General features: G+C 72.0%; 110 protein-coding genes and 1 pseudogene (2 of these 111 cut by a window edge). 51 read left to right on the plus strand and 60 right to left on the minus strand.

Annotated features, from left to right (window positions below):
* A protein-coding gene (locus tag ACFW3L_RS13730; protein ID WP_378739999.1) for a TetR/AcrR family transcriptional regulator crosses the window boundary here: on the minus strand, positions 1 to 552 show its 5' portion. Its footprint begins 15 nt before the window's first position; 552 of the gene's 567 nt are visible here — the first part of the coding sequence; its start codon is at positions 550 to 552; its stop codon lies off the left edge, out of view.
* A gap of 92 nt (positions 553 to 644) precedes the next feature.
* Between ACFW3L_RS13730 and ACFW3L_RS13735 the strand changes: the two genes are divergently transcribed.
* A complete protein-coding gene (locus ACFW3L_RS13735; protein WP_378740001.1) occupies positions 645 to 1,649 on the plus strand; it encodes an alpha/beta fold hydrolase in 1,005 nt (334 codons plus the stop codon).
* Positions 1,650 to 1,659: 10 nt separating this feature from the next.
* Here ACFW3L_RS13735 and ACFW3L_RS13740 read toward each other — a convergent pair whose 3' ends face one another.
* Complete coding sequence (locus tag ACFW3L_RS13740) at positions 1,660 to 2,310, minus strand: maleylpyruvate isomerase family mycothiol-dependent enzyme (protein WP_378740003.1); 651 nt, start codon at positions 2,308 to 2,310, stop codon at positions 1,660 to 1,662.
* 188 nt (positions 2,311 to 2,498) lie between these two features.
* Between ACFW3L_RS13740 and ACFW3L_RS13745 the strand changes: the two genes are divergently transcribed.
* A complete protein-coding gene (locus ACFW3L_RS13745) occupies positions 2,499 to 3,926 on the plus strand; it encodes a gamma-aminobutyraldehyde dehydrogenase (RefSeq protein WP_378740005.1) in 1,428 nt (475 codons plus the stop codon).
* A gap of 13 nt (positions 3,927 to 3,939) precedes the next feature.
* Here ACFW3L_RS13745 and ACFW3L_RS13750 read toward each other — a convergent pair whose 3' ends face one another.
* Positions 3,940 to 4,596 carry a TetR/AcrR family transcriptional regulator gene (locus ACFW3L_RS13750; protein WP_378740007.1) on the minus strand — a complete coding sequence of 219 codons (657 nt, stop codon included), beginning with the start codon at positions 4,594 to 4,596 and terminating at the stop codon, positions 3,940 to 3,942.
* A gap of 165 nt (positions 4,597 to 4,761) precedes the next feature.
* On the opposite strand from ACFW3L_RS13750, the gene ACFW3L_RS13755 reads away from it, so the two are divergent.
* Entirely contained in the window at positions 4,762 to 6,150 is a 1,389-nt protein-coding gene (locus tag ACFW3L_RS13755; RefSeq protein WP_378740009.1) for a flavin monoamine oxidase family protein, read from the plus strand.
* A gap of 74 nt (positions 6,151 to 6,224) precedes the next feature.
* Here ACFW3L_RS13755 and ACFW3L_RS13760 read toward each other — a convergent pair whose 3' ends face one another.
* The 6 genes from ACFW3L_RS13760 to ACFW3L_RS13785 are packed head-to-tail and all read right to left on the minus strand — an operon-like array spanning position 6,225 to position 12,731.
* Positions 6,225 to 7,067, minus strand: a complete 843-nt coding sequence (locus ACFW3L_RS13760) for an ABC transporter ATP-binding protein (RefSeq protein ID WP_378740012.1) — start codon at positions 7,065 to 7,067, stop codon at positions 6,225 to 6,227.
* Positions 7,064 to 8,059 (minus strand): ABC transporter ATP-binding protein, encoded by a 996-nt coding sequence (locus ACFW3L_RS13765; RefSeq protein ID WP_378740014.1) that lies wholly within the window; start codon positions 8,057 to 8,059, stop codon positions 7,064 to 7,066. Before ACFW3L_RS13765 ends, ACFW3L_RS13760 begins: the two co-directional genes overlap by 4 nt.
* 4 nt (positions 8,060 to 8,063) lie before the next feature.
* Complete coding sequence (locus ACFW3L_RS13770) at positions 8,064 to 8,930, minus strand: ABC transporter permease (protein WP_378740017.1); 867 nt, start codon at positions 8,928 to 8,930, stop codon at positions 8,064 to 8,066.
* Complete coding sequence (locus tag ACFW3L_RS13775; RefSeq protein ID WP_378740020.1) at positions 8,927 to 9,880, minus strand: ABC transporter permease; 954 nt, start codon at positions 9,878 to 9,880, stop codon at positions 8,927 to 8,929. The genes ACFW3L_RS13770 and ACFW3L_RS13775 overlap by 4 nt, the downstream gene beginning before the upstream one ends.
* Entirely contained in the window at positions 9,877 to 11,511 is a 1,635-nt protein-coding gene (locus tag ACFW3L_RS13780; protein ID WP_378740023.1) for an ABC transporter substrate-binding protein, read from the minus strand. Before ACFW3L_RS13780 ends, ACFW3L_RS13775 begins: the two co-directional genes overlap by 4 nt.
* A 47-nt stretch (positions 11,512 to 11,558) precedes the next feature.
* A complete protein-coding gene (locus tag ACFW3L_RS13785; RefSeq protein WP_378740026.1) occupies positions 11,559 to 12,731 on the minus strand; it encodes a C45 family autoproteolytic acyltransferase/hydolase in 1,173 nt (390 codons plus the stop codon).
* A 111-nt stretch (positions 12,732 to 12,842) separates the two neighbouring features.
* Here ACFW3L_RS13785 and ACFW3L_RS13790 point away from each other — a divergent pair, with 111 nt between their 5' ends.
* Positions 12,843 to 13,715, plus strand: a complete 873-nt coding sequence (locus ACFW3L_RS13790; RefSeq protein ID WP_378740029.1) for a MurR/RpiR family transcriptional regulator — start codon at positions 12,843 to 12,845, stop codon at positions 13,713 to 13,715.
* Between the two features lie 160 nt (positions 13,716 to 13,875).
* Positions 13,876 to 14,655 (plus strand): creatininase family protein, encoded by a 780-nt coding sequence (locus ACFW3L_RS13795; RefSeq protein WP_378740031.1) that lies wholly within the window; start codon positions 13,876 to 13,878, stop codon positions 14,653 to 14,655.
* Between the two features lie 15 nt (positions 14,656 to 14,670).
* Here the strand turns inward: ACFW3L_RS13795 and ACFW3L_RS13800 are convergent.
* From ACFW3L_RS13800 to ACFW3L_RS13845, 10 genes and pseudogenes are all read right to left on the minus strand, one after another.
* A pseudogene (locus ACFW3L_RS13800) lies at positions 14,671 to 15,600 on the minus strand (lysylphosphatidylglycerol synthase transmembrane domain-containing protein); the annotation flags it as partial.
* Positions 15,501 to 16,364 carry an SAM-dependent methyltransferase gene (locus tag ACFW3L_RS13805; protein WP_378740478.1) on the minus strand — a complete coding sequence of 288 codons (864 nt, stop codon included), beginning with the start codon at positions 16,362 to 16,364 and terminating at the stop codon, positions 15,501 to 15,503. The gene ACFW3L_RS13805 and the pseudogene ACFW3L_RS13800, both read right to left, overlap by 100 nt.
* Positions 16,365 to 16,519: 155 nt before the next feature.
* On the minus strand, positions 16,520 to 17,320 hold the full coding sequence (locus tag ACFW3L_RS13810; protein ID WP_378740033.1) for an SAM-dependent methyltransferase: 801 nt from the start codon (positions 17,318 to 17,320) through the stop codon (positions 16,520 to 16,522).
* Positions 17,321 to 17,443: 123 nt separating this feature from the next.
* Positions 17,444 to 18,982, minus strand: coding sequence for an MFS transporter (locus tag ACFW3L_RS13815; protein WP_378740035.1), 1,539 nt, complete (start codon positions 18,980 to 18,982; stop codon positions 17,444 to 17,446).
* Positions 18,983 to 19,201: 219 nt separating this feature from the next.
* Positions 19,202 to 20,290, minus strand: a complete 1,089-nt coding sequence (locus tag ACFW3L_RS13820; protein ID WP_378740037.1) for a glycosyltransferase family 4 protein — start codon at positions 20,288 to 20,290, stop codon at positions 19,202 to 19,204.
* The gene (locus ACFW3L_RS13825; RefSeq protein ID WP_378740039.1) at positions 20,287 to 20,685 is read right to left on the minus strand and encodes a 6-pyruvoyl tetrahydropterin synthase family protein; all 399 of its coding nucleotides are present in this window, start codon (positions 20,683 to 20,685) and stop codon (positions 20,287 to 20,289) included. The genes ACFW3L_RS13820 and ACFW3L_RS13825 overlap by 4 nt, the downstream gene beginning before the upstream one ends.
* Before the next feature lie 34 nt (positions 20,686 to 20,719).
* The gene (locus tag ACFW3L_RS13830; RefSeq protein ID WP_378740041.1) at positions 20,720 to 21,697 is read right to left on the minus strand and encodes a dehydrogenase; all 978 of its coding nucleotides are present in this window, start codon (positions 21,695 to 21,697) and stop codon (positions 20,720 to 20,722) included.
* Between the two features lie 3 nt (positions 21,698 to 21,700).
* Positions 21,701 to 22,348 (minus strand): CDP-alcohol phosphatidyltransferase family protein, encoded by a 648-nt coding sequence (locus ACFW3L_RS13835; protein ID WP_378740043.1) that lies wholly within the window; start codon positions 22,346 to 22,348, stop codon positions 21,701 to 21,703.
* Entirely contained in the window at positions 22,341 to 22,982 is a 642-nt protein-coding gene (locus tag ACFW3L_RS13840) for a GTP cyclohydrolase II (RefSeq protein WP_378740045.1), read from the minus strand. Before ACFW3L_RS13840 ends, ACFW3L_RS13835 begins: the two co-directional genes overlap by 8 nt.
* A 71-nt stretch (positions 22,983 to 23,053) precedes the next feature.
* On the minus strand, positions 23,054 to 23,671 hold the full coding sequence (locus ACFW3L_RS13845; protein WP_378740480.1) for a hypothetical protein: 618 nt from the start codon (positions 23,669 to 23,671) through the stop codon (positions 23,054 to 23,056).
* A gap of 57 nt (positions 23,672 to 23,728) precedes the next feature.
* Between ACFW3L_RS13845 and ACFW3L_RS13850 the strand changes: the two genes are divergently transcribed.
* Positions 23,729 to 24,031, plus strand: a complete 303-nt coding sequence (locus tag ACFW3L_RS13850) for a hypothetical protein (RefSeq protein WP_378740482.1) — start codon at positions 23,729 to 23,731, stop codon at positions 24,029 to 24,031.
* A gap of 18 nt (positions 24,032 to 24,049) precedes the next feature.
* Here the strand turns inward: ACFW3L_RS13850 and ACFW3L_RS13855 are convergent, their stop codons facing one another.
* The gene (locus ACFW3L_RS13855) at positions 24,050 to 25,015 is read right to left on the minus strand and encodes an NAD-dependent epimerase/dehydratase family protein (protein WP_378740048.1); all 966 of its coding nucleotides are present in this window, start codon (positions 25,013 to 25,015) and stop codon (positions 24,050 to 24,052) included.
* 58 nt (positions 25,016 to 25,073) lie between these two features.
* The gene (locus ACFW3L_RS13860) at positions 25,074 to 26,441 is read right to left on the minus strand and encodes a hypothetical protein (protein ID WP_378740050.1); all 1,368 of its coding nucleotides are present in this window, start codon (positions 26,439 to 26,441) and stop codon (positions 25,074 to 25,076) included.
* 120 nt (positions 26,442 to 26,561) lie between these two features.
* Here ACFW3L_RS13860 and ACFW3L_RS13865 point away from each other — a divergent pair, with 120 nt between their 5' ends.
* From ACFW3L_RS13865 to ACFW3L_RS13885, 5 genes are all read left to right on the plus strand, one after another.
* The gene (locus ACFW3L_RS13865; RefSeq protein ID WP_378740053.1) at positions 26,562 to 27,128 is read left to right on the plus strand and encodes a hypothetical protein; all 567 of its coding nucleotides are present in this window, start codon (positions 26,562 to 26,564) and stop codon (positions 27,126 to 27,128) included.
* Positions 27,129 to 27,545: 417 nt separating this feature from the next.
* Complete coding sequence (locus ACFW3L_RS13870) at positions 27,546 to 28,112, plus strand: RNA polymerase sigma factor (protein ID WP_378740056.1); 567 nt, start codon at positions 27,546 to 27,548, stop codon at positions 28,110 to 28,112.
* A gap of 62 nt (positions 28,113 to 28,174) precedes the next feature.
* A complete protein-coding gene (locus tag ACFW3L_RS13875) occupies positions 28,175 to 28,780 on the plus strand; it encodes an SCO family protein (protein ID WP_352388501.1) in 606 nt (201 codons plus the stop codon).
* Entirely contained in the window at positions 28,777 to 30,009 is a 1,233-nt protein-coding gene (locus ACFW3L_RS13880) for a Dyp-type peroxidase (protein ID WP_378740058.1), read from the plus strand. Before ACFW3L_RS13875 ends, ACFW3L_RS13880 begins: the two co-directional genes overlap by 4 nt.
* A 29-nt stretch (positions 30,010 to 30,038) precedes the next feature.
* The gene (locus tag ACFW3L_RS13885) at positions 30,039 to 30,563 is read left to right on the plus strand and encodes a copper chaperone PCu(A)C (RefSeq protein ID WP_378740060.1); all 525 of its coding nucleotides are present in this window, start codon (positions 30,039 to 30,041) and stop codon (positions 30,561 to 30,563) included.
* 290 nt (positions 30,564 to 30,853) lie between these two features.
* Here ACFW3L_RS13885 and ACFW3L_RS13890 read toward each other — a convergent pair whose 3' ends face one another.
* The 3 genes from ACFW3L_RS13890 to ACFW3L_RS13900 form a co-directional block, all read right to left on the minus strand.
* On the minus strand, positions 30,854 to 31,252 hold the full coding sequence (locus ACFW3L_RS13890) for a VOC family protein (protein ID WP_378740063.1): 399 nt from the start codon (positions 31,250 to 31,252) through the stop codon (positions 30,854 to 30,856).
* Positions 31,249 to 31,542, minus strand: coding sequence for an ArsR/SmtB family transcription factor (locus tag ACFW3L_RS13895; protein ID WP_378740065.1), 294 nt, complete (start codon positions 31,540 to 31,542; stop codon positions 31,249 to 31,251). The genes ACFW3L_RS13890 and ACFW3L_RS13895 overlap by 4 nt, the downstream gene beginning before the upstream one ends.
* 69 nt (positions 31,543 to 31,611) lie before the next feature.
* Positions 31,612 to 32,541: a LysR family transcriptional regulator gene (locus ACFW3L_RS13900; protein WP_378740067.1), complete on the minus strand. Its 930-nt coding sequence runs from the start codon at positions 32,539 to 32,541 to the stop codon at positions 31,612 to 31,614.
* Between the two features lie 75 nt (positions 32,542 to 32,616).
* Here ACFW3L_RS13900 and ACFW3L_RS13905 point away from each other — a divergent pair, with 75 nt between their 5' ends.
* Positions 32,617 to 33,876, plus strand: coding sequence for an MFS transporter (locus ACFW3L_RS13905; RefSeq protein ID WP_378740069.1), 1,260 nt, complete (start codon positions 32,617 to 32,619; stop codon positions 33,874 to 33,876).
* A 64-nt stretch (positions 33,877 to 33,940) separates the two neighbouring features.
* On the opposite strand, the gene ACFW3L_RS13910 is transcribed toward ACFW3L_RS13905, so the two are convergent.
* Both ACFW3L_RS13910 and ACFW3L_RS13915 read right to left on the minus strand, forming a co-directional pair.
* Positions 33,941 to 34,612 (minus strand): lysophospholipid acyltransferase family protein, encoded by a 672-nt coding sequence (locus tag ACFW3L_RS13910; protein WP_378740071.1) that lies wholly within the window; start codon positions 34,610 to 34,612, stop codon positions 33,941 to 33,943.
* Between the two features lie 139 nt (positions 34,613 to 34,751).
* Positions 34,752 to 35,675: a threonine/serine dehydratase gene (locus tag ACFW3L_RS13915; protein WP_378740074.1), complete on the minus strand. Its 924-nt coding sequence runs from the start codon at positions 35,673 to 35,675 to the stop codon at positions 34,752 to 34,754.
* Positions 35,676 to 35,795: 120 nt separating this feature from the next.
* On the opposite strand from ACFW3L_RS13915, the gene ACFW3L_RS13920 reads away from it, so the two are divergent.
* Positions 35,796 to 36,701 (plus strand): LysR substrate-binding domain-containing protein, encoded by a 906-nt coding sequence (locus ACFW3L_RS13920; RefSeq protein WP_378740077.1) that lies wholly within the window; start codon positions 35,796 to 35,798, stop codon positions 36,699 to 36,701.
* A gap of 117 nt (positions 36,702 to 36,818) precedes the next feature.
* Positions 36,819 to 37,223, plus strand: a complete 405-nt coding sequence (locus tag ACFW3L_RS13925) for a VOC family protein (protein WP_378740080.1) — start codon at positions 36,819 to 36,821, stop codon at positions 37,221 to 37,223.
* A gap of 9 nt (positions 37,224 to 37,232) precedes the next feature.
* On the opposite strand, the gene ACFW3L_RS13930 is transcribed toward ACFW3L_RS13925, so the two are convergent.
* On the minus strand, positions 37,233 to 37,865 hold the full coding sequence (locus ACFW3L_RS13930) for a trimeric intracellular cation channel family protein (RefSeq protein WP_378740083.1): 633 nt from the start codon (positions 37,863 to 37,865) through the stop codon (positions 37,233 to 37,235).
* Between the two features lie 238 nt (positions 37,866 to 38,103).
* On the opposite strand from ACFW3L_RS13930, the gene ACFW3L_RS13935 reads away from it, so the two are divergent.
* Positions 38,104 to 39,462, plus strand: a complete 1,359-nt coding sequence (locus ACFW3L_RS13935) for a dihydrolipoyl dehydrogenase family protein (RefSeq protein WP_378740086.1) — start codon at positions 38,104 to 38,106, stop codon at positions 39,460 to 39,462.
* Positions 39,463 to 39,469: 7 nt separating this feature from the next.
* On the opposite strand, the gene ACFW3L_RS13940 is transcribed toward ACFW3L_RS13935, so the two are convergent.
* On the minus strand, positions 39,470 to 40,315 hold the full coding sequence (locus tag ACFW3L_RS13940; protein ID WP_378740088.1) for a siderophore-interacting protein: 846 nt from the start codon (positions 40,313 to 40,315) through the stop codon (positions 39,470 to 39,472).
* 73 nt (positions 40,316 to 40,388) lie between these two features.
* Complete coding sequence (locus ACFW3L_RS13945) at positions 40,389 to 41,366, minus strand: N-acetylglucosamine kinase (protein ID WP_378740485.1); 978 nt, start codon at positions 41,364 to 41,366, stop codon at positions 40,389 to 40,391.
* Positions 41,367 to 41,530: 164 nt separating this feature from the next.
* On the opposite strand from ACFW3L_RS13945, the gene ACFW3L_RS13950 reads away from it, so the two are divergent.
* The 3 genes from ACFW3L_RS13950 (at position 41,531) to ACFW3L_RS13960 (ending at position 44,044) form a co-directional block, all read left to right on the plus strand.
* Positions 41,531 to 42,814: a GNAT family N-acetyltransferase gene (locus ACFW3L_RS13950; protein ID WP_378740091.1), complete on the plus strand. Its 1,284-nt coding sequence runs from the start codon at positions 41,531 to 41,533 to the stop codon at positions 42,812 to 42,814.
* A gap of 87 nt (positions 42,815 to 42,901) precedes the next feature.
* Positions 42,902 to 43,651 carry a metal-dependent hydrolase gene (locus ACFW3L_RS13955; RefSeq protein ID WP_378740093.1) on the plus strand — a complete coding sequence of 250 codons (750 nt, stop codon included), beginning with the start codon at positions 42,902 to 42,904 and terminating at the stop codon, positions 43,649 to 43,651.
* A 90-nt stretch (positions 43,652 to 43,741) separates the two neighbouring features.
* The gene (locus ACFW3L_RS13960; protein ID WP_378740095.1) at positions 43,742 to 44,044 is read left to right on the plus strand and encodes a hypothetical protein; all 303 of its coding nucleotides are present in this window, start codon (positions 43,742 to 43,744) and stop codon (positions 44,042 to 44,044) included.
* A gap of 89 nt (positions 44,045 to 44,133) precedes the next feature.
* Here ACFW3L_RS13960 and ACFW3L_RS13965 read toward each other — a convergent pair whose 3' ends face one another.
* Positions 44,134 to 45,006 (minus strand): ketopantoate reductase family protein, encoded by an 873-nt coding sequence (locus tag ACFW3L_RS13965; protein WP_378740097.1) that lies wholly within the window; start codon positions 45,004 to 45,006, stop codon positions 44,134 to 44,136.
* Between the two features lie 73 nt (positions 45,007 to 45,079).
* Between ACFW3L_RS13965 and ACFW3L_RS13970 the strand changes: the two genes are divergently transcribed.
* Together ACFW3L_RS13970 and ACFW3L_RS13975 are read left to right on the plus strand one after the other, a co-directional pair.
* Entirely contained in the window at positions 45,080 to 45,706 is a 627-nt protein-coding gene (locus ACFW3L_RS13970; RefSeq protein ID WP_378740099.1) for a TetR/AcrR family transcriptional regulator, read from the plus strand.
* A gap of 200 nt (positions 45,707 to 45,906) precedes the next feature.
* On the plus strand, positions 45,907 to 46,362 hold the full coding sequence (locus ACFW3L_RS13975) for a nitroreductase family deazaflavin-dependent oxidoreductase (protein ID WP_378740101.1): 456 nt from the start codon (positions 45,907 to 45,909) through the stop codon (positions 46,360 to 46,362).
* 55 nt (positions 46,363 to 46,417) lie between these two features.
* Here the strand turns inward: ACFW3L_RS13975 and ACFW3L_RS13980 are convergent, their stop codons facing one another.
* From ACFW3L_RS13980 to ACFW3L_RS13990, 3 genes are read right to left on the minus strand one after another with little or no spacing between them, the layout of a single operon-like run.
* Positions 46,418 to 47,458 carry an aminotransferase class V-fold PLP-dependent enzyme gene (locus ACFW3L_RS13980; protein ID WP_378740104.1) on the minus strand — a complete coding sequence of 347 codons (1,041 nt, stop codon included), beginning with the start codon at positions 47,456 to 47,458 and terminating at the stop codon, positions 46,418 to 46,420.
* 31 nt (positions 47,459 to 47,489) lie between these two features.
* Complete coding sequence (locus tag ACFW3L_RS13985; RefSeq protein ID WP_378740107.1) at positions 47,490 to 48,326, minus strand: phosphotransferase enzyme family protein; 837 nt, start codon at positions 48,324 to 48,326, stop codon at positions 47,490 to 47,492.
* A 13-nt stretch (positions 48,327 to 48,339) separates the two neighbouring features.
* Positions 48,340 to 48,879 (minus strand): MarR family winged helix-turn-helix transcriptional regulator, encoded by a 540-nt coding sequence (locus ACFW3L_RS13990; protein ID WP_378740109.1) that lies wholly within the window; start codon positions 48,877 to 48,879, stop codon positions 48,340 to 48,342.
* 207 nt (positions 48,880 to 49,086) lie between these two features.
* Here ACFW3L_RS13990 and ACFW3L_RS13995 point away from each other — a divergent pair, with 207 nt between their 5' ends.
* From ACFW3L_RS13995 to ACFW3L_RS14035, 9 genes are all read left to right on the plus strand, one after another.
* Positions 49,087 to 50,049 (plus strand): MBL fold metallo-hydrolase, encoded by a 963-nt coding sequence (locus ACFW3L_RS13995; RefSeq protein WP_378740111.1) that lies wholly within the window; start codon positions 49,087 to 49,089, stop codon positions 50,047 to 50,049.
* 59 nt (positions 50,050 to 50,108) lie between these two features.
* Entirely contained in the window at positions 50,109 to 51,749 is a 1,641-nt protein-coding gene (locus ACFW3L_RS14000) for an FAD-dependent monooxygenase (protein WP_378740113.1), read from the plus strand.
* A 44-nt stretch (positions 51,750 to 51,793) separates the two neighbouring features.
* Positions 51,794 to 53,011: a homogentisate 1,2-dioxygenase gene (locus tag ACFW3L_RS14005; RefSeq protein WP_378740115.1), complete on the plus strand. Its 1,218-nt coding sequence runs from the start codon at positions 51,794 to 51,796 to the stop codon at positions 53,009 to 53,011.
* Positions 53,008 to 53,850 carry a hypothetical protein gene (locus ACFW3L_RS14010; RefSeq protein ID WP_378740117.1) on the plus strand — a complete coding sequence of 281 codons (843 nt, stop codon included), beginning with the start codon at positions 53,008 to 53,010 and terminating at the stop codon, positions 53,848 to 53,850. Before ACFW3L_RS14005 ends, ACFW3L_RS14010 begins: the two co-directional genes overlap by 4 nt.
* A gap of 27 nt (positions 53,851 to 53,877) precedes the next feature.
* Positions 53,878 to 55,092, plus strand: coding sequence for a fumarylacetoacetase (gene fahA, locus ACFW3L_RS14015; protein WP_378740119.1), 1,215 nt, complete (start codon positions 53,878 to 53,880; stop codon positions 55,090 to 55,092).
* 372 nt (positions 55,093 to 55,464) lie between these two features.
* Positions 55,465 to 56,820, plus strand: coding sequence for a hypothetical protein (locus ACFW3L_RS14020; protein WP_378740121.1), 1,356 nt, complete (start codon positions 55,465 to 55,467; stop codon positions 56,818 to 56,820).
* A 100-nt stretch (positions 56,821 to 56,920) separates the two neighbouring features.
* Positions 56,921 to 58,108 carry an NAD(P)/FAD-dependent oxidoreductase gene (locus tag ACFW3L_RS14025; RefSeq protein WP_378740123.1) on the plus strand — a complete coding sequence of 396 codons (1,188 nt, stop codon included), beginning with the start codon at positions 56,921 to 56,923 and terminating at the stop codon, positions 58,106 to 58,108.
* Positions 58,109 to 58,118: 10 nt separating this feature from the next.
* Positions 58,119 to 59,054, plus strand: a complete 936-nt coding sequence (locus ACFW3L_RS14030) for a sigma-70 family RNA polymerase sigma factor (RefSeq protein WP_378740125.1) — start codon at positions 58,119 to 58,121, stop codon at positions 59,052 to 59,054.
* Between the two features lie 310 nt (positions 59,055 to 59,364).
* Complete coding sequence (locus ACFW3L_RS14035) at positions 59,365 to 60,021, plus strand: DNA alkylation repair protein (protein ID WP_378740487.1); 657 nt, start codon at positions 59,365 to 59,367, stop codon at positions 60,019 to 60,021.
* Positions 60,022 to 60,116: 95 nt separating this feature from the next.
* Here ACFW3L_RS14035 and ACFW3L_RS14040 read toward each other — a convergent pair whose 3' ends face one another.
* Positions 60,117 to 60,653, minus strand: a complete 537-nt coding sequence (locus ACFW3L_RS14040; RefSeq protein WP_378740128.1) for a CGNR zinc finger domain-containing protein — start codon at positions 60,651 to 60,653, stop codon at positions 60,117 to 60,119.
* A gap of 124 nt (positions 60,654 to 60,777) precedes the next feature.
* Here ACFW3L_RS14040 and ACFW3L_RS14045 point away from each other — a divergent pair, with 124 nt between their 5' ends.
* On the plus strand, positions 60,778 to 62,022 hold the full coding sequence (locus ACFW3L_RS14045) for an MFS transporter (RefSeq protein WP_378740131.1): 1,245 nt from the start codon (positions 60,778 to 60,780) through the stop codon (positions 62,020 to 62,022).
* Between the two features lie 150 nt (positions 62,023 to 62,172).
* On the opposite strand, the gene ACFW3L_RS14050 is transcribed toward ACFW3L_RS14045, so the two are convergent.
* The 3 genes from ACFW3L_RS14050 to ACFW3L_RS14060 form a co-directional block, all read right to left on the minus strand.
* A complete protein-coding gene (locus ACFW3L_RS14050) occupies positions 62,173 to 63,243 on the minus strand; it encodes an Rv2578c family radical SAM protein (RefSeq protein ID WP_378740133.1) in 1,071 nt (356 codons plus the stop codon).
* 90 nt (positions 63,244 to 63,333) lie between these two features.
* Complete coding sequence (locus ACFW3L_RS14055) at positions 63,334 to 64,605, minus strand: glutaminase (protein ID WP_378740135.1); 1,272 nt, start codon at positions 64,603 to 64,605, stop codon at positions 63,334 to 63,336.
* Between the two features lie 217 nt (positions 64,606 to 64,822).
* A complete protein-coding gene (locus ACFW3L_RS14060; RefSeq protein WP_378740137.1) occupies positions 64,823 to 65,578 on the minus strand; it encodes a VOC family protein in 756 nt (251 codons plus the stop codon).
* A gap of 199 nt (positions 65,579 to 65,777) precedes the next feature.
* Between ACFW3L_RS14060 and ACFW3L_RS14065 the strand changes: the two genes are divergently transcribed.
* A complete protein-coding gene (locus tag ACFW3L_RS14065; protein WP_378740139.1) occupies positions 65,778 to 66,230 on the plus strand; it encodes a DUF1801 domain-containing protein in 453 nt (150 codons plus the stop codon).
* 12 nt (positions 66,231 to 66,242) lie between these two features.
* Here the strand turns inward: ACFW3L_RS14065 and ACFW3L_RS14070 are convergent, their stop codons facing one another.
* On the minus strand, positions 66,243 to 66,884 hold the full coding sequence (locus ACFW3L_RS14070) for a TetR/AcrR family transcriptional regulator (protein WP_378740141.1): 642 nt from the start codon (positions 66,882 to 66,884) through the stop codon (positions 66,243 to 66,245).
* A gap of 59 nt (positions 66,885 to 66,943) precedes the next feature.
* Between ACFW3L_RS14070 and ACFW3L_RS14075 the strand changes: the two genes are divergently transcribed.
* A complete protein-coding gene (locus ACFW3L_RS14075; protein WP_378740143.1) occupies positions 66,944 to 68,353 on the plus strand; it encodes an aldehyde dehydrogenase family protein in 1,410 nt (469 codons plus the stop codon).
* Positions 68,354 to 68,358: 5 nt separating this feature from the next.
* Here ACFW3L_RS14075 and ACFW3L_RS14080 read toward each other — a convergent pair whose 3' ends face one another.
* The 3 genes from ACFW3L_RS14080 to ACFW3L_RS14090 all read right to left on the minus strand — a co-directional run bounded on the left by ACFW3L_RS14080 (position 68,359) and on the right by ACFW3L_RS14090 (position 72,134).
* Complete coding sequence (locus ACFW3L_RS14080) at positions 68,359 to 69,087, minus strand: polysaccharide deacetylase family protein (RefSeq protein WP_378740145.1); 729 nt, start codon at positions 69,085 to 69,087, stop codon at positions 68,359 to 68,361.
* A gap of 139 nt (positions 69,088 to 69,226) precedes the next feature.
* Positions 69,227 to 70,840: a polysaccharide deacetylase family protein gene (locus ACFW3L_RS14085; RefSeq protein WP_378740147.1), complete on the minus strand. Its 1,614-nt coding sequence runs from the start codon at positions 70,838 to 70,840 to the stop codon at positions 69,227 to 69,229.
* Positions 70,841 to 71,018: 178 nt separating this feature from the next.
* A complete protein-coding gene (locus ACFW3L_RS14090; protein WP_378740149.1) occupies positions 71,019 to 72,134 on the minus strand; it encodes a pyroglutamyl peptidase in 1,116 nt (371 codons plus the stop codon).
* A gap of 221 nt (positions 72,135 to 72,355) precedes the next feature.
* Between ACFW3L_RS14090 and ACFW3L_RS14095 the strand changes: the two genes are divergently transcribed.
* The 3 genes from ACFW3L_RS14095 (at position 72,356) to ACFW3L_RS14105 (ending at position 75,051) form a co-directional block, all read left to right on the plus strand.
* Positions 72,356 to 73,903 (plus strand): aldehyde dehydrogenase family protein, encoded by a 1,548-nt coding sequence (locus tag ACFW3L_RS14095; protein WP_378740151.1) that lies wholly within the window; start codon positions 72,356 to 72,358, stop codon positions 73,901 to 73,903.
* A gap of 157 nt (positions 73,904 to 74,060) precedes the next feature.
* Positions 74,061 to 74,546, plus strand: coding sequence for a MarR family winged helix-turn-helix transcriptional regulator (locus ACFW3L_RS14100; protein ID WP_378740153.1), 486 nt, complete (start codon positions 74,061 to 74,063; stop codon positions 74,544 to 74,546).
* A gap of 76 nt (positions 74,547 to 74,622) precedes the next feature.
* Positions 74,623 to 75,051 (plus strand): organic hydroperoxide resistance protein, encoded by a 429-nt coding sequence (locus ACFW3L_RS14105; RefSeq protein ID WP_378740155.1) that lies wholly within the window; start codon positions 74,623 to 74,625, stop codon positions 75,049 to 75,051.
* 86 nt (positions 75,052 to 75,137) lie between these two features.
* On the opposite strand, the gene ACFW3L_RS14110 is transcribed toward ACFW3L_RS14105, so the two are convergent.
* The 4 genes from ACFW3L_RS14110 to ACFW3L_RS14125 form a co-directional block, all read right to left on the minus strand.
* Positions 75,138 to 76,148, minus strand: coding sequence for a hemolysin family protein (locus ACFW3L_RS14110; protein WP_378740157.1), 1,011 nt, complete (start codon positions 76,146 to 76,148; stop codon positions 75,138 to 75,140).
* The gene (locus ACFW3L_RS14115) at positions 76,145 to 77,527 is read right to left on the minus strand and encodes a hemolysin family protein (protein ID WP_378740160.1); all 1,383 of its coding nucleotides are present in this window, start codon (positions 77,525 to 77,527) and stop codon (positions 76,145 to 76,147) included. Before ACFW3L_RS14115 ends, ACFW3L_RS14110 begins: the two co-directional genes overlap by 4 nt.
* 228 nt (positions 77,528 to 77,755) lie before the next feature.
* Positions 77,756 to 78,316 (minus strand): TrmH family RNA methyltransferase, encoded by a 561-nt coding sequence (locus ACFW3L_RS14120; protein ID WP_378740163.1) that lies wholly within the window; start codon positions 78,314 to 78,316, stop codon positions 77,756 to 77,758.
* 190 nt (positions 78,317 to 78,506) lie between these two features.
* Positions 78,507 to 79,154: a class I SAM-dependent methyltransferase gene (locus ACFW3L_RS14125; protein WP_378740166.1), complete on the minus strand. Its 648-nt coding sequence runs from the start codon at positions 79,152 to 79,154 to the stop codon at positions 78,507 to 78,509.
* A gap of 138 nt (positions 79,155 to 79,292) precedes the next feature.
* On the opposite strand from ACFW3L_RS14125, the gene ACFW3L_RS14130 reads away from it, so the two are divergent.
* Positions 79,293 to 79,793, plus strand: a complete 501-nt coding sequence (locus ACFW3L_RS14130; protein WP_378740168.1) for a dsRBD fold-containing protein — start codon at positions 79,293 to 79,295, stop codon at positions 79,791 to 79,793.
* Positions 79,794 to 80,083: 290 nt separating this feature from the next.
* Positions 80,084 to 81,346 (plus strand): APC family permease, encoded by a 1,263-nt coding sequence (locus tag ACFW3L_RS14135; protein ID WP_378740170.1) that lies wholly within the window; start codon positions 80,084 to 80,086, stop codon positions 81,344 to 81,346.
* A gap of 63 nt (positions 81,347 to 81,409) precedes the next feature.
* Here ACFW3L_RS14135 and ACFW3L_RS14140 read toward each other — a convergent pair whose 3' ends face one another.
* From ACFW3L_RS14140 to ACFW3L_RS14160, 5 genes are all read right to left on the minus strand, one after another.
* Entirely contained in the window at positions 81,410 to 82,189 is a 780-nt protein-coding gene (locus ACFW3L_RS14140) for an NUDIX hydrolase (protein WP_378740173.1), read from the minus strand.
* Positions 82,186 to 82,920: an HAD family hydrolase gene (locus tag ACFW3L_RS14145; protein WP_378740176.1), complete on the minus strand. Its 735-nt coding sequence runs from the start codon at positions 82,918 to 82,920 to the stop codon at positions 82,186 to 82,188. Before ACFW3L_RS14145 ends, ACFW3L_RS14140 begins: the two co-directional genes overlap by 4 nt.
* Positions 82,921 to 83,049: 129 nt before the next feature.
* Positions 83,050 to 83,997, minus strand: a complete 948-nt coding sequence (locus ACFW3L_RS14150; RefSeq protein ID WP_378740179.1) for a VWA domain-containing protein — start codon at positions 83,995 to 83,997, stop codon at positions 83,050 to 83,052.
* Positions 83,998 to 84,085: 88 nt separating this feature from the next.
* Positions 84,086 to 85,054: a DUF58 domain-containing protein gene (locus tag ACFW3L_RS14155; protein ID WP_378740181.1), complete on the minus strand. Its 969-nt coding sequence runs from the start codon at positions 85,052 to 85,054 to the stop codon at positions 84,086 to 84,088.
* A 21-nt stretch (positions 85,055 to 85,075) separates the two neighbouring features.
* Positions 85,076 to 86,143 (minus strand): AAA family ATPase, encoded by a 1,068-nt coding sequence (locus ACFW3L_RS14160; RefSeq protein ID WP_378740183.1) that lies wholly within the window; start codon positions 86,141 to 86,143, stop codon positions 85,076 to 85,078.
* Between the two features lie 184 nt (positions 86,144 to 86,327).
* On the opposite strand from ACFW3L_RS14160, the gene ACFW3L_RS14165 reads away from it, so the two are divergent.
* The 5 genes from ACFW3L_RS14165 to ACFW3L_RS14185 all read left to right on the plus strand — a co-directional run bounded on the left by ACFW3L_RS14165 (position 86,328) and on the right by ACFW3L_RS14185 (position 92,285).
* Entirely contained in the window at positions 86,328 to 87,041 is a 714-nt protein-coding gene (locus ACFW3L_RS14165) for a hypothetical protein (RefSeq protein WP_378740186.1), read from the plus strand.
* Positions 87,042 to 87,478: 437 nt separating this feature from the next.
* The gene (locus tag ACFW3L_RS14170) at positions 87,479 to 88,246 is read left to right on the plus strand and encodes a HipA family kinase (protein WP_378740189.1); all 768 of its coding nucleotides are present in this window, start codon (positions 87,479 to 87,481) and stop codon (positions 88,244 to 88,246) included.
* Complete coding sequence (locus ACFW3L_RS14175; RefSeq protein ID WP_352387824.1) at positions 88,243 to 88,671, plus strand: DUF3037 domain-containing protein; 429 nt, start codon at positions 88,243 to 88,245, stop codon at positions 88,669 to 88,671. Before ACFW3L_RS14170 ends, ACFW3L_RS14175 begins: the two co-directional genes overlap by 4 nt.
* Before the next feature lie 206 nt (positions 88,672 to 88,877).
* Positions 88,878 to 90,134 carry a multidrug effflux MFS transporter gene (locus ACFW3L_RS14180; protein ID WP_378740193.1) on the plus strand — a complete coding sequence of 419 codons (1,257 nt, stop codon included), beginning with the start codon at positions 88,878 to 88,880 and terminating at the stop codon, positions 90,132 to 90,134.
* A 141-nt stretch (positions 90,135 to 90,275) separates the two neighbouring features.
* Complete coding sequence (locus tag ACFW3L_RS14185; RefSeq protein WP_378740196.1) at positions 90,276 to 92,285, plus strand: AMP-binding protein; 2,010 nt, start codon at positions 90,276 to 90,278, stop codon at positions 92,283 to 92,285.
* A 51-nt stretch (positions 92,286 to 92,336) separates the two neighbouring features.
* Here ACFW3L_RS14185 and ACFW3L_RS14190 read toward each other — a convergent pair whose 3' ends face one another.
* From ACFW3L_RS14190 to ACFW3L_RS14200, 3 genes are all read right to left on the minus strand, one after another.
* Positions 92,337 to 92,984, minus strand: a complete 648-nt coding sequence (locus ACFW3L_RS14190; RefSeq protein ID WP_378740199.1) for a LuxR C-terminal-related transcriptional regulator — start codon at positions 92,982 to 92,984, stop codon at positions 92,337 to 92,339.
* Complete coding sequence (locus ACFW3L_RS14195; protein WP_378740202.1) at positions 92,936 to 94,204, minus strand: sensor domain-containing protein; 1,269 nt, start codon at positions 94,202 to 94,204, stop codon at positions 92,936 to 92,938. The genes ACFW3L_RS14190 and ACFW3L_RS14195 overlap by 49 nt, the downstream gene beginning before the upstream one ends.
* Positions 94,205 to 94,351: 147 nt before the next feature.
* Positions 94,352 to 95,314 (minus strand): hypothetical protein, encoded by a 963-nt coding sequence (locus ACFW3L_RS14200; RefSeq protein ID WP_352387852.1) that lies wholly within the window; start codon positions 95,312 to 95,314, stop codon positions 94,352 to 94,354.
* A gap of 248 nt (positions 95,315 to 95,562) precedes the next feature.
* Here ACFW3L_RS14200 and ACFW3L_RS14205 point away from each other — a divergent pair, with 248 nt between their 5' ends.
* The 3 genes from ACFW3L_RS14205 (at position 95,563) to ACFW3L_RS14215 (ending at position 97,933) form a co-directional block, all read left to right on the plus strand.
* Entirely contained in the window at positions 95,563 to 96,006 is a 444-nt protein-coding gene (locus ACFW3L_RS14205) for an SMI1/KNR4 family protein (RefSeq protein ID WP_049579761.1), read from the plus strand.
* Positions 96,007 to 96,107: 101 nt separating this feature from the next.
* Complete coding sequence (gene def / locus ACFW3L_RS14210; RefSeq protein WP_378740206.1) at positions 96,108 to 96,773, plus strand: peptide deformylase; 666 nt, start codon at positions 96,108 to 96,110, stop codon at positions 96,771 to 96,773.
* Positions 96,774 to 97,114: 341 nt separating this feature from the next.
* Positions 97,115 to 97,933: an MBL fold metallo-hydrolase gene (locus ACFW3L_RS14215; protein WP_378740208.1), complete on the plus strand. Its 819-nt coding sequence runs from the start codon at positions 97,115 to 97,117 to the stop codon at positions 97,931 to 97,933.
* 308 nt (positions 97,934 to 98,241) lie between these two features.
* Here ACFW3L_RS14215 and ACFW3L_RS14220 read toward each other — a convergent pair whose 3' ends face one another.
* Positions 98,242 to 98,901, minus strand: coding sequence for a hypothetical protein (locus ACFW3L_RS14220; protein WP_378740210.1), 660 nt, complete (start codon positions 98,899 to 98,901; stop codon positions 98,242 to 98,244).
* A gap of 308 nt (positions 98,902 to 99,209) precedes the next feature.
* Here ACFW3L_RS14220 and rnhA point away from each other — a divergent pair, with 308 nt between their 5' ends.
* The gene (rnhA, locus tag ACFW3L_RS14225; protein WP_378740213.1) at positions 99,210 to 99,683 is read left to right on the plus strand and encodes a ribonuclease HI; all 474 of its coding nucleotides are present in this window, start codon (positions 99,210 to 99,212) and stop codon (positions 99,681 to 99,683) included.
* Positions 99,684 to 99,761: 78 nt separating this feature from the next.
* Here the strand turns inward: rnhA and soxR are convergent, their stop codons facing one another.
* Both soxR and ACFW3L_RS14235 read right to left on the minus strand, forming a co-directional pair.
* Positions 99,762 to 100,226 carry a redox-sensitive transcriptional activator SoxR gene (gene soxR / locus ACFW3L_RS14230; RefSeq protein ID WP_378740215.1) on the minus strand — a complete coding sequence of 155 codons (465 nt, stop codon included), beginning with the start codon at positions 100,224 to 100,226 and terminating at the stop codon, positions 99,762 to 99,764.
* A 9-nt stretch (positions 100,227 to 100,235) separates the two neighbouring features.
* Entirely contained in the window at positions 100,236 to 100,913 is a 678-nt protein-coding gene (locus ACFW3L_RS14235; protein WP_378740217.1) for an ABC transporter ATP-binding protein, read from the minus strand.
* Between the two features lie 286 nt (positions 100,914 to 101,199).
* Here ACFW3L_RS14235 and ACFW3L_RS14240 point away from each other — a divergent pair, with 286 nt between their 5' ends.
* Positions 101,200 to 102,183 (plus strand): DUF2332 domain-containing protein, encoded by a 984-nt coding sequence (locus ACFW3L_RS14240; protein WP_378740219.1) that lies wholly within the window; start codon positions 101,200 to 101,202, stop codon positions 102,181 to 102,183.
* Positions 102,184 to 102,252: 69 nt separating this feature from the next.
* On the opposite strand, the gene ACFW3L_RS14245 is transcribed toward ACFW3L_RS14240, so the two are convergent.
* The gene (locus ACFW3L_RS14245) at positions 102,253 to 103,236 is read right to left on the minus strand and encodes an adenosine deaminase (RefSeq protein ID WP_378740221.1); all 984 of its coding nucleotides are present in this window, start codon (positions 103,234 to 103,236) and stop codon (positions 102,253 to 102,255) included.
* 188 nt (positions 103,237 to 103,424) lie between these two features.
* Between ACFW3L_RS14245 and ACFW3L_RS14250 the strand changes: the two genes are divergently transcribed.
* Together ACFW3L_RS14250 and ACFW3L_RS14255 are read left to right on the plus strand one after the other, a co-directional pair.
* Entirely contained in the window at positions 103,425 to 104,588 is a 1,164-nt protein-coding gene (locus tag ACFW3L_RS14250) for an aminotransferase class V-fold PLP-dependent enzyme (protein ID WP_378740489.1), read from the plus strand.
* A gap of 334 nt (positions 104,589 to 104,922) precedes the next feature.
* The gene (locus tag ACFW3L_RS14255) at positions 104,923 to 105,348 is read left to right on the plus strand and encodes a pyridoxamine 5'-phosphate oxidase family protein (protein WP_378740491.1); all 426 of its coding nucleotides are present in this window, start codon (positions 104,923 to 104,925) and stop codon (positions 105,346 to 105,348) included.
* Positions 105,349 to 105,404: 56 nt separating this feature from the next.
* Here the strand turns inward: ACFW3L_RS14255 and ACFW3L_RS14260 are convergent, their stop codons facing one another.
* Positions 105,405 to 106,427 carry an aminotransferase class V-fold PLP-dependent enzyme gene (locus ACFW3L_RS14260; RefSeq protein WP_378740223.1) on the minus strand — a complete coding sequence of 341 codons (1,023 nt, stop codon included), beginning with the start codon at positions 106,425 to 106,427 and terminating at the stop codon, positions 105,405 to 105,407.
* 136 nt (positions 106,428 to 106,563) lie between these two features.
* Here ACFW3L_RS14260 and ACFW3L_RS14265 point away from each other — a divergent pair, with 136 nt between their 5' ends.
* Positions 106,564 to 107,520, plus strand: coding sequence for an NAD(P)/FAD-dependent oxidoreductase (locus ACFW3L_RS14265; protein WP_378740225.1), 957 nt, complete (start codon positions 106,564 to 106,566; stop codon positions 107,518 to 107,520).
* A gap of 73 nt (positions 107,521 to 107,593) precedes the next feature.
* Here the strand turns inward: ACFW3L_RS14265 and ACFW3L_RS14270 are convergent, their stop codons facing one another.
* A complete protein-coding gene (locus ACFW3L_RS14270; protein WP_378740227.1) occupies positions 107,594 to 108,895 on the minus strand; it encodes a metallophosphoesterase in 1,302 nt (433 codons plus the stop codon).
* Positions 108,896 to 109,058: 163 nt separating this feature from the next.
* Here ACFW3L_RS14270 and ACFW3L_RS14275 point away from each other — a divergent pair, with 163 nt between their 5' ends.
* Positions 109,059 to 110,024 carry a phosphotransferase family protein gene (locus ACFW3L_RS14275; protein WP_378740229.1) on the plus strand — a complete coding sequence of 322 codons (966 nt, stop codon included), beginning with the start codon at positions 109,059 to 109,061 and terminating at the stop codon, positions 110,022 to 110,024.
* On the opposite strand, the gene ACFW3L_RS14280 is transcribed toward ACFW3L_RS14275, so the two are convergent.
* Positions 110,011 to 110,068, minus strand: the 3' end of a protein-coding gene (locus ACFW3L_RS14280) for a hypothetical protein (protein ID WP_378740231.1). Its footprint extends 293 nt past the window's final position; only the last 58 of its 351 coding nucleotides appear in the window; the start codon falls outside the window, past its right edge; the stop codon is at positions 110,011 to 110,013. The two genes, ACFW3L_RS14275 and ACFW3L_RS14280, sit on opposite strands and share 14 nt — an antisense overlap.

Genomic DNA, 110,068 nt, shown 5'->3' on the forward strand with positions numbered 1-110,068 from the left:
GTCCAGGTGTTCGCGCAGTGTGCGTTCGGCCTCCGCCGCGCTCAGGCCGCCGATCAGCACGCGCATGGACAGGCCGTCGGCGGTGGCCATGAGTCCCCGTGCCGAGGAGCGGGGATCGGGGAGGTCGGGCGCGATCCCGGCGAGGAGACGGGCGGCCTCGGCCTCCTCGCCGTCCTTGGCCTCGGCCAGCAGGCGGGCGAGAGCCGGGTGGTGGACCCCGGCGGCCACGTACTGGTGGAACACGGACACGCCGGCGCGGGCCGTCTCGGCCCGGGGGATGGGGTGCGCGACCAGTTCCCAGAGGACCGCGCGGTCGTCGGCCCCGCGGGTGGAGTCGTCGTGGAGCCGTTCGGCGCTCGACAGCATCGCCTCCAGGCTGGCCTGGAGGAGCTCGTCCTTGCTCCGGAACCAGTACTGGATGCGTCCGACCGAGACCCCGGCGGCCGTGGCGACGTTGCGCATGGACACCGCCCCCATGCCGTTCTCGGCGATCACCCGCCACACGGCGTAAAAGATCTCGGTCCGTCTCTGGTCGGGCTCCGGGTTGCTCATGCCGCCCATCGTACCCCGGTTCAATACGATCGTATTGAGATGGGTGTACGCTCGGAGGAAGTTCAATACGATCGTATTTTCCAGGAGGGGTCATGTCCGACCGGAAGAAGCGCCGTCCCCGACTGCGTCGAGCGCTCCAGGTCCTGGCCGTGCTGGCGGTGGCTTGGTTGGTCGTCGACAAGGCGGTGGCGATCGTCGCGCCCGAGCCCTCCGTGGGGCACTGGCGCAGCGCGGAGGGGTACGCCGCCTACCGCCAGGCCTACGAAGACGTGATGGCGACCCTGCCCGAACCGACCCGGGTCCACGACGTCGCCACCGAGTACGGGTCCGTGCGCGTGTACGAGTGGACGGCCGACGCGGGGGAGGAGGACGCCCCGCCGGTGGTGCTGTTGCCGGGCATCCGGTCCGGAGCGCCGATGTGGGGTGACAACATCCACCACTGGGTCGGCCAGCGCACGCTCCTCGCGATGGACGCGATCGGTGACGCCGGGATGTCGACGCAGTCCACGCCCCTCTCCTCCTTCGACGACCAGGCCGACTGGGTGGAACAGGTGCTCGCGGGGCTGGACCTGGAGCGCGTCCACCTGGTGGGGCACTCCTTCGGCGGGGCCGTCGCCACCGCCCACGCCCTCGAACACCCCGGCCGGGTCGCCTCGTTGACCCTGCTCGAACCGGTGATGGTCCTGCGGGGGCTCCCCGCCTCCACCTACCTGTGGTCCTCCCTGCTGCTGCTCCCGGTGCCGCAGTCGTGGAAGGACCGGGGCATGGCGGAGATCGGCGGCGTTTCGGTCGAGGAGGTGCGCGAGCGCACCCCGATGTCGGTGATGATCGACGAGGGCTCGCGGCACTACGACGCGGTCTCCCTGGTGCCGCGCACCCTCTCGGACGAGGAGTGGCGGTCCATGGCGATGCCGGTCCGGATCGACCTGGCCGACGACGCGTCCCTGGCCGGTGGTGAGGAGGCGTCGGAGCGGGCCCGGGAGCTCGGCTTGGGCCCCGTCACCGTCTGGCCGGAGACCACGCACTCCCTGCCCATGCAGGCCGCCGACGAGCTGGGCGCGGAGCTTCCCGCGTACTGGGCGGAGCACGACGGCTGAGCCCCGCGCGTCAGCCCTCCAGTCTGCCGCGCAGTTCGGCCGCGCCGGCGCCGCGCACCTGGTCCAGGTAGGCGGAGCGACCGGCCATGAGCATGACCAGCGCGAGCAGGGGGCCCTCCACCGTGGGGAGGCCGGGGTCGTTCGTGGTGAAGTCCGCGTCCGTGGCCCGCAGGTGCAGCCCCTTGACCTGGGACCTGCTGTTGACCGCGAAGTCGCGGGAGGCGTAGAACCGGGCCACCTCGGCCACCGCCTCGGGGGCGGGCTCCCGGTCGATTCCCAGCGGGCGGCGGACGTCCTGGCCGTGCACGACCAGTTCCCCCAGCCAGGGCGAGGGGTCTCCGGTGGGCAGCCGAACCGGTTCGCCGCCCTCGGTGCCCAGCGCGGCGAACCTGGCGAGTGTCGCGGCCGGTTCGGACCGGGCGAAGCGCGCGATCTGCCGACGGTTGTGGACCGCGGGGCGAAATCCCGCACGGAGGATCGAGACGATCCACGCGAGTTGGCCCGTGGTCATACCCGCGCCCAGGTGCGCCGTCACCTCGTGCACGGACCACTCGGTGCACAGCGAGGTCCGGCCCCACTGTTCGTCGGTGAGTTCCCGCAGGTCGTTCACCAGTGCCGCGTGCTCGGCGGCGAGCAGTCCCTTGACGTCGGAGGTCTCCATACGCGCACTCTACGGACCGCCGGTGACAGTTCCGGGAAGGAGCGCGGGCCGCTCCACGCCGCCGTGGCGGGACCGACCGCGTCGGGGAGGGGCGCGTTCGTCGGAGACGCCGGGGGAGGGTGTTGCCGCTCACGTTCCGCGCCCCTAAAATGAATGCTGATCATTAAACCGGCGCCCCAGGAGACCCCATGAGCAGTCCCCTCCAGAACTTCGTCAACGGCGCCTTCGTCGACGCCCATGGTCAGGGCCGGATCGACGTCGTCAACCCCACGAACGCGACCACGGTGGCGGTCTCGCCCGTCTCCGACCAGGTCGACGTCGACGCCGCCTTCGACGCGGCGCGGGCCGCCTTCGCCACCTGGAGGCACGTCACCCCGGGCGAGCGGCAGCGGCTGCTGCTCAGGATCGCGGACGCGGTCGAGGCCCACGCGGACGAGATCGTGGAGGCCCAGCACCGCGACACCGGCCAGCCCCGGTGGATGATCTCCCAGGAGGAGGTCGCCATGGGCGTGGACCACCTGCGCTTCTTCGCCGGTGCCGCCCGCACGCTGGAGGGCCGCGCGGCGGCCGAGTACACGGACGGGCACACCTCCTACGTCCGCCGCGAGCCGGTCGGGGTCGTCGCCCAGGTCACCCCGTGGAACTACCCGCTGCTCATGGCGGTGTGGAAGATCGGCCCCGCCCTGGCCGCGGGCAACTGCGTCGTGCTCAAGCCTTCGGACACCACGCCCGAGTCCACCCTGGTCCTGGCCCGGCTGATGGGCGAGATCCTCCCGGCCGGCGTGTTCAACGTCATCCTGGGCGACGCCGGGACCGGTCGTCTCCTGGTGGAGCACCCCGAACCGGCCATGGTCTCCATCACCGGTTCGGTCCGCGCGGGCCGACAGGTCGCCGCCTCGGCGGCCCGGGGGCTCAAGCGCGGCCACCTGGAGCTGGGCGGCAAGGCCCCGGCGGTGGTCTTCGCCGACGCCGACCTGCCCGCGACGGCCCGGGCCCTGGTCGAGTTCGGCACGTTCAACGCGGGCCAGGACTGCACCGCCGTCACGCGGGTCCTGGTCGAGGAGAGCGCCCACGACCGCTTCGTGGAGCTGCTGGCCGAGGCGGCCCGCGGAATCCGCACCGGTGACGCCGACGAGTCCCGCAACGACTACGGGCCGCTCAACAACGCCCGGCACTTCGCGTCGGTCACCGACAAGCTCGGGCGCCTGCCGGAGCACGCCACGGTGGTCACCGGCGGCCGGGCGGTCGAGGGCGACGGCTACTTCGTGGAGCCGACCGTGATCACCGGCGTCCGCCAGGACGACGAGCTGGTCCAGGAGGAGACCTTCGGCCCGGTCCTCACCGTCCAGACCTTCGTGTCGGAGGCGGAGGCCGTGGAGCTCGCCAACGACGTCGACTACGCGCTGGCCTCCAGTGTCTGGACCGCCGACCACGGCGTCGCGATGCGCCTCACCCGGGACCTGGACTTCGGCTGCGTCTGGGTGAACACCCATGTCCTGCTCACGGCGGAGATGCCGCACGGCGGCTTCAAGTCCTCGGGCTACGGCAAGGACCTGTCGCTGTACTCGGTCGAGGAGTACACCCGCGTCAAGCACGTGATGCACGCGCTGGGCTGACCGGAGCCGGGGCTCAGCCCGTGTATTTCTGGCGCAGGCCGCTGACCAGGGCGTCGAGTGCGAGCTCGAAGGCCCGGTCGGCGGCCTCGCGGGGGTCCGCCGACCTCTGCGCCGCGAACCGGGTGAAGGTGGGGGCCACGTCCTCCAAGCTGCCCGGGTCGAAGATCCCCTCGGGGGCGGAGGCGTCGTAGGCGGCGCCGAAGACCAGCGCCTCGACGCCCACGATGATGTCCACCGCGTCCGCGCCGACGATCCCGGCCTCCTCCAGGGCGCGTGTGACGCGCTCGTACATCCGCAGCGTCCTCGGGGAGTCCGCGACGGGCAGCACGGCCATGACCGGGATGAGCGCCGTGTGCTCCATGAAGCACCGCCGGTAGGAGTGCGCCCACCGCCGCAGCGCCCGATCCCACGGCTCGGTGCCGAAGCCGGAGACGTCGATCCGTTCGTTCACGCGCTCCTGCAACAGGATGAGCACGTCCCGCTTGGAGGCGACGTGGTTGTACAGGGCGGAGGCCGCCACCCCGAGCTCCCGGGCCAGGGCGGCCATGGTCAGGTGCCGGTAGCCCTGCTCGGTGACGATCCGGATCGCGGCCAGGGTGACGCGCTCCCGTGAGAGGACCGGCGAGGAGGGTCTGCCCCGGCCCCGTCCGCTGCGGGTTCCCTGGCTCACTGGCGCCTGCTTCCTGTCGAGGCCCGGACACGGTCCCCACCAGTCTAGGAGCGGCGTGCCCGCGCCCCGTGTCGGCGCCGCCCGTGAGAGTGTCCGGCTTGACACCCGGGGATCTCGTGCCCGTTAATGAATGGTATTCATTTAATGGTTCGAAGGAGCGCACCCATGCGAGGCACACACGTCATCGGCAGCGACGAGGTCCTCTATCGAGACGTCGCCGTGGTGGGCGCGGGTCCGGCCGGGCTGATGGCCGCACGCGCCCTCCAGGCCGCCGGACGCACCGTCGCCGTCCTGGAGGCGCGCGACCGCGTGGGCGGGCGCACCTGGTCCCGGGAGGTCGACGGCGCCTTCCTGGAGCTGGGCGGCCAGTGGGTCTCGCCCGACCAGACCGTGCTGCTCGGCCTCCTGGACGAGCTCGGGATGAGCACCTACCCGCGCCACCGCGAGGGCGCCAACGTCTACCTCGCGCCCGACGGTTCCCGGCACGAGTACACCGGCGACATGTTCCCGGCGGGGGAGCGGACCGAGGCGGAGATGGCTCGGGTGATCGCGGTCCTGGACGGCCTGGTCGAGGAGAGCGGCGTCGAGCGTCCCTGGGAGCACCCGCTCGCCCGCGAGCTGGACACCGTCACCTTCACCGAGTGGCTGCGGCGGCAGACCGACGACGAGGCCGCACGCGAGAACATCGGCATCTTCATGGCCGGGGGCATGCTCACCAAGCCCGCCCACGCCTTCTCCGCGCTCCAGGCCGTCCTCATGGCGGCCTCCGCCGGGTCCTTCTCCCACCTCGTGGACGAGGACTTCATCCTCGACCGCCGGGTGGTCGGCGGCATGCAGGCGGTCTCGCGGGCCATGGCGGACGCGCTGGAGGAGGGCACCGTCCACCTGGCGAGCCCGGTCCGGACGATCCGCTGGAGCGAGGAGGGCGCCACGGTCGTCTCCGAACGCGTCACCGTGCGCGCCGGTCGCGTGATCGTGGCCGTGCCGCCCACCCTCTACTCGCGCATCTCCTTCGAGCCGGCCCTGCCCTGGCTCCAGCAGCAGATGCACCAGCACACGTCGATGGGCCTGGTCATCAAGGTCCACGCGGTCTACGAGCGTCCGTTCTGGCGGGACCGGGGGCTCTCCGGCACCGGTTTCGGGGCCAGGGAGCTCTGCCAGGAGGTCTACGACAACACCAACCACGGGGACGAGCGCGGCACCCTGGTGGCCTTCGTCTCCGACGAGCTCGCGGACGACCTCCTGCGCCGCTCCGCCGAGGAGCGCCGGGGCGCGGTCCTGCGTTCCCTCTCCCACTACCTCGGGGAGGAGGCCCTTGAGCCCGTCGTCTACTTCGAGTCGGACTTCGCCTCCGAGGAGTGGACCCGGGGCGCCTACGCGGCCAGCTACGACCTCGGCGGACTGCACCGCTACGGGGCCGACCAGCGCACCCCCGTGGGCCCCATCGGCTGGGCCTGCTCGGACCTGGCAGCCGAGGGCTACCAGCACGTGGACGGAGCGCTGCGCCAGGGCCGCCGCGCCGCCGAGGAGATCCTCGCGGGCACCACCGGCTGACCCCGCCGCGACACCGGGGAGCCCGGCCCCCGTTCACACGGGACCGGGCTCCCTCGCGCCTTGGGAACGGTTCGTCACACCTCCGAGGCGGCGGCGAACTCGGCGCGCAGCCGGACCACCTCGGCCGGGTCCCAGCCCGGCCCCGGCACGCTGGAGGCCAGCATGCGCGTGTACGGGTGCTCGGGCTCACGCAGCACGCGCCGGGTGGGGCCGTGCTCCACGGCCCGGCCCCGGTACATGACCAGGACCTCGTCGGTGACCTGTCCGACCACGGCCAGGTCGTGCGAGACGAACACCAGGGACACCCCCGACTCCTCGCGGATCCGCGAGAGCAACCGCAGGATCTGCGCCTGCACGGACACGTCCAGGGCGGAGACCGCCTCGTCGAGCACCAGCACGGACGGATCCGCCGCCAGCGCGCGGGCGATCGCCAGGCGCTGCCGCTGACCCCCGCTGAGCCGGTGCGGCCTGGCCTCCGCCTCCCGCGCTCCGAGTCCCACCTGTTCGAGGAGTTCCAGGGCGCGCCGGTCCGCCCCGGCCCGGTCCGCGCCGTGCAGACGCAGGACGTGGCACAGGCACTGGGCCGCGGTGAGACGGCGGTCGAGGGACTCCAGCGGGTTCTGGAAGACCAGCTGCACCTCGCGTGCCCGGCGCAGGCGCGCGGCGCGCCCCCGTTCCCGGACGCCACGGGCGCGGCCCGCCACCCGGATCTCCCCGGCGTCGGCCCGTTCCAGCCCCACCAGCATCCGGGCCACGGTGCTCTTGCCGGACCCGGACTCACCGACCACTCCCAGGGAGCCACCGGGCGCGAGTTCGAAGGAGACGTCGTCCACGGCCACCAGCTCCGGTAGGCCCCGGCCCATGGGGAAGGCCCTGCGCAGTCCGCTCACGGACAGCGCCGGTTCGTTCGGGGTCATCGGTTCTCCTCCTCCGGACGCGACGCGCGCGCTCCGTCGTTCACCGTCTCCGCCCGCACGCAGGCGACCCCGCCGTCGTCGAGCGGGAACGTCTCCGGCCGCCAGGTCGTACAGGCCTCCGTCGCGTCGGCGCACCGGGGCGCGAAGGGGCAGCCGGTGAACGCGGTGGACAGCGAGGGCGGGGCGCCGGGGATGGGTTCGGGGGCCAGATCGGAGTCCAGCCCCGGGTTGCACGCGATCAGACCACGCGTGTAGGGGTGGAGCGGGTCCGCGAACAGCGCCGACGCCTCGCGCGACTCCACCACACGGCCCGCGTACATGACGTGGACCCGGTGACAGTAGGCGGCGGCCAGGTGCAGGTCGTGCGTGATGAACAGGACACCCATGCCCCGACGTTCGCGCAGGTCGCGCAGGACCGAGAGCACCTCCGCCTGGGTGGTGGCGTCCAGGGCGCTGGTGGCCTCGTCCGCGAGCAGGAGCTCGGGCTCGGTGGCCAGGGCCGCGGCGAGCACGACCCGTTGCAGCATGCCCCCGGACATCTCGTGCGGGAACTGGTGGAAGCGCTCCTCGGGCCGGTTCAGGCCGACCTCCGCCATGAGGTCCAGCGCCCGGGCACGGGCCTCGGCCCTGGGCGTGCCCAGCGCCAGGACCAGGCGTTCGGTGAGGAAGTCCCCCACGCGTCGGACCGGGTTGAGCACCGAGCGCGGGTCCTGGAAGACCATGGACACCCGTCGGGAACGGAGCGCGGTGAGCTCCGCCGGTGCCGCGCCGAGCACGTCGGTCCCGCCGACGCTGGCCCGGCCGCTGACGGCGGAGCCCTCGGGAAGGAGCCTGAGCACGGCGCGGGCCGTGGTGGACTTCCCTGATCCGGACTCACCGACCAGGCCGACGACCTCGCCGGGTCCCACGGTGAGACTGACCTCGTCCAGGACCGGGCGGCGCGTCTCGGCGCCCGGCAGGGTGACGGTGAGGTTGTCGATGTCGAGCAGCATGGGCCTACCTCCGTGAGTTCAGCCGGTCGGCGACACGCACCCCGACGATGTTGAACGCGACAACGACCAGGGCGATGGCCGCTCCGGGGACCAGCGCGGGCCACAGGACGCCCTGGATCAGCGCGGACTGCCCCTCCTGGACCATCAGGCCCCACTCGGAGCTGGGCGGCTGCGCGCCGAAGCCGAGGAAGCTGAGCGTGGCCAGGCTCATCAGGCCCTCTCCGAAGAGCACCACCAGGTACCCGAGCAGGGCGGGTGCCATGTTGGGGATGAGGTAGCGCAGGCAGATGACCAGGCCGCTCACCCCCTGCACCCGGTAGGCGTCGATGTAGGGCTTGGCGCACTCCGCCAGCGCGACGCTGCGGGTGAACTTCGCGATGATCGGGGTGAACGCCAGCCCCAGGGCCACGACGGCCGTGGTCATGCCGCTGCCGAACACCGCGATCACGAGGACCACGAACAGCAGCCCGGGGAAGGCGTACATGACGTCGGTGACACGGGCGAGGAGGACGTCCACCCAGCCGCGCCGCCAGGCGGCCAGGGTTCCCATGGCCACGCCCAGCACGGAGGCGAGCAGGAGCAGGAGCAGCGGGCCCAGCAGGCTCTCCCGCGCGCCGTGGACGACCCGGGACAGCAGGTCGCGCCCCATCTGGTCGGTGCCCAGCCAGTGGTCGGCGCCGGGTGGCGCCCAGATGTCGCCGAAGTCGATGGCGTTCGGGTCGGCGGGGGCGACCAGCGGGGCGAACACGGCGGCCAGGACCACCGTGACGAGGAATCCCGCGCTGGTCCAGAGGACCACCCCGCCGGACCCGCGCGCTCCCGCGCGGGTGGTGTTCGCGGTGACGGCCGAGGTGGGCGTCTGGGCGGTCATACCCTGTTCCCTTCGATGCGGACCCGCGGGTCCAGGAGCGGGTGGACGAGGTCGATCAGGGTCGTGACCCCCATGTAGGCGACCACCATGCACAGCAGGACGGCCTGCACGACCGGGAAGTCGAGGTTGTTGATCGCGTCCACCAGCAGCGCGCCGATCCCGCTGAGGCCGAACGCCGACTCGATCACCACGGTTCCGCTGAGCATGCTGGCGGTGACCAGGCCGCACATCGTCACGACGGGGCCCAGGGAGTTGCGCAGCACGTGGCGGCGGACCACATGCCGTTCCGCGATCCCCGACGCCCGCGACGCCGCGACGTGCTCCAGGTCGAACTGTTCCACCATCGTCTGCCGGGTGACCCGGGAGATGATGGCCAGGGCTCCGGTCGCCAGCGCGATCGCGGGCAGCGTGAGGTGGTGGACACGGCTGAGGAAGCCCTCGCCCAGGCCGGTCACCGGGAACCAGCCCAGCCGCACGCCGAACAGGGAGATCAGCGCGATGGCCAGGACGAACGACGGTACCGAGGCGGCCAGCGTGGTGCCCGCGGTGACGGCGGCGTCGGTCCGGCGCCCGCGACGCACGGCGGACAGGGCGCCCAGAGCGATGCCCAGGACGGTGAAGAGCACCGCCGCGTAGGCCACCAGGGACACGGTGGTGGGCAGGCGGGTGAGGATCAGGTCGCCCACCGCCGCGTTGTACTGGAACGAGGTCCCGAGGTCGCCGGTGACGGCGCCGCCCAGCCACAGCCAGTACTGCACCAGCAGCGGCTGGTCCAGGTGGTACTCGGCGCGGACGGCGGCGATCCGCTCCGGGGTGACGTTCTCGGGGTCGCCCACCAGGAACGACACCGGGTCGCCCGGCGCGGCGTACATGGCCCCGAAGATCAGCGCCGAGCTGACGGCCAGGGTGAGCAGCATGCCGCCGAGGCGGCGCAGCACGTGCGTGGTCATCGTCCTTCGTCCTCTCGGGCGCCGAGGTCGGCGGCCCACGGGTAGAAGAGGAACGCGGAGGAGGCGGGCGCCCCCGTGACTCCGGGTCCCATGGCGAGGGTCGTGGGGACCTGGACGACGGGGATCCACGGCATGGCCTCGGTCCAGCGGTCCTGGAGCTCCACGGCGAGCTCGGCCCGTTCGGCGTCGTCGGTCGCGGCCTGGGCCTGCCTGACGAGGGCGTCGTACTCCTCGTCGGCGAAGCCGGAGTAGTTCACCCCGGCGTCGGAGGCGCCGTTCTTGTAGAAGCCCACGGGGTCGTTCTTCGAGATCCAGTACTCGTCGGAGAAGAGGTCGACCTGCGAGCGCAGCTCGGGGTCCACGTAGTAGCTGCCGAACTGCTGCCGGGGCACGGTGGCGATCCGCGCCTCCAGCCCGATCTTCGCGGCCGCGTCCACGACCGCGTTGGCGATGATGGTGCGGGCGGGCTCCCCGTCGTTGGCGATGACGAGCGGTTCCTCGGGGGCCCCGGCCTCCTCGACCAGGGCGCGGGCCAGCTCCAGTTCCGGTTCCCCTGGGTCGGCGGGGGCGGCGTCGATCGCCGCGTACGCCTCCTCGAAGCGTGCGCGCTCGTACCCCCAGCCGCCCGGGCCCAGGGGAGCGGACCACGGTTCGGCCAGCCCGCCGAAGGCCGACCGGGAGATGCCGTCCCGTTCCAGCGCCAGGGACAGGGCCCGGCGCAGGCGGGGGTCGGCCAGCCCGCCGCGTTCGGTGGTGATGAGGGACCACACGTTGGTGGAGGGCCCCTGGTACACCTGGACGGTCTCGTCGCGCAGCAGCGGGACGGCGGCCGAGGCGGTGTCGAGGTAGGCGCCGTCGGACTCACCGGTGTTCAGGGTGTTGACCACGGCGTTCTCGACGGCCCAGCGGAACTCCACCCGGCGCACGTGCGCGGCGCGGTCGGTGTTCCAGTAGGCGTCGTCGCGCTCCAGCACGACCCGGCTCCCGGAGCTCCACTCGGTGAGCTGGTAGGGGCCCGTGCAGGCGTCCGAGCCCTGCGGCGTCCCGTAGGCGTCGTCGTCGGCCTCGAGGACGCGGCGGTCGTAGACGATGCCGCCGTTCCCGGCCATGGCGGGCACGAACACGGCGTCGCGCTGGCTCATGCGGACGGTGACCTCGCGGTCTCCGGTGGCCTCGATCCGTTCCACGTTCGCGTACTCGTCGGACTCCTCGGCGCCCTCGGCCGCGTGCCGCTCCATGCTCCACACGACGTCGTCGGCGGTGATCGGGGTGCCGTCGCGGAAGGCGGCCCCGGGAGCGAGGCGGAAGACGACGGTGGAGTCGTCCTCCCACTCGGCGTACTCGGCCAGCCCGGGGCCGACGCTGAGGTCGGGAGCGACCCGCATCAGCCGTTCACAGACGTTGGCGAGGACGGTGTTCTGCGCGGTTCCGCCGTTGGCGTCCAGGTCGAGTGAGGTGGGCTCGGACGGCAGCATCCAGGTCACCGAGTCCAGCTCACCCGTGGCCGGGGCGGTGGTGGCGGTCAGTTCGAGCTCGGGCCCCGGGGCGGGGGCCGAGCACGCGGTCACGACGAGCGCCAGGACGGCGGCGGGGATCACCGCTCCGGCGCGGCGTGGTGGTCTGTCCTTCACAACGGTCTACTCCAGGGAAGAAGGGGGATGTGGACAGTGGTTCGGCTTCAGGCGCCCGGGCCGTCGTAGAGGTTCCAGGGCATGAGCTCGTAGTCGTGCTCACAGGGGTTTCCGGCGGCGACGCGGTACTCGCCGCTGGTGAGGTCGACGAGGCTGGAGAGCAGCGTGGACCAGCGGCGCACCTCGGGTGCGGTGGGGTCGGGGTGCGTGCACAGGGACTCGGGGTGGCCGAGGTGGTCGGACATGGCCTGGTGGACGGCGGCGCGCACCCGCTCGGGGGTGTCGCTGGTCCGGACGGCGGCCAGTCCGCGCCGGGCGCGGGGCACGCGGATGAGTGAGTCCGTGGCGAGCGGGCGGTAGGACTCGGCCAGCTGCGGCGGGACACCGGCCTGGTAGTGGTTGCCGTGGACGAGCACGCCCTCGTCGTCGGGATACATCCACTGGCACGGGCCCGGGGTGGTCTCGACGTCGATGGCGAACCCGGAGCGGTGGGTCAGCAGCGCGTTGCTGGCGATGTGCGCACGCGTCTTGACCAGCGCGTTCAGGGCGTCGGAGAGCCTGGAGGAGTCCAGGACCCGGCGTCGGACGAGGGTCTGCGGGACGCCGACGGCCGACCCGAAGCGCCCCCCGAGGCCGTTGGCGTTGAGCGCGATCCCGGCGGAGTTGGCGCCGTGCCGCCCGACCTGGCCCGCCTCGACCTGCATGATGAGCGTGGGGCGGGGCGGCTGTACCACGCGGAGCATGAGGACGGTGTCGGCCGTGCCGTGCCGCCAGTCCCAGTTCTGTCCGGCGTAGACGCGGCCGTCGCCGGTCGCGCCCTCGGCCAGGGCGAACGAGGTGCAGCCGTCCGAGGCCTCGCGCTCGTCGGACTCGGTGGCGGCGGGCATGGAGCGGAAGGAGGAGTCGTAGATGATCTCCCCGCGCACGTTGAGGGCCAGGACGTCGAGGAGGTCGACCCCGGCGCCCTCGGCGATGCCCTCCATCTCGGTGACCATGTCCGCGTCGAAGGAGCGGCAGGTGTCGAGCCAGCCCCGGGCACGGTCGAGGACGCCGCCCCAGCTCAGGCCGGTCTGCTGGGTGAAGGCGCGCTCGTAGAAGCCCATGGCCGCGGCGATCTGGTCCCGAGCGGCCTCTCCGTAGGCGACACCGCGCTCACGTGGACCGCCGCTGATCTCGATGAGCGGCAGGCCCGAGGGCGTTCGCGGTGCGGTGGTGGTCATGATGGTGGTCCCCCGAACACGTCATGTAACATTCATTACGAAGACGCGCATAGTTGAAACGACTGTTTCCTCAGGAGTGTAATGAGTGCTACGCCACAGTCAAGGGCTGTAATGAATAGTTCTTCGAATCCCGGGCTGGAACGCCTCCACACCCTGGTGCGCACTCACTGGGAAAGCCTCTCCCCGGCGGAGCGATCGGTGTGCCGCCTGCTCACGGCCTCGCCGGTGGAACAGATCCTCTACTCCAACGCCCAGGAGCTCGGTACCGCCAGCGGCACCAGCAACGCCAGCGTCATCCGGACCCTGCGCCGCCTCGGCTACACCGGACTGCCCGCCCTCAAACAGGAGATCGCCGCCCCGTTCACCTCCGAGGTGGCGCCGGACGTACGTCTGCGCGAGCGCATCGACCGCATGGGACGGGACTTCACCGCGCTCTGGGGCCGGGTCGTGGACGAGGCCCGCGACCGTGTCGAACACGTCCGCACGGCCACCTCGCCGGACGACCTCACCCGCGCCGTGGAGGTCCTGGCCGAGGCGGGACGGACCGTGACGTACGGCGTCGGCTCCTCCAACATCGCCGCCGAACACCTGGCCCTCAAGCTCAACCGCATCGGCGCCCGGGCGCGCTCCGTCGACACGGACGGCTTCCGGCTGGCCGACGACCTCCTGGGCATCCACCGGGGCGACGCCGTCGTGGTCTTCGCCCCCGGGCGCGTCCTGCCGGAGGTGGAGGTGCTGCTCGAACGCGCCCGCGCGGTGGGCGCCCACTCCGTGCTGGTGACCGACGAGCTCGCCGAGGAGCTGCGCGACAGCGTCGACATCGTGCTGTCCGCCCCCCACACCCCCACGGGCATGACCGCCGAGGCCCTGACCGGGATCATCGTCTCCGACGCCCTCGTGCAGGCGGTGGCCACCGTCCACCCGGACCGGGCCGTGCGCACCTCCCACGAACTCACCGCCTGGCGGGGACGCCTGGGCCACTGACCGCCGGGGCGGCTCCCCGCGCCCGGCGGCCCCGCTCCAGCCCCCGCGCCCGGCGGCCCCGCTCCAGCCCCCCGACCACGGGCTCCCCGCCCCCCGGCCTCCGGCGCGCCCGGAGGCCGGGGGAGCGGGATCCGTCCCCAGAGCAGGGGAGGATGGGCCCATGGACTTCTCCGACCCCCTGCCCAGTGACACCAGCGAGGACGAGCGCACGCGCGGCGCCCGTGTCGCCCTCCTGCCCGTCGGCAGCCTCGAACAGCACGGTTCCCACCTGCCGCTGACCACGGACACCGTCATCGCCTGCGCCCTGGCGCGGAGCCTGGCCGACGCCCACCCCGGCGTGCGGCTCCTGCCGCCGATCAGCTTCGGCTGCTCCCACGAGCACGAGGCCTGGCCCGGGACCGTCAGTGTCACGGCGCCCACCCTGTACGCCATGGCCTCCGACGTCGCCGCGTCCCTGCGGGCGGCGGGCACCCCCAAGCTGGTCCTCGTCAACGGGCACGGCGGCAACCACGTGCTCGCCAACCTCGTCCAGGCCTCGCGCGGAGACATGGCCCTCTTCCCCGGCCCGGACGACTGGGAGGCCGCCCGCCGGGCCGCGAGGATGAGCACCACCAACGCCCGCGACATGCACGCCGGGGAGCTGGAGACCTCGGTCCTGCTCCACGTGCGCCCCGACCTGGTCCGCCCCGGCTACCAGGAGGCCGACCACCTCGCGGACCGGCGTGACCACATGCTCACCACGGGTCTGTCGCGCTACACCCGCTCCGGGGTGGTGGGTCAGCCCTCACGCGCGACGGCCACCGAGGGCCGCGATCTTCTGGCGCACCTGGTGAAGCTGTTCGCGGGGTACCTCAACGTGCTCGACCCGCAGCAGCCGCCACAGCAGCACCAGCCCGCCGGGAAGGGAGGCGACCAGGGCCAGGAGCCCGTACGCCACTGACACCGTCAGGCCCAGGTCCGCGCCCAGCCCCGCCGCGCCGAAGGCGAGCGCCGTCACCGCCTCACGCGGCCCCCACCCGCCGAGGTTGGCCGGGACGCTCATCGCCACCAGGGCCAGCACCAGCAGCGGGAGCAGGGCCGGGGCGGGCAGGGTGACCCCCACCGCCCGGGCCGCGACCAGGAACAGCACGAGGTGCCCGGCCAGCGCCGCGGCCGAGAGCAGGACCACCCCCGGGCCGGTCGTCACCGTGAACAGACCGGCCCGGGTGTCCGCGACCGTCGCCGACAGCGCCCGCCACCACGCCGATCCCCTCCTGCGCCCGAGGACCCAGCCCAGGGCCACCACCAGCGCCACCACAGCGAAGACGCCCAGGGAGGCGGACACCGCGAGCAGCCCCGGCCCCAGGAGCGCGGCGGGCAGGGTGAACAGCAGCACCGCGCAGGTCGCGGCGAGCACCACCTGCCCGGCCATGCGCTCCAGGAGCACGGCGCGCACACCCCGGGCCATGTCACCGGCGTAGCGGCCGTGGCTGACCGCCCGGTGCACGTCACCGAGCACCCCGGCGGGCAGCACGGCGTTCAGGAACAGTGCGCGGTAGTAGTCGGACACCGCGCGTGCCCAGGGCAGTCGCAGACCGACTCCGCGTGCGACCAAAACCCAGCGGGTCGCGCACAGCAGCGTCGTGACCAGACCGATTCCGAGTGCCGTCGTCACCGTCGCCGGGTCGACCGCCCCGAACGCGTCGGTGAACGCGTCCAGGGGGAACCACCACACCACCCCGGCCAGGAACGCGATCCCGACCAGCGGGCGCACGAACCCGGTCCACCGACGTCCTCCGGTGTCGTTCACGGGTGGGGCTCGCCCTCCTCGGGTGGTGCTTCCTCCCCGGGCAGCGCCAGCAGGTCGGTGTGGTGCACGATCACGCCCAGTTCCCCCCGTTCGCACTGGCCGAAGCGGCGTTCCAGGTATCCGCCGACGGCCGCCCCCGGGTCCTGCTCCAGGGCGGCCTCCGCCCATCCCCGCAGCCAGGAACGGACGAGGGGCACGCGCTCCGGGCCCAGCCGCCAGGGGCTCGGACGGCTCAGGGTCCGGTACCCGTGCGCGGCGAACTCCCACTCGGCCGTGTCCGCGGCCTCCGGCCCGCGACGCCCGCCCCGGCGCTGGTGGGCGTTGAACGCCTCCGTCAGCGCGAGGTCGTCCCGGTCACCCGGGAAGAGCTCCACCCGGCCCGCCACCGACAGCGTGAACAGGGCCGCGCAGCCCGCTTCGGTCACCGCCCGCACGATGCGCTCCAGTTCCGCGTACGTGAGCAGGTCGAGCAGGGCCGACCCGGTGACCAGGTCGATCTCGGCGAGGTCCCGCGCGGTGATCGTCCCCACGTCCCGGAGACACATCCGCGCACTCACCGGCGAGCCGTCCTCCGAGGCGGCGGGCAGGTACGCCCCGGCGAGCGACAGCAGGCCGGGGTCCACGTCGTAGAGCGTCCAGCGCTGCGCCCCGGGCAGCCGGGGCGCCAGCCAGCGACCCTGGGAACCGGATCCGCACCCGAGGTCCGCGATCCGTACCGGGCGCTCACGGGTTCCGCCGCCGCGCCCGCGGAGGAAGGCCCGGAGCGGTGCGAGCGTCGCCGTGGCACGGGCCTCGGAGTCGGCACCCTCCCGCAGGGCCAACCAGCCCGGGTCGAAGGCGGGCGGCGGGTTCTCGGACACTGAGCTCAACGGGACCCCTCCCGGTGGAGTGCGACCGTCCCGTCTGCGGACGGCCGCCTCCTCCCAGAGTGCCAGCTCAGGTGCGTCCGGGAGGTCCGATCCAGGAAGCCTTTGCCCGGATCTGTCTCCGGGCGCCCCCGGTCGGGCCGGGCCGCTCAGACCTTCCGGGCCAGGCCCGCGTACTGGGGGACGGCGCGGACGGTGCCCACCTCGGTGGGTTCGGGGCGCCAGTGGAAGACCGGGACCACGCCAGGTTCCACCAGTTCGTAGCCGTCGAAGAAGCTCCGGAACTCCTCCACGGTGCGCATGTGGTACTTCTGGGCCACGTGCTGTTCCCAGACACGCATGCCCTCGGCGGCGCGTTCGGTGTCCTCGACCTCCATGTGGGCCAGCACGCCGTCGCACACCGCGACGAAGCTGCCGGGGGCCAGACCGTCGACGTAGGCGCGCACCAGACGGACCGCCTCCTCGATCTCGAAGTGGCCCATGGTGCCCATCAGGGTCAGCCCGACGGGCCGCTCCAGGTCCAGAGTCCGCCCCGCCGCTTCGAGGACCTTCTCCACGTCGCGCAGGTCCTGGTCCACGTACTGGGTCCGGCCCGTGTCGGTGCCGACGAGGAGGGCGCGGGCGTGGGCCAGGACGAGGGGGTCGTTGTCCACGTAGACCACCCGGGCCGAGGGGTCGAGCGCCTGGGCCACCTCGTGGGTGTTGTCGGCGGTGGGCAGGCCGGTGCCGACGTCGAGGAACTGGGTGATGCCCTCCTCCGTGACCAGGTGGCCGACGGCGCGGCGCAGGAAGAGCCGGTCTCCCTGGGCCGCCTCCGCGACCTGGGGGAACAGAGCCCGAACGCGGTCACCGACCTCCCTGTCGACGGGGTAGTTGTCCTTCCCGCCCAGCCAGTAGTTCCACACGCGCGCGGTGTGGGCGACGGTGCTGTCGATCGGGGTGTCCGGCATGGGGTCTCGCACTCCTGTGGGTCTCGGGGGTCTCGGGGGTCTCGGGGGAACCCCCCCCGCAGTCTCCTTCCCCGCACCACCCGCGCGCAAGCCGCGAACCCCTGCGCCACAGGGGTTCGCGGCTCAGGAGGACAGTGTCGCCCGTTCCTCGGACACGGCGCGGTCCTCCTCCTCGGGCCGCTTCATGTCCACGGTGTCGCGCAGCTGGACCCTGGGCAGGAAGAGCGCCACGACAAGACCGACCACGGCGATACCGGTGGCGACCAGGAAGATGTCGCCGGTGGAGGAGCCGTACGCGCCCTCGACGATCTCTCGCAGGAACGGCGGCATGCCCGCCAGGTCCAGGGTGGTGCCGTCGGCGCCCCCGGCGGGGACCTCCACACCCGAGGCCGCGAGGCCGTCGGTCACGTTCGTGCTCACCCGGTTGGCGAGGATGGCCCCGAGCACGGACACCCCGATGGTGCCCCCGAGGGACCGGAAGAACGTGATCGCGCCACTGGCCGCCCCGAGTTCGCGGAGCGGGACCGAGTTCTGCACGACCAGCACGAGGTTCTGCATGGACATGCCCACGCCCACACCGACTCCCAGCATGCCCAGGGACACCACGTACAGGGACGTGGTCGCGTCGATGGTGGACAGCAACAGGAAGCCGAGGACCAGGAACACCAGGCCGGCGACGACGTAGGCCTTGACCCGGCCCGAACGGGAGACCAGCCACCCGGACAGGGTGGAGGAGAGCATCATGCCGAGCATCAGCGGCGTGGTGAGCAGACCGGCGGCGGTCGGGGAGTAGCCTCGGGCCAGCTGGAAGTACTGGCCGAGGAAGACCGCTCCGCCGAACATCGCCATGCCGACCGCGACGCTGGCCACGATCGCGATCACGGGCTCGCGGCGGAGCACCAGGTGCAGCGGGATGACCGGCTCCGCCACCCGGTTCTCCACCCACACCGCCAGGGCCAGCAGTACGAGGCCGCCGGTGACCATGGCGCCGGTCTGCCAGGAGATCCACGCGAAGCTGCCGCCGACGAACGTCACCCACAGCAGGATGGTGCTGACACCGGCGGCGATGAGCGTGGCGCCGAGGTAGTCCACGCGCACGTCGGTGCGGCGCTCCTCCACCAGGTGCAGGGTGCGGGTGAGCACGACCAGCGCGACCAGCATGAACGGGACGCCGATGAAGAAGCACCAGCGCCAGCCCAGCCACGAGGTGTCCGTGAGCGCCCCGCCGATCAGGGGGCCGCCGACGGTGGCCACGGCCATGATGGCGCCGATGACGCCGTTGAAGCGGCCGCGTTCCTTGGGGCTGACCAGCGCGGCGATGGTGGCCTGCACCAGAACCTGCGAGGCGCCCATGCCGAGTCCCTGGAGGGCGCGGAAGGCGATGAGCTGTTCGGTGTTCTGGGCGAACCCGCTCAGCAGCGAGGCCACGATGAACAGCACGATCGAGATCTGGAGCAGCCGCTTCTTCGGGAAGAGGTCCGCGAGCTTGCCCCACACGGGGGTGGAGGCCGTGGACGCCAGCAGCGTCGCGGTCACCACCCAGGTGTACTGGGACTGGGTCCCTTGGAGGGAACCGAGGATCTGGGGCAGGGCGACCGAGACGATCGTGCCGCTGAGCATCGTCACGCCGAGGACGATCAGCAGCCCGCTCAGGGTGCGCATGATCGGAGTACGTGCGGTGCCCTGGGACTGAGGAGTACTCAAGGCTGGCCTCTGGTGAAGAGAGATCGGGTGAAGGCGCGCAGGTGGAGGAGGTCTGCTGAGGCAGCAAAAATGCATACTAAGAATTTTTGCACCCTATGCACGATACCACCGGCCCCCGTGTCGGGACGTGTGCGCTCCGGAGAACCCCGTCACACGTGAACGGGCGTGCGGGGCCGCTCAGAGACCGAGCACGCGCGCCATCGCGCGCGCGGCCTCGGACCATCCGGCCAGCTCCGCGCGGCGTCGTCGCGCCGCCCCGCGCATCGTGGCGCGCAGTCCGGGGTCGGTCAGCCAGTCCCGCAGCGCCCGCTCCAGCGCCGCCGCGTCCCCCGGCGGCACCAACAGCCCCGGCACACGACCGTCGGGGGCCCGCCCCAACGCCTCGGGGACCCCGCCCACCTCGGAGGCCACCACCGGCACCCCCCGGGCCAACGCCTCGGTCACGACCATCCCGTAGGTCTCCGCGCGGGAGGCCAACACCACCAGGTCGGCGGAGGCGTACAGACCCTCCAGCTCCGCGCCGACCAGCGGTCCGGTGAACCGCACCCGGCCCGCCAACGCCTCCACGAGCGGGGGAGGGGTCCCCGGGCCCGCGCACACGCACTCCCACGGCAGACCCACAAGGGAGCGAAGGGCGCCCAACAGCAGGTCGTGGCCCTTGCGCGGGGTCAGGGAGGCCACGCACACCAACCGGGGGGCACGGCCCGGCTCCCCCTCGAACCCGCTCCCACGTGCCAGCGGAGCCACGTCCACGCCCGGCCGCACCGCCGCCACCGGGACGCCCGCCTCCGTCAGACCGTGGTGGTCGGCCAGCCGCCGCGCCGCCCACGCGCTGGTCGCCACCACCGACACCCCGGACCGCAGTACGGTCCGCTCGCGCGCGTCCAGATCCCGGGCCTCCCGTTCCGGCAACCCCGACTCGTCGCCCAGAGGCAGGTGCACCAGCACGTGGAGCCGGAGCCGTCGCGCGTGCGGTACGACCACCTCGGGAACCCCGCAGGCCACCAGCCCGTCCACCAACACGGGGGCGCCGTCGGGCGCTCCGGCCAGCACGGAGGCGAGCGCGTCGGTCCCGGTGCGTCCCGGACGCGGCCACGCCCCGGGAACCGTCACGGTCCGGACCGGTCCGACACCGTCGTGCGGGGAGTCCGCCGCCTCCAGCTCGCCCAGCGCCCGCGCGATCCGCCGATCATAGGTGTGACCACCGCTGGGCGCCGACGCCTCCGGAACGACGAACAGCGTGGGCACCCGCACGGCCCCGGTCACAGCTCCCGTTCGTAGGAGGCCCAGGCCACGTGCGACTCGTGCAGGGTCACCGCGATCGAGGCCAGGCCGTCGGCGTGCGCTCCCAGGGCCCCCGCCGCGATCCGACCGGCCAACCGGTCCGCGACCACCCGGGCCAGGAACTCGGAGGAGGTGTTCACACCGGCGAACTCGGGGACCTCGTCCAGGTTGCGATAGTTGAGTTCGGCCACCACCGCGCCCAGCTCGCGTGTGGCGGCGCCGATGTCCACCACGATGCCGTCGGGGTCCAGCTCCGGGCGGCGCAGGGTGGCGTCCACCACGAACGTGGCCCCGTGCAGGGCCTGGGCGGGGCCGAAGACCTCGCCCCGGAAGCTGTGCGCGACCATCAGGTGGTCCCGGACAGTGACACTGAACATGCGGACTCCCAGGGTGTCGGTGCGGTCGGTGCGGTCAGGTCTCGTACACGACGCGGTGGCACAGGGCCGACAGCTCGCCGCTGGCCAGCCTCGGCAGGACCGAGGGCAGCTCCTCGAACGGGCTCTCCCCGGTCAGGAGGGCGTCGAAGGCCGGGTCCTCCAGCAGACGCAGCGCCAGACCGAGGCGCTCGGCGTGGTCGTAGCGCGAACGGCGGGCCGGGGAGATCATGCCGACCTGGCTGGCCCGCACCGTCAGGCGGTGGGAGTGGAAGTCCTCGCCCAACGGCAGGATCACCCGCCGGTCCCCGTACCAGCTCAGTTCCACGACCTCGCCCTCCACGTGCAGCAGACGCAGCGAGGACACCAGTCCCGCCTCGGTGGCACTGGTGTGGAAGACCAGGTCGCGGTCGTCCTCGGCCCGCTCGGGCGGGGCGAAGTCCACCCCGAGGCGGTCGGCGATCGCGGCGCGGCCGGGGTCCACGTCCACGAGCTGGACCCGCGCCCCCGGCACCTGGGACAGCAGGCGCGCCACGCAGCAGCCCACCATGCCGGCGCCGACCACCGTCACCCGGTCGCCCACCATCGGGGCGGCGTCCCACAGCGCGTTGATCGCGGTCTCCACCGTTCCGGCCAGGACAGCGCGGGCGGCCGGGACCCCCTCGGGGACCACGGACACCGCCGAGGCGGGCACCACGAACCGGGTCTGGTGCGGGAACAGGCTGAAGACGGTCCGCCCCACCAGCTCCCCGGGGCCCTCCTCGACCACGCCCACGTTCAGGTACCCGTACTTCAGGGGGCCGGGGAAGTCGCCCTCCTGGAAGGGCGCGCGCATCACCCCGTACTGGTTGGGCGGCACCCCGCCGCCGAAGACCAGCGTCTCCGTGCCCCGGCTGATCCCCGAGCCCAGGGCGCGCACCAGCACCTCACCGGGGCCGGGTTCGGGCAGCTCCACCTCCCGGATCTCACCCACGCCGGGGGAGCGCACCCAGAACGCCCGAGCCGTCCTCGCCATCCCTCACCTCTTCCTCTTCACGGAACCGGGTCCCAGGGCACGCGCCCGCCACAGTCCCACCACGTCACGTCCGAACGACCACAGCAGGGCGACCAGCGCCAGCCCCACCACCACGGCACCCACCGGCCGGGGAAGGACCCCCGAGGCGGCCACCGTCAACACGATCCCCTGCGCGGCGGCCACGGCCTTGCGCGCCGCGCTCGGCGGCAGCGGTCCCCGGAGCCAGGGTGCCGCGCGTGCGGCGGCCCAGAAGAGGTACCGCATCGCGCCGATCGCCAGGACCCAGGGTCCCAGTACTCCGGAGACGTACACACTCAGGGCCAGGATCAGGAACGCGTCGGCCTCCATGTCGAACCGGGCACCGAAGTCCGACTCCGTGCGCGTGCCCCGGGCCACCAGCCCGTCCACCCAGTCCAGGACCAGGGCCAGGGCCGCCACCGCGACCATCGGTCCGGCGGGCCCGCCCTCGGCCACCAGAGCCGTCACCACCCCGATCAGACCGACCCGCACCAGGGTCACCAGGTCGGCCGGGCCCATCGGCCACCGCTCGTGGCGGCGGACCGCCACCACCAGGGCCACCGTGACCAGCACGGCGTACAGCCCCGCCACGCCCCAGCCCCGGGGTCCCAGCCAGGAGGCCGGGTCAGCCACTCGCCAGCCCCGGGTCGCCGTTCAGGTGCGGCAGGTCGTGGCCCAGGCGGTCCCGCTTGGCGACCAGGTAGCGGGAGTTGTTCTCGTGCGCGGCCACCAGCAGCGGGACCCGGGCAGCCACCTTCACCCCGTGGTCCTCCAGCGCCAGCACCTTGGCGGGGTTGTTGGAGAGCAGCCGGACCGAACGCACGCCCCGGTACCGCAGCACCCGGGCGGCCGGTCCGTAGTCGCGCACGTCCACCGGCAGGCCCAGGTGGGTGGCGGAGTCCACGGTGTCCAGCCCGCGCTCGTCCTGGAGCACCTGGGTGCGGACCTTGTTCACGAGCCCGATCCCGCGCCCCTCGTGGCCGCGCAGGTACACCAGCACCCCGCGGCCCTCGGTGAGGATCGTGTCCAGGGCGGCGTCGAGCTGGTCGCCGCACTCGCAGCGCAGCGCGCCGAACACGTCCCCCGTGACGCACTCGGAGTGCACCCGGACCAGGACCTCCTCGCCGTCACCCAGCGCGCCCAGGACCAGGGCCAGGTGCTCCTGTCCGTCGACCGGGTCCCGGAACGCGACGCAGCGGAACGTGCCCCTGCGCACCACCAGGTCGGACTCGGCGACCTCCGCGCCGTCAAGAGAGTGCTCCGTCATGTGTCCTCCGATGCGGATGCGACCTGACAGGTGCGTGCCCATCCCACCGGTCGGATACACGGGCCGGACGACTATTCCGGCAGGTCCACCCGGATCTCGCCACCCAGCGCGAAGCCGCCCTCCAACTCCAGGGAGTCCCCGCTCCAGAACCGCCCCGGATCGTAGTAGCCGGGCTGCCTGCCCGGGGCCAGCAGCCCCATCTCCTCGTAGGTCAGCGCCATGACCTCCGCGCAGTAGGCGGTCTCCAACCGGCGTTCGCGCGCCCTGCCCCGGAACGGCATCCGGCCCAGCGCCCACCGTCCGGCCAGCTGCGCGGTCGAGGGGAAGGGAGTGCCGTCGAGCCGGGCGACCACCCGCAGCGCGGCGTCCTCCATGGCGCGGTCGGCCACCGGGTCCAGCTGGCGCAGCCAGGCCCGCTGCCCGTAGCGGCGGCCCCACACCAGGACGGCGTCACGCAGGTCGTGCAGCTGGACCCCGCGCTGGTGGACGCCGGTCCACATGTCCACCAGGGACCTGCCCAGCTCCGCGTGCCACATCAACGGGGGGAGGTCGTCCACCACGATGGCCATGCCGACGTGGTTGACGGGGCTGTTGGTGGTGAGCTGGATGGCCCGGTCCGGCACGCTCGTGCCCCGGAACACCCACACATCACCGGTTCTGGTCAGATCGACCGCCGTCTCCAGGTCCATGCTCGTGTCTGCCACAGGCACTAGCCTATGAGCATGAAGTGGTGGAAGGCCTTGGGTGTGGCCGCCTTCGTGGGTGTGGCGGCCACCGGAGTGGCGATCGCGCGGGCCGAACGGGAGCGCCGCGCCTACACCCCCGAGCAGGTCAGGGACCGGCTCCACGAGCGCGTGGCGGAGGTCGACCGCGCAGCTCGCGGCCCCGCGGGCGATCCCGGACCCGTGTCCGCGCCCTCGCGCGGCCCGGTCGGCGCGGTGCGCGCGGGACTCACCCGGCTCCGGACCCGGGTCGGACGACTCCGACCGGTGGCCGGTACCGGCCACCGCACCCGAGAGTCGCGGGAGGGGGACTCCGGAGCGGCGTGAGACCGGCGCCGACGTCGGTCAGGCGCCCTGCACGTAGGAGAGCAGGACGCGCTCGACCTCCTCGGTGGGCCCCACACCCAGCGGCGGTTCGCCCCGTTCACGGTCCCAGGCCAGCACGTCGGCGGCGGTGGTGACCAGCGGGGTCGAGGGCAGGCCGGCCTCCCTCGCCCGGCCGAAGTCACGCTGGAAGGTCTGTTCCCACACCGGGTCGGGCCGCACCAGCGGGAAGCGGGCCTTGATCGTCTCCGGCGGCACCAGGACCGGTTCGACCTCGCTCCCGGCCGCCCGGGCGCAGGCACGCAGCATCCCCATCAGGGTCAGGGGCTCGGCGGGACCCATGGCGTTGAACACGCCCCCACGGTCCTCCTCGACCAGCCGCACCACGAGTCGGGCCAGGTCGCGCACGTCCAGCAGCTGGACCGGCTGCCCGGGATCGGCGGGCAGGACGACCCTGCCCCCGCGCGCCGCCCGGCGCACCCAGTACGTGAACTGGTCGCCCCCGTCGTACGGTCCGGCCAGTATCCCCGGCCGCACGACGGTGGCGCGCCCGCCGTACCGGGACGTCAGCTCCTGTTCGCAGGCGACCCCGAGCGGACCTCGGGTGTCCGGGCCGACCTCCTCCGTGTCCCACTCCGGGGTACGGAGGGGGGCCGACTCGTCCGCCCCCGGCCCGGCACCCGGGGCGTAGACGGCGTGGCTGGACACGAACAGGTACCGGCCCACCCGGTCGCCCAGCGTCTCGCCGGCCTGCCGCACGTGCCGGGGCACGGACCCGCCGACGTCGACGACCGCGTCCCAGGTGCCCTCGGCCAGCGCGGCGTAGTCGCCGTTCCGGCGGTCACCGCGCAGGAGAACGGGCTGGGAACGGAGCCCCGGGACGGTCCGCCCCCGGGCGAAGAGGGTGACCTCGTGCCCGCTCCGCAGCGCGTCGTCGACGATCGCCCGGCCGACGAACGAGGTTCCGCCCAACACGAGAATCCGCATGGGCCCAGAGCCTAACGCCCACCCCGCCCGCAGCTCGGACGACGGGCCGGTGAACCGGTCAGAGGGGCCTGGTGAGGTGGCCGACGGACTCCAGCAGGGCGATGTGGTCCGTGCCCAGGGACTCCAGGAAGGCGATCACGTCCCGGTGCGGGACCCGGTGCAGCGGCGCGCTGGTCCGGGTCAGACCCACGCGCGACAGCCCCTCACCGCCGCCTAGCCGAGAGGCCGGGGTTGCGGGCGGGTCCACCCGGTACAGGCGCCAGGCGCTGCCCCGGGGAGCGGAGGCCAGCAGGAGCGTGGGCCGCCTCCACACGATCAGCGCCCAGCCCTTGGGCCCCTCGGCGTGCACGATGACGGGGTCCGCGTGCTCCTCCAGCAGTTCGACCACCCGCGCCGCGACCGGGACGGGGTTGGTGAACGCGCCCCGGACCCGGTGCGTGCCCGAGTCGTACTCCAGACTCCAGCCCGAGGCCGCCACCTCGGAGGCAACCCCGGCGAGGTGGCCGCCGTCCTCGGGCGCGGCCGTCTCGGCCGGTTCGGGGGAGGGGACGGCCGGGACGATCAGGCCCAGTTCCAGGTTGGCTCCCGTGGCGGCGGCGGAGGTGAGCGCGGCCAGGTTCGCTCCGGAGGTGAGGGCGGAACGCTGGTCGCCCCGGTGCCACTCGACGAGGCCGCCGTGCTCGGGGAACCCGGCGGCGACGGGGTACGCGGTCGCCTCCACCCCCGCGTCGGCCAGGGCCCGGACGGCGTCCTCCCGGTCCTGTTCCGGCCACGCCCCGGGAACGCCCAGACGCACGCGGGCCGGGGAGAGCCGTCGGGTGAGCGCGGCCAAAGCCGGGGCGTCGTACCCGCGCAGCGGAGCGTGCAGGGTGAGCTCGTCGACCGGCCCCTCGGGCAGGTGGGAGAGGAGCGGCGCGTCCAGGTTGTGCACCACCCGGGCGGCCGACTCCGTCGGGTTGGTGAGCAGCAGGTCCTCCAGCCGGTTGGCCAGGGAGGTCAGCCGCGCGGCCAGGGACGCGGGCAGCGTGAGCCCGGTCGCGCAGGAGGAGAGCCACGCGCCCAGTTCCGCGAGTGCCCACGGAACCCCGTCGGGGCCGCCGCGCAGCACCGTCCAGACGCGGTCCTCGTCGGTGGCGGAACCGGACCCGAAGGCGGCCACGACGTGCTCGTCACCCAGGAGGAGGGCCAGGTCCGGGACGGAGCGCTCGATCAGCGCGTACGTGCGGTCCGGGCGCACCACCGAGGCCTCCTCGGCGGCGGTGCCGAGCACGGTGACGGCCGCGCCCCGATCCTGGGCGGCAGGAACGAGGTCCTCCTCCACAGCGGAGAGATCCATCACCGCCCCCACCAGCAGGAACTCGCGCAGCGGCGCGGCGTCGGCACGGGCGTTCCACTCGTGCAGCAGGGCGAGCGGGGAGAAGGACACGGGCGACCTCTGTTCTCACACGGGGGACGCATGCGAGCATAACGGAGGGCGTGGCGGCGGGTTCCCGTGATCCCACCCCCGTGACGGACACGCGGCGGGAGGTGCGACGATGTGAGGGTCATGACCGAGAGCGAACAGTGCCGACCGCTGCGCGCCGGGGTGTTCACCCTGGTGTGCGCGAGCCTGTCCGCGATCGGCCACGCCGTCAGCTCGGGGCACGACGTCCCCGTGGGCGGCCTCCTGCTGGGCGTCGCCGTGGTCTTCGCCGTCGCGTGGGTGCTGGCGGGCCGAAGGTACGGCCCGGGGATGCTCACCGCGTGGATGCTGTGGGGCCAGCTCGCCCTGCACGTGACCTTCTCGTACGCCCAGGGCGCCGCGCACACGGTCCACTCCGGTGCGCTGCTCGTCCAGGACCCGATGCCCGCGTGGGCGATGATCTCGATGCACGTGGCGATGGCCCTGGTCAGCGCCTGGTGGTTGCACCTGGGTGAGAACGCCCTGTTCGCCTTCCTGGCCTTCATGGCGCTCTCACTGATCCCGCTGCTGTTGGTGATCGGCGCCGTCCCGACGGCGCGGGCGACGCCCTCCGCCCGGTTCGCCGCCACCGACCAGCGCCCCCGCACGCGGCCGCCCTATCTGCGCCACTCGCGTGTGCTGCGAGGCCCACCGCCGGTCCTGGCCGCCTGACCGGAGTTCCTCCGAACCGGGATGCCCCTGGTTTTGTCAGGCCGCACCCAGGCCGTGTCTTCTGGATCGTTCCTCCCCACCGTCGCCCGCCACCACCCTCAGGACGCCTGCGGCACGGCGTCCTCGCGGTGCCGGGCTGCTCTCGCCGCGCCGACGAAGCTCGGACGGCCCAACCCGGGCCGTCCTCGCCGTGCGGGGCCGCGGAGCTCGCCCGGCAGCGCACCGGAGGGGCAGCCGTGTTCCTCGTCCCGCGAGGGATCGCCCGGCGGCCGCTCGCATCGGTGGTGGGTCCGCCGCCACCGGCGGAGGCATCCACGAGGACACCGCCCCGGTACCCCCTGCCCAGGACACCCCGTGGTCCACCGCCGCACCGACGGCGGCGCGGCCGCGCGGGCGGTGACAGAAAGCCTGATCCCCATGACATGGAGTGAGGGGCCCGATGCGGCCCACACACCTTCCGACCTGGCCCGACTCGCCGAGCGCGCCGGGGCCGGCGTCCCCGGAGCGATGGACGCCCTGTTCTCCCTGACCCGAGCCGACGTGGCCCGCTACATCGCCCGCCGGGTGGAACCCGCCTGGGTCGAGGACCTCACCCAGGAGACCTTCCACCGGGCCCTGCGCGGACTCCCCGGGTACGAGGGGCGGTCCCCGGTACGCGCCTGGCTGCTGTCCGTGGCCCGGCACACCGTCGCCGACCGCTACCGCAGCCGCGAGCGGTCACCCCGCACGGAACCGGTCGACGACTGGGAGCGCGCGCTCGGCCCCCGGTCGGCGGAACCGGGGCGGTTCGACGAGTACCTGGCCCTGGCCTCCCTGCTGGAGGACCTGCCCGAGGACCGGCGCACCGCCTTCGTCCTCACCCAGGTCCACCGCGTGCCCTACGCCGAGGCCGCGGCGCTGACCGGCGTCCCGATCGGCACGGTCCGCTCGCGTGTGGCCCGGTGCCGCCGCGACCTGGCCCGCCTGGTGCGGGAGGCGGCGTGAACGCCGCGCCCGACCGCCCCCCACGTCACCCCTGGAAACTCCGTCCCGTGAGGAAGCACCCGATGAGACACCCGATCCGGCCCCTGGCGGTCGCCGCCGCAGTGCTGCTGGCCGTCACGGCCTGCGGAGGGCCCGACCTGGCCGAGGCCGAGCACTACCTCGACCTCTCCGACCAACCCATGGCCGCCTCGGACATCGAGCTCGCCACCGTCGACGGAGAGCCCTGGGGGTTCACCGACGTGGCCGACGACCGGCTCACCCTGCTGTTCTTCGGCTACACGAGCTGCCCGGACGTGTGCCCCATGACCATGGCCGAGATCAACCTCGCCCTCGACCAGGCCGGGGCGGACGCGGACCCGTTCGACGTGGTGATGGTGAGCAGCGACCCCGAGCGGGACACCGACGAACAGCTGCGCTCCTGGCTGGACCGGTTCGACCCGGACTTCCAGGGGGTGCGCGGGGACGTGGACGACACCGTCCAGGCCGCCCTGGACTACGGTGTTCCGATCGAGGCGCCCGAGGTCACCGAGGGCGAGTACCTGGTCTCGCACGGCGGCCGCGTCCTGGTGCTCACCCCCGGCGGCGAGGCGGCGGGCATGTTCGACGAGGGCGTGGGCGCGGACGACATCGCCGCGCTCCTGCCGGTGCTGCGGTCGGAACTCCTGTGAGCTCCGGAACCGGGGTGTCCCGGCGCGGCCTGTTCACGGGCCTGGGCGCCGCCGGGGCGGTGGGCCTGACCACCGGGGGGCTGCTGGGCGCGGGTGCGGCGCGCGTTCCCGAGGAGGAGGACCCCGCCCGGATCCTGACGCTGTCCCGGAGCGGCCCCGAGGAGGGGCGCCCACCCGCGCTGCTCACGCCCACCCCGGCCCACGTCCACGTGGTCGCGGTGGACCTGCGGGCCGAGGAACCGGCGGAGGTCTCCGCCCGGGCCCGCGAGGTCCTGGCCGTCTGGGGAGAGCGCGCCCGGGACCTGCACGAGGGCGGTCTGGCCGCGCTCGCGCCCGGCGCGCCCACGGAGGGTCTGCGACCCGCCTCCCTGGGGGTCACCCTCGGGCTCGGCGGCGCCCTCCTCGACCGGGCCGGGCTGGGCGACCGGCGCCCCGCGCCCCTGGAGGACCTGCCGGACTTCGCCGCGGACCGGCTCGACCCCGCGCTGTGCGGGGGTGACCTGATGCTGCACGTGGGAGCCGAGGACCCGCTCGTGGTCAGCGCCGCGGTGGAGCACCTGCTCGGCCTGGTCCGGGAGGAGGCCACCGTGCGCTGGTCCCTGCCGGGATTCCAGCGCGCCGCCGCCACGGCCGAGGACGCCTCGGCCACCCCGCGCAACCTCATGGGCCAGGTCGACGGCACGGTCAATCCCGCACCCTCGGAGGCGCGGTTCGGCCCCCAGGTCCTGGCCGCGCACCCCGAGCCCGCCACGGCCTGGATGGACGGCGGCACCTACGTGGTGGTGCGGCGCGTGCGCATGCTGCTGGACGACTGGTTCGACCTGGCCCCCGGAGAACGGGAACGGGTGATCGGTCGCCGTCTGTCGGACGGGGCGCCGTTGGGCGGCGACCGCGAGGACGACCTCCCCGACCTCGCCGCCCGGGACGCCGACGGGAGTCCCGTCATCCCCGACGACGCCCACATCCGCCTCGCCAGCCCGGAACGCACCCTCGGTGCCCGCATGCTGCGGCGCGGATTCAACTACGACCTGGGCTGGAAGGACGGCCACCGCGAGGCCGGGCTGTTGTTCACCGCCTGGCAGGCCGATCCGCGCGCCGGGTTCACCGCCGTGCAGGAGGAGCTCGACCGGGGCGGCGACGCCCTCAACGCCTTCGTCCGCCATGAGGGGAGCGCCGTCTTCGCGGTGCCACCCGCCCTCGACACCCCTCCGGCCGCCGCCCTCTGGTGACCCGGCCGACCGACACACAGGACACGATCATGAAGACACACACCGCGACACTGCTGGCCCTGGCCCTGCTCGCCACGGGCTGCTCGGCGGGCACCTCCGTCCAGGAGGCCGCCGTGGAGACGCCCGAACGGGGCGGCGCCGAGGCCGACGCGATCATCGTCGAGGACGCCTGGATCCCCGAACCCGCCAACCCGGAGGTGGGCGTGGTCTACCTGGCGATCACCAACACCGACGCCTCGGCGGCCGACGCCGTGGTCGAGGTGCGCACGGACGCCTCGCCCGAGGCCGAGCTGTGCACGACCGAGACCACGGAGTCGGGCGCGGCCGTCATGAGGACCCTCGACGAGATCCCCGTCCCCGCCGGAGGCACCACCACCTTCGTCGACGGCGGCTACCACGTCATGGTCAACGACATCCCCGAACCCCTCGCCGTGGGTGACTCGGTGACCGTCACTCTGGGCTTCGCCAGTGGAACCGAGGTCGCACTGGACGTCCCCGTGCAGGAGATGACCGGGCCGACCCCGGACGAGGCGGACCACGGCGCCCACCACTGACGGGTCCGCGCGTCCGGTCGCCCGGGCGCGCGGGCGGTGCCCCGTCCTCGCGGGACTAGGTCGTGCTTTTTGGATCATTCCGCGCTCGCGTGGCCAGGCTGCCTCTCGCCGCGCCGATGAAGCTCGGACAGCCAACCCCGGGCGGGCCCCCGCTGTGCGAAGCTGCGGAGCTTGCGTAGCCGCGCACAGTAGGGGCGCTCTCGCTCCTCGTCTTGCGAGAGATGGCCTGGCGGCCGCTCGCATCGATGGCGGCTCCGCCGCCCCCGGCGAAAGCATCCAAAAAACACTCCCTAGACGGGATCGACGATCTGGATGAGGTTGCCGCAGGTGTCGTCCAGTACGGCGGTGGTGACCGGGCCCATGGTCAGCGGTTCCTGGGTGAAGGTGACCCCCAGTGCGCGCAGTCGCTCGTACTCGGCCTGGACGTCGTCCACCTGGAACTGGGTCGCGGGGATGCCGTCGTTGTTCAGCGCCTCGCGGTAGGGAGCCACGGCGGGGTGCCCCGAGGGCTCCAGCAGCAGCTCGGCGCCCTCGGGATCCTCCGGGGAGACCAGGGTCAGCCAGCGGTTCTCGCCCTCGGGCCCGCCCAGCGGCACGTCGTGTTTCTTCACGAAGCCCAACACGTTCGTGTAGAAGTCCAGGGCCTTGACCTGGCTGTCCACGAAGACGCTGTTGATGTGGATTCTCATGAGTCGCTCTCCCGTGGGTTCGGTCCCGGCCACCGCTCGACGATGAGTCCGAGCGGCTCCGGGTTCATGTCGTGGAACTTGTAGCGCCCCTCGCGTCTGCTCCGGACCAGATCCGCCTTCTCCAGGACCGCGAGGTGCTGGGAGACCGCCTGGCGCGAGATGCCGAGCCGGTGCCTGGTGGCCAGCCGGGCGCAGAGTTCGAACAGGGTCTGTCCGGACCGCTCGTGGAGTTCGTCCAGGATGACGCGGCGGGTCGGGTCGGCCAGGGCCTTGAACAGTTCGTCGGACACCGGGTCACTATAGGCAAGCTGAGACTTGCCTATCAAGTCGTGAACTGGTGTTTGGTAATGAATTGAACCTCAGGGTCCGTAGACCCCGGCCAGGAGGTCCGCCAGGGCGGTCAGTTGCGGCGTCGTGCGGTCGGTGCGCCAGAGCAGCCCCAGCCGGGACGGTTCGGTCAGCCCCTCCACCGCGAGGCAACGCAGGTCGGCCCGGGTGATCTCCTCGGCCAGGGGGCGGCACACGAGCATGGCGTGCTCCCCGGCGGCCACCAGGGCCAGCCCCTCCTGCACGGTGCTCACGCCCGTCCCGGAACGGATCGGCGCGCCCGCCGGGGTGGTGGGCGGCACCTGGGCCGCCCTCCAGTAGTCCGGTGCCTCACCGGCCGGGCGCAACAGGTCGAACCCGGCCAGGTCCTCCACGTGCAGGCGGCCCCCGTCCGCCGACGGATGGTCGGCGGCCACCGCGAGGAAACGGTCCTGCGGGGGGAACCGGAATCCCACGGTCAGCCCCGCCTCGTGGACGGGCAGTTCCACCAGCGTCGCGTCCAGACGGCCCGCCACCACGTCCGAGAACGGTGACCCCAGTGGGATCTCGCTCAGCGCGACCGTCACCCCGTGCTCGGCACGCAGCAGCCGGAACGCCTCGGCCACCTGGACGTGGACGCTGCCGTTGAAGCCGATCCGCAGCTCCCGCAACGATCCGCGCATCGCCCGATCCCGGGCACGCAGGAACGTGGCGGCCAGGTTCTCGTAGGCGGGCCGCACCTCCTCCACGAACTGCGCGCCGAACCGGGTGAGCGCCACTCGCCTGCTGGTGCGCTCCACCAGGCGTGCCCCGATGCGGCGTTCGAGCGCGGAGACGAGCTGGCTGGCCCGACTGGGGGAGAAGCCCAACCGTTCGGCGGTCCGGCCGAAGTGCAGCTCCTCCGCCAGCACGATCAGACACTCGATCTGCTGGACGTGGACCTGGTTCAACGCGCCGTCCACGGTCGCGCCCGTGTTAGCCATAGCGTTGAGCCTAGCTCAACGATCGCTGAGCGGATCGCCGTTGTTCACCGTCCCGGCGGCCGCTTGGCTGGTCCCATGAGTTCCACCGCGTCGTCACCGACGACACCCACCCCCGCACCGACCGAACCGCCCGCCGCGGACCGCACCGCCGTCCGGCGGTGGGCGGCGGTCGCCGTGCTGTCCCTGAGCACCTTCGTGGTCGTCACCTCCGAGATGCTGCCGGTCGGCGTCCTCACACCCATGGCGGAGGGGCTGGGCATCACGGCGGGGGCGGCCGGTTCCAGCCTCACCGTCACCGGCCTGGTCGCCGCCGTCGCCGCACCGCTGGTCCCGCGCCTGCTCGGCTCCCTCGACCGACGCGCGGTGCTGGCGGCGGCCATGGTGGTGCTCGCCCTCGGCAACGCCCTGACCTCCCTCGCCCCGGGCTTCGCCGCGCTCGTCACGGCCCGCGTGATCCTCGGGATCGGCATGGGCGCGGTCTGGGGATTGGCGGCGGCGGTGGCGATCCGCCTCGTCACTCCGGCCCGAGCGGCCCTGGCGGTGTCCTTCGCGGTCAGCGGGGTCGCCGCCGCCTCCGTGGCCGGGGTACCCCTGGGCACCGTCATCGGGAACGCCCTCGGCTGGCGGTCCGCCTTCACCGTCCTCGCGGTGGCCGCCGTGGTCCTGGCGGTCGCGCTGCCGCTGTTCCTGCCCCGCCTGCCCCGGCCCGCCGCGGCGCGCCCCACGGCGGGCGGCGCCCCGACCCTGTTCACCCCGCCGGTCCTGGTTGGTCTGGGCGTGATCGTCCTGCTGGTCACCGCGCACTTCGCCGCCTACACCTACGTGCGCCCGGTCCTGGAGGACCGCGCCGGACTGGACCCCCCGGTCATCGCCCTGCTCCTGCTGGTGTACGGCGTGTTCGGCCTGCTCGGTAACTTCGCCGCCGGAGCGGTCGCCGCCCGCCGCACCCGGGCCACCGTCCTGGGCCTGGCGGTCGGTGTCGGGGCCGCCGTCGCCCTGCTGGCCCTGCTCGGCACGGTCCCCCTGGCCGCCGGTGCCGGCATCGCTCTGTGGGGTCTGGCCTACGGAGGGGTGTCGGTGGCCGGGCAGATCTGGATGACCCGTGCGGCGCCCGACCGCGTCGAGCACGTCACCGGGCTGTACGTGGGGGTGTTCACCGCCTCCATCGCGCTGGGCGCGCTGGTCGGCGGCGGCGTGGTGGAGTTCGCGGGCGTCACCTGGCTGCTGTGGGGCGCGGCGGCCCTGGCCTGGGTCGCCCTGGCCGTCGGGCTGCTGGGTCCGGGCCCCGACCCGCGCGGTGCCCACCACCGGAAGGGCGAGCCGCGACGCGGCTGAGGTCCTGACGACGCGGCGACGGGGCGGGTGCGGACGGTCCCCGCCCCGGCCGCACCGGCTCGTCCTACTCGTCGCCGCCGAAACTGTTGTACTCGTGGGCCCGTTCCTGGCCGGACAGCGCGTGGATCGCGTCCATGACCTCGTCGGTGATCACCCGGCGGGCCTTGCCGGGGGCCATGCTGTCGAAGCCGGTCGAGAAGTCCATCGGCGCGCCGAAGCGCACGGTGAAGGGGCGGGGGCGCGGCATGTTGGCGCCGATGGGCTGCACCTGCTGGGTGCCCGAGACCGCGACCGGCACGATGGGGGCCTTGGACTCCAGAGCCAGGTGTGCGACGCCGGTACGGCCCCGGTACAGGCGACCGTCCCGGGAACGGGTGCCCTCGGGGTAGACCACGCAGGCCTCACCCTCGTTGAGACGGTCCAGCATCATCTCCAGCGACATCATGGCGTCGCGGGCGTTGCCGCGCTGGACCGGCATGGCGCCCAGGGACCCGAAGACTGTCCTGGTGACGCGCCCCTTGATCCCGGTGCCCTCGAAGTAGTCGGACTTGGCGAGGAACCGCACGGGGCGCTGGGTGACCGACAGGGGGATGACGACGCTGTCCACGAACGACAGGTGGTTGCTGGCGAGCAGGACCGCTCCCGTGGTGGGGACGTTCTCACGGCCCTCGATGGTCGGTCGGCACAGGGTCCGGGCGAGGACCGCCGCGGTATGCCGCAACGCACCGTAGAGCACGTGTTCTCCCTAGTGTTGTCGGACGGAGCCGACCTCAATGTAAGGGTGACTCACCGGTAATGATGACCTGCCGCACACGGAGTGCCGCACGTCACGTACCGGGGAAACGGGGAGGTCGGGGCCGTCGGGCGGGGGAGGGTCAGCCGTGCGGACGCCAGTCGGCGTTGGCCCCGCACACCACCAGGCAGGGGTTGTCGCCGGGCACGCGCCCGGCCAGCCACGCGGCGAAGGGAACGGCCGCGGCGGGCTCGGCGGCGATGCGGAAATCCTGCCACAGGCGGGTCTGCGCGCTGATGATCTCTGCGTCGCTGACCAGTGTCGTCGTGACCGGGTTGGCGCGCAGGACCTCGAAGGGCACCCGGCCGATGGTGGCGGCGCCCAGCGCCGACGAGGCGACCGAGTCCACCGGGGTGCGGACCGGGTGTCCGGCCTCCAGCGCGGCGCCCAGGCTCCGGCATCCCTCGGGCTCGACCCCGACCACCCGCCGACCCCCGGCGCCCAGGCGGACCCCGGCGATCAGCCCACCGCCACCGACCGCGACCGCGATCGTGTCGCACTCGGGCGCGTCGGCGGCGATCTCCAGGCCGAGGGTGCCCTGGCCCGCGACCACCAGGGCGTCGTCGTAGGCGTGCAGGTAGCGGACGCCCTCGGACTCCGCGCGGGCCAGCGCCGCCTCGGCGGCCACCGCGAACTCCTCACCGACCCGGACGATCTCCGCTCCGGTGTCCATCAGCGGCGCTGCCTTGGCCTCGGGAACCGTCTCGGGCACGTACACCGTCGCGTGCACCCACAGCATGCTCGCGGCGGTGGCCACACCGAGGCCGTGGTTGCCGCCGGAGGCGGTGATCACCCGGTCGGTGGGAGCGCCGCCCAGCAGGGCGTTGAGGGCGCCACGGAGCTTGAACGCGCCCGTGCGCTGGAGGTGCTCCAGCTTCAGGGTGAGGGGACGCCCGTCGATCTCGGCGCGCATGACCGGGGTCCGTCGGGCGTACGGTGCGATGCGCTCGGCTGCTGCGCGGACGTCGGTGGCCGTGGGTACGGCGGGCGCGGTCGTGGTGCTCATGTTTCCACTGTGCCGCTACTGACCATGAACTTAAAGTTGGGTCTGCTAAAGAACATGAAGCAGACCTTTGTGTCAGGCATTGTTCTGAATGACCGTGTCGTGCCTGGAAGGGGTGGTCCCGTGCTGGACGCCAACCGTCTGCGCGTGCTCGTGGAGGTCGCCCACGCCGGGTCGATCGCGGCCGCCGCCGACCGACTCTCCTTCACCCCGCCCGCCCTGTCCCAGCAGCTCACCAAACTGGAGCGCGAGGTCGGCTGCCGCCTGGTGGAGCGCGGCCGCACCGGAGCGACCCTGACCATGGCCGGGGAGGTCCTGCTCGAACACGGCGAACGGGTCCTGGGCGAACTCCGCGACGCCGAGGCCGCCGTCCGCGCCGTCGCGGGCCACCGCGCCGACCGCCTGTCCCTGGGCGCCTTCGCCAGCGCGGGCAAGGTCCTGCTCCCGGGGGCGCTCGCCGCCTTCGGCCACGAACACCCCCACGTGCGGCTCTCGCTGTCGGACATCGAACCGCCCGACGGCCTCGGCCTGGTCACCTCCGGCGACCTCGACCTGCTCATCACCCACCGCTACCCGGGCGTGCCGCTGCCCCGTGCCGGCGGCCTGCGCCGTGAACGCCTCCTGGTGGACCCGCTCATGGTGGTGGCGCCCACCGGCCACCCCGTCACCGACGCCGATCCCTCCCTGGTGGACCTGGCCGACGAGGAGTGGATCTGCGGCGGGCCCGGCATCCACAACCGGATCAGCCTGGACACCGCCGCCGAGGCCGCGGGGGTGCGCCTGACCGTCGCCTACGAGACCCGCGACTACGAGGTCTCCCTGGCGCTCATCACCGCCGGGGTGGGGATCGCACTCATCCCCCAGAGCATCCTCGACGCGGCGCACGGGGGAGGGTGGGTCAGTCGACCCCTGCGCGGCACGTCGCTGGCCAGGGAGATCTACACCGTGCACCGGCTCCGCCCACCGGAGCCGGTCCCCGACATGGTCGCCACCCTGCGCCGCACCGCCGCCCGAAGTCTCCGGACCTGATCCGACTCTCCGCTCGGAAGTCACGCCCGGGACCGATGAGTTCCGCCGACACCGGAGGTCGGTACGGGCGACCAAACACGACGACCCCGGGGCCCGGCCCCGACGGAAAGGACCTCCATGACCACGGCACCCTTCGAGATCGCCCTCCCCATCGCCGACCGGTGGCGGGCGATGGTCTTCTACCGGGACGCCTTCGGCTTCGAGGCCCTGGGCGAGCCCGCCGAGGACGGCGTGCCCGAACCGCTGCGGCTCCGGGTCAACGACCACGCCGTGCTGACTCTCGTCCCCGCGGACGGACTCGCCTGGGTCCTGGGCGAGACCCGTCGGGTCGCCCCTCCCGGCACCAGTGAGTGCCTGCTGACCAGGTCGTTCACGACCGAGGCAGCCGCCGACGAGCTCCTGGACCGTGTCCGCGAGGCCGGGGGAGAGGTGGTCAGCCCGGCTGAGCGGCAGCCCTGGGGCTACTCGGGCACGTGCGCCGACCCGGACGGTCACATGTGGCAGATCACCGTCGAGCCCTGACCGGGGGTCCTACAGGGGTGGCGCCCCGGGCGGGTTCGGGGCGTTCCAGCGGTAGCGGAGGGCGAGGACACGCAGGGTGAAGCACAGGAGCGCGCCGATCACCGCGATCCAGCCGGGGCCGAACCCCGTCAGGTCCACGACCACCACGAACAACGCCCCGATCATCGCCGGGATGGCGTACAGGTGCGAGTTGGCGCTGAGCACCGTCGGGACCCGGCTGAGCAGCACGTCCCGGATGGTGCCACCGCCCACCCCGGTGATGACGCCCAACAGGACGGCCTGGAGCGGGCCGAAGCCGAACTCCAGCGCCTTGGTCGCCCCGATCACGGCGAACAGGCTGAGCCCGGCGGCGTCGAACACCAGGATCGGCTTGTTCAGATGGGTCAGCTGACGGCTGAGGAAGAACGCCAGTGTCCCCCCGGCCAGCGCCGTCACCAGGTACCGCCAGTCCTGGAAGGTGGCCGGGGTCTCACCCAGCAGGACGTCGCGGAGGATGCCGCCGCCGAGGGCGGTCACCATCCCCAGCACCATGACCCCGACGATGTCCACCCGCGCGGTGCGGATCGCCGTCAGCGACCCGTCCAACGCGAAGGCGAAGATGCCGAGGAGGTCCAGGAGGAGGAGCAGGTCGAGCGTGGACATGGCCGTGGGGGTCCCTTGTGCGAAGCGACGGAGTGTGGAGGGGTCCACTGACCGGCTATTCCATCACGTTCCCGGGACGGTCGGGGGCGAGCCCTCGCGGATCCGACGGCGCGAACGGGCGGGAGGGGAGTGAGACGGCGCCGACCGGGGAACCGTCACGCGTGTCGGTTCCCCGGTGTCCAGCCGACGCCGGACACCATCGGGGGTGGACCACCGGACCACGGGCGGAGCGAGACACATGGAACACCTGGACGCGATCGTGATCGGCATGGGGCCGGGCGGTGAGACGGTCGCCGACCGTCTGCTGAGCGCGGGACGGCGGGTGGCGGTGGTCGAACGCGACCTCGTCGGCGGCGAGTGCGCCTACTGGGCCTGCGTCCCCACCAAGACCCTGCTGCGCTCGCCCGAGGTGCGCGCGGAGGCCGCCGGGGCCGCCGGGGTCGGTGAGGCCGCCCTGGAGTGGCCCGAGCTGCGCTCCTACCGCGACCAGATGATTCGGCACCTGGACGACTCCCAGCAGGCCGAGGGTTACGAGGAGCGCGGCGCCCTGGTGCTGCGCGGCGACGCGCGGGTGGTGGGCCGCGACCCGTGGCGCGTGGCGGTCGGCACCTCCGAGTACACCGCCGACCACGTGGTGGTCGCCACGGGCTCCGGTGTGCTGGTCCCGCCGATCGAGGGGCTGGAGCAGCTGGGCCCGGACGTCCTGTGGACCAACCGCGAGGCCACCACCCTCACGGAGATCCCCCGGACCGCGCTGGTGGTCGGGGGCAGCGCGGTCGGCGTCGAGCTGGGCCAGTTCCTGGCGCGCGTGGGCACCCGGGTCACCGTCGTCCAGCGCGGGCCCCGGCTGCTGGACCGCGAGGAGCCGCGGCTGTGCGAGCTGATCAGCGACCAGTTCGAGCGGGACGGGACCACCGTCCACCTGAGCAGCCAGGTGAACTCGGTGAGCAGGGACGGTGACGGTGTCCTCGCGGTGCTGTCCGGCGGCGAACGGGTCCGGGCCGACGTGATGGTCCTGGCCACCGGGCGGGTTCCCCGGGGGGACCAGCTCGGACTGGCCGAACTCGGAGTCGAGCCGGAGCGCGGCGCCCTGCCGGTCGACGACCACTGCCGGGTCGCCCCCGGCCTGTGGGCGGTCGGGGACGTCACGGCCCGGTCGATGTTCACCCACGTGGCCAAGTACCAGGGCCGTGTGGTCAGCGCGAACATCCTCGGCGACGACCGGAGGGCCGACTACACCGGTGTCCCCCGGGTGGTCTTCTCCTACCCGGAGATCGCCGCCGTGGGGCTGACCTCGGATCAGGCCCGGGAGGCGGGCCTGGACGTGGCCACCTCCGAGACGGACCTCACCTCGGCGCTCGCCCGGCCCTGGACCATGGAGACCGACCCGCGCGGATCCCTGGGGCTGGTGGCCGACCGCGGCCGGGGGGTGCTGGTGGGGGCCTGGGCCTTCGGGGCGCAGGCCTCGGAGTGGATCCACACGGCGGCCCTGGCGATCCGGCTGGAGCTGCCGATCACCGACCTGCGCGACTCCGTCCCCCAGTTCCCGACCTTCAACGAGGGCTACCTGATCGCGTTGGACGCCCTGGACGCGTGATCGGGGTTCAGGAGGAGCCGAGGGCGGCGGCCTCCTCGGCCTCCACGCTCCGGTTCCACTCCGGCTTGGAGGCCTGCCAGCCGTCCTCGTCCCGGCCCAGCCGCCAGTACCCGGAGACCGACAGGTGCTCCTTGGGCAGGCCGAGCTCGACGCGCAGCAGGCGGCGCAGGTCACGGACGAAGTTCGCCTCACCGTGCACGAAGGCCCGCACCTCCCCGGACGGGAACTCCAGGGAACGCACCGCCGGGACCAGCAGGGACCCCGGGACTCCGCCGTGCCGGTGCAGCCAGGTCACCCGCACGTCCGGACGGTCGGTGAGGTGCTGCTCCTCGGCCGGGTCGTCGACCTCGACGAACACGTGTGCGGGGCGCCCTTCGGGGAGCGCCTCGACGCTCGCCGCGATGGCGGGCAGGGCGCTCTCGTCCCCGGCCAGCAGGTGCCAGTCGGCCCCGGCGTCCGGAGCGAAGCCGCCGCCGGGGCCGAGGAGGCGCAGGCGGTCGCCGGGCCGGGCGGCGGCGGCCCAGACCCCGGCCAGGCCGACCTCACCGTGGTACACGAAGTCGATGGTCAGCTCACCCGCGTCCCAGGAGCGCACGGTGAAGGTCCGGGTGACCGGCCACTCCGAACGGGGGCGCTCGGCGCGGACCGCGTCGAGGTCGAAATCCTCGGGGTCGTCCTGCGCAGGGGGTGGGAACAGCAGTTTCACGTAGCTGTCCGTCGAGCCGTCCGTGGCGAAGCCGGACAACCCCTCGCCGCCCAGGACCACCCGGACCATGTGCGGGGTCAGGCGCTCCACACGCTCGACCCGACCGGTGTGCACGGTCCTCCTCGGACGCTGCTGCCGCTCCGTCACGACTCCCCCTTCATGAGGTTAGGTTTACCTAACACTAGGGGGCCGTGGTGGTGCCGGGCAAACCGGGGCGACCTCAGGAGGAGCCCTCCGTGAACACGCCGTGCAGGTCCACGTCGCGCTCGTCCGCTCCCGCGCGCAGGGCCGCCAGCCAGGCGGCCCCGCCCGACGTGCTCCCGGCCATGAGCACCGGGGCACCCGTTCCCATGGTGAGTTTGTGGGTGAGCGCCTCCCGCACCGGAGCGGACCCGGTGAGGACACCACCCGAGAGGACCACCGGCAGGTGCTCCCCGGGCTGCCGCACCTGGTGCACTGACTGCGCCAGGTGGCCCGCGGCGGCGTTCACGATCACCACGGCCGCCGGGTCCTGCCCGAACGCGTCCGAGACCAGCGGAGCCAGCGCCGCGAGACGGATCGGCGGGGCCGACGTGAGGGTCCGTGCGAAGTTGCGGGCGTGCTCCTCGGGCCACCGCTCGGGGCCGGCGGGCCGCTGACCCGGGATGACCCGCTTGGCCACCATCCGGGCCAGAGGACTCAGGTCACCACCGCGGCTCAGCTGGCGCGCGGTCTCCCGGGCCGCCTGGTGCCCGATCCAGAACGCCGAACCCTCGTCACCAATCAGCCAGCCCATGCCGTCCGCCGACCTGCCGCGCTCGCGGTCCTCGATCCGGGTGGCGATCGCCCCGGTCCCCGCGATGAGGATCGTGCCGTCGCGCTCGGACGTCCCCGAGGCGAAGGCCACCGTGTCGTCGCCGGAGAACTCCTCACCCGTGGGGCTCAGCCCGGCCTTGGCCAACGCCTTGTCGAGCCGGGCGCGCACGCTCGCGTCGCGCAGCCCGGAGTACCCGGCCAGGCCGACCACGGTGGCCGCCACGGCGTCGCGCGCACCGGGCCCCGCCCGGTCCAACGCGGCGCCGATCGCCTCGGTCAGCCGCTCCGCGGCCACCTCGGGGCCGTGCGTGTTGGGGTTGGCGCCGCCGGACCGGGCCTCACCCCGACGTTCACCGGACAGTGTGGTCACCAGGGCACGGGTGGTGGTGCCTCCCGCGTCCACCCCGACGACCAGCGTGGGGGAGGGGGAGGGGATTCGTCGTGTCGTCACGACCAGAGCGTGCCCCACCCGGACCCGGCTTACTCACCCGGCCCGCCCGAAGGGAGGCCCAGGCCACGTCCAAAACCAGTGGCCGCCGCTTCGTCGTCACTGGTAAGTCTGACCGTATGACCGACACCAAGAACGCGGACTTCGACCCGCCGAAGCAGGGCTGGACCGTGCGCCACACCGACGCGGAGGAGTTCGCCCAGGCCGCCAGGGTCTTCGGCCAGAGCCTCCTGTTCCCCGAGGACGTCGACGGCCTGTTGGCGCGGATGAGACCGCTGCACGACGAGGTCGGCTACGAGCGGGCCCTGATCGCCGTGGACGAGGCCGAGGGCGAGGTCATCGGCACCGCCAACCACTTCCCCTTCGACATGACGATGCCCTCCGGCCGTGTCCCCGTGGCCGGGGTGACCGGCGTCGGAGTGTGGCCCACCCACCGTCGCAGGGGAGTGCTCAGCTCCCTCATGCGCCGCCAGCTCGCGGACGTCCACGCCGCGGGCGTGCGCTACGCCGCCCTGTGGGCCTCCGAGGGCTCCATCTACGAGCGGTTCGGCTACGGGAACGCCTGTACGGAACTGGACACAACCCTCAACCGGCCCTACGGCGCCCTGCGCGCCGACGCACCCCGCGACCCGGGCCTGCGCGTGGTCCTGCGCGAACCGGAACGGGTCCGGACCGACCTCGAAACCGTGCACGAGGCCGTCTGCGCGGTGCAGGTCGGCCAGTTCCGCCGCACGAAGCCCTGGTGGGACCGGGCGCTGTTCGACGGACCCTCCCGCCGCGGCGACAAGGGCCCGCTGGTGGCGGCCGTCGTGGGCAACGCGGACGGTCCCCTCGGCTACGCCCTGTACCGGGTCAAGGCCCAATGGGAGGACGACGGCGCCCAGGGCGAGGCGCACGTCCAGGAGATCACCGCCACCACCCCCGCCGCCTGGGCCGCCCTGTTCGACCACCTGTTCAGCCGGGACCTGGTCGCGAAGGTGTTCTTCCCGTTTTTGCCCGCCGACTGCCCGCTCCACCACCTCCTCCCGGACCGGGGCCGTGCGGTGGCCAGGCACTTCCCGTCCCTGTGGGTGCGCCTGGTGGACCTGGCCGGGGCCCTCTCCGAGCGCCCCTACGCCGCGCCCTTCGCGGGGGTCGTGGCCGTCACCGACCGCCACGCGCCGTGGAACGCCGGACGGTGGCGGATCAAGGCCGACACGGACGGCGCCCGGGTGGAGCTCACCGACGACGCGCCCGACCTGTCCCTGGACGTGTCCCACCTCGGTGCCGCGTACCTGGGCCAGACCACAGTCACCGGATTCCAGCGCGCGGGGCTGATCACCGAGCACACCCCGGGCACCGTGGCCCGCCTGGACAGGGCCCTGCACCGGATCGACGCCCCCTTCTGCGGGGTCATCTTCTAGACCCGCGCGGGTGCCCCGCGGGGCACCCGCCCGCCGGAGGTCCTGGGAAGCTGGCGGGAGAGTTCCCCCTACCCCCGGAGGTCTTCCATGATGGGCTCTTCGCACGCCGCGACCGGTGTGCTCGCCGGAGCGGCGGTCGGCGCGCTCGCCGGTACCGAGGTCACCGACGTCCTCGTGTGCGCCGCTGTCGGCGCGGGCGCCGCGCTCCTCCCCGACCTGGACGAGCCGGGGTCGTCCGTCGGCCGGTCCCTGGGAATGCTGTCGGAGAGGACGTCGGTGAGCCTGCGGGCCCTCTCCCGGCGCGTGTACACCGCTACGGGCACCCGTCGCGAGCTGGAGGCGGGCAAGGACGGCGGACACCGCCACCTCACCCACACGGTTCCCGCGGTGCTCGTGTTCGGTCTGCTCGGATTCCTGGTCGCCGCCGTCGCGCCCCTCGGGACCGCCGTGGTGGTGTTCGCGATGGCGGCCCTGGGAACGGGCACGGTCGCCCGGTCGCTGAAGGGGCGCAAGCGCGGGCGCGGGATCACGGTGGCGCTCCTCGCCCTGGTGTGCGCGACGACGGCGGTGTACGCCCCGGGCGGAGCTCCGTGGCTGATCGGGGTGACGGTGGCCGTGGGGGCTCTGACGCACGTCCTGGGGGACTGGCTGACCCGGTCGGGGGTGCCGCTGGCGTGGCCCTTCAGGGTCAACGGGAAGCGGTGGTGGATGTTCCGGTCGCCGCTGGCGTTCCACACGGGCAGGTCCCCGGTGGAGGTCGGGATCAGATGGGCGTCGCTCCTCGCGGCGCCGCTGATGCTGCTGGTGGCCGTGCCCGTGGCCCCCGCGGGATCCTGAACCCGGAATCCGGTCGTGGGCCAGGCGCCGAGGCAACCCCGGGTCCCTGTGGCCGCGTCGTAGGGTGCAGACCTACGAACGGAGAACTCCATGTCTCGTGTGCTGCTGGCCGCCGGCGTGGTCGTCCTGCTGGCCGCGTGTACACCCGAGCACGAGTACGACCAGGCCGCTCACGCGGCCGCCCTCGACGAGATCGGGGCGACCGTGACCGGGGACATGGACGTGGTCACCGAGGCGTTCGCCCCGGCGTGCGCCGCCGATGACGCGACCACCTGGGCCACGGGGTTCCTGCGCGAGGGTGGTGACGCCGCCGCGCTGGTGGTGTCGGTGGAGCACATGTGTCCCGACCGGGCGGAGGAGTACACCGAAGCCGTCGACACACTGGTGCGGTAGGAGATGTGCGGCGACCCTGTCGCGCCCGGCGCGGCGGGGACCCGGGGTGAAGGGCGAGCCGGACGCGAGTGGGAGAGCACTGTGGCCGCTCAGCGGGCTCCCGCAGGGCCACGGAGCTGCTCGGTCAGCCGTTCGAGTTCGGCCACCGTGGCGGTCGAGGAGTCGCTGAGTCCGCTGTGCACGGCCGTCGGGCTCCTCAGGAAGCGCTGGAACACGGGCACGAGGAGCGCGTCCGGCAGGGCCCTCAACGCCGTGAAGGCGCGAGGTACCGTCGGTGTCTCCAGCGAGGCGAGGTTCCGCCGCATGGCGTGCACCATCGCGCGGACCGCCTCCGGGTCGTCGGCCAGCGCCTCCGGGCCGCCCGCCGCGTAGGCCGCCCGCTCCAGGGGAACCGAGGACGCGGCGTGCGTCCTGAGCCAGGCGTCCATCCGGGGCTCGGCCCTGGCGTTGATCCCGGCGGCGCGGAATGTCTTAACTACCCGTTCCAGCCTCGGCGTGGTGCGGCCGTCGGGCTCGCCGACCGGTATCGGGACCCGGCGGGTGAGGATCGTGCCCCTGCGGTGGCGGACCACGTCGCCGTCCATCGTGCCGCCGGTCGTCGGGAAGCCCAGCAGCAAGCGCTCGCGGCCGATCCCCGCGCTCAGCGCCTCCGGTCCGCCCGCCCAGTTGAGCAGGGAGAGCACGTCCCCCGGGACGTCGGCGAGCGATTCCATCACCCCGTCCACCTGGTGGGCGCGGACGAAGACGGTGATCAGGTCGTACGCGCCCTCCGGGTGCTCGACCACCGGTACCGGCACCTGTTCGATCATTGAGGCGTCCTCCTCGGCGAGCCGCACGCCGTGTCGTCGCAGGGCTGTCAGGCGTTCGCCCCGGGCGAGGAGCGCGACGTCGTGGCCAGCCTGGTGCATACGGACGGCGAACTGGCTGCCGCACACCCCGGCGCCGTACACGAGCAGCTTCATGGGAGTCCTCTTTCCTCACGCGCTTGATTCAATCAAACGTTCGTTTGATTCAAACATATGTATAGTCGCTCGTGTGGCAACCCCGGACACTCGTACCCAGATCCTCGACGCGGCCGAGCACCTCTTCGCCGAGCACGGCTACCGCGGCACCTCGGTTCGCGCGATCACCACACGCGCGGGAGCCAACCTGGCCGCCGTCGGCTACCACTTCGGCTCGAAGGCGGAGCTGATGGCGGCGGTCGCCCGCCGCGTGGTCGAGCCCATCAACGCCGCCCAGTGCGCCGGGCTCGACCGACTGCTCGCCCGGACCCCCGACCCACCGGTCACCGATCTCGTGGAGGCGTTCGCGGGGCCGATGATGGACGGGATGCGGGCCGGTGACGCGGGCGCCCGGACCTCCCGGCTGATCGTGACGATCCTCAGCGATCCCGCCGAGGAGGTGCGCGGCTGGACCGGCTCGGCCGAGGGCTCGGTCCGCGAGCGTTACCTCGCCGCCTTCGCGCGCGCACTGCCCGGCCTCTCCCCCGAGGAACTGCGGTTCCGGTTGCGGGGGATCCTCGCGGTGACGGCCGTCGACGGCCTGGAGGTCCACCAGCAGGCCACGCCCGGCTGCGGCTCCCCGGGGCCGGGCGAGGCGGCCCGGCGCTGGGCGATCAGCTTCCTCGCGGCGGCGATGAGCGCTCCTCCGACCCGGACCTGACGACGACCCGGGACGGACGCTGGCGGTGTGCCCGGGTGGCGAGGCGGTGACCCCGCTCCTCGGCGGCGTTCCCGTTCGCGTTCCGGGGTTCGCCAGGGGTCATGAGGGGGCCATGCGTGGGAAGGCGAGTCGGGCTCCACCGGGCGGAGCCTTCATGGCACGATCGGGAGGGACTCCGTAGCCGAACACCGGGGAGAGCGATGACCGCCAGTGGCGTACTCCAGGGCGAGTACGAGCCGAGTTCGTCCAAGTTCGTCCGAGACCAGGTGGAGCTGTACGAGCGCACCGGGGGTCGGGAGGGCAACACGCTCATGGACACCGGCATGCCGGTGATCATCCTGACCACGCGCGGGCGCAGCAGCGGCAAGGTCCGCAAGTCCGCCCTCATGCGGGTGGAGCACGACGGCGCCTACGCGGTGATCGGCTCCCAGGGAGGCGCGCCCGATGACCCCGCGTGGGTGGGCAACCTGCGCGAAGCCCCCGACGAGGTCGCGCTCCAGGACGGCCCCACCCCCTTCGCCGCCCGCGCCCGGGAGGTACGGGGCGAGGAGCGGCAGCTGTGGTGGGACCGGGCCGTGGAGGCCTACCCGCCCTACGCGGACTACCAGGAGAAGACGGACCGGGTCATCCCCGTGTTCGTGGTGGAACGCGCCTGAGCGCGCCGGCCGGTCCTCCGCGAGAGGACCGGCCCGTCCCCTCGCCGAGCGCGCCCTAGGTCAGTGCCCCGACCAGACGGTCCACGTCCTCCTCGGTGTTGTACAGGTGGAATCCCACTCTCAGCCGACCGTCGCGGAGGGCGGCGAGGATCCCGGCCTCCTGGAGGCGTTCGGCGGTCCCGTCCGGAACGGCGAGGGACACGATCGCCGAGCCCGTGGCCTCCACACCCATCGCGTTCCGGAACCGGTCGGCCAGGGCGACGTCGTGCGCGTGGACCGTCTCCAGTCCGACCTCCCCGAGCAGTTCGAGACCGGGGGCCAGCCCGATCCACGCGGGCCACACCGGGGCCATGTCCAGGCGGCGCGCTCCCTCGGCCAGGCGGAGCGGTCCCCCGTAGAGCGAGTTCCACGGATCGGCACCCGCGTACCAGCCGGGCGCGAGCGGGGAGAGCTCGGCCAGGGCCTCGTCGGTCCCGGTCAGGAAGGCCGCGCCGCGCGGACCCAGCAGCCACTTGTAGGTGCTGCACACGACGTAGTCCGCCACCGGGGTCGCCAGCCATCCCGCCGACTGGCTGGTGTCGAGCAGCAGTCGGGCGCCGTGGTCGGCGCACGCGGCGCTCAGGTCCCGGAGCGGGGCGATCCGCCCCGTCGCGGACTGCACGGCGGCGACCGCCACCAGCGCGGTCCCCGGGCCGACCTCGTCGGGCAGACGGTCCAGGGGCACCTCACGGACCCGGAGGCCGTGGGCCATGAGGGGGAAGACGACCGAGGTGAACTCTCCCTCGGCGAGCAGGACCTCCGCGCCGGGTGGCAGGCTCGCCGCGACCGTCCCGACGAACTGTGACGTGTGCGTGCCCACCGCGACCCGGTCGGCGTCGACACCGGTGAGCCGTGCGTAGCTGGCGCGGGCGGCGTCCACGACGCCGTCGACGGAACCGGGGGAGAACCGCCCGGCGGACAGCTCCCGGAGGTTCCGTTCCAGGTCCAGCCGGGCCCGGTGGGACAACAGGCCGTGGGTGGCGGTGTTGAGGTAGGTGCCCTCGGGGGAGAAGTGGCTCTGGGCCTGCGTGAGGCGGGTGCGTGCGGTCTGGTCCATGTCCGCATGCTCACAGGAGCCCCGGGCCGCTTCAAGGGCCATTTCGCCGGGATTGGACTCTTTCGGTCCGTAGGCGATCGAGCCACGCGGTGCCCACCCGGCGCCCGTCGGGGAACCGGTCGTCCCGGTCCCAGCGCCAGGTCGTGATCATCGCCAGCACGAGGAGGCGGCACAGGCGCAGGAGGTCCGGGTCTGCGTCCGGGTAGTGGGCGGCGACCTCGTCGGGGGCGTGCGCGAGGTCGAACTCCACCGGCCCCCGGCAGCAGGTCTCCAGGTCCACGAAGAGCGGCCCCCGCTCAGTGGCGAGCAGGTTGCCGGGGTGCGGCTCTCCGTGCAGGAGCTGGTCCGGTGCACGGCGACCGGTGATGGCCTGTTCGAGCTCGTCCAGCGTGTCCGTGAGCAGCGTCCGGTCCGGGGCGGCCAGTTCCGGCGTGCGGTCGGGGTCGGCCACGAGCCGTCGGGCCTGGTCGACGCGGTCCGTGAAGTGGGGCGTGGGGAGGTCGAGGGCGCGCATACCGAGGTGCAGTCGGGCGAGCGCGTCGGCGTATTCGGGTGCCGGGACCTCCGGAGGTCCCGCGTGGTGGGTCCACAGCGTGACCTCGAAGCCGTCGCGTTCGTGGACGTCCGGTGCCACGCGGGGGTCGAGCGCGGCCACGGGGCTCCCGGTGGCGGCGAGCCGGAGGGCGAGTCCGACCTCGAACCGTGCCGCGCCGTGCCCCACGGGGGCCACCCGGGCCAGGACGTCGCAGGGCGACAGGCGCAGGGTGAGCCTGTTCGAGCGGTGGAGGACGACCGCGTCGTCGGTTCTCAGGCCGAGGGACGTCGCGACGGCGGTGGCCGAGGCCACCGCGCGTTCCCAGTCGCGCATCGGGACCCCTCCCTCAGTTGCGGAACTTGGCCTGGGCGTCGGTGGACCCGGCCATCAGTTTGTTGAGCAGCCGGACCAGCTCGCGGCGCTCCTCGGGTTCGAGCGCCTCGGCCCAGGCGCTCTCCCTGCGGTTGTGGGCGCGGAAGACACCCAGGATCGCCCCGTACCCCTCGTCGGTGAGGCTGAGCTGGAGGGCGCGGCGGTCGTGCGTGGCGCGTTCGCGGCTCAGGAGTCCGTCGCGTTCGAGGGTGTTGAGCAGGGCGGACAGCGCGGCGCGGCTCATGCCGGAGATCTCGGCGGTGGTCTTGGCCTCCATGGGCCCCGCCAGCCACAGGGCGAAGAGCACGCGGAACCCCGGCCAGGTCCACCCCCGGGGGCGGTGGACGGAGGACTCCAGGTCGTAGACGACCATGCTCGTCGCCCGGTTGAGGGTCAGCACCATGCGCATGGCCTCGGCGTTGACCGAGGGCAGCTCGCGTTCGGCCTTGTGCACCGCGTAGTCCACGAACGACCAGAAGGTGAGCTCGTCAGGGGGTGCCGTGTCGTGAGTCACGCCGACCAGCCTAGTACCGGGCGGGTTCGGTCCCGTCGTCCGTGACAGCGGGAGCACGGTGGGTAGCCTGGGGGAGTGATCTGCATCACCAGCGCGGTGGTCGTGGGCCTCTTGGTCCTGTGGCGTGGAGCACGTTATGGTCTGTTTCATCAAATGTTTGATCATTTGGGCGGCAGTCGCCCGTGACGAGTGAAGGGCCCTTCGACCATGGCAGCCAAGCCGTTCGCCTCATCCGCCGACACCGAGGCCAAGGAGCAGACCCTGGAGGTCCTGGCCGACGGCGTCTACGCCCTCACCGCCGAGGGGGACCCCAACGTGGGCGCCATCGAGGGCGAGGACTTCGTGGTGGCCTTCGAGGCCCTGGCCACCCCCACCGCCGCCAAGGAGTGGCTCGCCCAGCTCCGCGAGCACACCGACAAGCCCGTTCGCTACCTGGTGCTCTCCCACTACCACGCGGTCCGCGTCCTGGGCGCCAGCGCCTTCGACGCCACGGTGATCCTCACCCACGAACTCACCCACGAGCTCATCCGCGAGCGCGGCAAGGAGGACTGGGCCAGCGAGTTCGGCCGGATGCCCCGCCTGGCCAAGGACGCCGACTCCGTACCCGGACTCACCTGGCCCACCCAGACCTTCGCGGACCGCACCACCATCGACCTCGGCGGCGACCGGGGCGAGCTGGTCCTGGAGTACTTCGGCCGGGGCCACACCGAGGGCGACATCGTCGCCTGGCTGCCCAAGCAGAAGATCCTCTTCGCCGGAGACCTCGTCGAGGCCCAGGCCGCCCTGTACACGGGCGACGCCTTCCACCGGGACTGGGCCGGGGCCACCCTCGACCGGGTCAAGGCCCTCGGCGCCGAGATGCTCGTCGGCGGGCGCGGCGCCGTCAGCCGGGGCCGCGAGGAGGTCGACGCCGCCATCGAGCAGACCCGCACCTTCCTGAACGTGATGATCCGCGAGGTCGGCACCGTCCACGAGCGCGGCGGCACCCTCAAGGAGGCCTTCACCGCCACCCACGCCGCCCTGGTCGACGACTACGGCCACTGGCCGATCTTCGAGCACTGCCTGCCCTTCGACGTCTCCCGCCTGTGGGACGAGTTCTCCGGTGTCGAGCGCCCCGTCATCTGGACCGCCGAGCGCGACCGCGAGGTCTGGGCCCAGCTCCAGGGCTGACCCGACACCCCTCCCCCTCCACCGCGCCCGTACGGGGCGCCCCACGAACGGAGCCCACCATGCGACCCCCCGCGCCCCGCACCCCGGCCGACACCGGCACCGACCCCGTGCTGGTGCTCGGCGCGGGGCCGGTCGGACAGACCGCAGCCCTGCTCCTCGCCCGCCGTGGGGTCCCCGTACAGGTCGTGGACGCCCGCCCCGAGCGCGACGCCGTCGGCTCCAAGGCCATCTGCCAGCAACGCGACGTCCTCGACGTCTGGGACTGGCTCGGCGGCGGACGGATCATCGAGGAGGGCCTGACCTGGGACACGGCCCGCACCTTCTACCGCGGACACGAACTGTTCAGCGTGCGCCTGCCCGACCCCGGCGCCTCCTCCCTGCCCTCCTTCGTCAACATCTCCCAGTCCCGCACCGAGGAGGTCCTGGACGAGCTCCTCACCGAGGCGGGAGTGCGGATCAGCTGGGGGCACGAGGTCACCGAGATCGGCCAGGACGCCGACGGGGTCACCGTCGAGTGCGCCACCGCGAGCGGGCCGGTACGCCTGCGCGGCACCCACGCCCTGTCCTGCCTGGGGGCCCACGGCGGCGTGGTCCGCCACGACCTGGGGCTGGACTTCACCGGCACCAGCTTCGACGACCGCTTCCTCATCTGCGACATCCGCGCCGACCTCGGTGACTGGGCCCGTGAACGCCGGTTCTACTTCGACCCCGAGTGGAACCCCGGCCGCCAGGTCCTCATCCACCCCTGCCCCGACTCGGTCTTCCGTATCGACTGGCAGGTCCCCTCCGACTTCGACCTGGCGGCCGAGGAGTCCAGCGGGCGCCTGGACACCCGCATCCGGCAGATCATCGGGGACACCCCCTACGAGATCGTGTGGCACTCGGTCTACCGCTTCCACACCCGGGTCACCGACCGCATGCGCGCCGGACGCGTCCTGCTGGCCGGGGACAACGCCCACCTGGTCGCGCCCTTCGGAGCACGCGGCCTCAACTCCGGGGTCCAGGACGCCGAGAACGCCGCCTGGAAGCTCGCCTACGTCCGCGACGGGTGGGCGGGGGAGGACCTCCTGGAGAGCTACCACACCGAACGCCACGCGGCCGCGCTGGAGAACGCCGACGTCACCAGCGCCACCATGCGCTTCCTCGTCCCCCGGGACGACGCCGAGCACGAGCGACGCGTCAGCGTCCTCGAACGCGCGGTCACCGACCCAGAGGCCCACCCGAACGTGGACTCCGGACGCCTGGCCGAACCGTTCTGGTACACCGACTCCGCGCTGACCACCGCCTGCCCCGAACGCCCCTTCGGCGGCCGTCCGCCGCGCGGACGCACCCCCGCGCCCTGCCCCGGCGTGATCCTCCCCGACGCCCCCGTGACCGTGCCCGGCCGCCCCGAGATCACCCGCCTGCGCCCCCTCCTGCGGGAGGGGCTCACACTGCTGCTCGGTGAGGGTGCCGCGCGGACCGCTGTACACGCCGCCGCCACCGGCGCCACCCGGGCTCCCGTCGCCACCCTGCGCATCGACGAGATCGACCCCACCGGAGCCCTGCGCCGAGCCCTGGAACCCCTGCCCGGACAGGTCTGGCTGGTGCGGCCCGACGCCCACGTCGCCGCCGTCGTCCCCGGTGACGACACCGACGCCGTCCGGTCGGCGGTCCGCACGGCCCTCGGCCACCCGGCCACCGACACCGTCCCCGTCTAGACGCGGCTCCCGACGGACCACCCAACCAAGGAGGAAGAGCGGACATGGCGTACTACCGCAAGGTCGGTGAGGTGCCCCGCACCCGCCACACCCAGCACCACAACCCCGACGGCGGGCTGTACTACGAAGAGCTGATGGGGGAGGAGGGCTTCTCCGCCGACTCCTCGCTGCTGTACCACCGGGCCATCCCGTCGGCGATCGTCGACGCCTCCGAGTGGGAGGTCCCCGACCAGTCCCTGCGCCGCAACGCCCCGATGGTGCCGCGCCACCTCAAGCTCCACGACCTGTTCGGGGGCGAGGAGTGGCGGACCAACGACGTCGTCGAGTCCCGCCGTCTGGTTCTGGGCAACGGTGACGTGCGCATCTCCTACGTGGTCGCCGGAGCTCCCTCGGAGCTCTACCGCAACGGCATCGGTGACGAGTGCGTGTACGTCGAGTCCGGCACCGCCCGGGTCGAGACGGTCTTCGGCCTGCTGGAGGTCGGCGGGGGAGACTACGTCATCCTGCCGCGCGCCACCACGCACCGCTGGGTGCCCACCGGAGACGAACCCCTGCGCGCCTACGTGGTCGAGGCCAACAGCCACATCGCCCCGCCCAAGCGCTATCTGTCCCGCTACGGCCAGCTCCTGGAGCACGCTCCCTACTGCGAGCGCGACCTGCGCGGCCCCGAGGGGCCCCTCCTGGTCGAGGGCGAGAACGTGGACGTGCTCATCAAGCACCGGGGCGACGGCCCGGGCGGGATCTCCGGCACGCGCTACACCTACCCCACCCACCCCTTCGACGTCGTGGGCTGGGACGGCTGCCTCTACCCGTACGTGTTCAACGTCGCGGACTTCCAGCCCATCACCGGCCGCGTCCACCAGCCGCCGCCCGTCCACCAGGTGTTCGAGGGCCACAACTTCGTCATCTGCAACTTCGTCCCGCGCAAGGTGGACTACCACCCGGGCGCCATCCCGGTGCCGTACTACCACTCCAACGTGGACTCCGACGAGGTCATGTTCTACTGCGGCGGCGACTACGAGGCCCGCAGGGGCTCCGGGATCGGTCAGGGCTCCATCTCCCTGCACCCCGGCGGCCACTCCCACGGCCCGCAGCCCGGTGCCTACGAGCGCAGCGTGGGCGCGGAGGCCTTCGACGAGCTCGCGGTCATGGTCGACACCTTCCGTCCGCTGGACCTGGGGGAGGGCGGTGTCGCCGTCGACGACGGCAGCTACGCCTGGACCTGGGCCAAGGGCCGGCGCGCGCGGCGGGAGCAGGCGTGAGCGACCTCCGGACCCTCTACCGGGGCCTGTTCGACGACGCCGCGCTGTTCCCGCCCGGCAACGCGCCCATGGGCGAGGCGATTCCCGCCCACCGGGCGCACCGGGACTCCCGACGGGCGCCCTACGTGGGTCCGTTCCTGGTGGCGGACGCGCGCCTGGCCGAACTGCGCACGGTCCTCTCCCGGGACGACGGCGACCACGGCCCGCTCGCGGTGGTGGTCACCGTCCCCGGCGGGGCCGACGGCGTCCCGGTCGCGGTCGAGGCCGTCCGCTCCGACCCGGCGCTGCGCCTGGCCGGGGTCGAGGTCGCGTCCCCGCCCGGGCAGGCGGGCCGCACCGCCGCCACGGTGGCCGATGCCCTGGGCCCCGGGGTCGACGGCTACGTGGAGGTCGCCCGGGGCGCGGACGCCGCCGCCGACGTCGCGGCCCTCGCCGGTACCGGAGCCCACGCCAAGTTCCGCACCGGGGGACTCACCCCCGAGGCCCACCCCGACGAGGTCGAACTCGCCGCCCTGCTGGGCGCCGCCGTCACCTCCGGAGTGCCCTTCAAGTGCACGGCCGGGCTCCACCACGCGGTCCGCCACACCACCGTGGAGGGCTTCGAACAGCACGGCTTCCTCAACGTGCTCCTGGCCACCCACACCCTGCTCACCGGAGGGGACGAGGCCGCGACCGCCAAGGTCCTCGCCGAACGGGACGGTCCCGCCCTGGCCGCGCGCGCCGGGGAGCTCACCCCCGACGAGGCCGCCCGGGTCCGGTCGCACTTCCGCTCCTTCGGCACGTGCAGCATCACGGAACCCCTGGAGGACCTCGTGGTCCTCGGGGCGCTCCACGCCTGACCACACCCACTCGCAGAAAGCACCTCCATGCCCGACAGCTGGCTCGACATCGCCCCGGACACGCAGTTCGGCCCCGCCACCCTGCCCTACGGCGTGTTCTCCACGGCGGACGACCCCACCACCCGCGTGGGCGTGGCCGTCGGCGGCCACGTCCTGGACCTCGGTGCCGCCGCCCGCGCCCTCGACGCCCCCTTCGCCACGGCCGTCTCCGGGCCGAACCTGGACCCGCTCCTGGCCGCCGGACGTCCCGTGTGGGACCGGGTCCGCGCCGCGCTCACCTCGTGGATCACCGACTCCGCGCACGAGGCCGCCGTGCGTCCCCACCTGGTGGACCGCGCCACGGTGACCCTGCACCTGCCGTTCACTGTCGCCGACTACGTGGACTTCTACGCCTCGGAGCACCACGCCACCAACGTGGGCCGCATGTTCCGTCCGGACCAGGAGCCGCTCACCCCCAACTGGAGGCACCTGCCCATCGGCTACCACGGGCGGTCGGGCACCATCGTGGTCTCCGGGACCGACGTCGTCCGCCCCACCGGCCAGCGCAAGCCCCCGACCGAACCCACTCCGGTGTTCGGGCCGTCGGCGCGCCTGGACATCGAGGCCGAGGTCGGCTTCGTCGTCGGTACGCCCAGCCCCATGGGCGAGCGCGTGGCGGTGGACGACTTCGCGGACCACGTGTTCGGGGTGTTCCTGCTCAACGACTGGTCCTCCCGCGACCTCCAGGCCTGGGAGTACGTGCCGCTCGGCCCGTTCCTCGGCAAGTCGTTCGCCACGTCGGTCTCCCCGTGGGTCGTGCCCGTCGCCGCCCTGGAGTCGGCCAGGGTCGAGCAGCCCGCCCAGGACCCCGAGCCGCTGCCCTACCTGAGGGGCTCCCGGTCCTGGGGCCTGGACCTGCGCCTGGAGGTGCGGCTCAACGGACACCTGGTCTCCACGCCGCCGTTCTCCGAGATGTACTGGACCGCCGCGCAGCAGCTCGCGCACATGACCGTCAACGGCGCCTCCCTGCGGACCGGCGACGTCTACGCGTCGGGGACCGTGAGCGGCCCCGAGGTGTCCCAGCGCGGGTGCTTCCTGGAACTCACGTGGTCGGGGAAGGAACCCCTGCGGCTGCCCGACGGCACCGAGCGCACCTTCCTGGAGGACGGGGACGAGGTCACCATCTCCGCCACCGCGCCCGGACCGGACGGGGCGAGGATCGACTTCGGTGAGGTCACCGGCCGCATCCTCCCGGCGAGGTAGGCATGATCGGTAGCTGACGCGGAGCGGCGAGCTCGGTCGGTTCTTCCGTGCCGTACTTCGCGGGAGAGGCCCCGCCCCGAACATCGGGGTGGGGTCCTTCTTATGGAGAAACTCCATTTGTACCGGGAGATCCTGGTTCAAAGTGCCACAAGGGTGTGATGTCCGCATTCTGCGCGTGCGGGTTATTCTTCGTCTCGCACCTGTGGATTTGAGAGAAAGCCCCACGAACTCCTGTTCGACTCACTACATTGGTTCCCCATAAGAAAGACCCGACCCGGTGCTAGAACACCCGGTCGGGTCGTGGCCGACGCCTGCACAAACAGGTTGGTCGACTGAGCCACCCCACCCCTCTAACAAGGAAGGCGACTCACCATGGAGTCTAGCGCCTCTCCCTCCTCCGGCACATCCGAATCCCGCAACCCGGCCGGATTCGTTCCGCCCCGCAAGCGTCCACGGGGCGCGCTCAAGGGGATCGGGTTCATCCTCGCCATCTGGGTCCAGCAGGTCTTCCGCAGGGGAGTGCTGCCCACGCTGCGCTCGTTACCCGCCCTCATGGCCATCGCGGACGTGGTGGACGCCGACGGGCGGTGGTGCTACTTCCTGCTGGAGAACCTGGCCCAACGCTCCGGGGGTGTCCTCAGCGTCAGCAGTCTCAAACGCGCCATCGACGACCTGGTCGAGGCCGGTGTGGTCCGCAAGCTGGACCGCTCGGAAACCATTGTGTTCTTCGACCGGGACATCGCCCGGGGGCGCTCCTCCCATCACCTGCCGTGCGTCCTGGAGCTCCTCGTTCCCGCCGAGGACTATCCCGACCTCGTGCTGGAGGAGATCAACGCCTGTCGTGCCCGGTTGGGGGAGGAGCCCCTCACTCCGCACACCCGGCCGTCGTTGAGGGGGCGCCGTACCCCAGCTCAGATTGAGCCCGCCCCCAGGTCAGATCGACCCACAGACCGTTCCCCTGGGGACAGTTCTGATGGGGAGGCGGGCGATTCCGTCCGTGGCGCCTCGAATACAGGCGAACAAAAGCGACAAAGCCCCAGCGGTGAAGTGTTCGAGTTGATCGACCACATTCCCGGTGCGCTTCTGGCAGACCCGGAGACGGATCGGAACCGGTTGGCGGGGTCGGCGGAGAGACTCCTGCGCCAAGGGCTGCGCGTGGCCGACGTCAGGGCGCTGCTGGCGGGGGCGGAACGCCTGCGGCGCCCCTTCCCCGCGCTGATGCGGCGGCTGTGCGACATGCGGGCCGCACGCGCCTACCTGGACGGTGCACTGGGCCGAGGGATCGCCCGGGCGGAGGTGGCGCCTCCCTCGTGGCCGGTGGGGGACGACACCGACCCGTTCGCCCACCCTGCGCGGTTCCTGGTGGATTCCCGAGGGCGGTCCGCCGGGACCTGCCCCCACCATCCTGCCGTACGCAACACCCCCGGCGGCACCTGCGTGATCTGCGGTCGGCCCTGCCGCTCGGTCCCCGACGAAATCGTGCACGAGCCGAAGCCGCTACCCGCCGCACCCTCCCCGGCGGTGGAGCAGGCGACCCTGGACCCGGAGCTACGGGAGCGGATGGCAGCCTCCCTGCGCAGAGGTGGCCCTTCCTCGGCTCCGTCGCCGCATGACGGCCACCGTGGGGTCTTCGGCTCCGGAATCTCCCCCAGGAGCAGGGCCCTCATCGACCACGCACGCGAACGCCTCGACCGTTCTCACTGTGAACGGCGGGCCGTGGCACGCTGACCCGTCGAAGGTGCGAAGTGAAACAGATCACATCGCGGAGCTGTCAGGGATGCGGAGGCCGTCCCGTTCAAGGGGTACACGAACGGACAGGAGCAAGATCATGCGACACCGCGTCATCGTTCTCGGGGCCGGGTACGCCGGAGCGGCCGGAGCCGGGGTCCTCGCCCGCCGTCTGCACTCCGACGACGTGGACATCACCGTCGTCAACGCCTCCCCCCACTTCGTCGAGCGCATGCGCCTGCACCAGGTCGCCGCCGGTCGCGACACCGGGAGTCGGGGACTCGCCGAGATGTTCGCGGGCACCGGGGTCCGGCTGAGGGTCGCACGGGTCACCTCGGTCGACGCCGACCGGAGGACGGTGTCGTTGGAGGCGGCGGCCGGTGCCGAGGAACTGGGGTACGACACCCTCCTGTACGCGCTGGGCAGCACCGTCGACCACGGTGGGGTGTCCGGGGCCGCCGAGCACACCCTGCACGTCGCCGACGAGGGGGCCGCGTCGCGGGTGCGCGACCGGCTCCGTGAACTGGACGGGAGGGGGCGGGTACTGGTCGTCGGGGGCAACCTCACCGGCATCGAGACGGCCACCGAGATCGCCCAGGCTTACCCCGGGCTGCGGGTCACCCTTGCCACCAGCGGTGAGCTGGGCGGATGGCTGGGGGAGAAGGCCCGGTCCCACACTCTGACGGCCTTCGAACGGCTGGGGGTCACGGTGCGTGAGCGCAGCGCGGTCACCCGCGTCGAACCCGGACGAGCGACCACCGAGACGGGCGAGACACTGGACGCCGAGGCGATCGTGTGGGCGGCGGGGTTCGCGGCCCACCCGATCGCCGCGCGCGGCGGACTGGCCGTGAACGAGCTGGGCCGGATGATCGTGGACGAGGGAATGCGATCGGTCTCCCACCCCGAGGTCTACGCCGCCGGTGACAGCGTTCTGGCCGTCGGTGACAACGGCCTGCCGCTCCCGATGTCCTGCGCTTCGGCCGGATTCTCCCGCATGCGGGCCACCGCCGCGATCATCGAGGACCTCACCGGACACCGGTCCAGGCGCACCCCGCTCGCCTACCTGGGCAACTGTGTCAGCCTGGGCCGTGACGACGCGATCTTCCAACTCGTCGACGAGCGGTCGCGGGCGAAGGCGTCCTTCCTGGGAGGCCGGGGCGCCACGTTCCTCAAGGGGTTCGTGCTCTCCACGGTCGCCTGGACGATGGGCCGTCCCACCTACGGTCTGCCGGTGCGCGGGTTCCGCCTGACCGCCCCGGTCAGGACAGCCGCGGCGGCCGCCGACTAACGTGACCCGCATGGACAGCGCGGCAGTGGCGTGCTTCGAGGCCAACCGGGACCGGCTGGCCTCGTTGGCGTACCGTCTGCTCGGCTCCGCCGCCGACGCCGAGGACACCGTCCAGGACGCCTTCCTGCGTTGGGAGGGCGCCCACCGCGACAGCGTCGAGCTCCCCGAGGCCTGGCTCACCAAGGTCGTCACCCACCTGGCCCTGGACCGGTTGCGGTCGGCCCGGGCGCGGCGGGAACGGGCGGCGGGGGACTGGCTTCCCGAGCCCCTGTGGGACGGTGACCCGATGCTGGGCCCCGACGAGACCGCCGAACAGCGCGACTCGGTGAGCCTGGCGGTTCTGCTGCTCATGGAGCGGCTCACCCCGGTGGAACGGGGCGTCTACGTCCTGAGGGAGGCCTTCTCCCACAGCCATGCGGAGATCGCCGCGATCCTCGACATCAGCGAGTCGGCGAGCCAGCAGCACGCTCATCGGGCGCGACGCCGGATCAGCGTCGGGCGGAAGGCCCGCGAGGTCGACCGTGCCGCCGCCCGGCGCGTGGTGGAGGCCTTCGTGGAGGCCGCCTCCTCGGGGCGGACCGAACGGCTGGTCCGGCTGCTCACCCACGACGTCACCGTGGTGAGCGACGGAGCCGGGGGCTCCGGCGGGGTGCGCCGACACGAGGGGGCCGAGAGGGTCGCCTCCGTGCTGCGCGCCGGCTTCCGGCCCACCGACGCCAAGCGGCGCCTGGTCGGGGGCTCCCCGTCGATCCACTCAGGCGTGGTCAACGGTTCCCCCGCCATGGTGATCGCTCTGGGGGACCGGATCGTGGGCGTTCTGGTGCTGGGCGTACGGGAAGACCGGATCGCGGAGTTGGTCGGCACCGCCTCGGCGGACCGGCTCGGCAGGTTCACGGAGGCGTGGCTGAGGGAGGACCACGGCGATCCGCTCGTCGCGGCGTGGTGAACCCGGCTCCGGGCCCGTCCCGAACAGCGCGGGACTCTGGGAACCCTGACATCTCCCACACGTTCCTTCGCCTTCCAGCGTGACGACGATCTCGGGGGTGGGACCCGCGAACGGACCTTCCGGTACCAGGACGTCTTCGGTGACCAGAGGAAGTCGCACGGGGGGTGACGGAACGAGGTGATCCTACCTCCGTGCTGCTCCCGCCTCGTCCTGAGCCAGCCGCCAGGAGTGGTCTGACCTGCGGCGTAGATTGGACGCGTCGAGTGGGGGAGGGGAGGCCGCAGTGGCCGAGACGACGGTGACCGAGGTGATGACCGAGCTGGCCGGGCTGGAGGACGCCCGGGTCCGTGCGGTCAACGAGAGGCACGGCGACGACCACGGGGTGAACCTCACCAAGCTGAGGGCCGTGGCCAAACGGCTCGGGAAGCGCCACGACCTGGCGCTTGAGCTCTGGGCGACCGGGGACGGTGCCGCGAGGCTGCTCGCCCTCCTCGTCTGTCGGCCCCGGGAGTTCGGACGCGACGACCTGGACGCGATGCTGCGCGAGGCGCGCACCCCCAAGGTGCACGACTGGCTGGTGAACTACGTGGTCAAGAAGGGGCCGCACGCCGAGGAGCTGCGCCTGGCCTGGTTCGACGATCCGGATCCGGTGGTCGCGAGCGCGGGGTGGGCCCTGACCACGGAGCGGGTGGGGAAACGACCCGAGGGTCTGGACCTGGCGGCCCTGCTGGACACTATCGAGGGGGAGATGGCCTCCGCCCCGGACCGCCTGCAGTGGGAGATGAACAACTGCCTGGCGCGGATCGGCATCGGCCACGCCGAGTACCGCGAACGGGCTGTGGGGATCGGGGAGCGCCTGGAGGTGCTCAAGGACTATCCGACCCCGCCGGGCTGCCTGACCCCGTTCGCGCCGGTGTGGATCGAGGAGATGGTGCGCCGGGCGGAGGAGGCGAACACGGGAGCGTGATCCCGGATCCGATGTGAATCTACGTCGTAAAGGTGACGGTTCGTTTCACCACTGAAGCCACCAAGCGACGCCTCGCCTCCCAGGGGAGTGGCTCCTCAGCCGTCCTCGCGCGCCCTGCGTTCCTTCGCGGTGTGACGCCGTGACTTGGTCCGGTTCCCACACACCCGCATCGAGCACCAGCGGCGGCTCTGGTTCTTCGAGCCGTCCCAGAACACCCACAGGCAGGTGTGCTCGGCGCACCGCTTGAGCCGCACCACCTCCCCGGTCGTCACCAGGCGCACCCAGTCCAGGGCCAGCACGGCGCACGCCCTCCGCGCGGGGGAGAGCTCCGGGTCGGGGACGAGGGTCCTGTCGAGACTGGCCAGGAGCGGGAGTTCGGCCAGAACCGTGTCGGCCCGGGCGAGCGCGTGGGGGTCCGCCGCGGTGCCGTCCAGTGCGGCGCGCAACCCGGCACGCAGGTCCAGGAACGCCCGGTGGTCAGCCGCGTCGGCGCGGGTCCCGCCACCGACCAGTCCGTGCTCACGCAGCCAGTGCGTCAGCTCCTCCGGAGTGGACAGCTCGTCCCGGCCGCTCTCCAGGTCGAAGGTGTTGGTGAACAGCTCGACGCGCTCGGCGGCGGGTGGTCGTTCCATGTCCCCTCCCGGGAGTAACTGGTGACCCAAGGTTAGGGGTTACTCGCTCCGCTCTGGGTCCAACCCACTGTCGGCCTCGGCCATTCCAGGCTACTATCCACCAAACGGCTTAAGGTGGTTAGTCATGACGCAGCTCCGCGCCGCGCGACCCGATGACCGGACCGACACGCGCAACACCGGCGTGCTGGTCGCCTTCACCGCGCTCACCAACCTCGCTGACGGCGTGCTCAAGGTGGCCCTGCCCCTGGTCGCCACGACCCTGACCACGTCGCCCGGGATGATCGCGGCGGTCGCGACCGTGCTCACGCTGCCCTGGCTGCTCACCTCGCTGCACGTCGGCGTACTGGTGGACCGCTTCGACCGGCGGGCGCTGCTCCTGACGGCCAACCTCGTCCGGGTGGCCACGATGGCCGGACTGGCCGCCGCACTGCTCACGGGCGCGCTCTCCCTCCCGCTGCTCTACGCCGGGGCCGCGCTGATGGGGGTGGCCGAGGTCGTGGCGACCACGGCGTCGGTCGCCCTGGTCCCCTCCGCGGTGACGCCCCCGGGGCGCGAGCGCGCCAACGCGTGGATGGCCGGAGCCGAGACCGCGTGCGGGGAGTTCACCGGTCCCTTCGTCGGCGGTGTGCTGGTGGCGGTGGGCGCGGGCCTGGCCCTGGGGGCCACCGGTGCCGCGTACGTGGTCGGCATGCTGGTGCTGCTGTTCCTGGTGGGACGCTTCGCACCGAACCCCGTGGGCGAGCGGCCGATCGGCTCGGTACACGCGCGCATCGGTGAGGGGCTGGCCTACCTGTGGCGGGAGCCCCTGCTGCGCGGCATGGCCCTGCTGCTCACTGTGCTCTGCGCCTGCTGGGGCGCGTGGCTGGCGCTGATGCCTCTGGTGGCCACGGATCTGCTGGACCTGAGCGCCGCCGAGTACGGTGCCCTGATGAGCGCCCTCGGTGCCGGCGGCATCGTCGGGGCGCTCACCGTGGGGTGGGTGAACAGGTTGTTGGGGCGTCGCTGGGCGATGTTCGCGGACCTGCTGGGCACCGCCGCGATGATGGCCGCCCCCGTGCTGACCTCCCATGTGTGGGTGGTGGGCGCGGCCGCGTTCCTCGGCGGCATGGGAGGCACCCTGTGGACCGTCAACACGCGCACCCTCAGCCAGCGGATGGTTCCCGGCGCGATGCTGGGCCGGTTCAGCGCCGTGTTCCGCCTGTTCGGCTGGGGCGCGATGCCGTTGGGCGCCGCCCTGGTGGGCCTGCTCGCGGAGGTGGTCGGCGTGCGGGCGGCCTTCGCGGTCTTCGCGGTGGCGGCCCTGCTGACGGTGATCCCCTTCCTGCGCGTGGTCACCCCCGCCGCCCTGGCCGCCGTCCCTCGACACTGACCCCGTGACCCGACTCCGGGCCGTGCCGGCCCCCTACGCGGGCGCCCGGTCACGGCCCCGCACAGGCTGGGTCGGTGGGGTGGCGGAGGCGTCACGAGGCCACCGGCCGCCGTGGGCCGGAGGGGAGGGACGGCGTGGACGCCCCCGCGTTCAGCCCCCCGCCACGGGGAGCTCGATGCTCAGCTGTTCGTCCTCCGTGGGCTTCTCACGACCCGCGTCCCGGGGAGACCCGGGTCTGTTCAGGCCGTACCTGGCCGCGATCTCACGAACGGCCGTGGTGACGATCCGCTGGTAGGAGTCCGAGGCGTAGGAGCCCCGCCCGTAGAGCTCGCGGTAGAGCGGTAGCAGGCGCGGGTGCTCCCGTGCCAACCAGGCGCGGTACCACTCACGCGCGCCCGGGCGCAGGTGCAGGACGATCGGGGAGAGACGGGTGGCCCCGGCCTCCGCGACGGCGGCGACGGTCTCCTCGATCTGCTCGGCGGAGTCGGTCAGCCCGGGCAGGATCGGGGCCATGAGCACCGAGCACTCCATCCCGCGCTCGCTCAGCGCGCGGACCACGCCCAGCCGGGCACGGGGGCTCGGGGTCCCCGGCTCCACGGTGCGCCAGACCCGCGTGTCCACGGAGCCGACCGAGACCGCCATGCCGACCCGGGTGACCCGCGCGGCCTGTTCCAGGAGGGGGAGGTCACGCAGGACCAGGGTTCCCTTGGTGAGGATCGAGAAGGGGTTGGCGGTGTCCCGGAGCGCCGCGATGATCTCCGGCATCAGCCGGTAGCGCCCCTCGGCCCGCTGGTAGGGGTCGGTGTTGGTGCCCATCGCGATGTGCTCACCGCGCCAGGAGGGGCGGGCGAGTTCGGCGCGCAGGCGTTCGGCGGCGTTGACCTTGACCAGGATGCGGGTGTCGAAGTCGCGGCCGCTGTCGAGGTCGAGGTACTCGTGCGTGCGTCTGGCGAAGCAGTACACGCAGGCGTGCGAGCAGCCCCGGTAGGGGTTGATGGTCCACCGGAACATGGGGTCGTCACCCGGTACCCGGTTGATGATGGTGCGGGCCTGGATCTCGATGGCGACCGCCTCGCCGTCCTGGCCGGCGAGGACCGGTCCGGGCGCGGGCGCGCCCAGACCGGCCCGTCCGGTGCCGCGCGTGGGCGGCGGTGTGGCGGCTTCGAACAGTGTCTGCTGCCCGGTGTCCTTGGTTCCCTCTCGGAGGTTCTCCCAGCGCATGGGGTCAATTCGAACATGTTTTCGAATGTCTGTCCAGTGCGGCGGCGTGGCTGGGGATGACGCCTCGCGGCGCGACGCCGCGTGCCCCCTCTAGAGCTGGCTGCGGGCCAGACGCTCGGGGCTCCACCGCTCCACCGCGCGGCCCCGGCTGTCCTGGAAGTCCGGGACGGTCTCCTCCGGGTCCACCAGGATGATCCGGTGCCCCGAGTCGATGAGCTTGGCGGCCATCGCGGCGGACGTGCGGCGGGCCACCGGCAGCACCTCGTCGACCCGGCTCATGTCGAACACCACCAGGTGCGTCGAGGGCGTGTTCCCGACCAGTTCGTGCACCAGGGCCTCGATGCTGCTCAGCACCATGTCGCCCTGCAGCACGTAGACCGTCGCCGGCTCCCCGTCGACGACCTCCTTGCGGGTCTCGCGCAGGGACGAGCGCGCGGGTCTGCCGGACTCCATCAGGTGCAGGCCCAGGTCCTCCGACAGCTTCTCCATCATGACCACGCCGCGCGCGCTGTTGCCGTGGGCGTCCAGGCGCGGGGAGAACACCGCCACCCCCACCTGGCCGGGGAGCACCCCGAGGATCCCCCCGGCCACGCCGCTCTTGGCGGGGATGCCCACGCTGGTGAGCCAGTCCCCGGCCGCGTCGTACATGCCGCAGGAGGCCATCACGCTCAGCAGGTGCCGGGTGGTACGCCTGCTGAACAGCCGCTGGCCGGTGTTGGGCTGCACGCCGCCGTTGGCCAGCGTGCAGGCCATGAGCGCCAGGTCGCGCACGGTGACGTTGGCCGAGCACTGTCGGACGTACCCGGCGACGGCGGCGGCGGGATCCTGGCCCAGGCGGCCGGAGGCGTGCAGGAGGTAGGCCAGGCCGAGGTTGCGGTCCCCGGTCTCCAGCTCGGAGGCGGCCAGTCGCTCGTCGATCCGCACCGGCCGTTGGGCGAGGTCGGAGAAGAGGTCCAGGACACGGTCCACGGCGGGGCGCTGGTCGTCGCGGACGAGCGTGTGGGTGGCGATCGCCCCCGCGTTGATCATCGGGTTGCGGGGTCTGCCGGTCTCCGGGTCCAGGGAGAGTTCGTTGAAGGCCTCGCCGCTGGGTTCCACCCCGACGCGGTCCAGGACGTACTCCAGGCCGTGGTCCTCGATCGCCAGCGCGTAGGCGAAGGGTTTGGACATCGACTGGATGCTGAACTCGTGGTCCGCGTCCCCGCTCGCGTAGACGGTTCCGTTCACCGTGCACAGCGCCACCGCCACCCGGTCCGGATCGGCGGCGGCCAGTTCCGGGATGTAGTCGGCCGGGGCGCCGGAGACGACGTGGCCGGTGCTCTCGACGATGGCGTCGAGGTAGTCGAGGATCGGTGAGCGCAACAAGGGTTCCCCCGTCTTTCGGTCGGTGCCGCGATGTGCGTCGCGTCCCGACTCCTCCCCAGGCCACACCGGCGACAACCCTGCGTGTTCCGGGCGGGGTGCCCGGGCGTGAACGGGGGGTTCACGCGCGCGTCCAGGCCCTCGCGCGGACGCCGTGGGTGTTGGACGACCGGCTGGCCAGACGGTCGACGCACCGCTGGACCCATGGCCCACTTCCTCACGCCACGGCGGTGATCCGCCAGCGGTGCCCGTCGGGGTCGGTGAAGCCACCGGTGCGCGTGTTCGGTTCGGGGACGGTGACGGCCGCGCCCGCTGTTTCGGCGCGGGACAGGAGTGCGTCGAGGTCGGCGCGCGAGGCCGCGGTGTGGGTGAGGACGACTCCGGTCGGGCCCGTGCCGTGCTCGTCGACACCGACGTCCTTGGCCAGTGCGGCCCGCCGCAGCAGGCCCAGACGGGACGTGCCGGTCGCCGTGGTGAAGTCGACGAATTTGTCACCGTAGTCGTGGCGGGTCTCCATGCCCAGAGCCTCGTAGAAGCCCCGGGAGGCCTTGGGGCTGGTGACGCCAAGGTAGACGGCGGTCTCGACGGGTTCCGGAGGCTCGGGGACGGCTCCGCGGTTCTTCTTCGTGGCGGCGGCGAGCTTCCAGAGGGTCCCGTCCGGTGCCCGGAAGACGGCGGTGTACTCGCCGAAGAGTTCCTTCCTCGGAGGTTTGACCACTTCGGCACCGTGGGCGGTGGCCGTCTCCACCAGGGTCTGGACCTCGGCGGGGCGTTCGACGATCACGCTCAGTACACAGCCGCGGAAGCCCGTGGTGTTCGAGCCGGTCGCCTCGAAGGAGAGCCGACCGGTGCCGTTGAGGTCCACGACGGGGGAGTCGGCCGTCGCCCCCTCGGTGAACACGGCCGCGTGGAAGGCGCGCGCGTCCTCCGCCCGTGATGCCTCGACGGTGACGGTGTCCAGTGAGAGCGCCACTGCGCGGTCCCTTCGTTCGGTGGGTGGATCGGCGGCCTCCGGGCCCCGACCCCGACCACGTTAGGCGGCGAGTCAGGGCGCGGGCTTCTCGATTCCTGACCGACACGGCACGGAGGGGCGGTCAGGAATCGAGAAGCACCCGGGATCCGGCCTGGCTAGCCTGGAGGGCCCCGAGGCACCGTGACCAGAGGAGACACCCATGACGCAGGACACCCGCGAGGGGTCGGGAGGCTTCTCCGAACAGGAGCGCGCCGCGATGAGGCAGCGCGCCGCCGAACTGAGGAAGGAGGCCGAACGCGGGCGCGGCAACAAGGCGGCCACGGCCGAGCTCGACGTGCTCGCGAAAATAGAGGACATGGAGCCGGCCGACCGGGCGGTGGCCGAGCGGATCCACGCGATCGTCGCCGCCCACGCGCCGGAGTTGTCACCCAAGCTGTGGTACGGACAGCCCGCGTACGCGAGGAAGGGCAAGGTCGTGTGCTTCTTCCGCAGCGGGCAGGTGGACAAGGAGCGCTACTCCAGTCTCGGGTTCACCACGGAGGCCCGCCTCGATGACGAGGGAGGCCTGTGGCCCACGGCCTACGCGGTCACCGCGCTGGACGAGCGGGCGGAACTGACCATCGCCGACCTCGTGAGGAGGGCCGTGGGCTGACCCGTCCGGACGTCAGTCGGTGCGGGCGCCCAGGGCTCTGAGGAGGTAGGGGAGCAGTCGCCCGGCGATGTCCGCGCCCGGGGTGGCGGCGGTCCCGCCGCCCGCCTCCGGCGGGACCAGGAAGGTGTGGCTGACCATGGGCCCGATGATCAGCTCCGCGACCACCAGGGGATCCTCCACCTCCGGGATCTCCCCTCGCTCCACCGCCCGGTCGAGCAGGGCGAGCACCCTGCCCTGGAGCGGGATCACGAAGGCGTCGAAGAGCACGTCGGCCAGGGCCCGGTTGTGGGCGGCCTCGCCCAGGACGGCGCGCAGCAGACGGCCGGAGGTGCCCTCCAGCGCGGCGGCCTTGTCCCCGAGCAACACACCGAGGTCGGCGGTGAGGCTCCCGTGGTCGTGGTCGGGGCCCAGGTTCTCCGCCCAGGCCCGGGCGGCGCCCACCACCAGGTCCTCCTTGGAGCGCCAGCGGCGGTACAGGGTGGCGGTGGAGACACCCGCCCGACGTGCGACGGCTGCGGTGGTCAGCCCGCTGTAGCCGTGCAGTTGGAGTTCGGTGAGGGTGGCGTCCATCAGCGCGCGGTCCCGGTTGGCGTCGCGGGGTCGGCCCCGTGGGGCGGTCCCGGCGGACGTGTCCGGCAGATGGTCCGTCGTCATACTCGAATCGTATGTGACGGGGCTCTTGGAAACGAAACGTTTTCGTTTACTCTGGGGCCATGGCTCACACCAACGCCTCCGAACCGCTCACCCTCATCACCGAGATCCCCCAGATCGTGGCCCGGCTGCGCGCCACCTTCGACAGCGGCCGCACCAAGCCGCTCTCCTGGCGTCGCGCCCAGCTGCGCGCGATGCGTCGCATGCTCACGGAGGAGCGCGCCACTCTGGAGAAGGCGCTCAGCTCCGACCTGGGCAAACCCCCCGTGGAGGCGCACACGACCGAGATCGGTTTCGTGGTCAACGAGATCGACCACACCCTGAGACACCTGGCCTCGTGGCTGCGGCCGCAGCGGGTGTCGGTCCCCCTGGCCCTGGCCCCGGCCCGGGCCCGCCTCGTCCGCGAACCCCTGGGCGCGGTCCTGATCATCAGCCCCTGGAACTACCCGGTCAACCTGGCCCTGTCGCCGCTGGTCGGCGCCCTCGCGGCGGGCAACGCGGCCGTGCTCAAGCCGTCCGAGCTCTCCCCGGCGACCTCGGCCGTGCTCGCCGACCTCATCCCCCGTTACCTGGACGGCGAGGCGGTCGCGGTGGTCGAGGGCGGAGTCTCCGAGAGCACCGCTCTCCTGGAGCAGCGCTTCGACCACATCTTCTACACCGGCAACGCGGCCGTGGCCCGGATCGTCATGGCGGCGGCGGTCCGACACCTGACCCCGGTCACCCTGGAACTGGGCGGCAAGAGCCCGGCGGTGGTCGAGCCCGGCGTGGACCTGGCCACCACGGCCCGGCGCCTGGCCTGGGGAAAGTTCACCAACGCGGGACAGACCTGCGTGGCCCCGGACTACGTGCTGGCCATCGGTGACACGGCGGAGAGGCTCCAGAAGGAGCTGGCCGCCGCCATCACCGAGATGTTCGGCTCCGACCCGGCGAAGAGCGCGGACTACGGTCGCATCGTCAACGAACGCCACTTCGACCGGCTCAGCGCCCTGCTGGAGAGCGGCGAGGTCGTCGCGGGCGGGAACACCGACCGCGAGGACCTCTACATCGCCCCCACGGTGCTGGGTGACGTGGATCCGGACGCGCCGGTGATGGCCGAGGAGATCTTCGGTCCGATCCTGCCGGTTCTGCGGGTACCCGACCTCGACGCGGCGATCCGCTTCGTCAACGAACGCGACAAGCCGCTGGCGCTGTACGGGTTCACCGACTCCGAGACCACCAAGCGACGCCTGACCACCGAGACGTCCTCGGGCGCCCTGGGCTTCGGGCTGCCGATCGCGCACCTGGCCGTGCCGGACCTGCCCTTCGGCGGGGTGGGGGAGAGCGGGATGGGCGCCTACCACTCGGCGGCCTCCGTCGACACCTTCTCGCACACCAAGTCGGTCCTGGACAAGTCGCTGCTCATGGACACCATGCGGGTGGCCTACGCGCCGATCAGCCAGGTCAAGGAGCGCATCCTGCGCCGGATGCTCTGAACGGGCTACTCGGTCCGGGCGTCGGAGTACGCGGTGCCCGGTTCGAGGCGGTCCCCGAACAGCTCGCTGACGGTCACGAAGTGGTAGCCCCGCTCGGCCAGGTCGTCCAGGAGTTCGGGGACCGCCTCCACGGTGGTCTCGTGGATGTCGTGGAACAGGACGACGCTGCCGTCCCGGACCCCGTCGAGGGCGATCTCGCGCATCCGGTCGCCGTCGCGGTGCTGCCAGTCCAGGGTGTCCACGTCCCAGAGCATCATGGGGTGGGGGATCGCCTCGCGGGCGGTGTCGTCGAGGGCCCCGTAGGGCGGGCGCATGCTCCGGGGCCGCTCCCCGGTGACCTCGGCCACGGCGCGGTCGGTGCGGGCGAGGTCGTCCCTGATCCGGTCGGCGGAGAGCGTGGTGAGGTCGTCGTGCTTCCAGGTGTGGTTGCCGATCCCGTGGCCTTCCTCGGCCATGCGCCGCACCTCCTCACGGTGGTCGTCCACGCGTGAGCCGAGCAGGTAGAAGGTGGCCCTGGCGTCGTGCTCGGCCAGGATGTCCAGGAGCGCGTCGGTGTACTCGCCGGGCCCGTCGTCGAAGGTCAGGGCCACACACCGCACCGCGTCGCAGTCCGGTGCCTCCTCGGCGGGGGTGGCCGTCACCGGAGTGGCGGCTCCGATCATCAGGCCGGAGGCGAGGAGGAGGCCCCCGGCGGCGCCTGCGGCGCCCCTATGTATCAGAGAGGTAACGTTCACCCGTCGAAATTTAGACTAAACGGGCATATCGGGCAAGATCCAGCGTGTCTCCGGGCCCGAGAGTGAGGAACGACGCGTCACCCCACGACCGAGGGCCCCGGTCGCCACGTGGCGACCGGGGCCCGTGCGGACCGGTGGGTCAGTCGACCCGGGCGTCCGTGTGGGACTGGCCCGGCTTCAGGCCGTCCTCACCGAAGATCTCGCTCACGGTCACGAAGTGGAACCCGTCGGCGTGCATTCCCTCCAGCACGTCCGGGATGGCGTCGACAGTGGACTTGTGGATGTCGTGGAACAGCACCACGCTGCCCGGCTTGGACTCGTCGAGCGCGTGCTTGGTCACCGCGCCGGTGTCCCGGTTCTGCCAGTCCATCGTGTCCACGTCCCACAGGATGATGGGATGCTCGGTGGCATCGCTCACGGTGCCGTTCATCGCGCCGTAGGGCGGGCGCAGGGTGGGCGGTGCCACCCCGGTCACCTCCTGGATCGCCTCGTCCGTGCGCTTCAGGTCCTCGGCCACCCCCTCGGCGGAGAGCGTCGTGAGGTCGTCGTGCTTCCACGTGTGGTTGCCCATCTCGTGGCCCTCGGCGTGGGTGCGCTCCACGATCTCCGGGAACTCGCTCACGAGGGAGCCCATCACGTAGAAGGTGGCCCTGGCGTCGTACTCGGCCAGGTGGTCCAGGAGCTCGTCGGTGTACTCGCCGGGCCCGTCGTCGAAGGTCAGCGCCACGCACTTGAGGCGCTCGCAGTCCAGGCTGCTGCCCTCGGCGGTCAGGGTCCCGTCGAGCGGGAAGTCCTCGGGATCGGCGTTGGCGGCCACCGCCGCGCTGCGCGCGTGGTACCCCAGTTCGGAGAGGACCTCCTCGGTCTCCTCCGCCTCCACCGGCAGAAGGACCTCGCTGACCCGGCCCGCGCTCGGAACGTCCGCCGGGTCCATGCGCACGGCCAGCCCGCCCGCCGTGCTGAAGGCCAGGTCGGCCAGTGGCGAGGCGGCCCAGCGCTCGGCTGCCTCCCAGGCCTGTTCCGGGTCGCTCAGGTCGGCGTCCCCGACCGAGAGCGCCGCCCCGTCGGTCTCCTCGGTCTCCTCGGTCCCACCGGGTTCCGGGTCCCCGGATCCGGACTCCTCCTCGGAGGCCCCGGCCGGTTCGGAGGCCGCGGCCGAGACCGAGTCCGGGTCGGCCTCGGCTCGCATCGCGATCTCGCCCAGGAGCCCGGGCACCTGGTCGGCGGTCATCTGGTAGCCGTCCTGGAGCACCTGGGCCACGGCCAGGTGCGCGGCCTCCAGGGAGGCCTCGTCCCGGAAGAGCGAGGTCCAGGGCAGGACCTCGCCGGTGCCGGAGTCGTACCAGAGCGTCGAGGTCTCGCTGCCGCCACCGCGGACTCCCGAGGTGACGGCGGTGGTCCTGGCTCCGATCACGTCCCCGGAGGCGGCCAGCAGCTCCACGTCCTGGACCAGTTCGGGGCTGCCGTGATCGGGCAGCTCCTCCAGGAACGCGGTCTGGCGTTCGGCCATCGCGGTGCGGATCTCCGTCGTCAGCGGATGGGATTCGCCCAGGATGGGATAGCGGTAGCTCACCGTGCTGTGGTCGACCCGTACCGACACCGTGCGCGTGGCCAGCTTCTCCAGTGTGTCCGGAGAGAACTGGATCGCCTCGGCGTAGGGCAGGTTCTGTTCCGCGGAGTGGCAGCCCGGGACCAACAGCAGGCCCAGAGCGGCACTGACAGTGAGTTTTCGTCTCAGTGAGGTGTCAGCCACGTGGGGACCTTATCGAAACCACAGGTGCGCCAGATGACCAGCGAGCGACGGAACGTGCTCACAGAGTGATCAAATGCCCCTCTGTGGCCGGAAAGTCAGTTTTGTGGACTCGGCCCGCGCTCGGGCGTGTCACCACGGCCCTTCCGGCCACCCCGGAACCACCCGCTTCGGTCGCCCCTCAGGACTCCCGGGGGTCCTCCGAACCCGGCTCGGCGGCCGACGCCACCCGGGCCTCGGCCGCCACAACCGCCACGAGGGCCCGCGTGCGGGCCAGGGTGTCGGTGTGCTCCTCGGGGCGTTCGGTCCTGGGCAGGTGGACGTGTCCGGCCGCCACGACCGAGCCCGCCCGGTCCCTCAGCAAGGTGTTGCGGTACGCGATCTCGTTGGAGAGGTAGTCGCCACCGCCGCCCTTTCGGGCGGCCGACCCCTCGGTGGGCCCACCCGGGCGTGTCACCGGGGTGTCGCCACCCTCGGGAACCTCGGTGACCTCGGTGTTGACGACCATCGCGTCCGGCCCGGTCGTGTCGGCGACGATCCGCTCCACCGGCAGCGAGGTGCGGGTCCACTCCGGGGCCCCGGGACCGGCCACCGGCGCGCGTCCGGTACGGGAGACCCCCAGGTTGTCCTCGCCCCCGCCGCGCCACACCCCGTTCCAGACCTCCAGGTCGAACCGGTCACGTCCCCGGCTCAGCGTGATCACCGCGTCGGCCACCCCGTACTGGTCGGCCAGCGCCTCCTCCACGATCCCGGCGTCGAAGTCGCCCCAGCGCACCGGGAACACGGCGGCGCGCACCACGGCGGTGCGCTCACCCACGGGGAACGTCCACCCGTGCAGGTCCAGGGCGGCCGCCCCGGAGGGGTTCGAGCAGCCGGGGTCGGTGTCCAGTCGGAAGGGGTCGAAACCGGTGACGACGACGCGCACCCACCGGTCGCCCGGCGGGAAGTCGAGGTCGGTGATGCCCCGGGAGGCGGTCTCGAACAGGTGGAGGAGCGCGGCCCGCTCCGCCTCGGACAGGGGGAAGGAGGGCTCCCAGGCGCGCAGACGCGCACGCAGGACCAGCCGTGCCCAGTACAGGGGGCGGTCGTCGACCGGGTCGGGGCCGGTGCGGGTGGACTCCGTCCACAGCCGGGAGGCGTGGGAGGCGACCACCTCCCGGGCCTGTCCGGGGTCGGTGCTCGCGCGCAGGTCCGCGGCGAACAGGGGATCGGCGGCGCCGAAACCGGAACGCGCCAGGATCTGGCGCGCCTCCGGAAGGTCGGCGCGGGCCTCTTCGGGGGTGGTGTCGTGGTGCACGGGCCAGCTGTCTGGGTCGGGGACGGGGGAGCGGCTCCGCGATTCTAACGGTCTCCCATGACACTCCGTGCGGGAGCGGAACCCGCCTCGCACCGGCCCCGCGGCCGGTGCGGGTTCCCGGCGCGACACCCGGCGGGCCGGACGCCGGGGGTGGACCGCCGGGCCCGGAGTTGGCAAGGTGTGTGATGACCGCCTCCCCTCTCAACGGAGAGAGAACACACATGCACACTGGTGCCCTCCCCGACACCGAGGTCCTCGCCGGACGCGCGCGGACCGCCCTGGAACGGTGCGGCGTGACCCGCCTGCCCGAGTCCCTCGGGGCGCCCGGTCAGGCCCGTACTCCGATCACCGGCGGAACCCTGTTCCCCGTCGAGTTCGACACCCCCGCCTCCGCCGAGCGCGCGGTGGCCGAGGTCCACGGCTCCTTCACCTCCGCCTGGCGGGACACCCCCGCCCCGGTGCGCGGCCAGCTCGTCCACCGCCTCGGTGAGCTGCTGCGCGAGCACAAGGCCGACCTCGCGGAGCTGGTCACCCTCGAGGCGGGCAAGATCCGTTCCGAGGCCCTGGGCGAGGTCCAGGAGATGATCGACGTCTGCGACTTCGCCGTGGGCCTGTCACGTCAGCTCTACGGGAGGACCATGCCCTCGGAGCGGCCCGGCCACCGGCTGATGGAGACCTGGCACCCGCTGGGCGTGGTCGGCGTCATCACCGCCTTCAACTTCCCCGTCGCCGTGTGGTCCTGGAACACCTGTGTGGCCCTGGTGTGCGGTGACACCGTGGTGTGGAAGCCCTCCGAGCTCACCCCGCTGACCGCGCTGGGCTGTCACGGCCTGCTCATGCGCGCCGCCGCCGACGTGGGGGCGCCCGCCGACGTCCACCGGGTGGTCCTCGGCGGGGCCGAGGTCGGGGACGTACTGGTCAACGACGAGCGGGTGGCTCTGGTCTCCGCGACCGGTTCGACCGCCATGGGCCGGGCGGTCGCGCCCAAGGTGGCCGCCCGCATGGGTCGGTACCTTCTGGAGCTGGGCGGCAACAACGCCGCTGTCGTGGCGCCCTCGGCCGACCTGGACCTGGTCGTGCGCGGCAGCGTGTTCTCGGCGGCCGGGACCGCCGGACAGCGCTGCACCACGCTGCGCCGCCTGATCGTGCACGAGGACGTGGTCGACCAGGTCGTCGAGCGCGTGGTGGACGGCTACCAGCAGCTGCGGGAACGGATCGGTGACCCCTACGAGGAGGCGACCCTGGTGGGGCCGCTGGTGGGGGAGCGGGGACACACGGCCATGCGCGAGGCGCTGGAGCAGGCCCGGGCGGACGGCGGCGACGTGCTGGTGGGCGGTGAGCGGCGCCTGGAGAAGGACGCCGAGGACGCCTACTACGTCGAGCCCGCGGTGGTGCGCATGCCCGCACAGACGGAGGTCGTGCGCACGGAGACCTTCGCGCCGATCCTGTACGTCCTCACCTACCGCACCCTGGAGGAGGCGGTGGAGCTGCACAACGGGGTTCCCCAGGGGCTGTCGTCGGCCATCTTCACCCAGGACCAGGCCGAGGCGGAGCGCTTCCTCTCGGCGGCCGGGTCCGACTGCGGCATCGTCAACGTCAACATCGGCACCTCGGGCGCGGAGATCGGCGGGGCCTTCGGCGGGGAGAAGGACACCGGCGGGGGTCGGGAGTCGGGGTCGGACTCCTGGAAGGCCTACATGCGCCGGGCGACCAACACGGTGAACTACGGCGGTGAGCTGCCGCTGGCCCAGGGCGTGCGCTTCCTGTAGGAGCGCGTCGGCCGGGACGGGGCCCGGGTCCGCGGACCCGGGCCCCGTCGTGCCTTGCGCGTCCGTGGGCCCTTCACTCCAAAAGAGTTGTGGGCAACCCTGTTGTGCACAACCATTTACTGTTACCGTGATCGGGACGTCGAGGGGAGGAGCGAACATGACGGAGACCGACGGGGGCGACCCCCTCGCCCTGGACCGGCAGCTCTGCTTCTCCCTCTACACGGCCTCCCGGGCCCTGACCGGTCTCTACCGGGAGATCCTGGCCGACCTGGGACTCACCTACCCGCAGTACCTGGTCATGCTGGTGCTGTGGGAACGCGGGACCCTGCCGGTCAAGGAACTCGGTATCGCGCTCAGCCTGGACTCGGGCACGCTCTCGCCCCTGCTGCGCAGGATGGAGGGCGCCGGCCTGCTCACCCGCAGGCGCGGGCCCGAGGACGAACGGATCGTGCACGTCAGCGTCACCGACGAGGGTGGCCGCCTGCGCGAACTCGCCCGGGGGATCCCCGACCAGGTCCTGAGCGCCACCGACCTCCCGGTGAGCAGGATCGAGGAGCTCCGGGGCCTGCTCGACCACGTCACGCGCTCAGTGGCCGGAACCGCGGGCCGGACGACCGCGTCCGGTCCGGACCCGGGCAACTGAGACGTCCGCACCACCTCACCACCCCACAACGCCACACGTGGGCCCGGCGTCGCCGGGCCACAGAGAGGGATCGAACATGGCCTACAACGTTCTCTACACCGCCAACGCCAGTGTCACCGGAGAGGGCCGCAAGGGCTCGGGCAAGACCGACGACGGCCGTCTGAGCGTCGACCTCTCCGTGCCCGCGGGCGTGGGCGGCGACGACGGCCCCGGCACCAACCCCGAGCAGCTCTTCGCCGTCGGCTACGCCGCCTGCTTCCACGGCGCCCTGAAGAACGTCGCCCGCCAGGCCAAGACCAAGGTCGACGGTTCCACCATCGACTCCAAGGTGAGCCTCGGCAAGTCCGAGGAGGGCCTGGACATCGCGGTCGAGCTCATCGTCACCCTCCCCGGCCTGGAGCAGGCCGAGGCCGAGAAGCTGGTCGAGGCCGCCCACCAGATGTGCCCCTACTCCCGCGCCACGCGCGGCAACATCGAGGTCACCCTCACCACGAAGACCGCCTGAGGCCCCGAGGGGAACCAGGGTCACACGAAGCGGGGGCCGGTCACGTGAGTGACCGGCCCCCGCCGTGTTCTCCGTCGCTCCGGTCGCTAGGCCGCCGTGTCCAGCAGCAGCAACCGGTCCAGGATGTCCTGGAGGGTCACCAGACCCACCAGCTCACCCTCGTTCTCGACGAGAGCGAGGTGGCTGCGGCTGTCCCGCATGATGCCCATCGCCGCGTACATCGGCGTACCCACCGACAACGTCAGCACCGGGCGCATGAGGTCGGCCGCGGTGGTCCCGGCCGGGCTGGTCAGCGCCTCACGCACGTGCAGCACACCGACCGGTTCACCCGACTCCATCACCACCAGCCTCAGGTGCGTGGACTCGCGGGAGACCCGCTTGACCTCCTCCACCCCGGCGTCCGGCGTCACCCAGGCGATCTCCTCGCGCGGGGTGAAGTGCTCGTCCAACGGCTGGGAGTTGACCTCCAGGGCCGTGGCCAGCTGGTCCCGGCGCTCGGAGTCCAGGGCACCCGCCTTGGCGGAGTGCTCCACCAGCTCGCGCACGTCCTCCGGGTTGTGCCCGCTCACCAGCTCGTCCACCGCCTGCACACCGAAACGGTGCAGCACCCAGTTGGCCATGCCGTTGAGCATCACGATCAGCGGGCGGGTCACCCACATGAACGCCCGCATCGGGATCGCCAGCATCGTCGCCGACTTCTCCGGGTGGGAGATCGCCCAGGACTTCGGAGCCATCTCACCGATCACCAGGTGCAGGAACGTCACGATGATCAGCGAGAACGTGAACGAGAGCACGTACCCCACCGAGTCCGGCAGACCGTCGAACAACGGCTCCAGCATGTGGTGGAACGCGGGCTTGGAGATCGCGCCCAGGGCCAGGGTGGCCAGGGTGATCCCCAACTGCGAACCGGCCAGCAGCAACGACAGGTCGCGGGCGCTCTTGAGCGCCGCGCGTGCCGAGGCACTGGTGTGCGCGGCCTCCTCCAGCCGGTAGCGGCGCGCCGCCACCAGGGCGAACTCGATCGCCACGAAGAAGCCGCTCAGCGCGATGAACACCACGGTCAGCGCCATGGCCCACCACACGTTCATGTCACTCATGCCCGCACCTCCCGAGCGCCGTCCTCGACGACCTCACGCAGTCTCAGCTCCACCGTGTTGGGAACGTGCCGCTGGACCGCGTTCACGGTCAGCGTCAGCCCCATGTCGGGGTCGCCGTCATGGGCGCTGGCGGGTCGGGGCAGTGACAGCTCCACGCGGTCACCGACCTGCGGCAACCGGTGGAGTTCGTGGATGACCAGACCGCCTATGGTCTCGTAGTCACCCTCGGGCAGGTCGTGCCCGATCAGCCGCTCGACCTCGTCGATGTGCAGCGCGCCCGGAACGATGTAGCCGTTCTCCCCGTCGAGGTGGGCCGGGGCCTCCTCCTCGGGGGTGTGCTCGTCGGCGATCTCACCGACCAGCTCCTCGGCCAGGTCCTCGGTGGTGATGACCCCGGCCAGACCGCCGTACTCGTCCACCACGCAGGCGAACTCCTCGCCCGCCTCGCGCAGCTGGTCCAGCACACCCGGCAGCGGAAGCGAGGCGGGGACCATGACGGTCGCCCGCGCCACCTCGCTGACCCGGACACCGGACAGGTCGCGGTCGCCCAGCGCGAGCACGTCGCGCAGACAGATCACGCCCACGATGTCGTCCACGCCCTCACCCAGGACCGGGAAACGGGAGTGGTCGGACGCCATCAGCTCCACGACCCGGCTGACCGGGTCGCCCTCCTCCACGGTGGTCACCTCGGGACGCGGGATCATCGCGTGCCCGGCGGTGCGGTCGTGGAAGTCGAGGGTGCGGTCCAACAGGGTGGACACCTCGGCGGGAAGGTCGCCGGTCTCACGCGACTCGGCGATGATGCGTTCCAGGTCACGCGGGGTCGCCGCGTGCTGGACGTCCTCCACCGGGGTGATCTTCACCAGCTTGAGCAACCAGATCGCCGCCTGGTCGAACAGCCAGATCACCGGTCCGAAGACCTTCAGGTAGATCCCCGTGGACAGGGCCAGCCAGCGGGCCACCGGTTCGGGCCGGGCGATGGCCAGGTTCTTGGCGAAGAGCTCGCCGAACACCATCTGGACGACCGTGGAGAACAGCAGGGCCAGGAAGAGGCCGATCGCGAGGCCGGTGCCTACCGGCACGCCCGCGCCGCTGAGGAGCTCCCCGACACCCTGTCCGATCATCGGTTCGGCGACGTAGCCGACCAGAAGGGTGGTGACGGTGATGCCCAGCTGGGCACCGGAGAGCATGAAGGATGTCCGGTTGGTGATGGCCAGGGCGCGTTTCGCGCCGGCGTCACCGGCCCCGGCCCGCGACTTGAGTCGCGAGCGGTCCACGGCCATGTAACCGAACTCCTGGGCGACGAAGTAACCCGTCGCCACGGTGATCAGGAAGACCACCAGGGCACCGAAGGCGATGCTGAGGACGGTGCTGATCATCGGGCACACACCGCCTGGGTCCGCCCGTGGGCAGGGGTCCTACGAAGGTGCGCGCCCTTCGAAGAAGGGGGCTCGTCGGAGTCTGGGTCACAGCATCCCTTGGGGATGCTGCTGGTACTTCGGGACGGGTCCACTGTTCCTCTCTCTGCGCCTGTGCGCGTCGGGTGTGATTGGAGTGGTCTGTGGTTCACAGGAGGGACGTCCAGCGGGGAAGAAAGATTCCCGGGCTCAGCTTCCGACGGGCGCGTTCGCCTCGTCGTCGAAGGTGGCCCACTCGCGGCGTCGTGCCTCCGCCAGGGCGATCGACGTGGCCACGGCCACGTTCAGCGATCCGACCCGGCCGATCTGCGGGATGTAGGTGACGGCGTCCGCGCCCGTCAGCAGGGCGGGGGAGCAGCCGTGGTCCTCGGCGCCCACGGCCAGGCAGACGTCGGGCTCCAACGGCGCGGCGTGCAGCGGCACGGCGCCCTTGGCCAGCTCCACGGCGACGACCTTGTAACCGTCGGCGCGGGCGGCGGCCAGCGCCTCGGCCGTGCCGGACAGACGGGTGTGCGGGACCTTCGCGCCGGTACCCAGGGCGGTCTTGCCGACCTTGGGGTCGTCGGGGTCCGCGCTGTTACCGGTGAGCCAGAGCTGGTCCACGCCGAAGGTCGCGCAGGTGCGCAGGATCGAACCCAGGTTGTAGGGCTGGGTGACCGATTCGACGAGAAGGGCGAGACGCCCCTCGGTCCGCCTGCGCCACTGGCGGTTCAGGCGTTTGACGTCCGTGGGACGCAACTGCGTGCTCAACTGCGGTGTGTTCCTCGCGGTGTGGGCCGGGCGGTCCGGCGTGGTCGGTACAGGTTACCGGTCAGGGGTCGCGCGCGCACGCGTGACCCCTGACACATGTCGGTAAGTTCGGAAAGGGAAGTGCAGTTCGGGCGTGTTCCGGGGGCGGTCCGTGCCGTCGGCGCGGGGTCGCGGCCCGGGGCGTGGTGTGCTAGGCGGCGCGGCGCACGGCCAGGACACGGAAACCGGCCCGGGAGGCCACGCGCTCGGCGGGCAGCCCCTGGGCGTCCAGCCACTTCTGGAGGGAGTCCGAACCCAGGTGGCGCTGGACCACCAGGTGGGCGACGCCCTCGGGGGTGAGCCGGTTCAGCCAGGTGCGCAGCATCGCGTGCAGCACGTCCTTGCCCACGCGGATCGGCGGGTTCGACCAGATCGCGTCGAAGGGGCCGAGCAGGTCCTCGGCGGCGGGGGAACGGCCCTCACCCTGCTCCACGGCCAGACCGCCCTCGGGGGCGACCACACCGAACCAGGAGTTGCCGAGCCCGTGGTCGTCGGCGTTGCGCCGGGCCAGACCCACGGCCCGGGAGTTGACGTCCACCCCGAGCACCCGCGCCCCCGGGGCGCGCGAGGCCATCGTCAGCGAGATGGGCCCGTACCCGCAGCCCAGGTCGAGCAGACGGCCCTCGGCGGGCGGCGGCGGCACGCTCTCCAACAGCACCCGGGTACCGAGATCGACCCGGTCGGGTGAGAACACGCCACGGTCGGTGCGCAGGCGCAGGTGGAGATCGGGCAGGACCAGGTCGGCGGTGGAGGGCCGACTGGCGGTGCCGGGATCGGAGTCGAAGTAGTGCTGGGCCACGCCGTGACGCTACCAGGCACGGAGCACGTGACGGGACGGCAAAAACCTCACATACCACCGGGAACAAAAGGACCAAGCCTCGGCAGAGAGCCGAAACAGCACCGATGATGGAGACAAGCGAGGTTTGTGGGGGAACCCATGCGAGCAGAGGTAGGAGACCGACTGGTCATCGAGAGCCCGAACGCCGACACCCACCGTCGCACGGGGGTGGTCACACGGGTCCGGGGTTCGGAGGGGACACCGCCCTACCAGGTGCACTGGAGCGGCGACGACCCGGGGCACGAGGCCCTGGTCCACCCGGGACCCGACGCCCACATCGAACACCCGCCCGGCGCGGACGGGAGAGAGGGAGCGGATGCCATGCAGACGATGAAGCGCTGGAACGTCGACGTGGTCGTCGCCGAGGAGAACGAGGGCGCGGCCGCGCGCACCTGGGCGGAGGTCGGCCTGGTCGCTGACGACGGCACGGCCCTGCGCGGCCACGGGATGGCCCGCAAGCACCCGACCGACCTGGACGTGCCGGAGATCGGGGAGGAGCTCGCCGTCTCCCGCGCACTGTCAGACCTCTCACGTCAGCTGCGGCAGGTCGCGGCCGCCGACATCAACGACAACACGGGAACTCCCTGGCGTCCCGTCTGACCGGGGCCGCCCGCGACCACGAGGAAACCCGGACACCCCAGGGGTCCCCGACCACGGTCGAGGGCCCCGACCCGCGCCCGCGCCTCCCCTGACGAGGGCGCGCCCCGGACCGGAACCGGCCACCCCCGCGACGGGGGTTCGCGCTCGTCGGTCACCGGTATCGGGCACACTCGGAAGTCGGACACGACCTTCGTCCCGCTTCCGAAGGACCCGGCCCCCGGGCCGTGGCCTCCACCGACAGGGCGCGTCCGCCGGTCGACGACCGGAGACACCCACTCAAGGAGACCCCGTTGGCCACCTCTTCCGGACCGCAGGCCAGACCCGCCCGGACGCTGGGAACCGTCGACGCGGCCGCCATCGGCGCCGCCGCGATGCTCGGCGCCGGAGTGTTCACGGTCTTCGCCCCCGCCGCGCTGGGCGCCGGTGCCTGGCTGCCCGTCGCCATCCTCATCGCGGGGCTGGTCGCCTACTGCAACGCGGTCTCCTCCGCACGCCTGGCCGCCCGGCACCCCGAGAACGGCGGCACCTACGTCTACGGCCGGGAACGCCTGGGCGACCTGTGGGGCTACCTGGCGGGCTGGTCGTTCGTGGTCGGCAAGGTCGCCTCCTGCGCGGCCATGGCCATGACCTTCGCCGCGTACACGCTGCCCGCGTGGCAGAAGCCGGTCGCGGTGGCCGCCGTGGTCGTCCTGGCGGCGGTGAACCTGCGGGGCGTGCGCCGCTCCACCCTGGTCATCAAGGTCCTGCTCCTGCTCGTGCTGGGCGTCCTGGCGGCGGTGTTCGTCGCGATGCTCATGAGCGGGCGTCTGGCCGCCGTCGCGGAGGTGGACGGGCTCGGGCCCTGGCCCGGGTCCTTCGGCGTCCTGGGTGCGGCCGGGATGATCTTCTTCGCCTTCGCCGGGTACGCGCGCATCGCCACCCTGGGCGGCCAGGTCCGTGACCCCCGCACCACCATCCCCCGCGCGATCTCGCTCTCCCTGGGCACGGTCCTGGTCGTGTACCTGGTGATCGGCACCGGCCTGCTCATCGTGCTGGGCCGGGAGAAGCTCACCACCAGCCAGGCGCCCATGGCCGACGCGGTCCAGGTCGCCGGGTTCCCGATGCTCGTGCCGTTCGTCGTGGCCGGTGCGGCCGTGGCCAGCCTGAGCGCCCTGCTGCCCCTGCTGATGGGGATCTCGCACACCACCGCCGCGATGGCGTCGGACGGTCACCTGCCGCGCCCGCTGGCCGCCGTGAGCGATCGCCACGGGGTGCCCCACAGGGCGGAGGCCGTCGTCGCCGCCGTGGTGATCGTCCTGATCCTGGTGGCCGACCTGCGGGGCGCGATCGCCTTCTCCGCCTTCGGCGTGCTGGTCTACTACGCCATCACCAACGCCTCGGCGCTGCGCCTGGGCCCGGACGAGAACCGCCCGCCGCTCATCGCCCCGGTGGGCGGCCTGGTGGGGTGCGTGGTCCTGGCGACCAGCCTGCCCCTGCCGGTGGTCGGCGTCGGGGTCCTGGTCCTGGGTCTCGGCGCGGGACTGTGGTGGGTGCGCCACCACGTCCTGGTCTGAGGAAGGGCCGGGCGGTTCCCACCGGGCGCCGGGCCGTCTCCGGCCCGGCTCGCTCGGTCCCGGTCAGCCGCGTCGGCGGTGCCGGACCAGGTACTCCATGCCGCGCCGCGCGGTGGTGGACAGCGGCAGCTCGGTCAGCTCAGCGGGGGTGAACCAGGCGCAGTCGGCGGTGGACCCCTCGACCTCGACCACCCGGGGAACGGTCGGCGCGGCCACGTGCACGTGGGAGAACACCCAGACCGCGTAGATGTCGGTGCCGGCGCTCCGGGATCGGCGGTGGCTGGCCACGGTGATCAGCTCACCCACCACTCCGGCCTGGCCGGTCTCCTCCAGCACCTCGCGCCGCAGCGCGGCGCGCACGTCCTCACCGGTGTCCACGCCGCCGCCCGGCAGGTGCCAGGTCCCGGCTGCGGGGAAGCCGTCGGCGATCAGGCTCAGCAGAACGCGTCCGGCCGGGTCGGTGACGATCCCGTAGGAGGCGAAGCGGCGCATCCGGGGGAGCGCCCCCTCCGGGGCGGGGTCCTCCTCGGGGGCCAGCGCGGGTGCCGGGGGAGTCAGCCCCTCTGTGGGCACGACCGAGGGCCAGGCCGAGACGAGGTCGGGCTCGGCGAACACGATCCGGTCCACGTGCAGCGCGCGTCCGCGCGGCAGGCTCGCGGTCTCGGTGAGCACGTCCAGCGCCACCAGCGGCGCCTGCTCGGGCAGGCCGCCCAGGCCGCGCGCCACGTCCTCGGGGTCCTGGCCGAAGAGCACACGCGCTCCGACCAGGATCGGCCCGGTGGGTCCGGAGGTGATGAGGTGGACGGTGACCCGGCGGGCCATCCAGTCGTCGATCGAGGTCACAGCAGCCCCGTCGCGGCCATGCCGCTGGGCAGGCCCACCATGTGCAGGAGGCCGTCCAGGTCGTGGAGCGTGGTGACGCCCTCCACGGGCTGGCGGGCCTGGCGGTCCACGACGACCGGGCGCATACCCGAGGCGACGGCGCCCACGGCGTCGGCCTGGATCTGGTCGCCGACGTGCCAGCAGGCACCGGGATCCACGCCCAGGCGCTGGGCGGCCGTGTGGAAGATCCGGGGATCGGGCTTGCCCGCGCCCACGGTGTCGGCGCAGACCACGGCGTGGAAGTAGGGGGTGAGTTCCAGGGCCTGGAGCTTGGCGTGCTGGAGTGCCTCGACGCCGTTGGTCACCACGGCCAGACGGTATCCGGCGGAGCCCAGGGCGTTCAGCACAGCGTAGGTGTCGGGGAAGACCTGCCAGCCGCTGCGGTGGCCGTCCAGGTACATGCGGTACAGCTCGTCGCAGTGCTGGTCCGCGAGGTCGGAGTGGCCAGCCTGGAGCGCCAGGGCGCGGACGCGCTCGCGGCGCTGCTCGTCGAGGCTGAGGTCGCCGCGCAGGTAGGCGCCGAAGGAGATCTCGGTCTGGATGTCCCACAGCGCGCGGGCCGAACCGAAGTCCGGGTGGCCGAGTCGTTCCATGACCGTGCGCAGACCCGCGGACGAGGCGGCGACGTCGTCGATGAGTGTGTCATCCAGGTCGAAACAGATCGCGGCCGGGAGAGCGGGTGTGTTCGGCATCGTTCCTCGAAGTGGGTGGTCAGGACAAAACATGCCAACGCTAACCCGTAGCTGAACAGGAAAAGGTATAAACCCCACCTAAAGGGATGTGACCAACAACACTGGCGGTCGAGATTGAGGGGCCACTGATCAGGGAAGGCGTTGGAACCACAGCAGCGAGGTGAATGCCGTCGCCAACGCCAGGACGATCGCCACCATCACGAACCGAGTGACGATCTCCTCATGGACCATCTCCGTACCGAGCGACGAGCCGATGTCCTCGTACACCTCGTCCAGCTCCGTCTCGCTCTCGGCCTCGTAGAAGTGCCCCCCGGTGTCCTCGGCCAGCCCCTGGAGCGCCTCCTTGTCGATGTCGGCGGGCACCTGGTACCCGTCGATCTCGATCATCGCCGCCCCGCTGCCGAAGGCGATCGTCGACACCGGAACCTCACCCTCGGCCGCCTCACCCGACGCCTGGAGGATGTCCCGCCCACTCGTGTTCTCACCGTCGGAGAGCAGGACGATCGCGGCCGGCGGCGGATCCTCCTCGGCGTCCTCGTCGAAGGTCCGGATCGCCTCCAGAGAGGCGAACACCCCCTCACCGATGGCCGTGCCCGGGCCCAGCCGCAGGCTGTCGATCGACGTCGTCACCGACTCGTGGTCCTGCGTGGGAGCCGTCACCACCGTCGCCGTCGAGGAGAACGACACCAACCCCACGTTGAAGCGGTCCGGCAGCGTCTCCACGAACCCCCGGGCCGACTCCTTGGCCGCGTGCAACCGGTCCGGCTCGATGTCGTTGGCGGCCATCGACAGTGACACGTCCACCGCCACCATGATCGTCGCCCGCTCCCGAGGAGCCTCCACCGGCATCGCGGGCACCGCCATCGCGGCGATCAGCACCCCCAGCGCCAGCGTGAACAGTGCGGCGGGCACGTGCCTGCGCACGTCCGGCCGGTGCGGCGCCACCTGGTTCAGCAGTTCCAGGTTGGTGAAGCGCACCGTGTACTCACGGCGCTGACGCTGGGTGAACACGTACGCGCCCACGAGCAGCACGACGACCAGCAGCCACCACAGCCGCTGCGGCTCCAGAAAGGTCATGACCGCCCCACGTCCCCCCAGCCCGTACGGACACGGGAACCTCCCGCGCCCACGTCACCGCTCCCGGACCGGCCTCCGCCGGAGCCGATCACCGGGGCACCCCCGGCGTGTGCCGGGCCATGTGGTGGGCGGTCCGGCGCTGGTGGATCACGAACCGCGCGGTGTCCAGTACCCAGTCCCGGTCCGTGCGCAACACGAGGTGGTGCACCCCGCACCGGCGCAGCGCCCCGCGCACGGCCTCCCTCTGCGCCATGGCCGCCCGACGGTAGCGCTCACGGACGGCGCGGGTCAGGCGCACGTCACGTACCTGTCCGGTGGTCGGATCACGCAGGGCCACGTCACCCACCTCGGGCACGTCCAGCTCCCGGGGGTCCACCACCTCGACCACCAGCACCTGGTGCCGTGAGCCGAGCTGGCGCAGCGACCGCTCCCAGGGCACCTCCCCGCCGAAGGCCGGGGTGTCCAGGAAGTCGGAGATCACCACGCGCAGACCCCGCCTGCGCCGGGTCCGCACCAGATCGGTCACGGCGTCGGCCAGGGTGGCCCGGCTCTCGTCCGGCGTGCGCACGTCCCCCTGCGGAGCGGCGGCCACCGTCGCCAACAGCGACAGCAACGCCTCCTTGCCCGACCTCGCGGGCCAGCGCCGCACCCGCCCCTGGTGCAGGAAGTGCGCCCCGAACCGGTCGCCCACCCGCTGCGTGAGCAGGTTGGTCGCCACCAGGGCGCCCACCGCCACGTCGCGCTTGGAACGCAGCCCCGTGCCGAAGTCCATGCTCGGGGACAGGTCCAGCAGCGTCCAGCTCTCCAGCTCGCGGTCCGCGACCACGTCACGCACGTGCGGGGTGTCCGTCCGCGCGGTCACCGCCCAGTCCATGTGCCGCACGTCGTCCTCACCCGGCTGGTAGAGCCGGGCCTCGGCCGCCTCGGACCCCGGCCCCAACCGCAGGCCGAGGTGCTCCCCGTGCAGGAGGCCGTCCAGCCGGTGCACGATGCGCAGGTCCAGACGGCGCAGCGCCGCCCTGAGCCGGGGGTCGGAACCGATGGCGGGAGTGTTCACACGATCACCTCTGGTTCCTTCCTACCTCTGCGTGGCGAAGGAGGCGGTCTCACCCGAGGGCGGCTCGTCCCAGATCACGCGCGGCGCGGGAACGGTGGACAGGATGCGGTCGACCACCTGGTCGGGGGTGACCCCGTCGGCCAGGGCGTCGAAGGTCAGGACGAGACGGTGCGCGATGACGTCGTGCGCCAGCACCCGCACGTCGTCCGGCAGCACGTAGTCACGCCCCCTGAGCAGCGCCAGCGCCCGGGCGGCGGCGACCAGCCCCAGAGTGGCGCGCGGGCTCGCACCCACCTCCAACGCCTGGCGCAGGTCGGGCATCCCGTGGTTCTCCGGCTCGCGGGTGGCCATAACCAGGCGCACGACGTAGTCGGCGATCAACTGGTGCACGTGGACGCGTTCGGCGTCGGCCTGGAGCTCGCCCAGGGTGACCGGGTCCAGCACCTGGTGGGCGGTGGGCGGCGCCGAGCTCATCCGGCGCAGGATCTCCATCTCCTCGTGCGCCTTGGGGTGGTGGACGTTGACCTTCATCAGGAAGCGGTCGCGCTGCGCCTCGGGCAGCGGGTAGACCCCCTCCGACTCCACCGGGTTCTGCGTGGCGATGACGATGAACGGGGCGGGCAGCGGATGGGTGGTGCCGCCGATGGATACCTGCCGTTCGGCCATGACCTCCAGCAGCGCCGACTGCACCTTGGCCGGAGCGCGGTTGATCTCGTCGGCGAGGACGAAGTTGGCGAAGACCGGCCCCAGCTCGACGTCGAACCGCTCGGTCGAGGGGTGGTAGATCCGCGTGCCGACGATGTCCGAGGGCACCAGGTCCGGGGTGAACTGGACGCGGGAGAACGAGCCGCCGGTGACCTTGGCCAGCGTGGAGACGGCCAGTGTCTTGGCGATACCGGGGACCCCCTCGATGAGGCAGTGTCCCTGGGCGACCAGCGCGATGAGGGAGCGCTCCACCATCCGCTCCTGGCCCACGATCACCGTGGACACCTCGTGCAGTGCCGCGCGCAGCAAGCGGGTCGGCTCGCCCGGAGTGCTCTCCGGCCCCGACGCGGAGGCCGGGCCGTTCCCGGGTGAGGTTTCTGCCATGTCCCGTCCTTCCCGGACTCGGCGTCCCCGTGCGTGGACGCCGGTAAGGAGTAGGTTGTGGATCACCTGTGGCGACACTACCTGTTTAGGTGCTCTCGAGCCGGTAGACAACGCGACACTGGGACCGGGGCGGACAGCGGGGCGAAGTGTGACGTACCGCGACGTGCCGGAGAGGGGAAGTGACATGACGGCGCCCACGAGGGGCCTGAACGACGTCGACCCGCGCCAGCTGGGCGGGTACCGGCTGCTGGGGCGGCTCCAGGAGTCACGTCTGGGCGTGGTCTACCTGGGGCGCGACGCCTCCGGTGAGCGGATGAGCGTGGCGATGCTCAACGACGCGGCGGGGATCGACGAACCCACCCGGGAACGGTTCGCCCGCGCGGTGCGCGACGGCGAGGGCGTGGCGGCGGCCCGCACGAGCGGGAGGTCGGCCCTGTGGGTGGCGGTCCCCTACGTCGAGGGCGGCGCCGGGGCGGGCCGGTTCCTGGAGGAGGCGGGGCGCGGCGGCCCCCTGGTCCTGCGCGGCCCGGTGGTGATGCCGCACTGGGCGGGGGAGCGGGGCGGGTCCGCGGTGCGCTGGGCTCCCTGGGCGGGGCGCCGGGACAGCCCGGTGGCGCGGGGGGAGTCCAACTGGTGGCTGATCGGTGGCCTGGGCGCGCTGCTGCTGTTGCTCCTGCTGCTGGTGTTCGCTCTGTACCTGTGGATGATGCAGTTCCCGCCACCGGAGATGCCGGCCCCGAGCCAGCCCGAGGCGGAGCAGTCGGAACCGGCGGAGGAGCCGGGAGCGGAGCCGAGCCCGGAGGAGGAGGGGGACCCGGCCAGTCCGGTGCCGACCCTCCCCGCGCCGGGGGACGAGGGCGAGGGTGACTGGGGGGAGGACCCCGAGGACAACCTCTGACGTGTCCCCGGGGGAGCGCGGTCGCGGGCCCGCCCCGGTCGCGGAGGGGAGCGGGTGGTGGGGTGGACGCCCCACCACCCGCTCGGTGTTTCCGGGGCTCGGCCAACGAGGATCTCGTGGAGAGGTCGTCGATCATCCGTGTTCGCACTATAAATCTACGTCGTAAAGGTGGCGCGGCTGTTCTGTCGAACCGCCTGCGAAAAACAACATTCGCGCGGCTACGCCGCCCGCCTCCCAACTCCTCGTTCCTGGGAGGTGGGACCTGTCCGGGGCCCGGGGCCGGTATCTAGAACGTGTTCAGCCCTGTTTAGAGGACCTTCGGAAGACACGGTCGGGTGTTCGGTGGGTCCGCGCGGAGGTCGCGCCTGTGTCCGGTTGAGCGCTTCGACCGACCGGCGGCTGGCCCGCGGCGAACGCGGTCGCCGGGTTCGGTGCCTATGCTGGCCAGCGTGCTGAAAAAGGTGATCGCGACGCGGTACGTGCTGCCGCTGCGCGAAGGAGGTTCGCTCCCGGGGTTGGTCGAGGCCGACGACCTGGGAATGTACGTGGTCAAGTTCCTCGGTGCCGGCCAGGGACGCAAGTCACTGGTGGCCGAGGTCATCACCGGTGAACTCGGCCGGGCCCTGGGACTGCCGGTCCCGGAACTGGCCGAGGTGGAGTTCGACGCGGTCATCGCCCGCGGCGAACCCGACCCGGAGGTCCAGGAGCTCCTCAAGGCGAGCGGCGGACTGAACCTGGGGATGGACTTCCTCCCCGGTTCCCTGGGCTTCGACCCGCTGACCTTCGAGGTCGATCCGGGGTTCGCCGGACGGGTGCTGTGGTTCGACGCCCTCACCGGGAACGTGGACCGTTCCTGGCGCAACCCGAACATGCTGGTGTGGCACGGTCGGCCGTACCTGATCGACCACGGGGCGACGCTGATCTTCCACCACAGCTGGGCCAACGCCGACCGGTTCGTCGGCCGGCCCTACGACGCCTCCGACCACGTGCTGTCGGGGGCCGCCCCCGACCTCGCCGCGGCAGACGCCGCCCTGGCCCCGCTCCTGGACGAGGACCTGCTGCGCGGCGTGGTGGGCCTGGTGCCCGACGAATGGCTGGTGGACGAGCCGGGGTTCGCCTCGGCGGAGGAAGTGCGAGAGGCGTACGTGAGGCATCTGGTGGCCCGTGTGGCGGACCGTTCCTGGCTGCCGGAGGTGTCCTCGTGAGCGAGCGGTACACCACGGTGACCACCGGACAGGTGGGTGTGGAGCGGGAACGCGCGGTGTTCGAGTACGCGCTGTTGCGGGTGATCCCGCGTCTGGACCGCGGCGAGTGCGTGAACGCGGGAGTGATCCTGTACTCGCAGGAGCGGGCGTTCCTGGCGTCGCGGTCGGACCTGGACGAGGCCCGGCTGCTGGCCGTGGACGCGGGGGTGGACGTCGCCGGTGTGCGACGGGCCCTCGCCGCGGTGGAGGTGATGTGCAGGGGCGGTGCCGAGGCCGGGCTGGCCGGTCGTGAGCGGCCGGGGCAGCGGTTCCGGTGGCTGACCGCGCCCAGGAGCACCATCGTGCAGCCGGGGCCGATCCACGGAGGTCTGACGGAGGACCCGGAGGCCGAGGTGGAGAGGTTGCTGGACCGGTTGGTGCGGTGACCCGTGGTCGGTGGTGGTCGCAGATGACCGTAACGCCGACGTAAGGGACATCACAGGCCCCGGGGTGGTTGGGTGGGGAGAGAAATCCTCCCCTTCGGTGTTGGTATGGAGTGGTCCATCCCTGTGGACACGCTCCCCACCACTCCCGGTCCGTCGCGGTGCCTTCTGCCGTCCGCGGATCGGCCTGACTGCGAACTGGAGTGCCTGTGCAGTCCCCATCGTCCCCCTCCACCGCCCCCGATCGGGGGACCGCCCTCGCCCCGCCGCGGTCGCGCAAGTCGATCGCGCTTCTGGTGCTGGTCCTCGGTGTGCTCACCGCCACCGGTCCGCTGGCGACCGACATGTACCTTCCGGCCTTTCCGCAGATCACCCGGGAACTGGGGGCGACGGAGGGGCAGATCGGGCTGACCCTCACGGCGATCATGATCGGCATGGCCGTGGGTCAGTTGGTCATCGGGCCGATGAGCGACGCCTGGGGGCGACGGGCTCCGCTGCTGGTGGGTGTCGCGCTGTTCACGGTGACGTCGGTGCTGTGTGTCTTCGTGCCGAACGTGACGGTGTTCATCGCGCTGCGCTTCCTCCAGGGAGTGGCGGGGGCGGCCGGTGCCGTGGTGGCTCGGGCCATCGTCCGGGACATGTTCCAGGGTGACGCCGCCGTCCGGTTCTTCTCGCGTCTGGCGTTGGTGATGATGCTGGCCCCGCTGCTCGCTCCGCTGGTGGGTGCGCAGCTGTTGCTGGTGGGCCCGTGGCAGTTGAGCTTCTGGGTGCTGGCGGGGATGTCCGCGCTGAGCTTCGTGCTGGTGCTGCTGTGGCTGCCGGAGAGCCTGCCGCCGGAGGCCCGGCGGTCCCAGGGGCCGCGTCAGTTGGCCGCGACGGTGGGTTCCCTGGTGCGTAACCCGAGGTTCGTGAGCCCGGTGCTGACGCTGGGTCTGAGCTTCGGGATGCTGTTCACCTACGTGTCGGCGTTCTCGTTCGTTTCGCAGAACGAGTTCGGGATCTCTCCGCAGACCTATGGCTGGTTGTTCGCGGTGAACGCGTTGGCGTCGATGGCGGGCACCCAGGGCAACGGTCTGCTGGTGGGTCGTGTGGACACGGCTCGCCGGTTGCTGATGGGGCTGTTGCTGGCGCTGGGGGCGGTGCTGGTGCTGCTGGTGCTGGCGTTGACCGGTGCGGCCGAGCTGTGGATGGTGTCGGGGCTGTTGGCGCTGATGATGTTCAGCGTCGGTTTCATCATGCCGAACGCGACGGTGACGGCTCTGGACGGACAGCCGGTGGCGGTGGCCGGGACGGCCTCCGCGCTGATGGGTTCGATGCAGTTCGCCCTGGGCGGTGCGATCGCGGCGATGGCGGGGATGACTCCGTCGGGTAAGGCCTCGTTGGTGAGCATGGCCGTGGTGATGGCGACCGTGGCGGTGCTGTCGTTGTTGGCGTACGTGTGGGCCGCGCGAGTGAAGGTCCGATGAGCCCTGGTCTCGGGTGATTTGCACCTGGACGTCGAGGTTGCCGTTCGGTGGGGAAATGGGCACAGTAGGGCACAATTCCCCGACTGAGGCGGGTGGGGATGCGTTGGGCCCGCCTACTGATGTGACAGAGGATGAGTGGGTATGGGCGAGACCCCCGGTTCGTTGGCTCGAGAACACTCCGGGTTGAGTGACCTGATCTACGAGGTGGCGACCACGGACGCGCACGCGCACGTGTTCTCCGTGCTGGAGGGTCGGGACTGGGAGCGTCGGACGGCCGGGGAGTTCGCCACCGAGGTGACGGCTCTGGCGAAGGGGCTGGTGGCGGCCGGTATCGCGGAGGGCGACCGGGTGCTGCTGGTGGTCGACTCGCATCTGGACTGGGCGCGTTTCGCGTTCGCCGTGTGGTCGGTCCGGGCGGTGTTGGTGCCGCTGCCGAGGACGGCGTCCGCCGAGCGTGTGACGCACGTGGTGCGTGAGACGCGTCCGGCGGCCATGGTGGTGCAGGGTGAGCGCCAGTACCGGACGGCGGTGCGGTTGCAGCGTGAGCTGCCCGACCTGGGTCGGGTGTGGCGGTACGAGGAGGGCCTGCCGGTGGTGGCGGGTCTGGGGACGTACATGGACGCCTCGGCGGTGCGGTTCCGTCGTGACGAGGTGGTCGCCGACGACGCCGCCGTGGTGTTGTACCCGATGAGCACGGTCTCGCTGCGGACGCGGGGTGTGGTGCTGTCCCACGGGGCGCTGTTGTCGGCGGCGGCGGACCTGGTTGAACGGATGTGGCCACGGTTGTCGGAGCTGGCGCCGGGGCGGGCGAGCGCGGTGCTGGATCTGCCGTTGTCGCAGCTGCCGGGGTTGGCGTCGTTGGTGGCGTGTGTGGTGGGTCGGGTCCGGGTGGGGCTGGTGCCTCCGGGGCGGTTGCGGCGTGAGCTGGAGCGGTTCCGGCCGACGGTGCTGGTGTGCCGGCCGGATCTGTTCGAGCGGGTGCACGGTTCGGAGCGGGCGTCGGCGCACTCGACCGACTGGGACTCGGTGGGGACGTTCAACGCGGCGATGGACGCGGCGGTGTCGTTCGACCAGTCTCCGAAGAAGGGTGCCTGGCGGCGGTTGTCGCGGTCGATGTACGACTGGTCGTTCTCGAAGATCCGGGATCTGCTGGGTGGCCGGGTGCATCTGGCGGTGTGCTGGGGTGGTGGGCTCTCGGAGCGGTTGGACAGCTACTTCAACGGTGTGGGTGTGCCGGTGATGCAGGTGTTCGGTGTTCCGGAGACGGCTGGGGTGTTCGTGGCGAACGCGCCGGGTGAGCGGGTCACGGGCACGGTGGGTCAGGCGGTGCCGGGGCGTGAGGTGTGGGTGTCGCGCGAGGGTGAGTTGTTCGTGCGCGGTGGTGCGGTGTTCCTGGGGTACTGGGCGGACGGTGAGGGTTCGCGGGCGGCGTTCCGGGAGGGGTGGTTGGCCACGGGTGTGTTGGCTGAGGAGGACGGTGAGGGTTTCGTCCGGGTGCGGGGGCGTTCGCGTCCGCAGGCGTCGATGGCGGAGGTTCCGGGGCGGTTCGTGCCTCGGGCGAACGTGATCGAGGTGGTGGCTGGTCCGGAGGAGGTGGTGGCTCCGGGGGTGGTGGCCACGGCTTCGCTTCCGGTGGTGGAGGCGCCGACGCGTGAGTTGGAGGTGGCTTCGGGGGGTGCGGAGCCGGTGGCTCGGGTGGAGTCGGTGGGTGCGGGGACGGGTGAGTTCGCGGCTGTGGGTGAGGGGTCGCGGGACGCCGAGGTGGTGGCTGGGTTCGAGGCTCGGTTGCGGTCGCATCCGCTGATCAGTCAGGTGTTGGTGATCGTGGAGGGGCGGCCGTTCGCGAGTGCGCTGGTGACGTTGGTGCGTGATCAGTTGGAGTACTGGCGGTTGGTGAACGGGCGGCCGTTGTCGATGGCGCCGGAGGAGATCGCGGGGGATCGTGATCTGCTGCGGGAGGTGCAGGGGTTGGTGTATGAGGCCAATCGGAGTGTGCCGCGGCATTTGGCGGTGCGGTCGTTCCATGTGTTGGCCGAGGAGTTCACGGTGCAGTCGGGGTTGGTGCGTCCTTCGGGGGAGTTGCGGCGTGAGGCGGTGTTGCGTGCGTTCTCGGAGGAGATCGACGGGTTGTATCGGGTGCGTCGTGAGTAGTGGTTGAGGTGGGTGTGTGGCCGTGGTCCCTGTGGGGGCTGCGGCCTTTTTTCATTGGCCGTTGAGGTAGGCGAGGACGGCGAGGACGCGTCGGCTGTCGTCGGAGGAGGGGGGGAGGTCGAGTTTGGTGAAGATGTTGTTGATGTGTTTGCTGATGGCTTTTTCGGTGATGTAGAGGCGTCCGGCGATGGCGGAGTTGGAGCGGCCTTCGGCCATTTCGGCGAGGACTTCGCGTTCTCGGGGGGTGAGTTGGGCGAGGGGGCCGCTCTGGTCCTGGCGGGCGAGGAGTTGGGAGATGACGGCGGGGTCCATGGCGGTGCCGCCGTCGGCGACGCGGCGGACGGCTTCGATGAACTGGTTGATGTCGAAGACGCGGTCCTTGAGGAGGTAGCCGACGCCGCCGGCGTCGTCGGAGAGGAGTTCGCGGGCGTAGAGCTGTTCGACGTGTTGGGAGAGGACGAGGATGGGGAGGCCGGGGATCTGGGTGCGGGCGGAGATGGCGGCTTGGAGGCCTTCGTCGGTGAAGGTGGGGGGTAGGCGGACGTCGACGACGGCGACGTCGGGTTTGTGGTCGATGAGGGCGGTGTGGAGGTCGGGGCCGTTGTCGACGGCGGCGACGACGGTGAAGGTGTGGGCTTCGAGGAGTCGGATCAGGCCGTCGCGGAGGAGGGCAAGGTCTTCTGCGATGACAACGCGCATGGGATCTCCAGGGTGACGATGGTGGGGCCGCCGTGGGGGCTGGTGATGTTCATCGTGCCATCGAAGGAGTCGAGGCGGCGGGCGATGCCGGTGAGGCCGCTCTCGGGGGTGGGTTGGGCGCCTCCTCGTCCGTTGTCGGTGATGGTGGTGACGAGTCGTTGGCGGCCGTGGTTGATGTGGACCCAGGCGTGGGTGGCGTGGGCGTGTTTGGCGGTGTTGGTGAGGAGTTCGGCGATGGCGAAGTAGGTGGCGGATTCGACGGGGTCGGCGGGGCGGCCTCGGAGGTTGGTGGTGACGGTGATGGGGAGGTGGTGGGTGAGGGCGAGGGCGTGGACGGCTCCGTCGAGTCCGCGTTCGACGAGGACGGGTGGGTGGATGCCGCGGACGAGGTCGCGGAGTTCGGTGAGGGCTTGGCGGGTGGTTTCTCGGGCTTCGGCGAGCATGTGTTTGGCGGTGTGGGGGTTGGTGTCGACGATCTGTTCGGCCATGGCGAGGTTCATGCCGAGGGCGACGAGGCGGGCTTGGGCTCCGTCGTGGAGGTCGCGTTCGATGCGGCGGATCTCGGCGGCCTGGGTGTCGATGGTGTCGGCGCGGCTGGTGGCGAGGTGGGCGACGCGTGCGGCGAGTCGGGCTTTTTCGGAGGGGGCGAGGATGATGCGGGCGAGTGTGTGGTGGGCGGTGGTGGTGAGGGGGTGGAGGAAGTGGGCGAGGAGGAGGGTGAGTGCGGCGGGGATGAGGACGAGGAGGGCTTCGGTGGGGGTGTGGGGGGTGATGAAGCCGTAGATGTTGGGGAGGTGGCGCCAGAGGATGAGGGCGTAGAGGGTTTGGTAGAGGGCGTGGGCGTAGAGGGTGTAGCTGAGGAGGGCGAGGAGGGTGAGGAGGGGGGCTGAGGCGAGCCAGAGGATGTCGCGCCAGGTGGCGGTGTCGGTGAGGATGACGCGGACGCGGGCGTGGACTCCGGTGGGGGGCATGGGTCGGTAGGTGGCGGGGACGGGTTGGTGGGGGTTGATGTGGGTGAGGGTGGTGCGTTGTGCGTTGGCGATGGTGCGGAGGGTGGTGGCGGTGAGGATGGTGAAGGGGAGGCCGATCCAGATGAGGGTGAGGAGGGAGGAGGCGAGGACGAGGGGGGTGAGGAGGAAGGCGGCGGTGTTCTGGGAGACGAGGAGGAGGGTGTAGGCCAGGTTGGTGAGGGGCCCGGTTCTGGGGCTGGTGGTGGCCATGGTGGTGTCTCCGGTGGTGGGTGGTGGTCGCCTTCCGTTTCTATTCTGGGGTGTGGGTGTGGGTGGTTTCGGGGGTGGTGGCTCCCCTGTTGGTGTGGGTGCGGCCCGGGTTCGTGTGAACCCGGGCCGTGGTGGTGTGTGGGGTGGTCAGGGCCAGCGCATGTCGGTGGCGGGGCCGAGGGTGGCGACGCGGGTGTGGGCGCGGGTGTCGAGGGAGTCCTTGAGTTGGGTCCAGGCCTGTTGGGGGGTGTTGTCGGTGTTGTTGCAGGTGCGTTGTTCGCATGCGGTGTTCTGGGACATGGCGGCGGCGAAGCGGAGGGGGTCGCCGGTGTTGGTGTGGCCCCAGTGGCTGATGTTGGCCCATTGGCGGGCTTGGATGCCGTCGGTTCGGTAGATCTGGGGGATGACGGCGACGGTGGGTTGGTTGCCTCCGGCGGCGAGGTGGACGTCCTTGAGGGTCCATCCGTTGCTGCATGCTCCGTCGGTGGTGGAGGGGCAGCCGTCGGCGGAGTTGGCGGCGTAGAGGGGGGTTGTGGTGGCGTCGGTGTAGGCCTTGATCCAGTCGCGGGCCCAGGCGGGGGTGGACCAGGAGGGTTCGGCGTCGATGGCGGCGGTGAGGGTGACGTGGGGTGTGGTGGTCTTGCGGGCGGTGTCGACGAGGGTGGCCCACTGGCGTCCGGCGGTGGTGCCGTTGATGCCGCCGTCGTCCTTGTTGTTGATGCCCAGGGCGAGGTGGGTGGGGGTGTTGGTGGTGTTGCACTCGGCGTAGCCGCGGGCCCAGTGGTGGGCGTATTCGAGGGCTTTGTCGGTGGGTGTGCGGGGTGTGGTGGTGGCCGCGCTGGTGCCGGGTTCGCGGAGTTGGTTGTTCTTCTCCTGGGTGCCGAAGAAGAGGACGCGGACGCCGGGGGTGTTGGTCTTGGCTTCGGTGCAGCCGGACTGGTGGGCGTGGTGGGTGGTGGCGTTGGTGAGGGGGACGTATTGGCTGGTGGTGTGGCCGGGGTAGGTGGGGGCCTGGCCGGGGTGTTCGGCGGCGAGTGCGGGTGTGGGGGTGTGGAGGGCGGCGGCGGTGAGGGCGAGGGTGGCGAGGAGCCGTGGTGTGGTGTGTTTCATGGCTTTCATTATGTGCGTTAGGTGGTGGTGTGCGCACGCGGAGTAACAATCATGGCGTTTGTCGGCATTTGGGACATAGGCCGCACGGCTGGATGTTCGGTTCGGGCGCCGTGAGGAGGTGACCCGCTGGTCCCTGAGTGGGCGGTTTGGGGGCTGAGAGGTGTTTTGTGGCGGATGTGGGTGGGGATTCGGTGGATTTTCGGCGCAACTCGCCGCCCACGATTTCCCGTGTCATGCCACGACCTGTGATGATCGTGGGTGTGTGGCGTGAACTGATCCTGGAGATGTATCCCGAGGCCGATCTGAGCGATCCGGCCGACGAGGTGACCCTGGCCGAGGTCGAGAAGCACCTGATGCTGCCCCTGCCGTTCGAACTGGCCTCCCTGCTGAGGGAGACCGACGGGGTGACCAACGAGTACGGGGACGCGGTGGTGTGGAGTGCCCGCCGACTGGTGGAGGACAACCTGGCGATGCGCCAGGAGCCCGACTACCTGGAGCTGTACGCGCCCTTCGACGAGATGATCTTCTTCGGCGACTCCGACATGGGTCCGCAGTTCGCCTACGTGCACACGGACTACGGTCCGGGGATCGTGGTGTGGGACCATGAGAGCGACCGCAGGCGGCTGGTGGTCGTGTCGTTGCGTGACTACCTGGCGCGGTGCTTCATCCAGGGCAACGCGTGGTTCCGCTGACGGAGCTCGACCACGGCGTGACCTGACGGTTCGTGCTATTTTTCGTGGTTGGCGGTGTCGTGACCGCCGTATCCCCTTGAGCCCGCCTTGAGAGAAGGACCATGTCGGAGCAGTCCATGCCCGTGCCCGTAACCGTTGTCCAGGGCCGGGAGGTTTCGGACTTCCCCGAACTGGCTCCCGAGGCCGCCCGGGGCCGTGTCCTGAGGGTCACGGTCACCGGCGAGGAGGTCCTGCACCGGGTCAACGCCGACGTCCCCGCCGCCATGCTGGGCGGCGCCGAGCTGGCCCAGCTCGTCGACGACATGTTCGTGACGATGTACGCCGCCGAGGGCGTGGGACTGGCGGGCAACCAGGTCGGCGTGGACCTGCGCCTGTTCGTCTACGACTGCCCCGACGACGACGGGGTGCGCCACGTGGGACACGTGATCAACCCGGTCTTGGACGAGCGCGACCTGGACGACCCCGTGGTGGTGGAGAGCGAGGGCTGCCTGTCGGTGCCCGGGCCGCACGCGGACCTGGGCCGGGCCGAGCACGCCACGGTGCGCGGGCTGGACCGGGACGGCAACGAGGTCGTGCTGAGCGGGAGCGGCTACTTCGCGCGGTGCCTCCAGCACGAGACCGACCACACCTACGGCAAGCTCTACGTCGACCGGCTCTCGCTGCGTGAGCGCAAGCGGGTGCTGAAGAAGATGAACGAGATGGCCGACAACGTGTTCGCCCGTCGGGAGGAGCGCGCCCGGGAACTGGAGCGCGAACTGGCGGAGTGACTCCCTGAGCCGTGTGTGGGGGCGTACCGGATCTGTCCGGTGCGCCCCCACTGTCGTGTGGACGACGTTCCCCGGATCAGGCTGGAGGCGCTGGCCCGGTACGGGACGCGCGCCAAGGCCCGGTGAGGGCCTCGGGCGCCACCCGGATGTGACGGTGGGTGCTGGCGCCTCCTGAAGGTGCCGCACCTTCCGGCCGACGTGCCACCGGATTCCTGTCTGTGGCTGTCGATAATCTGCGAAGCAGGCCGAGCTCCGGCGGATGGGCTGGCGGCGACACGGCCACTGACCTCGCCGAGCTGTCCACGAACGGCTCGATCAACCACGAAGGAGGGAAGGCCGCCATGCTGACGCAGGTCGCGGAGGGTGTGCTGATCCACAGAAGTGAGTTGCTCCAGAACAACGCCGTTGTCGTGCGAGGCCAGGCGGGTGTGCTGCTCATCGATCCCGGGCTTACCGGCGGCGAACTGACCTGCCTCGCGAACGACCTGTCCGAGATGGGCGAGCCCGTCGTGGCAGGCTTCTCGACGCATCCTGATTGGGATCACGTGCTCTGGCACGCCGACCTTGGCGACGTTCCGCGTTACGGCACAGCCCGCTGCGCGGCTGACATGCGAGATGTGCGGTCACACACGGACTGGAGGGCTCGCGCCGAGGAGGGGCTACCGCCGGAAATCGCCGAGGAGACACCGCTGGACCTGTACGGCCTCATCACTGGTCTGCCTGCCGGGGCGGTGCGGATCCCTTGGGATGGCCCTGAGATCCGAATTGTTGAGCATCCGGCGCATGCCCCGGGCCATGCGGCGCTGTTGATCAAGGATCGCGGGGTGCTCGTGGCCGGCGACATGCTGTCTGACGTCTTCGTCCCGATGCTCGACGACTTCAACGGCACCAATGAGCCGGTCGAGGACTACCTCGTCGGGCTGCGACGGCTCGAGGACGTGGCGGACGGCGTCGATGCCGTCATCCCCGGTCACGGGTCCGTTTGCGGGGCTGATCAGGTACACGCACGGATCGAACAGGACCGCGTGTACGTGCGCGCCCTGCGTGACGGCGGTGTTCCCGACGACCCGCGGGTCAACTCGCCCAAGCCTGGCTGGGAATGGGTGCGCGACATCCACGCGGGGCAACTCCAGAAGCTCGCCCGAAGGAGAGCGACATGAACCGTTGTGCGAGCACCCACACCCGGGTCGAGGTCCTGGGATGCGGTGATAGGCGTGCTACCCCTCGCACTGGAAGCGCGGGTGCGAGGAGTAGCACGGGTGCTCCGAGTGCGAAGCCCGCGCGATCCGCTCCAGGGAACGCACAGCCGTGACTTGTGCCGGTCCCGCCTCGGGCGGAAGCACTGTTCCAGATCGGTGGCCGACGGCTCCTCGGGGCCGTAGTGGGCGATCTGGTCTTGGGAGAGGTACTCATGCGGCCTGGCCGCGAACGTCCGGGCCGCGGACGGGGCGGGCCCTCCCGGGGGCGCTCACCCGTGACCGGTGAGCTGTCCGCTCGCGGGGTGCCGAGGGGGACCACCCCGTTCCAGGAGCACCCGTGCGAGCCCCTCCCGCCACTGCGACCAGTCGTCGATGCGCGGGCCCTCCAGGAGGCGGTTGTAGTGGCGCGTGAACCGCAGCAGCGACCACTGCGGCTGGACGGCGCCGGTGACCTCGGGTTTGTCGTCGATCAGCACGTCGCCCAGGACCCGTGACTTGTCGCGCGTGATGACGGTGTTGTTCGCCAGCTCTGGGCCCAGGTGTTCCTGGACCCAGAGCAGCTTGTCCGAGGCACAGGTCGGGTTGCTGAGCCAGGGGCTGGTGCACACCGCGACGTCGATGCCCGCGCGGACCATCTCCCCGACCGCTTCCACACCGCCGGGCACCGGCTCCAGGGCGGCGAAGAAGCCGGGCTCGTCGAGCACGGTGGTGTTGGCCCTGCGCTCCTCCTCGGAGAGGCCGGTGAACAGGTCGAAGCTGTCCCGGTTCCCGGCGTCGGCGATGGGGATGTGCGGGAAGCGGCGTCGGCGGGAGGCGACGAAGTGTTTCTCCCAGTGGCACAGGACCTCGTCCATGTCCACGAGGACGGTGGGCGGGCGTCCCTCCTTCGCGGTGTGCAGGGCCAGGGCGTGCGTCAGGGGATCGCTCATGCGCCCATGATGGCCCATGTCCACGGCTCGGTCGGGGGCGCACTGGCGGGGATGGTGGGGCGCTCGGGTTCGGACGCTGTCCGGGGGCGTGTTCGGTGGGGTGCGCCGTGGGGTCGGGTCCCGCGGGTTGTTGTGCTCTCGGTGAGCGGGTGGTTGGTGGTGTGCGGGGCCGGGGGCGCCTCTGGTCAGGATGATCGTCCGCAATGGTGGGTTTAGCGGTTCCATTGGTACCGATTGGCCTTGAAAGTGGCTCTTGTCATGGGGGCTGTGGCCTTTCCGTGATCGGTGAGGGCGGTAGATTTCCCGGCATGCAGAACGGGGACGAGGTCGACCAGGGGTCGACGGAACGCGTGGTCATCTACACCGACGGGGCGTGCAGCGGCAACCCCGGCCCGGGCGGCTGGGGGGTGTGGTTGCGCTACGGGACGCACGAACGCGAGCTGTTCGGCAGCGAGGCGCAGACCACCAACAACCGCATGGAGCTCATGGCGGCCATCCAGGCGCTGGAGAGTCTCAAGCGCGACGTGCCGGTGCTGTTGCACACCGACTCCTCCTATGTCAGCAACGGCATCACCTCGTGGGTGCACGGGTGGAAGAAGCGCGGCTGGAAGACGGCCGACAAGAAGCCGGTGAAGAACGTGGACCTGTGGCAGCGCCTGGACGAGGTGGCCTCGCGCTACGACGTGGAGTGGAAGTGGGTGCGCGGGCACAACGGAGACGAGGGCAACGAACGCGCGGACGAGCTGGCCCGGCGCGGGCGTGACGCGGCCGCTGGTCTGTAGCGGCGGTGGTGGGTGTGGCGGCGGTGCCCTGGGGGTGCCGCCGCTTCGTCGTGTGCGGGGTTCGCCCTGGGCCGGGGGCTAGTCCTCGTCCTTGAAGGGGTCGACCATGAGGCGGCGGGGGCCTGGGCCGGTGGCGGCGAGTTCGTCGTCGGGGTTGGAGAGGACGCAGGTGTCCAGGGAGAGGCAGCCGCAGCCGATGCATCCGGTGAGGTCGTCGCGTAGGCGGATGAGCTGGGTGATGCGGGCGTCGAGTTCCTCGCGCCACTGTGCGGAGACCGCGGCCCAGTCGGAGCGGGTGGGGGTGCGGTTCTCGGGGAGTTGGTCGAGGGCTTCGCGGATGCGTGCCAGGGGGATGCCCACGCGTTGGGAGATGCGGATGAAGGAGACGCGGCGGAGGGTGTCGCGGCGGTAGCGGCGTTGGTTGCCGGTGGTGCGGCGGCTGTGGATGAGGCCCTGGCGTTCGTAGAAGTGCAGGGCGGAGACGGCGACTCCGGCGCGTTCGGCGACCTGGCCGACGGTGAGTTCCTTGGTGATGGGTGGCACGGGGTCAGTTTAGGTGGGGGTGCTCTGGAGTGCGTACAGGCGTGCGTAGGCGCCGCCGCGCATGAGGAGTTGGTGGTGGGTGCCGGTTTCGGTGGTGTGTCCGTGGTGGAGGAGGTGGATGCGGTCGGCGGTGCGGGCGAGGGAGGGGTGGTTGGTGAGGGTGAGGTGGGCGGTGGTGGGTGCGGGTCGGGGTGTGGGGGTGGTGGGTTGGTTGATGAGGAGGAGGCGGGCGTGGGTGTGGTGGGCGTAGAGGGTGCGGGCGTGGTGGATGTGGGTGGTGAGGGTGGGGTCGAGGTCGGCGGTGGGGGTGTTGAGGTGGCGGGGGTCGAGGTGGGTGGTGGTGAGGGCGTGGGTGAGGTGGGGGTCGTGGGGGTTGGGGTGGGTGTGGCCGGTGATGGTTTGGGCGAGGGTGGGGTTGGGGTGGGTGGTGTGGATGGGTGTGTGGGTGGTGATGTGGCCGGTGTTGGGGGTGGTGTGGTGGTTGAGGAGGTGGGTGAGGGCGTGGGTGGCGGTGGTGGTGAGGCCGATGAGGGCGATGTGTTGGCCGGGGTTGATGGTGAGGTCGAGGTGGTGGAGGAGGGTGGTTCCGGTGGGGGTGGTGAGGGACACGTCGTGGAGGGTGAGCAGGGGTGTGGGGGTGGTGTGGTGGGTGGTGCGCCGTAGGTGGTGGCGGGTGGAGAGCCTCACGGGTGTCCGTTCGTGTGGGTGGTGGTCTCCTGCCTGGGATTGTCCCGGGCGTGTGAGAGTTCTCGTTATGTGTTCGTGTCCTTGGTCTCGTTGTTCAGCGTAGGGGCGGGTGGGTGAGGGGGACATCAGCTGGTGGGGTCTGATGGTGGGTGTGTTCTCCGGGTGTTGTGGGGGTCTTCGTGGTGTCGCTGAAGGGGGTGCTCGACCGTGGGGCGGTGCTCGGTGGTCGGGGACGGGGACGGTAGGTTGCCGCGCACCTGAAGTGTTCGCGGAGGAGGGTGCGACGGTGAGTGTGGACGCGGCGGCCGAGCGGGAGAGCGCACGGATCGCGGAACGGTACCGGGGGTTCGCGGCCAGCTGCGCGCGCGGGGGGTCGGTCGAGTACGAGCGCCTCGCCCTGGGGGTGGCCGGGGACGCGGAGGTGCGGGAGCTGGTGGCGTCGCTGCCCGAGGGGAACAAGCGCCAGCCCAACCTGTTGTTGGGGGCGGTGCGGTACCTGGGTGGGCCGATCGACTCCTGGGAGGGGTTCCGGGAGTGGGTGGTGGAGCACTGGGAGCGGGTGCGCCGGGTGGTGGAGACGCGCATGACCCAGACCAACGAGGTGCGTCGGTGCGCCACGCTGCTGCCGGTCCTGGCCCGGCTGGAGGGGCCGTTGGCTCTGGTGGAGGTGGGTGCGTCGGCGGGGTTGTGCCTGTACCCGGACCGGTACCGGTACTCCTATGACGGGGGTGCTCCGGTGGGGCCGCAGGGGAGTCCGGTGCTGTTGGAGTGCGGGACCCGTGGTCGGGTGCCGGTGCCCGGGCGGGTGCCGGAGGTGGTGTGGCGGGCGGGGTTGGACCTGAACCCGTTGGACGCCTCGGACGCCGACGACGTGCGGTGGTTGGAGTCGCTGGTGTGGCCGGGGGAGCATCGGGCCGAGCGGGTGGCGCGGTTGCGTGCGGCGGCGTCGGTGGCGGCGGCCGATCCGCCGGTGATGGTGGCGGGGAACCTGTTGGAGGCCCTGCCGGAGTTGGCGGGGCGGGCGCCGTCGGGGGCGACGTTGGTGGTCTTCCACAGTGCGGTGGCGGCGTATCTGTCCGAGGGTGAGCGGGTGGAGTGGGAGCGGTTGGTGGGTGGGTTGCCGGGGCACTGGGTGTCGAACGAGGACTGGCGGGTCTTCCCGGGGTGGGAGGGGGCGCGTCCGGTGGTGGAGGGTGACTTCACGTTGGCGGTGGATGGTCGGGTGGTGGGGTATACGGGGGAGCACGGTCAGTCGTTGACGTGGCGGTGAGGGCGGGATGAAAAAGGGGGGCCTCGCGCGTGGTGCGCGGGCCCCCCTTTTTTTCTGTGTGGTGCGGGGTCAGAAGGTGTGGGCGTCGACTTCGGCGAGGAGGGCCTGGCGGCGTTCCTCGGGCAGGAAGGAGGCGGTGAAGGAGTTGCGGGCCAGGGTGCGCAGGTGGTCGTGGTCCAGGCCGAGGTGTTCCTGGAGGCCGAGGTAGTTGTCGTTGACGTAGCCGCCGAAGTAGGAGGGGTCGTCGGAGTTGACGGTGACCAGGAGGCCGGCGTCCATGAGTGCGGGCAGGGGGTGGTCGGCGAGGGTGTCGACGGCGCGCAGGCGGACGTTGGAGAAGGGGCACACGGTCAGGGGGGTCTGGGTGGTGGCCAGGTGGGTGACGAGTGCGGGGTCGTCCAGGCAGCGGATGCCGTGGTCGATGCGTTCGGCGCCCAGGAGGTCGAGGGCCTGCCAGATGTAGTCGGCGGGGCCTTCCTCTCCGGCGTGGGCGACGCGGTGCAGGCCGAGGTCGGCGGCGGCCTGGAAGACCTCGGTGAACTTCTCGGGCGGGTTGCCGACCTCGGCGGAGTCCAGGCCGACGGCGTTGATCTGGTGCAGGTGGGGGCGGGCGGCGTGGAGGGTGTCCATGGCTTCGCTGGCGGGGAGGTCGCGCAGGAAGCAGAGGATGAGGCTGGTGGAGATGTTGTGGCGTTGGAGGCTGGTGTCCAGGGCGGAGGAGAGGCCGTTGATGACGGTGGCCAGGGGGACGCCGCGGTTGGTGTGGGCCTGGGGGTCGAAGAAGATCTCGGCGTGGCGGACGCCCTGGGTGGCGGCGCGGGTGAGGTAGGCCTCCGCGAGGTCGTGGAAGTCGGCTTCGGTGCGCAGGACGTCCATGAGCTCGTAGTAGAGGTTGAGGAAGGACTGGAGGTCGGTGAAGGAGTAGGCGTCGCGCAGGGCCTGGACGTCGGCGTGGGGCAGGGTGATGCCGTTGCGGTCGGCCAGGTGGAAGGCGAGTTCGGGTTCCAGGGTGCCTTCGATGTGGAGGTGGAGTTCGGCTTTGGGGATGGCCATGGCAGCCGGGCGCCCTTTCTTCGGGTGGTGTGGGTTGTTGGCCATTGTGGCTGATGGCGGGGGGTGGGTTGGCCTGTGGTGGGGGCGGTGTGGGACACATCGGGGCCGGTGTGGGGGTGGTGGTCTCGGCCCGGGGTGGGGCAGGGTGCGGGTGAGGGGTCGTCGTCGAGGTGAGGAGTGGGCGCGTGGTGGACGTGGCTGGGTTGCGGGCGCAGACGCCGGGGTGCGCGGGGTTGGTGTTCCTGGACAACGCGGGGTCGTCGTTGGTGCCGTCGGTGGTGCACGAGGCGGTCGTGGGGCATCTGGAGCTGGAGACCCGGGTGGGTGGGTACGAGGCGCGGGAGCGTGCGGCGGGGGCTGTGGAGGGGTGTACGGAGCAGGTGGCGGGGTTGATCGGGGCGTCGCCGGGGGAGGTGGTGTTCTTCGAGGGGGCGTCGCAGGCGTGGTCGTTGGCGTTGGGTGCGGTGGTGTTGGAGCCGGGGCAGCGGGTGTTGACGACCAGGAGTGAGTACGCGAGCAACGGGGTGGGGTTGTTGCGGTTGGCGGCGTTGCGTGGGGTGCGGGTGGAGGTGGTGCCCGACGACGCCGACGGGGTGGTGGACGTGGGGGTGTTGGCGGAGGAGTTGGGGCGTGGGGACGTGGGGTTGGTGGCGATCAACCACATGCCCACGCACAGCGGGTTGGTGAATCCGGCCGAGGCGGTGGGGGCGGCGTGTCGGCGGTTCGGGGTGACGTACTTGTTGGACGCCTGCCAGTCGGTGGGGCAGTGGGAGGTCGATGTGGAGCGGATCGGGTGTGATCTGCTCTCGGGGACCGGGCGTAAGTTCCTGCGGGGGCCGCGGGGGACGGGGTTCCTGTATGTGCGGGAGGGGACCCGGTTGGGTGAGCCGTTGGTGGTGAACCACGTGGGTGGTCGGTGGAGCGGGCCGGGTGAGTACCGGGTGTTGCCGGGGGCGGCGGGGTTCGAGGCGTTCGAGCACGCGGTGGCGGCGCAGGTGGGGTTGGGTGTGGCGGCGGCCTATGCGCGTCGGGTGGGGATGGGGTGGGCGCGGGAGCGGATCGACGGTTTGGCGGGGTGGTTGCGGGGGGCGTTGGGTGAGGTGCCGGGGGTGGTGGTGCATGACCGGGGGCGGGAGTTGTCGGGGATCGTGACGTTCTCGGTGGGTGGGCGTGAGTCGGAGTGGGTGGTGGGGGCGTTGCGGGAGCGGGGGGTGCGTACGAGTGTGGCGCGGCCCTTTGATCAGCGGTGGTCGGAGGGGCCGGGGCACGCGGTGGTGCGGGCGTCGGTGCACTACTACAACTCGGAGGAGGAGTTGGAGCGCACGGTGGGGTTGGTGCGGGGGTTGGTGTAGGCCCGTGGGCGGGGTCGTGTGTGGTGGTGCGGTGCCAAGGAGCGGGCCGCGCGGCGATCCGGTGGCGGTGCCGTCCCCGCTCTGGTGTGTCCGTGCGGGTGGGAGTAGAGGTCGGTGGCGGCGACCACGGTCTCGGCGATGCCGCCGGTGTTGCTGGTGTGGGCGGTGGCGGGGCGGCGGTTGCGGTCGGGTCGGGTGGGGGTGCCGCTGGTGGGTTTTGTGTGTTTTTGGTGGGGTTGGTGTGGTGGTGGGTGGCGGGGCTGGGATCGTTGGGGGCAGTGGTCCGGGTGTGGAAGTAGGGGGTCCTGTGTCGGGGGAGTCGGGTGTGAGTGGTGTGCAGAGGGAGTCCGTGCTCGGGGAGACGGATCCGTTCCTGGTGTTCTGGGGTGAGCGGCACCTGTGCACGTTGGCGTCGCCGCGTGCGGACGGGAGTCTGCACCAGGTGCCGGTGGGGGTGACCTATGACCCGGAGCGGCATCTGGCGCGGGTGATCTCCTCGGCCACGAGTTTCAAGGTGCGGAACCTGGAGGCGCGGCCGGGGTCGCGGGTGTCGGTGTGCCAGGTGGACGGGCGGCGGTGGTCGACGTTGGAGGGTGAGGCGTGGGTGAGCCGTGATCCGGCGGTGGTGGCCGAGGCGGTGCGCCGGTACGCGTCGCGGTATCGGGAGCCGCGTGCGAACGCGGATCGCGCGGTGATCGAGATCGTGGTGAAGCGGGTGATGGGGAACGTGCGGCCCGAGCGGGAGGGGATCGTTCCCTGACCGGTGGTGGGGCGTTGAGGGGGCTGGTGTTCCAGCCCCCTTCGTCGTGTGGGGGGTCAGGAGGTGAGGACCTTGGCGGCCAGGTCGGCGTCGGCTTCGGTGTTGTACAGGTGGAAGGCGAGGCGGGTGTGGCCCTCGCGTTCGGTGGCGGTGATGCCGGCCGCGCGCAGGGTGGCCAGGGCGTCGGGGTGGTCGACGGTGGTGATGGCGGAGTGGGCGGGGGGTTGGTCCAGGTGGGCGCGGAAGCGGTCGGTGAGGCGGGTGTTGTGGGTGTGGACGTGGTCGACGCCGTGGTGCAGGAGGGTGTCCAGGGCGGGTGCGGCGGCGACGGCGGCGAGCCAGTTGGGGGAGAGGTCGAAGGCGCGGGCGGTGGGTGAGGGGGTGAAGTGGTCGCGGTAGAAGGCGGTGGCGGGGTCGGTGTCGGCTATGGGTCCGGCGTTGATGGGGCGCAGGCGGGTGCGTAGGTGGGGGGAGAGGTAGGCCATGGCCAGGCCTCGGGGGGACATGAGCCATTTGTAGGCGGAGCAGACGAGGGCGTCGAAGCGGGTGGCGTCCAGGGGGAGCCAGCCGGCGGCCTGGGTGGCGTCGGCCAGGACGAGGGTGTGGTGGGTGCGGGCGGCGGTGAGGATGTCGTCGGTGGGGGCCAGGGCGCCGTTGGCTGATTGGACGGGGCTGTAGGCGACGAGGTGGGTGGTGGGGGTGATGTGGTCGGCCAGGGCGTGCAGGGGTGCGGTGTGCACGGTGATGCCGCGGTCGGCGTGGGCGTGGAAGGGGAAGGTGGTGGAGGTGAACTCGCCTTGGGGGACGAGGACGTGGGCGCCGTCGGGGAGGGAGGCGGCGATGGTGCCGACGAGTTGGGCGGTGCTGGCGCCCAGGGTGATGTCGTCGGTGGGGGCGTGGAGGAGTTGGGCGAACCGGGCGCGGACGGTTTCGGTGGTCTGGCTCCAGTGGTGGGGGTCGGCGGTGGCGGTGTGCCAGGTGTGGGTGGCGTGGGTGAGGGCGTGGTGGGCGGTGGTGGGTGGGATGCCGTACTGGGCGGTGTTGAGCCAGATGGTGTCGGTGTTCCAGGTGCTGTTCATGGGTGGGGAGCCTAGGGCATGGGTGGGTTTGCGTGTGGGGGGAGGTTCCCACCTGGTGTTTTGCTGTTCTGGCAAGGATTGTTGTCGGTTGGTGGGGTGGGGGTGAGGATGGGGGCACGAACTGAGGAGGACTGTGATGGACGAGCCCACGCGTGAGGTCGAGGTCGTGGTGGTCGGTGGCGGTGTGGCCGGGTTGGCGGGGGCGCTGTCCCTGGCCCGGGCGCGCCGGTCGGTGCTGGTGGTGGACGAGGGGCGCCCGCGTAACGCCCCGGCCGAGGGGGTGCACGGCCTGCTGGGGCAGGAGGGTGTCTCCCCTGCTGAGCTGCTCGAACGCGGGCGTGCGGAGGTGGCCTCCTACGGGGGTGTGGTCGAGTCGGGCCGGGTGGTGGCCGTGGAGCGCGCGGGCGACGGGTTCGCCGTGGGGCTCGCGGACGGGTCCGTGGTGGGGGCGCGGCGGTTGCTGGTGACCACCGGGTTGGTGGACGAGCTGCCCGACATCGACGGGTTGGCCGAGCACTGGGGTTCGGGGGTGCTGCACTGCCCCTACTGCCACGGGTGGGAGGTGCGCGACCAACCGGTGGCGGTGGTGGCCGACGGGCCGGTGGCCGTGCACGCCGGGCTGTTGTGGCGGCAGTGGACCGATCGGGTGACGGTCCTGGCCGACCCCGCGCGGGACCTGGGCCCGCAGGGCCGGGAGAAGCTGGTGGCGCGCGGGGTCACCGTGGTCGACGGCCCGGTCCGGGCGGTGGAGTCCGACGCCGACGGGGTGAGCGGTGTGCACACCGTGGACGGCGTCGTGGTCGCGGTGCGCGTGGTGGTGGTGCCCACGTTCATGCGTGCGCGTTCGCGGTTGCTGGCCGACCTGGGGGTCGCGGTGAGCGAGGTGCGGATGGGCGAGCACGTCATGGGCACCCATGTGGAGGTCGACGCGATGGGCGCGACCTCGGTGCCGGGGGTGTGGGCGGCGGGCGACGTCACCTCGCCCAGCGCGCAGGTGGTCGGTTCGGCGGCCGCGGGCAACAGGGCGGGGGCGGCGATCAACGCGGACCTGGTCATGGCGGAGGCGGAGCACGCCCTGGACCCGACCCGGTAGGCCGGGGGGAAGGGTGGGGCGCCCGGGCCGCCCGCACGCGGCTCCGGGCGCCCTCGGGGAGAGGGTTCGAGGGTCAGGACGTGGTGGTCACACGCTTGCCCTGGTCGTCCTTCACGATGGTGAAGGAGTCCACGACCCGGCCGTCGGCGGTGCGGGCCACGTACTCCAGGTGCGGGCCGTCCACCTCCACGGTCTGGAAGGTCTGGGTGTCGGTGAGCTGGACGCGGGCCTCGGCGCCGTGGTCGGCCCAGTTGTCGTCCTGGGCGTCGTACATCTTGGGGCCGGTGACGGTGACCGCGTACACGGGGCCGGTGTGGGTGTCGGGGTCCTGGGTGCGGTTCGCGGTCAGGTTGCCGCGGCTGTAGGAGTGGTCGTGGCCCTGGAGGACGAGGTCGACGTCGTGCTCCTCCAGGATCGGGAGCCAGGAGTCGCGCAGGGGGCCGTTGTCGCGGCCGGGGCTGTTGGAGAAGACCGGGTGGTGGAAGGTGACCACGGTCCACGGGTTCGGGTTGTCCTCCAGCACCGACGCGAGCCAGTCGCGCTGGGTGTTCAGCCACGCTCCGGGCCGTAGCGGGGTGGTGTTGCGGTAGTTGGAGTTCAGGACCACGAACCGCACGCCCTGGTAGTCGGTGTGGTAGACGGTCTCGTTGAGGTCGGCGCCGCCGGTGGGGCCGTTGCCCGCGCCGGGGAACTGCGGGGTCCAGTGGTCGCTGAGGTTGGTGCCCGAGTACTCGTGGTTGCCGGGGGCGGTCACGTGGTTGATGCCGCCGGTGGTCTGGCTGCCGAAGGCGTCGTACCACTCGCCCCACTGGGAGTCGCTGTTGGCGTGGTCGATGAGGTCCCCGGCGTGCACGGCCAGGGCGGCGTCGGGTTCGGCGGCCAGGGCGGCGCGTACGACCGGGGCGGCGCCGGAGGTGATGTCGTTCTGGATGTCACCGAAGTACAGGAAGCTGAAGGGGTCGGCCTCGTGGGAGGCGGTGGTGAAGGTGTGCCACGCGGCGACGGTCTGGTCGCCGTCGCCCACCCGGTACCGGTAGGCGGTGTCGGGGGTCAGGTCGGTGGCGGTGGCCGCGTAGTGGGTGCCGCCCGCGTCGCCGGTGACCTGCCCCTGGACCCGGGTGACCTGGTCGGGGTCGGCGGTGGGGGCGATCTCCAGGACGGCGGTGCGGCCGTGGTCGGCGCGCCAGGTCACGGTCTGGGAGGTGGCGGGGTCGGCGGTGGGGGAGAGGGTGAGCCGCTCGGGGGCCTGCTGCGCGGAGGCGGTGGTGGGCAGGGCGACGGCGGGGGCCAGGGTCATGGCGCCGACCCCGAGCAGGGCCAGGGCGTGACGGATACGCAGCGGGCGGCGTGCCGCGGAGCGGGGGGACGCGGTCATGGGGGGTTCGCTTTCGTGCGGGGGGCGGGACGCTGGTGAGGTTAGCGGCGGGGGTGTAACGGGGTGTGAACGCGGGGGGACGGAGAGCCTGCGTGGGGTCGACAACCCCGCACGGGCGGTCTAGGTTGGGGCGGTTCCGCCCCTCACCCCCTTGGAGTGTGCTGTGCGTGCCCTGCCCCCTGTTGGTCCGTTGCGGGAGCTGGCCCGTCGTGCCCTGGGTGTTCGGGTCGTGGGGGTGGAGCGGTTGCGCGGTGGTACGAAGAAGGGCGTGTACCGGCTGGTCACGGCGGACGAGTCCAGTGTGGTCGCCTACGTGTGGAGTGCGGCGGAGAACTACTGGCCCGCCTCCCCCGCCGTGGAGGGGCCCTTCTCCCACGCGGACGGTGTGGACCTGTTCGTGGGCGCGGTCGAGGCGCTGGAACCGTTGGGGGTGCGTACCCCGCGTGTGCTGTGGGTGGAGCGCGACCACCGGGGGCACGGCGGCGCGGACGTGGCCCTGGTGGAGGACGTGCGCGGTCCCACCTTGGAGGAGCACATCGCCCACGGTGATCCGGTGTTCGTGGAGGGTGTGCTGGGCCGGTTGGGTGAGGTGTTGGCCGCGATGGGCACCCGGTGGGAGTCGGGGGTGGGCAAGGTGTCGCGCCCGCTGGTGCGGGATCGTTCCGGCGCGGAGCTGGTGGTGGAGCGGGCGCTGGTGGATCTGGCCGAGGGGGCGCGGCGCAGGCCGGAGCTGGCGGAGGTCGCCTCCGCCGTGGAGGTGCGGTTGGGTGCGTTGTTCGAACGGGTGGGTCCCCGGTTCGAACACGGGTTGGTACACGGTGAGCTGGGGCCCGACCACGTGCTGGTGGATCCCTCGGAGGAGCCGGTGCTGATCGACGTGGAGGGGCTGATGTTCTTCGACGCCGAGTGGGAGCACGCGTTCCTGCGGGTGCGGTTCGGTGACCTGTACCGGTACCTGGAGCGTCCGGGGTTGGACCCGGCGCGAACGGAGTTGTACGCGTGGGCGGAGCACCTGTCGTTGGTGGCGGGGCCGTTGCGGTTGTTGGACGGGGACTTCCCCGACCGCGCGGTGCTGGTGGGGATCGCGGAGCACCACCTGGGCCGGGTGCTCGCCCTCACCCGGGAGTGAGGGCGGCCCTCACAGGCGGGGTGGTGCGAGGTCCGGCCAGGGCG

Source organism: Nocardiopsis sp. NPDC058789 (assembly GCF_042745575.1).
Lineage (GTDB): Bacteria > Actinomycetota > Actinomycetes > Streptosporangiales > Streptosporangiaceae > Nocardiopsis > Nocardiopsis eucommiae.

Bases quoted from the DNA above. Each gene is read 5' to 3' on its own strand.
- ACFW3L_RS13755 (WP_378740009.1), top strand. From the start codon at position 4,762: ATGCGAGGCACACACGTCATCGGCAGCGACGAGGTCCTCTATCGAGAC.
- ACFW3L_RS14035 (WP_378740487.1), top strand. From the start codon at position 59,365: ATGACCGAGCTGGCCGGGCTGGAGGACGCCCGGGTCCGTGCGGTCAAC.
- ACFW3L_RS13825 (WP_378740039.1), bottom strand. From the start codon at position 20,685: ATGTTCAGTGTCACTGTCCGGGACCACCTGATGGTCGCGCACAGCTTC.
- ACFW3L_RS13735 (WP_378740001.1), top strand. From the start codon at position 645: ATGTCCGACCGGAAGAAGCGCCGTCCCCGACTGCGTCGAGCGCTCCAG.
- ACFW3L_RS13960 (WP_378740095.1), top strand. From the start codon at position 43,742: ATGTCTCGTGTGCTGCTGGCCGCCGGCGTGGTCGTCCTGCTGGCCGCG.
- ACFW3L_RS14145 (WP_378740176.1), bottom strand. From the start codon at position 82,920: ATGCCGAACACACCCGCTCTCCCGGCCGCGATCTGTTTCGACCTGGAT.
- ACFW3L_RS14260 (WP_378740223.1), bottom strand. From the start codon at position 106,427: ATGAACAGCACCTGGAACACCGACACCATCTGGCTCAACACCGCCCAG.
- ACFW3L_RS13795 (WP_378740031.1), top strand. From the start codon at position 13,876: ATGGACTTCTCCGACCCCCTGCCCAGTGACACCAGCGAGGACGAGCGC.
- ACFW3L_RS13950 (WP_378740091.1), top strand. From the start codon at position 41,531: ATGACCGACACCAAGAACGCGGACTTCGACCCGCCGAAGCAGGGCTGG.
- ACFW3L_RS13915 (WP_378740074.1), bottom strand. From the start codon at position 35,675: ATGAGCACCACGACCGCGCCCGCCGTACCCACGGCCACCGACGTCCGC.
- ACFW3L_RS14165 (WP_378740186.1), top strand. From the start codon at position 86,328: ATGACGGCGCCCACGAGGGGCCTGAACGACGTCGACCCGCGCCAGCTG.
- ACFW3L_RS13980 (WP_378740104.1), bottom strand. From the start codon at position 47,458: ATGGACCAGACCGCACGCACCCGCCTCACGCAGGCCCAGAGCCACTTC.
- ACFW3L_RS14160 (WP_378740183.1), bottom strand. From the start codon at position 86,143: ATGGCAGAAACCTCACCCGGGAACGGCCCGGCCTCCGCGTCGGGGCCG.
- ACFW3L_RS13885 (WP_378740060.1), top strand. From the start codon at position 30,039: ATGAAGACACACACCGCGACACTGCTGGCCCTGGCCCTGCTCGCCACG.
- ACFW3L_RS13830 (WP_378740041.1), bottom strand. From the start codon at position 21,697: ATGGCGAGGACGGCTCGGGCGTTCTGGGTGCGCTCCCCCGGCGTGGGT.
- ACFW3L_RS14070 (WP_378740141.1), bottom strand. From the start codon at position 66,884: ATGACGACGGACCATCTGCCGGACACGTCCGCCGGGACCGCCCCACGG.
- ACFW3L_RS13770 (WP_378740017.1), bottom strand. From the start codon at position 8,930: ATGACCGCCCAGACGCCCACCTCGGCCGTCACCGCGAACACCACCCGC.
- ACFW3L_RS13760 (WP_378740012.1), bottom strand. From the start codon at position 7,067: ATGACCCCGAACGAACCGGCGCTGTCCGTGAGCGGACTGCGCAGGGCC.
- ACFW3L_RS14245 (WP_378740221.1), bottom strand. From the start codon at position 103,236: ATGGCCATCCCCAAAGCCGAACTCCACCTCCACATCGAAGGCACCCTG.
- ACFW3L_RS14215 (WP_378740208.1), top strand. From the start codon at position 97,115: ATGCTGACGCAGGTCGCGGAGGGTGTGCTGATCCACAGAAGTGAGTTG.
- ACFW3L_RS13845 (WP_378740480.1), bottom strand. From the start codon at position 23,671: ATGGACCTGGAGACGGCGGTCGATCTGACCAGAACCGGTGATGTGTGG.
- ACFW3L_RS13930 (WP_378740083.1), bottom strand. From the start codon at position 37,865: ATGTCCACGCTCGACCTGCTCCTCCTCCTGGACCTCCTCGGCATCTTC.
- ACFW3L_RS13975 (WP_378740101.1), top strand. From the start codon at position 45,907: ATGACCGCCAGTGGCGTACTCCAGGGCGAGTACGAGCCGAGTTCGTCC.
- ACFW3L_RS14110 (WP_378740157.1), bottom strand. From the start codon at position 76,148: ATGAGTGACATGAACGTGTGGTGGGCCATGGCGCTGACCGTGGTGTTC.
- rnhA (WP_378740213.1), top strand. From the start codon at position 99,210: ATGCAGAACGGGGACGAGGTCGACCAGGGGTCGACGGAACGCGTGGTC.
- ACFW3L_RS14200 (WP_352387852.1), bottom strand. From the start codon at position 95,314: ATGAAACACACCACACCACGGCTCCTCGCCACCCTCGCCCTCACCGCC.
- ACFW3L_RS13810 (WP_378740033.1), bottom strand. From the start codon at position 17,320: ATGCCGGACACCCCGATCGACAGCACCGTCGCCCACACCGCGCGCGTG.
- ACFW3L_RS14095 (WP_378740151.1), top strand. From the start codon at position 72,356: ATGCACACTGGTGCCCTCCCCGACACCGAGGTCCTCGCCGGACGCGCG.
- ACFW3L_RS14190 (WP_378740199.1), bottom strand. From the start codon at position 92,984: ATGCGCGTTGTCATCGCAGAAGACCTTGCCCTCCTCCGCGACGGCCTG.
- ACFW3L_RS14045 (WP_378740131.1), top strand. From the start codon at position 60,778: ATGACGCAGCTCCGCGCCGCGCGACCCGATGACCGGACCGACACGCGC.
- ACFW3L_RS13875 (WP_352388501.1), top strand. From the start codon at position 28,175: ATGAGACACCCGATCCGGCCCCTGGCGGTCGCCGCCGCAGTGCTGCTG.
- ACFW3L_RS14040 (WP_378740128.1), bottom strand. From the start codon at position 60,653: ATGGAACGACCACCCGCCGCCGAGCGCGTCGAGCTGTTCACCAACACC.
- ACFW3L_RS13925 (WP_378740080.1), top strand. From the start codon at position 36,819: ATGACCACGGCACCCTTCGAGATCGCCCTCCCCATCGCCGACCGGTGG.
- ACFW3L_RS13870 (WP_378740056.1), top strand. From the start codon at position 27,546: ATGACATGGAGTGAGGGGCCCGATGCGGCCCACACACCTTCCGACCTG.
- fahA (WP_378740119.1), top strand. From the start codon at position 53,878: ATGCCCGACAGCTGGCTCGACATCGCCCCGGACACGCAGTTCGGCCCC.
- ACFW3L_RS14270 (WP_378740227.1), bottom strand. From the start codon at position 108,895: ATGACCGCGTCCCCCCGCTCCGCGGCACGCCGCCCGCTGCGTATCCGT.
- ACFW3L_RS13740 (WP_378740003.1), bottom strand. From the start codon at position 2,310: ATGGAGACCTCCGACGTCAAGGGACTGCTCGCCGCCGAGCACGCGGCA.
- ACFW3L_RS14170 (WP_378740189.1), top strand. From the start codon at position 87,479: ATGCTGGCCAGCGTGCTGAAAAAGGTGATCGCGACGCGGTACGTGCTG.
- ACFW3L_RS13790 (WP_378740029.1), top strand. From the start codon at position 12,843: ATGAATAGTTCTTCGAATCCCGGGCTGGAACGCCTCCACACCCTGGTG.
- ACFW3L_RS14075 (WP_378740143.1), top strand. From the start codon at position 66,944: ATGGCTCACACCAACGCCTCCGAACCGCTCACCCTCATCACCGAGATC.
- ACFW3L_RS14185 (WP_378740196.1), top strand. From the start codon at position 90,276: ATGGGCGAGACCCCCGGTTCGTTGGCTCGAGAACACTCCGGGTTGAGT.
- ACFW3L_RS13985 (WP_378740107.1), bottom strand. From the start codon at position 48,326: ATGCGCGACTGGGAACGCGCGGTGGCCTCGGCCACCGCCGTCGCGACG.
- ACFW3L_RS13935 (WP_378740086.1), top strand. From the start codon at position 38,104: ATGGAACACCTGGACGCGATCGTGATCGGCATGGGGCCGGGCGGTGAG.
- ACFW3L_RS14005 (WP_378740115.1), top strand. From the start codon at position 51,794: ATGGCGTACTACCGCAAGGTCGGTGAGGTGCCCCGCACCCGCCACACC.
- ACFW3L_RS13965 (WP_378740097.1), bottom strand. From the start codon at position 45,006: ATGAAGCTGCTCGTGTACGGCGCCGGGGTGTGCGGCAGCCAGTTCGCC.
- ACFW3L_RS14050 (WP_378740133.1), bottom strand. From the start codon at position 63,243: ATGCGCTGGGAGAACCTCCGAGAGGGAACCAAGGACACCGGGCAGCAG.
- ACFW3L_RS14100 (WP_378740153.1), top strand. From the start codon at position 74,061: ATGACGGAGACCGACGGGGGCGACCCCCTCGCCCTGGACCGGCAGCTC.
- ACFW3L_RS13905 (WP_378740069.1), top strand. From the start codon at position 32,617: ATGAGTTCCACCGCGTCGTCACCGACGACACCCACCCCCGCACCGACC.
- ACFW3L_RS13765 (WP_378740014.1), bottom strand. From the start codon at position 8,059: ATGCTGCTCGACATCGACAACCTCACCGTCACCCTGCCGGGCGCCGAG.
- ACFW3L_RS13995 (WP_378740111.1), top strand. From the start codon at position 49,087: ATGGCAGCCAAGCCGTTCGCCTCATCCGCCGACACCGAGGCCAAGGAG.
- ACFW3L_RS14065 (WP_378740139.1), top strand. From the start codon at position 65,778: ATGACGCAGGACACCCGCGAGGGGTCGGGAGGCTTCTCCGAACAGGAG.
- ACFW3L_RS13855 (WP_378740048.1), bottom strand. From the start codon at position 25,015: ATGCGGATTCTCGTGTTGGGCGGAACCTCGTTCGTCGGCCGGGCGATC.
- ACFW3L_RS14195 (WP_378740202.1), bottom strand. From the start codon at position 94,204: ATGGCCACCACCAGCCCCAGAACCGGGCCCCTCACCAACCTGGCCTAC.
- ACFW3L_RS14020 (WP_378740121.1), top strand. From the start codon at position 55,465: ATGGAGTCTAGCGCCTCTCCCTCCTCCGGCACATCCGAATCCCGCAAC.
- ACFW3L_RS14030 (WP_378740125.1), top strand. From the start codon at position 58,119: ATGGACAGCGCGGCAGTGGCGTGCTTCGAGGCCAACCGGGACCGGCTG.
- ACFW3L_RS13775 (WP_378740020.1), bottom strand. From the start codon at position 9,880: ATGACCACGCACGTGCTGCGCCGCCTCGGCGGCATGCTGCTCACCCTG.
- ACFW3L_RS13955 (WP_378740093.1), top strand. From the start codon at position 42,902: ATGATGGGCTCTTCGCACGCCGCGACCGGTGTGCTCGCCGGAGCGGCG.
- ACFW3L_RS13815 (WP_378740035.1), bottom strand. From the start codon at position 18,982: ATGCGCACCCTGAGCGGGCTGCTGATCGTCCTCGGCGTGACGATGCTC.
- ACFW3L_RS14130 (WP_378740168.1), top strand. From the start codon at position 79,293: ATGCGAGCAGAGGTAGGAGACCGACTGGTCATCGAGAGCCCGAACGCC.
- ACFW3L_RS14115 (WP_378740160.1), bottom strand. From the start codon at position 77,527: ATGATCAGCACCGTCCTCAGCATCGCCTTCGGTGCCCTGGTGGTCTTC.
- ACFW3L_RS13890 (WP_378740063.1), bottom strand. From the start codon at position 31,252: ATGAGAATCCACATCAACAGCGTCTTCGTGGACAGCCAGGTCAAGGCC.
- ACFW3L_RS14220 (WP_378740210.1), bottom strand. From the start codon at position 98,901: ATGAGCGATCCCCTGACGCACGCCCTGGCCCTGCACACCGCGAAGGAG.
- ACFW3L_RS14150 (WP_378740179.1), bottom strand. From the start codon at position 83,997: ATGACCTTTCTGGAGCCGCAGCGGCTGTGGTGGCTGCTGGTCGTCGTG.
- ACFW3L_RS13840 (WP_378740045.1), bottom strand. From the start codon at position 22,982: ATGACGGAGCACTCTCTTGACGGCGCGGAGGTCGCCGAGTCCGACCTG.
- ACFW3L_RS13900 (WP_378740067.1), bottom strand. From the start codon at position 32,541: ATGGCTAACACGGGCGCGACCGTGGACGGCGCGTTGAACCAGGTCCAC.
- ACFW3L_RS13865 (WP_378740053.1), top strand. From the start codon at position 26,562: ATGACCGAGAGCGAACAGTGCCGACCGCTGCGCGCCGGGGTGTTCACC.
- ACFW3L_RS13745 (WP_378740005.1), top strand. From the start codon at position 2,499: ATGAGCAGTCCCCTCCAGAACTTCGTCAACGGCGCCTTCGTCGACGCC.
- ACFW3L_RS14000 (WP_378740113.1), top strand. From the start codon at position 50,109: ATGCGACCCCCCGCGCCCCGCACCCCGGCCGACACCGGCACCGACCCC.
- ACFW3L_RS14025 (WP_378740123.1), top strand. From the start codon at position 56,921: ATGCGACACCGCGTCATCGTTCTCGGGGCCGGGTACGCCGGAGCGGCC.
- ACFW3L_RS14265 (WP_378740225.1), top strand. From the start codon at position 106,564: ATGGACGAGCCCACGCGTGAGGTCGAGGTCGTGGTGGTCGGTGGCGGT.
- ACFW3L_RS13785 (WP_378740026.1), bottom strand. From the start codon at position 12,731: ATGACCACCACCGCACCGCGAACGCCCTCGGGCCTGCCGCTCATCGAG.
- def (WP_378740206.1), top strand. From the start codon at position 96,108: ATGTCGGAGCAGTCCATGCCCGTGCCCGTAACCGTTGTCCAGGGCCGG.
- ACFW3L_RS14205 (WP_049579761.1), top strand. From the start codon at position 95,563: ATGATCGTGGGTGTGTGGCGTGAACTGATCCTGGAGATGTATCCCGAG.
- ACFW3L_RS14105 (WP_378740155.1), top strand. From the start codon at position 74,623: ATGGCCTACAACGTTCTCTACACCGCCAACGCCAGTGTCACCGGAGAG.